This window comes from Mesorhizobium erdmanii (assembly GCF_013170725.1).
Classification (GTDB): domain Bacteria; phylum Pseudomonadota; class Alphaproteobacteria; order Rhizobiales; family Rhizobiaceae; genus Mesorhizobium; species Mesorhizobium erdmanii.
Genome location: NZ_CP033361.1, coordinates 3,916,354 through 4,027,926, shown reverse-complemented (window position 1 = coordinate 4,027,926; position 111,573 = coordinate 3,916,354). Strand labels below are relative to the sequence as shown.

Below are 111,573 nucleotides of genomic sequence, written 5' to 3'. Positions count from 1 at the left end.
CGCATGCTCGAGCGGCTCAATATCCGCATGCAGCAGGCCGAGGGCAGCTATCGCAGTGAACTGACGACATTCCTGCGCCGCAGCTTCCATGTCGCCGCCTCGCATGGCGAGGACGTGCAAAAGTCGATGCACGACAAGCTCTACGTGGATATCGACAAAACCTGGGGCAGGCTCAATGTCGTCAACAACAGCTACACGTCATTCGAGCTGATCTACAACTTCATTGGCGCCCGAATCGTCGCCTATGGTCCCGGCCTCGTGTCGTTCATCCACAACCGCTTGGACTACAAAGGCTACATCACCGGCTCTGAGATGGTCGCCCAACTGATCAGCCAGTGCTCGTGGTTCATCCATGTCATGCCGGCCATTGCCACTTTGCGCGCCAACAGCCAGCGTGTCACCGAACTGGCTAATGCGATCGAGAATGTTCAGCACCCGCAGGCATTCTACAGCCAGACCGGCCGTTCCGATTTCCACTATGCCAGCCAGAATCCGGTTTTCGGTCTGACCATCCAGAAGCTCGAACTGGCGCATCAGGGCGAGGACGCAACGCCGTTCGTCAGCGCTGCCAATTTGCGCTTCCGGCGTGGCGAGTGGACCTTCCTGAAGGGCGAATCCGGTTGTGGCAAAACCTCCCTGATCAAGGCGATCAATGGCCTTTGGCCCTATGGCCACGGCACCATCGTCTTCCCTGACGGGGTGAAGAGTTTCTATGCCGCCCAGGAGGTCAAGCTCCCGCAAGTGTCGCTGAAGCAGCTGGTCTGCCTGCCAGGCTCCGAACACGATCATGGCGATGCCCATGTTGCGTCGGCGCTGCACAAGGCCGGCCTTGGCGACTTCATCGAACAAATGGCCAATGAGAGCCGCGAGGGCAAGAGCTGGGACCAGGTCCTGTCCGGCGGCCAGAAACAGAAGCTGGTGGTAGCTCGCATCATCCTGCAGCAGCCGGGGCTGCTGTTCCTCGACGAGGCGACCGGTGCCCTCGACCCGGAGGGCAAGATCGCCTTCCATCAGGCGATCAAGGACAACTGTGCGGATGTGACGGTGATCAGCGTCATGCACGAAGCGGTGGCGCCAAGATCGGCCGCCGGCACCGAGTTCTACCACTCCATCGTCATGATCGCCGACGGCGTCGCCACCAAGAAGCCGCTGACGCCGACCTTGCCTGTAGAACTCACCACGATTCTCACCCAGCCACGGCCGGTCGAAGACAAATGGCTGCGCTTCTCGCGTCGGCTGAAGCAGAAATAACCGAGGTTTCACCGCGACTTGCCGGGCAGCACGGCAGTGGGCGATCACAGTCTCGCGATCGGAGCCATCTGGCACCGTTTTCTCCCTCACCGCGATTGACTCGGCAAGGCGCGCTCCTATGTTGCGCCGGCTTGCCGATAGTCAATCGCGAACCCGCAAGCGGAAAGGTCACCGCGCCATGCCTGGCGACAGTATCAGTCGAACGCAACCGCCGTCCGCCTAGACGTGACCTGAACGGTTCATGTCCTGCCGGACGGCAAGGAGTGAACCATGAACGATTTTTCCCCCGTAGCGGACGACGAGGCAGTCGCCATCGCCCGCATCCTTGCCAACGACCATGTCGCCGACGTAGTCGAGGCGCTCAACCATGAATCGCGCGAAACCGCGACCGATCTGCTTTGCGCCGTGCCCTTCGAGCGGCTGGTTGAGATTTTCGACCAGCCTGAACTCGAAAGCGCGCCCGAACTGGTCGAGGCCCTGCCTCGTCCCAAGGCAAGCAAGCTGCTCACCGCCATGTCTGTCGACCGTGCGGCCGACATCCTGCGCGAGCTCGATGAGCGGGAACGTTCCGAACTGCTCGGCGCGCTGGCGCCGCCGCTACGCGCGACCCTGCTTTCCATTCTCGGTTATCCCGAAGGCAGCGCCGCATCGATCATGACGACGGAGTTCGTCAGCGTGCCGTCGGACTGGACCGTCGGGCGCACGCTCGACTACATCCGCAAGGTCGAGCGGACGCGTGAGACCGTCTATGCGATCTACATCGTAGATCCGCAAACGCATCTGCTGGTGCGGTCGACCGGCCTGCGCCGGCTCATCACCGGCGAGCCGGACGACCCGATCCTGTCGGTGGCGCCGGACCGCGTGCCGGTCACGGTCACCCCGCTGACAGATCGTGAAACCCTGGCGCAGACGATCTCCAAATACGATCTGCTCGCGGTCCCCGTTGTCGACCACGGCAAAATCCTCGGCATCGTCACCATCGACGACATCATCGATACGATGATCGAGGAGACGACGGAGGACGTGCACCGCTTCGGCGGCATGGAGGCGCTCGACGAGCCCTATATGAAGATGAGCTTCCTCTCCATGATCAAGAAACGCGGCGGCTGGCTGTGCGCGCTGTTCATCAGCGAAATGCTGACCGCCAATGCCATGCAGAGCTACGAGGGTGAACTGGAGAAGGCGATCGTGCTGACGCTGTTCATTCCGTTGATCATGAGTTCAGGCGGCAATTCCGGCTCGCAGGCGACATCGCTTGTTATCCGGGCGCTGGCGCTGCGCGAGATCGGTCTTCGCGACTGGTGGCGGGTGGCGTTGCGCGAACTTCCCACCGGTCTCGTTCTGGGCGCCATGCTTGGCGTGGTCGGTATCGTCCGTATCGCGCTCTGGCAATATATGGGCTTCTATGACTATGGGCCGCATTGGCCGCTGATCGCCACGACCGTGGGTGCCGCACTGGTCGGCATCGTCACCTTCGGCTCCTTGTCGGGCTCGATGTTGCCGTTTGCCTTGAAACGGATCGGTTTCGATCCCGCCAGCGCATCGGCGCCGTTCGTCGCCACGCTGGTCGACGTCACCGGACTGGTGATCTATTTCTCGGTGGCGCTGGTCATCCTGCGCGGCACGCTGCTTTAGCAATCCTCCGCCGCTGGCAATCGCCGGCGGCGGCTTCCGCTGCTTCAGGCCTGTCTGCCATAGACGGCATCGCGCGGTGCGTCGGAGAACGTGCCAATCATGCCTGCGATGGCGATGCGTCCGCCAACCCCATGATCGAGCGGTGCCGAAAACGTGACGGACATGATCACTCCATTGACGGTCGAGCAAAAGTCAGACGCGCTGGCCGTCCTTCACGCGGTAGGTCGGTTTGTACATGGTGACGAGTTCTTCCGAGGCTGTCGGGTGCACGGCCATCGTGCGGTCGAAATCGTCCTTGGTCAGGCCGGCCTTCAGTGGAATGCCGAGCAACTGCGCCATTTCGCCGGCATCCGGTCCCAGAATGTGGGCGCCGAGCACTTTGCGGGAAGCGCCATCGACCACCAGCTTCATCAACATCTTCTCGTCGCGGCCCGACAGCGTATGCCGCATCGGCCGGAAGCTGGCGCGGTAGATTTCGATATCGGCGAACCGTTTGACGGCTTCGTCTTCAGACAGGCCGACCGTGCCGATTTCAGGCTGTGAGAAGACGGCGGTGGCGATCGTGTCGTGGTCGGGCGCGGTCGGGTTGTCCTTGAATGCCGTCTCGACGAAGCACATCGCCTCGTGGATCGCCACCGGAGTCAGCTGCACCCGGTTGGTGACGTCGCCGATCGCCCAGATGTTATCGACGTTGGCGCGGGAATAGTCGTCGACCTTGATCGCGCCTGCGGCGGTCATTTCGATGCCGATGCCTTCCAGGCCCATATTCTCGGTGTTGGGGACGCGCCCGATGGCGAGCATGACCTGGTCCACCGTCAGCGTCTGGCCGCTGGTGAGATGGGCGTCGAGCCGTCCGTCCGGCCGCTTGCGCACCCATTCGCTCACCGCGTGGCAGAGTATTTTGATCCCCTTCTTCTCCATGGTTTCGTGCAACGTGCGGCGCAGATCCATGTCGAAGCGACTGAGAATCTCCTTGCCGCGGTAGACCAGCGTGGTGTCGACGCCAAGGCCGTGGAAGATGTTGGCGAACTCGACCGCGATATAGCCGCCGCCCTCGATCATGATCGCCTTTGGCAGTTCCTTGAGATCGAAGGCTTCATTGGAGAAGATGCAGTGTTCGTGGCCGGGAAGTGCTGGATGCGCCGCCGGGCGGCCGCCGGTGGCGATCAGGATCTGGTCGGCGGTGACGGTGCGGTCCCCGTCCAGGAGATGCACCACATGCGGGTCGATGATCATCGCCCGCGAATGAAAGGTCTCGCCGCCGGAGCCCTCGACATTCTTCTTGTAGATCGCCTCCAGGCGGGCAATCTCGCGATCCTTGTTGGCTACCAGCGTCTGCCAGTTGAAACTGGCTTCCGGCACCGTCCAGCCATAGCCGGCCGCGTCGGCGAAATGCTCCGGAAATTGCGAGGCGTAGACATAGAGCTTCTTTGGCACGCAGCCCCTGATGACGCAGGTGCCGCCAAAGCGGTATTCCTCGGCGATGCCGACACGCTTGCCGAGTGCAGCGGCGACACGCGCCGCCCTCACCCCGCCGGAGCCGCCGCCGATGACGAAGAGATCGTAGTCGTAACCGGCCATGACACGGCTCCTTGAACGTCGGAAAATGTGAGTGACAGGTAGGCCGCCAACCGCCAAAAGAAAAGCCCGGACAAGCCGGGCTTCGCAGATGGCCGCAAGGCCGCATTTGAAAAGGCAGGATCAGTTCTGCGTGTCGTCGGCGGGAGCCGAACCATCGGCTGGCGCGGCGCCATCGGCCGGAGCCGCATTGTCGGCCGGCGCGGCGCCATCAGCGGGCGCAGGGGCAGCCGGCGCCGCCGGAGCCGCGGCCTTGGCGGCCGCCGCCAGCGTTTCACCGACCTGCTGGGCGAGATCACGGGCGACGCCGTTTTGCCAGATGTCGGCTGCCTTGACCAAATCACGTGTCACGGTCGGGCCGCTGTCGAGCAGCTTCTTGCCGGAGTCGGAGCTGTAGAAGGCCGCGATTTCGTTGAGTTCCTTCTCGGAAAACACCTTCGCATAGGCGAGAGCGGCTTCCTTTTCGAGATCCGCGCGCCGCGATGCCATCGCCAGAGCCTTCTCGTTGATGGTCTTGCCGATCAGCTCCTGCATGTCCGGGTTCTTCTGGATGAGCTGCGATTCGAGCGCGGCGGCTGCTTGCGGCAGGATGTTGTCGAACGGGTCGGTCGCATGGATTGCCGTGACGGCCGCCCGGGCCGCCTTCAGGTGCGATTCGGTGACGTCCTGCGAGAACGCCGGCGACGACAAGGCGAAAACGGCCGAAGCCGCCAGAACGACGCAAAGGCCGCGAACCCGGTTATGCAACATCATGATCGGTAGAACTCCCTGGTTTTCGGGCGGCATGGACGGTTTGGATGCCGTCGCCGCCGGCGATGACGGCCGCTGACGCCAGCCCGATGAAAAGACCATGCTCGACCACGCCCGGAATGGCATGGAGAGCATTCGAAAGCGCTCTTGTATCCGGAATGCGGCCAAAAGATGCATCGAGGATAAAATGGCCGCCGTCTGTAACAAAAGCCTGGCCTCCCGTCATCCTCAATGTAATGGGACCGGAAAGGCCGAGACCTGCCGCCGCCGCGGCCACCGCGATCTCGGTGGCGCGCAAGCCGAACTGGTTGACTTCGATTGGCAGTGGAAATCGGCCGAGTGTCTCGACCATCTTCGACCGGTCGGCGATGACGATCATGCGTTGCGAGGCCGCGGCCACGATCTTCTCGCGCAGCAGCGCGCCGCCGCCGCCCTTGATCAGCGTCAGCTCCGGGTCCACCTCGTCGGCGCCGTCCACGGTAAGATCGAGCTCGGGCGTTTCCTCCAGCGTCGACAGCGGCACGCCAAGCTCGCGGCAAAGTGCTGCGGTGCGTTCCGAAGTCGGCACGCCGATGACGGTCATGCCGGTAGCGACCTTGTCGGCGAGCAGCCGCACGAACTCTTCCGCCGTGGTGCCGGTGCCGATGCCGAGCCGCATGCCGTCTCTGACATGGGCAAGGGCGGCCCGCGCGGCCTCGACCTTCAACTGTCTTGCATCCATGCCGATTGCTGCCCCGGAACCTGATGCATGTCGCCCAAAAGTGATCTCGGTTTTGGGAAAACGGCATGCATGAAACAAAGGACCAAAGCGCATCGCATGCGTCGGTTTCGACGCGACGCGCTTTGGAGTTTGGGCTCCTAGCATTTTTGCCGGCCGGGTCAAAGCATTTGGGCGGGCCTGTCCACCGGCGTGCTTGCCTTGACGCGCCGCAGCCGCTATCGCCTGCCGATGCACAAACCTGCGCAGGATGGATCATGACCCGCCCGATCATCGTGTTCGACCTCGACGGAACGCTGATCGACACGGCGCCGGACCTGCTCGACAGCCTCAACCACAGCCTGGCCGCCAGCAAGCTCGCGGCCGTCGACGAGGCCGGCTTCAAGCGCTTCGTCGGCCATGGCGGGCGGGTGATGATAGAGCGGGCGCATGCCGCCCAGCAGCGCTCGCTCGATGTCGCCGAGCACGACCGGCTGCTAAAACTGTTCCTCGATCATTACACCGACAACATTCCCGGCAAATCGCGCCCCTACCCCGGCGTGATCGAGGCCATCGCACGCTTCGAGAAGGCCGGCTATCTCCTGGCTGTCTGCACAAACAAATACGAAGCCAACTCGCTGGCGCTGATCGACGCGCTCGGCCTGACCTCGCATTTCGCCGCGATCGCCGGACAGGACACGTTCGCCTTCCGCAAACCCGACCCGCGCCATCTGATCGAGACCATCAATCTTGCCGGAGGCGATCCGCACCGCGCCCTGATGGTCGGCGATTCGCAAACCGACATCGACACCGCCAAGGCGGCCGGCATTCCTGTGGTGGCCGTCGATTTCGGCTACACCGACCGGCATGTGCGCGAATTCGAACCCTCGGCGGTGATTTCGCATTTCAACGCGCTGACCGTGGATCTGGCGGAGCGGCTGATCCATGCCGCGGGGCATTGAACGGAAAGCAACGGGAAATCCCGTCGGGAAGGTCCCGAAATGGCGCAGAATCCGATCTCAGTAAGAACGCCGGACAGCGCCTTGACTTAACCGGCCGGCCTCCCTTATATCGCGGCTCGCTTGGCCTTCGGGCAACGAGCGGGCGATTAGCTCAGCGGGAGAGCACACCCTTCACACGGGTGGGGTCGCAGGTTCAATCCCTGCATCGCCCACCATTTTCATTCCGGAAATCCCAGGGCAGCTAGTGGCGCAAATCGGTCGACGGGTTCGCCGCGCCTTCCAGATACGGAACAAATCCGAGTGCCAGCGAGTTTCTTTCAATCGCAACTTGAGGGAAAACCATGTCCAGATTGCTGCTGTCGACAAGCGTCGCCGTTTTTCTCTCCGCCGCGCCGGCCCTTGCCGCGGATGAAGCTCCATTGCCGCCGCAAAATGCCAAGAAGCTGTCGGAAATCCTCGCCAAGGTCGAGCAGCGCGACGGCTTTCGCTACGTGAAGGAAGTCGACTGGGACAAGGATGCCTACGTCGTCACCTACTACACGTCGGACAAGGCGAAGGTTGAAATCACCTATGATCCGGTGACGGCCGAGCCCAAATAAGGCCGCCAGAACACGTCTACGTCAGGCGGATATGCCCGTTCTATCCGGAGACGGGTCGACGCCAGTCGGACGCCGCAAAATATCCATTGTTGGAGTATGATATCCCTGTCCGGCGCCGGGCAGCGCCTTGGGCAATGCGGTTGGCTTGGGGGCATCCATGCGGTTTTCCGTTCGAACCGATGTCATGCTCTTCCTCGCCATCATCGTTGGCGGCGGTGTGCTTGAGGCTTCTCCGGCCTTGGCCGAAGGGCCGTCCTTTGATTGCAGCAAGGCCAACCTGCCGGCGGAAAAGGCGATCTGCGCCGATCCTCAGCTGTCCGCCATCGATCTCTTGGTTTCTCAGGCCTACAAGGGTTTCGAGCCGGCATTCGGCGGCGACAAGCGCAAGATCGCCCGCGGACTGATGGCCGACCGCAACGCCTGCAAGAGCGATACCGCCTGCATCGTCAGCGCGCTGAACAACGCCTTGCAGACCTACGGCAATGCGCCGTCCTGGGTGCAGGACTACAATATCGCGCTGATCGGCAAGAAGGCGCTGGATGCCGCGGCACGCAACCCCGGCAACAGGGATCAGCCCCTGCCCTCGGCCGTCGGGCAATGTGCGTCCACGCACATCAAGACGCTCACCACCCGGCTTGGCGACGATCCGCTGGAGACGGCCACGCCCGACGCGGGTAGCGCAGCAACCTTCACCAATGGCGGCGGAGCCGTCTCCTACGATCGCGAGCCAGGTCTCGCCGCCTCGAAGGTCGGCGAACCCGTCGAGATGTGCCTGATCGCGATTCCCAGGGACTGCCCCAAGGACGACGATCGTGGCCGTGTCTATTATTCCCTCGACCTCGTCGCCAAGGGCAGCTGGGCCCTGCCGGACTCCGAACATCTGTGCGGCGGCGCCTGATCGGTCCTGCCTCGTGGTTCACGACAGCCCGCCGAAGCGGCCGCTCTGTACGTGCCCTTGCGCCGGACCGGCTTTGATGGCTGATTGAAAGGGTAACTGCGCCGATCGGGGGATGGGCATGGCGACGGCAAAACACGTCCTAAAGCGTCTGTTGATGATGTTTGCCGGCTACCTCGTGGCCGTGCTGGTTGGCCTGATTGCCGTGGTTGCAATCTATGCCGCGCTCAGTTCCTTACCCAATGCGCCGGAGTATTTCAGTTTCTTCGTCGTCACCCCGATCGCGGCGCTGGTGGTGCCGCCGCTCGGCATGTTCATCTATTTCCTGACGATCGTCGTCACCGGGATGCAGACGCTGATTTTCGCGCTGATCGCCGAATTCTTTTCGCTGCGCAATTTTCTCATGCACATGGTCTTCGGCGCTGCCGCCGCTGCCTGCGGCTTCTTTCTGATCTGGTCGAGTTCGGCGGAAGACCTGGATCCGGCGCGTTGGGCCGACATCGGCATCATCGCTGCCGCCGGCCTGGTCGCCGGGCTCGTCTACTGGCTGATCGCAGGGCGGGACGCCGGCTTCCGGCGCCCCGTTGTCGCAGCATTGACCTATTAGCTGGAGGGCGAGCGCACCGCCTCGGTCGCGTCAAGCGCCTGCTTCAGCCGCGAATCGCGATCATAGACGTCGTTGAAATACTCGACCTTGCCGGACATGTCGGGCCACGCGGTGAAATAGGCGACATAGACCGGAATCGTGCGCGTCACATTCTCGGTCGAATGTCCGTGCTTCAGCTTCTCGGCTATATAGTCGACCGAGGTGCCGAGCACAGCCGCCGCCATGCCGCGCGGATCCTGCAGGCGCACGCAGCCATGGCTGAGCGCGCGCATATCCTGCTTGAAGAACGATTTCTGCGGGGTGTCGTGCATGTAGATGGCATGCTTGTTGGGGAACAGGATCTTCAGTTCGCCCAGCGCATTGGCCTCGCTCGGCTGCTGGCGCACATTATAGGGAATGTTGGCGCCATAGGCGCCCCAGTTGACCGCCGACGAGGGAATGCGCTTGCCGCGCGAATCCGTCACCTCGTAGCCGGCACGGTCGAGATAGCCCGGATCGCTGCGCAGCCTAGGCAGCATCTCGTTGACGATGATCGACTGCGGCACGCCCCAATAGGGGTGGAAATCAACCTGCTTGATCTGGTCGTAGAAGAACGCGGTCTGGTTGGTGACCCGGCCGACGACGGCGCGTGTCTTCAACTGCTCCTGGCCATTGTCGATGTAGCTCGCGGTGAACGCCGGCTGGTTGATGAAGACACGCGGGCTGCCGAGATCGGAAGGCAGCCAGCGCAGTTCCTCCAGCGCCACTTGCACCTTGAGCAGCCTATCGGCCTTCGACGTGCCGGCCAGCAAGGCGACGGTTCGCGGACCGATGACGCCGTCACCCTTCATGCCTTCCTTCACCTGCACCGCCTTGATGAGCGGAACGAGCTCGGGCACGTAGACCTCGCTGGTCGCCAGCCGCGACAGCAGCTCGCCATAGGTGCCGCCCATCTCGTCATCGAGATTGCGCGAGATCAGCGACAAGAGCTTCGGCAATTCGGGGCTTGTCTGGCCCGGCTTCAGCAGCAGCTTGGGATCGACGACGATCTCGTTCTCCGCACTCGCCTGCAGCGCCTCCAGCTCGACGCGCAGCGCCTGATATTCCGCGTTCTGCGGATGCCGCGATTCGAGATAGGTACGCACTTCCTGCGTATGCGCCAGTGTCTTCAGCACGCCGACCATGTCGATCGGCTTGGCCGGGAAATCATAGTAGCCGGTCATCCGGTTGGGTTCGACACGGCCGCTCTGGGCGTCGTGGGCGTAGCGCAGGACGCGCGCCGACAGCGCCATCTCGAAGCGCACCAGTTCCCTGAGCTTTGTCGCGTCGTCCGACGACGACGTCGCTGCCGGCACATCGACCGTGTAGTCGGCGGGCGTGAGCCCGTAGCTTGCGGCCTCGCCAAGCACCCGCACCGCGTCCTGAGCGCGATTGTTGAGGCTGGTTCCGGTCACCCAGATGAAGTCCGGATTGGCCGAATAATAGGCGATCAGTGCCTTGGCGATGTCGGGCTCGGCATAGAGTTCGTAGTCGCTGAGACTGGCAATGGCGTCGTGAAAAGCGGCTCCCGTGGCCGACGGAACGAACGCTGCGTCCTGCGGCGCTGCCGCCTGGGGCGCGGCGGACAGCGTCGAGAAGTCGACGCGCACCAGCTTGTCGGCCTTGTAGGTGTAGTAGGACGGGCTGCTGATCTTTACGCCGCCACCACCGCCAGCGGCCGGGGCTTTGGGTCTATGCTTGGGCGGCGGAGGCGGAAACTCGCCTTGCGGCTCATGCCTTATGCCGCCGCCGAACAACATGTCGAAAAGCCCTTGCGCGCCGGCCTGGGGCGCGCCGAGGGCGAGCGTTGCCGCGATCGCCATCAGCGGCATGGCGGTTGCTTTTTTACCGAGGAATTTCATGGATCACCCGCTCCGGCCGCAACCGGTTCCCGTTCCGCACGCTAGACCGTCTCGCTCACCGCATGGCGGATGTAAGGCGCGACTATACCGATTCATACCGATTTCGTTAAGCTTTCATAAATTTCGGGACGCCTGTTGCAGAACGGTTTCACAACATCGTGACGGCGGGAGCGCGGGTGTTTTGCTCTCGCCTCAGGAACCCCAGAGAAATCAGGCGTTGGCGCCGCCATCGATGGTGAATGCGGCGCCGGTCACGAAACGTCCCTCCGGACCGGCGAGCCAGGCGACCATGCCGGCGATATCGTCGGAGTTGCCGAATCGCGGCGTCGCCATCTTCTGGCGCTGGTGTTCGGCATGCAGTCCATCCGCCGGGTTCGCCGAGGTCTGCATCAGGATCCAACCAGGGCCTGGTCCGCGCCGACCTGCGCCGCCGCCGCGCCGAGAACCATTCCGCCTTGCGGAGGCGTCTCGAGCGGGGTGTTGCCGAAGGCGAGTTGCCTGCCGGCTTCGATTGCCATGCCGTGGCCACCTTTTACGCCACGGTGCAGCACGGCATGTCGATCCAGGCGCGCGACGGCGCTTCGTGCAGCGCGCTGATGGCCACGGTCACTGGTGCGATGGCCGCGTGGCAAACGCTGGCGGCCACCGACAGCGCGTGACAAACGCCGGCCATTGTGCTCGAAATTCCAAAGAAAAAGCCGAGGCGTGGGTCGGGAGGAAAAGGTGAAAAAGGGGTATCGCGAACTGCTGGACGAGGCCAACGCCGAGATCGAGGTGGTTTCGCCGGAAGAAGCGGCCGGGTTGCTCGAGGACGAGGGCACGATCTTCGTCGACCTGCGCGACCCGCGCGAGGTCGAACGCGATGGCAGGATCCCCGGCGCCGAACATGTCACACGTGGCATGCTGGAATTCTGGATCGATCCCGAAAGCCCGTATCACAAGCCGTTCTTCGCCTCTGGCAAGAGCTTTGTCTTCTTCTGTGCCGGCGGCTGGCGTTCGGCGCTGGCCACGAAGACGGCGCAAGATATGGGACTGTCGCCCGTCAAGCATATCCTGGGCGGCTATACCGCCTGGAAGGCGGCGGGACTGCCGGTCGAACCCGGCGACAAGAAGAAGTAGCCCAGCCCCGGCTCAATGCAGCAATGACGGCTCGCGATGCTCCGCGACGAAGGCAACGGCGCGTTCGACAACGCCCTTGTCGGCGAGGATACGGCGGTGACCGAGACCGTCGGCCCAGTGCAACCGCACATGACCGCCGGCCCCGGCGTAGCGTTTCGCGTGCTCGGCCGGCACTTCGCGGTCATCCGGCGCATGGATCACCAGCGTCGGCACCGGCGCCTGGGCGAGTTGTCGGTCGCCGGTGAATTCATGCAGCGGCCGGCCGGACAGATGTTGCACACGGTCCGCCATGGCGACCTGCGAACGCGGCCCGACATTGAGCAGGCGGCTGAAGTCGGCGAAGATCGCCGGCAAGGAGCTTGGTGCCGCGATCAGCACCAGACGTCCGGCCCCCAGCGGTGGAATGTTCTTGACCGAACCGGCAATGGCATTGGCGGCGACAGCGCCACCGAAAGAATGCCCCACCGCCGCGACAAACGGGCCGAACCATTCGCCGGCGACCCCTACGGCTTCGACCGCATTGACCATGTTGAGGTGCCGGCCCTGCGAATGGCCGTGGCCCGGCAGATCAAGCGAAACCACCCTGTAGCCGGCCGAGCGATAGCCCTCGATCAAGGCGCGCATGTATTCCGTGCGCGAACGCCAGCCGTGAACGACAAGCACGGTACCAAGAGCCTCCCTGCCCGGCTCCGGCCGAAATTCGTGCACCATCACGCAGCCGGTCCTGGTCTTCAGCCGATGATGGCGCGCCTCGGTCATGAACTCCGCGGCGCGGCCGATGGCGCGGCGCTCGCCGTCGGTCAGCGTCCTTGCGCTTGGCGTGCGGCAGAACAGCTCGAATGCCGCGCGCCCGCTGATGCGCGGCGCAATATGTTCGGCCGCACCAAATACGCTCCGGATGACCTTCAGCCCGATTGATGCCATAGTGAGAATCCATCCATACGTTCAAGCGTGAACATAATAGTTCAAAGATGAACAATAAACAAGAGCTACCCTGGGACAACCCGCGTTTTCGCAACTGGGTCGCGGTGGCGCGCGCCTGCCATGTGCTGGAGCGCACGCTGGCGGTCAAACTCGCGCCGCTCGACCTGAAGCCGGCGCAGCTCGACGTGCTGATGAACCTCTATCGCCACCCCGGCATGTCGCAGCACGACCTTGCCCGCAAGCTGCTCGTCGGCCGCTCCAACATCACCATGCTGCTGCCGCAGCTGGAGGCGCGCGGCCTGCTGCGCCGCGAAGGCGACGAGAAAGACAAGCGCATCCTGCGGCTCGCCTTGACCGAAGCCGGCGAGGCGCTGCTGATGCAGGCGCTGAAAGTGCATATGACGCTGATCGAGAAGGCGATGAGCCAGTCGACGCCGGAGCAATGCGACATGATCGGAGAGCAGATGCGCAAGATCTATGAGGTGCTGAAAGAGGCGTGACTGCCCTTTCGGTCACTCACCACATCGTTTTCTTCGCCCGCTCTGGCCATTCCTTGTCGTATGCCTCGCCGTCGATGTTCTTGCGGCTGGTGACTTCCAGGATTTTTCCCGGCGTCGGCAGCGATTTCGGATCGACATGTTTTGCCGGGTTCCACAGATCCGAACGCACGATGGCGCGGGCACACTGGAAGTAGACCGAATCGACATCGACCACCGTTACCGAGCGCGCCGGCTTGCCGTCGATGGTGAACGAGGAACACAGCGCGGAATCGGTCGTAATATGGGCGCGGCCGTTGATGCGCAGCGTGGTTCCGGAGCCCGGCACCAGGAAGAGCAGGCCGACGCGCGGATCCCTGATGATGTTCTTCAGCGAATCGGCGCGGTTGTTGCCGCGCCGGTCGGGCATCATCAATGTCTTGGGATCGACGATGCGCACAAAGCCGGCGAGATCGCCGCGCGGCGAACAGTCCAAGCCCTCCGGCCCGCTGGTGGCAAGCGCGACAAACGGCGAAGCCTCGATGAAGGCGGCGTATTCGGGAATGACGTGGTCAAGTTCCTTGACCACCGACGCTTCGCCCGGCAGGCCATAGAGCGCTTCGAGCTGTTCGACCGTGGTGATGAGCGACATCTTTTTGTCTCCGAACCTCTGCCGGCGCTACCCCAGATGTGTGACGCCTTTACGACGCCAGTTTAGCGGTCGCGGCTCAAGCCTTTTTCCGCCAGCTCCGCCAGATAGGCGTTCCAGCGCTCATCCTTCTCGTGGCCGAGCGTGTGCAGGTAGTTCCAGGTGAAGATACCGGTGTCGTGGAAATCATCGAAGGTAATGCGCACCGCATAGTTGCCGACCGGCTCGATCTTCAGGATGGCCACATTGCGCTTGCCGGGAACGGTCACCCGCTGCTCCGGCGAATGGCCCTGCACCTCGGCCGACGGCGATGCCACACGCAACAGCTCCGCGGGCAACTCAAACGGGTGGTGATTGGGAAAGGTAACCGACAGCAGTCTGCGGTCCTTGGAGACCCTGAGTTCTTTTGGCGCGGTCATGCTGTTTGATCCCGTATCGATTGCCTCTCCCTACGCCGCTTCGCGAAACGGGAAAAGTCCCGATAGACGACCGACACGCTGTGTCGGCTGCGGGATGTTACCAAAGATCGAGAAGCGGTATCTTGAATGGCGGACTGGATCGTATCACATAGCCATATATAACGACGCCGGTAACGGCCACGGAAACGCTCGAACATGAACATGATCGACCCCTTCGGTCGCACGATCAGCTATCTCAGAGTGTCGGTCACCGACCGCTGCGATTTCCGTTGCACCTATTGCATGGCCGAGGACATGACCTTCCTGCCGAAGAAGGACCTGTTGTCGCTGGAGGAGCTGGACCGGCTCTGCACCGTCTTCATCGAAAAGGGCGTGAAGAGGTTGCGCCTCACCGGCGGGGAGCCGCTGGTGCGCAAGAACATCATGCATCTCGTGCGCCAGTTGTCGCGCCATATCGACAGCGGCGCGCTGGAAGAGCTGACATTGACCACCAATGGCTCGCAGCTCTCGCGCTTCGCCGCCGAGCTCGCCGATTGCGGCGTCAAACGTATCAACGTCTCGCTCGACACGCTCGATGCCGACAAGTTTCACCAGATCACCCGCTGGGGCCATCTCGGCAAGGTCATGGATGGCATCGACGCGGCTCAGGCGGCCGGGCTGAAGGTCAAGCTCAATGCGGTGGCGCTGAAGGATTTCAACGACGCCGAACTGCCCGAGATGATGCGCTGGGCGCATGGCCGCGATATGGACCTGACCGTCATCGAAACCATGCCGATGGGCGAGATCGACGCCGACCGCACTGATCAGTATCTGCCGCTGTCGCTGCTGCGCGCATCGCTGGAGCGCCAGTTCACGCTAACCGACATTCCCTTCAAGACCGGCGGCCCTGCCCGCTATGTCCACGTCGCCGAGACCGGCGGCAAGCTCGGCTTCATCACGCCGATGACGCATAATTTCTGCGAAAGCTGCAATCGCGTCCGGCTGACCTGCACCGGCACGCTCTATATGTGCCTCGGCCAGGAGGATGCGGCCGACCTGCGCGCGCCGCTGCGCGCATCCGAGGGCAACGAACTTCTCGCCGACGCGATCGACGAGGCCATCGGCCGCAAGCCGAAAGGCCATGATTTCATCATCGACCGCCGCACTAGCCGGCCATCAGTGTCCCGGCATATGAGCGTCACCGGCGGCTGATTTTTTCGATGATTCGTGCAACATCGCCTTTGGCTCGATTGGCTTTAAGGCGAGACATGCGGCGACGTTCTTCTTTCCTGGCAACTGTGGCTATCATTGCGGCAACCAGTGCAGCCGCCGCTCCTTTCACCTATGTGAACGAGCGCTTTGGCACCGTCTGCACCTTTCCCGACGAGATCTTCACCGATCGTCAGCCCGAGCCCGAAAATGGCGACGGGCAGGTTTGGCTGAGCGCGGACGGTGCCAGCCTGACTTGCTCCGGCATCCTCAATGTCGACGATGACAAGCCGCAAGGCTTTGTCGCCGATGAAAGGGCCAGCAAGGAACCTGGCTACACGGTCACCTACAGCAAGACCGGCAAGAACTGGGCGGTGCTGTCGGGCATGAAGGATGGAAAGGTCTTTTACGAGCGGCGCCTGTTCGGCAGGGATGGAGTTATCCGCACGGTCTGGATCGATTATCCCCCGGCGCTGAAGTCGAAATACGACCGGCTGGTCGGCGCTATCGCCGGCAGCCTCAAGGGACCGTGAGTATTTCGGATCACACCCCAGAAAAAGTCTTGTTCGAAAAGCGCCGCCGGATTTACGGCCGGCCTGTTCCGGCCTAGCCTTTCCCCTGAAGGCGGCTTATCGCCGATGGGGGAACATCATGCGCAAACTCATTCTTTCTCTTGCATTGCTCGGCTTCACGGCTCTGCCCGTGGCGGCCCAGTCGATCGGCGGCACCTACACCGTCGCCGGCACCAATTTCGATGGCTCGGCCTATGACGGCGAGGCCACCATCACGCTGACCAGCGGGACGACCTGCACGATCCACTGGGAAACCGGCGGCTCGTCGTCCGACGGTATCTGCATGCGCAATGACGACGCCTTCTCCGCCGGTTACGTGATGGGCAAGGATATCGGGCTCGTCGTCTACAAGGTCGAGGAGGATGGCTCGCTGCATGGTCTGTGGACGATCGCCGGCAAGGAAGGGAACGGCACCGAGATACTGACGCCGAAGAAATAGGCGTCGCCGAGGCCAGACAGGTGTCGGGAGACGAAGTCGCCTCCCGACAGGATCCGCGCCGAATCCAGGACATGAGCTTACGCCCGCGATGACGGATGCCGTGGTCCTGGCCCAGCCCTTTGCCATTGCTGTTTCGTGGTGGGCTGTTACAGGCTTGCTTGCCCAGCAACCGGTAGGTGCCTTGCCTCTTTCCCCAAATCTCCGCGGCGCGTTGTTCATGATGGTGGCGATGGTTGGCTTCACGCTCAACGACGCCATCACCAAATACTCTTCGCAATCGATGAACATGGCGCAGGTCATGCTGATCAGAGGGGCATTTGCCTCGCTCTTCGTCGGCCTGCTGGCTTGGCAACGTGGTGCGCTTTCGCGGCCGCGCCTGATGCTGCAGCCGCTGGTGGCAATCCGCGTGCTGGGCGAAGCGGGCGCCACCGTCTCATTCCTCGTGGCGCTTGCCCATTTGCCGATCGGCAGTGTCTCGGCCGTTCTTCAGGCGCTGCCGCTGGCTGTGACCATGGGGGCCGCGCTGTTTTTCGGCGATGCGGTCGGCTGGCGCCGCTGGCTGGCGATCGCCGTCGGCTTTGCCGGCGTGATGGTCATCGTCCGGCCGGGCTTCGAAGGCTTCAGCATCTATTCCCTTTGGGCGCTGTTGAGCGTCGCCTGCTGCACCGTGCGCGATCTCTCCACCAAACGCATCCCTCAAACCATACCGACGATGCTGGTCTCGACCGCGACCGCACTGGCAATGACCTTCGTCGGCGCGGTGCTGTTATCGCCGATGGGCGGCTGGACGCCGATGACGGGCAAGAGCACGGCGCTGCTGGCGCTGGCGGCGGTGCTCGTGCTCATCGGCTATCAGTTCATCATCATGGCGATGCGCTCGGGCGAAATCTCGTTCATCGCGCCGTTCCGCTACACCGCGCTCCTCTGGTCCATCCTGCTCGGCCTGATCGTCTTCGGCGACATACCGGACATGCCGATGATCGTCGGCGCGACAATCGTCGTCGGCTCGGGTCTCTACGCACTCTATCGCGAGCGGGTTGTCGGCCGGCGAAGGATCGTCGCCGAAACGACAGGGCCGACCATGGCGCCGGATGGGATCTAATGCATGTCGCCCAGAAGTGTGCAGCGGTTCTGGGATAACGACATGCATCAAGACAAAAGACTAAAGTGCGTCGCCTGACTCCGTTTCAGCGCGACGCACTTTAGCCGGGTCTTGCGATTTCCGGCGGCTGGCGTACAGGCGATGCATGAGGCGAGATATTGCAGGGATCGTCCTGGCCGGTGGCCAGTCGAGGCGGATGGGCGGCGGCGACAAGAGCCTGCTGCCGCTTGGCGACGGTAGCGTTCTGGATCAGGTCCTGTCGCGCTTTGGCCCGCAGATCGAAACCCTGGCGCTGAGCGCCAATGGCGATCCTCAACGCTTTTCCCGTTTCGGACTGCCGGTGCATGCCGACGCCGTCGAAGGTTTTGCCGGGCCGCTTGCGGGCATCCTGACCGGTCTCGAATGGGCGGCTGCCGGAACGTCTTGCAAGGCGGTCGTCACCGCCGCCGGCGACACGCCCTTCCTGCCCGTCGATCTGGTCGACCGCCTGGCGGAGGCCGCCGGCGGACATCCGGGTTCGATCGCCGTCGCCTCTTCGGCCGGCCGGTGGCACCCGACCTTCGCGCTGTGGCCGACCGAATGCCGCGACACCTTGCGGCACTTCCTGGTCGATGAGGACAACAGGCGGGTTTCGAGCTTCATCGAGCGCCACAAGCATGTCGAGGTGGAGTTCCCGATCCTGCAATCCGCGGGGCTCGATCCTTTCTTCAATATCAATGTGCCGGACGACCTTGCCGAGGCCGGACGTCTGTTGCAGAGCATGACATCATGAACATCTTCGGCATCACCGGTTGGAAAAACTCCGGCAAGACCACACTGACCGAAAAGCTGGTCGCGGAGCTAGTGCGGCGAGGCAGGAAGGTCTCGACGGTCAAACATGCCCATCATGATTTCGACATCGACAAGCCGGGCGCCGACAGCTTCCGCCATCGACAGGCCGGCGCCACCGAGGTTGCGATCGTGTCCGGCAATCGATGGGCGCTGATGCACGAATTGCGCGGCGAGGATGAGCCGCCGCTGAAGAGCATCCTCTCGCGGCTCGCCGCATGCGATATCGTGCTGGTCGAAGGCTACAAGCGCGAACCCCACCGCAAGATCGAAACGCGGCGCCTGGAGGCGAAGGACCGGACCCCGCTTTCGGCGGGCGATCCCAATATTGTCGCAGTCGCCGCCGATTTCACCGTCACAGACAAGAGCCTGCCGGTATTCGACCTCGACGACGTAAAATCGATAGTCGACTTCATCGAGCGCACCACCGGCCTCGTTGCTTGAGAACTAACCTAACGGCAGAACCCCATTACCGATTTCGGTGGTTTTGCAGTTGCTTTTTTCTTGGAAAGAGTGGGAGTATCGCTGCAGCGGGCGGTCAAAAGCACCGCCCCACAGAGCCGTTTCGGAACGACGGCCGGGACCATAAAGAGAGGACTATCATGCGTATTGCACTGCGTATCGCGCTCGCCGCATCGGCTGCGCTGCTGACGCTCAGCGTAGCCCAGGCCCAGGAGAAGACCCTGCGGATCGGCACCGAAGGCGCCTATCCGCCCTTCAACAACCTGACCTCCGACGGCAAGCTCGTCGGCTTCGACATCGACATCGCCCAGGCGCTTTGCGATCAGATGAAGGTCAAGTGCACCTTCGTCGCCCAGGATTGGGACGGCATCATCCCGGCGCTCCAGGCCGGCAAGTTCGACGCCATCGTCGCCTCGATGTCGATCACGCCGGAGCGTAAGGAGAAGGTCGACTTCACCCACAAATACTACAACACGCCCTCGGCGCTCGCGGTGCCGAAAGACTCGACGCTGAAGGGCGTGACCAAGGAAGACCTAGCCGGCAAGACCGTCGGCGTCGCCACCACGACCACCCATTTCAACTATGCCTCGAAAACCTACACCGACAGCACCGTGAAGGGCTATCCGAGCAGCCCCGAGGAGCAGGCGGACCTTGCCAATGGTCGCCTCGACGCCATCGAAGACGACATCGTCGTGCTGCAGCAATGGCTGGATACGCCCGATGGCGCCTGCTGCAAGATCCTCGGCCAGCCGTCGCCGCAGCCTGTCGAGATCTTCGGGCCGGGCGCCGGCATTGCCGTGCGCAAGGGCGAGACCGATCTGGTCAACAAGCTCAACGAGGCCATCGACGCCATCCGCGCCAATGGAAAATACAAGGAAATCAACGACAAGTACTTCAAGTTCGACGTCTACGGCGCCGAGTCCTGATAAACAGGATCGAGACGGCGGGGAAATTCCCCGCCGTCTTTCTATTCGTCGTGGAAATGTCGTGGAGATAAGATCCGTCAATGCCAGCCCAAAGCATATGGACACTGCTCAGTTGGGGACCTGATGGCTGGAGTGACGATATTGCGTATGGCGTCGTAGTAACGGTTCTGCTTGCGCTGGCGACGCTCCCCATTGGTTTGACGATTGGCTTTTTCATTGCGCTCGGCAAGCAATCCGAAGAGCCCTCGCTGCGTCTTGCCGCCAATATCTACACCACGGTCTTTCGCGGCCTGCCGGAATTGGTGACGCTTTTCCTGTTCTTCTTCGGCGTGCCGATCCTGCTGCAGCACCTCATCCGGTATTTCCGTCCCGAAGCGACCATTGACGTCAACAGCTTCATCGCCGGCATGATCGTTCTCTCGCTGATCTTTTCGTCCTATGCCAGCGAGGTTTTCCTCTCGGCCTTCCGTGCCATACCGAAAGGCCAGTATGAGGGTGGTTATGCCATCGGTCTTTCCTACGGGCAGACAATGCGCCTGGTGATCTTGCCGCAGTTGCTGCGCATCGCTTTTCCCGGTCTCGAGAATTGCTGGCTCAGCCTGTTGAAGGACACCTCACTCGTGTCGGTCGTCGGTCTGGCGGAGACGTTGCGCAACGCCGGCGTGGCCGCCCGTGTCACCAAGCATTCGTTCCTGTTTTATGGCGTGGCGGCTTTGGTCTTTCTTGCTCTGGCCGTCGTGTCGTCCTTTGCCACCAGCGCCATTTTGCGCTCGCTCGGCAAACGCGAGGCTCAACGATGAGCGCGACCGCCACCCTGGTCGAACGGCCGCCGCCACGAGCCCGCGGCTGGCCGCGAAGGCGCATCGTCGGCTACGCGCTGGTCGGCCTGTGGATCGCCTTTGGCCTCGGCATCGTCAGCTACCTCGTCTTTGCCTGGAACGCCGCCTTCTTCGCCAAATATGCGCCGGCCTATCTGCAAGGACTTGGCGTCACCCTGTCGTTGGTCGCCATTTCGATGGTGGTTGGCGCCGTTATGTCCGTGCCTGTTGCGTATGGGCGCATGTCCAGGAACCGGATCCTGTCCGGTCTGGCCTATTGTTACGTCTATTTCTTCCGCGGCACGCCGCTGCTGGTTCAGACTTTTCTGGTCTATTACGGTTTGGGATCGTTCAGACCGGAACTCCAGACGATCGGGCTGTGGGATTTCTTCAAGGACGCCTTCAACTGCGGCGTCTTCGCCTTTGCGCTCAACACGGCCGCCTACCAGGCCGAAATCCTGCGCGGTGCCATCGAAAGCGTGCCGAAGGGCCAATGGGAAGGTGCTGCCTCGCTCGGCCTGCACAAACTGCAGACGCTCCGCAAGATCATCCTGCCGCAAGCCCTGGTGGTCGCCTTGCGGCCCTACGGCAATGAACTGATCCTCATGGTCAAGGCTTCGGCGATCGTCGCCATCATCACCGTCTACGATCTGATGGGTAATGCAAAGCTCGCCTTCGCCAATTCGTTCGATATCCAGGCCTATATCTGGGTCGCCCTGGTGTACCTTGTCATGGTCGAGTTGTTGCGCCATGCCATCGAATGGATCGAGCGCCGCATCACCATCCACCTAAAACGCTGACTGGTTTCCATATTGGCTGCACCAGTGGATCAGTCCACAGGCGTCTTGACGAATTGAGCGCAGGGCCTAGAGCCGGATGATTTCAGGTCAAATCGACCTGAAATCTGAATCCGTCTCTAAATTAAAGAGATAGAGCATGATGTCGTCCGAAAACCGCTTCACACTTTTCGGCATCATGCTCTAGAGCTTTCGCAGCAAGTTCCGTTTCTGTTTCCGTCTGAAGGGCAAGCTCATGGCATCTGTGGCATTTCTCGGTCTTGGCGTGATGGGCTATCCAATGGCCGGTCACTTGAAGAACAAGGGTGGCCACGACGTCACCGTCTACAACCGCACCAAGGCCAAGGCCGAGCAATGGGTTGGCCAGCATGGCGGCAGCCTTGGGGTGACTCCTGCGGAGGCTGCCAGGGACAAGGACTTCGTCTTTTCCTGCGTCGGCAACGACGATGATCTGCGCTCGGTGACGACAGGTCCCGAAGGCGCTTTCAAATCGATGAAGAAAGGTTCGGTCTTCGTCGACAACACCACGGCCTCCGCCGAGGTCGCGCGCGAATTGGCGCAAGCCGCGCAAGCGGGCGGTTTCTCGTTTCTCGACGCGCCGGTTTCCGGCGGCCAGGCTGGTGCCGAGAACGGTGTTCTGACCGTCATGGTTGGTGGCGATCGGACAGCCTTCGACAGAGCCAGGCCGGTTATCGATGCCTATGCACGCATGGTTGGGCTGATGGGATCGGCCGGTGCTGGCCAGCTCACCAAGATGATCAACCAGATCTGTATCGCCGGACTGGTGCAGGGACTATCGGAAGGCATCCATTTCGGCAAACAGGCAGGGCTCGACATCGAGAAGGTGATCGAGGTGATTTCCAAGGGTGCCGCCGGTTCCTGGCAGATGGAGAACCGGCACAAGACGATGAATGCCGGCAAATATGATTTCGGCTTCGCCGTCGACTGGATGCGCAAGGACCTCGGCATCTGCCTGGCGGAGGCCGACCGCAACGGCGCAAAACTGCCGGTGACCGCGCTTGTCGATCAGTTCTACAAGGACGTGCAGGCAATGGGCGGCAAGCGTTGGGACACGTCCTCGTTGTTGGCTCGGCTGCAGAAGTAGGCGGCCATGTCCCTGCCCGCTCCAGACTGGACGGCGCAGGACATCATCGCGCATCTACGCTCGATCGGCACCGAAGAAAACCGCGTCGGCATGGCACGGTTCGGCATCAATACGGCCACCGCGCTCGGCGTCGGCAACGCGGATTTGCGGCCCTTGGCGCGCAAGCTGAAGCGCAACCATGAGCGATCCCTAACGCTGTGGGCTAGCGGCATTCGCGAAGCACGGCTGATGGCGGCGTTCACCGGCGAACCGGCGAGGATCACCATTGAGGAATGCCGCCGCTGGGCCGGCGATTTCGATTCCTGGGAAGTGGTGGACACGGTCTCCGACCTGTTCGCCGATACGCCGTTCTGGCGCGCGCTGATCGAGGAGTTCGCCATCGATGAGCGCGAGTTCGTTCGCCGTACGGCCTTTGCCATGCTGGCCTGGGCGGCCGTGCATTTGAAAAAGGAGCCCGACATTACGTTCCTGTCCTATCTGCCATTGATCGAAGCCCATGCCCGTGATGAGCGCAATTTCGTCAGGAAAGCGGTCAACTGGGCGCTTCGGCAGATCGGCAAACGGTCAATCAACCTGCACGCCCCTGCCCTTGCCCTGGCGCAAAGACTTGCCGCCTCTCCGGACAAGACCGCGCGCTGGATCGGCAAGAATGCGGTGAAGGAACTGTCGGACGCCAAGACGCTCGAACGCTTCGCCACCAGAAAAATTTGATGCTGCCAACATCCGTTGATCCGGCTCGAGCATTGACGCCATTGGCCTCGGCGTCTTTACTTCTAGGCAAAGGAAGCGGCCATGAACCATTTCAGATCAAGCTTGGCGCTCGCCGCCGTGCTGTCGCTCTCCGCTGGCGGCGCCTCGGCCGAGACCATGCATATCTTCTGGAAGGATTTGCGCCCGCCCACCCAGGCGGTCGCCGAAGACGCAAACCTTCCAATGATCGCGGCAAAGTTGCCCGACCATGGCGAGACATTGTCGCTCAATTTGCAGGACAAGACGATACAATTAGCCGGATATGCATTGCCGGTCGATCGCGACGGCGATCTCGTCTATCAGTTCCTGCTGGTGCCTTGGACCGGCGCCTGCAGCCACATGCCGACGCCGCCGCCCAACCAGATCGTGCTGGTCACACCAGCCCATCCCTACAAGATGTCGCAAGCCTACCAGTCGGTCGCCGTCACCGGTGCCCTGAAGCCGGACATGGAGAAAAGCCAGCTGTTCATTCTGGACGGCGTCAGCGTCGTCCAGTCCGGCTACAGCGTGCGCAAGGCCGAGGTAGCCAGCGTCGATACTGTGCCGGATACCGTCACCCTGCCGCTGAACTCGCCCTGGAGCTTCCTCAACAAAAAGAAAAATTGAGGCAATTCCAGCCAAAACGGGCGCTCGAGGACCAGTCCTCAGGCGGCGTTGGCCCCCGATTCCTTATCCAGCACCATGTAGTCGAGCGGGATTTCGGTCGTGTACTTGATCTGCTCCATGGCAAAGGACGACGACACGTCACGGATCTCGATCTTGGCGATCAGCCGCTTGTAGAAGGCATCGTAGGCGGCGATGTCGGGCACCACGACGCGCAGCAGATAATCGACGTCACCGCTCATGCGGTAGAACTCGACCACCTCGGGAAACTCTTGGATGACCTCCGAAAACCGCCGCAGCCACTCATGGCTGTGCGAATTGGTGCGGATCGACACGAAGACGGTGACCCGCACATTGACCTTCTCATGATCGAGAATGGCGACGCGCCGTTTGATGACGCCCTCCTCCTCGAGCTTCTGGATACGGCGCCAGCACGGCGTGGTCGACAGGCCGACTTTCTTGGCGACATCGGCCACCGCGAGCGTCGCGTCCTCCTGCAGGAGGCGAAGAATTTTTCGGTCAAGGCGGTCCATTAGAGGCTCCTGGGGGAATAGTTTCGCTATATTCCCTCTTATTCGAGGCTTTCACAAGAAAGAAATTCTGCCAATAGCTGCTAAAGCGAGTGATTTCTTGCTCAATGTCTAGCCCATGCGATGGCGGATTTCCGAGCGCAGGAAAGGCAGCAAATCCATTTCAAACCACGGATTCTGCTTCAGCCAGCCGCTGTTGCGCCACGATGGATGCGGCAGCGGCAGCACCTTGCGGCCGGCCGAATTCGCCCAGATGGCGCGCCAGTCCATCACCGTTTCCGTCAGCGAGGCGCGGCGCGCGGCGCCCATATGCCAGGACTGCGCGTAGATGCCGATCGTCAGCACCAGGTCGATCGACGGCATCAGCGCCATCAAGGGCGCGAGCCAGGCGGGCGCGCATTCGCGCCGTGGCGGCAGGTCACCGCCCTTGGCGTCCTGCCCTGGAAAGCAGAATCCCATCGGCACGATGGCAAATTTCCCGGTGTCATAGAATTCGTCGCTGGTCACATCGAGCCAGTTGCGCAGGCGGTCGCCCGAGGCGTCGGTGAACGGCATGCCCGACGCGTGTACCTTGGTTCCCGGTGCCTGGCCGGCGATCAGGATGCGGGCGCTGGACGAAGGACGCAGAACCGGTCGTGGTTCGTGCGGCAAACGCTTGCCGACGGGATTCTCGACGCAGATGCGGCAGGCCCGGATCGTCGTGGCAAAACTGTCCAGTTCCATGCTCAAGCGGCGGCACTCGGGCGGCTGGAAATCGCCTGGTGCCAGCGCAGCACATTGGTGCATTCCTCCGGCACCTTGATGCGCGCCGGCTTCATGAAGTCGATCGCGATCAGGCCGGTGACATCGGCAATCGAATAGCTGTCGCCGGCGGCGAACTCCCGCTTCCCCAACTCGCCGTCGAGGATTTTCAGGAATTCGATTGCCTTTGGTTTGTTGGCCTCTCCCCATTCCGGGATTTGCGGAATTTCCCATTCCTTCATGGCCGGATGGATATGGCGAAACGCCTGGGCGACGCAGCTGAGCAGGTTGAATTCCATCCGCCGCTGCCACATCTCGACCTGCGCCTTGCCGAGCGCGCCGCGTCCGAACAGCGCCGGCTCCGGATGCAATTCCTCGAAATAGCGGCAGATGGCGACGGATTCGGTGATGACGGTACCGTCGTCAAGCTCCAGCACTGGCAGGCGCTGCAAAGGATTGCGCGAACTCACCGTTTGGCGCTTGTGCTCCAGCGCCCCCATGTCGACGGACACCAGGGGAACCGCGATGCCCTTCTCGGCGAGGAAGACGCGTACCCGTCGCGGGTTGGGCGCCCGACCGCCATCATAGAGCTTCATTCGATCCTCCTTTTCCCGTTCCAGGCTAACGCACTTCATCGGAAGCGAAAAATCTCCCGCAGGGCGTCGCCGATCGACGCCAATGTGCCGTGTTTTCGCTCCACCACCACACCGTGATGGCTGTCGCGCCAGTCCTGCGGCTGCTCGAACGTACCTGCCCAGATACCGACCTTTGCCGCGCGAGCGGTCGCTTGCTCATTTTCGAAGTCGCCAAAGGCGACGGCCCAGCCCGCTTCGACCTGGGCACGGTTGAGGTCCACACCGCCGGCCTTGCAGTCGCCGAGCAGCCGGCCATAGCGATCCCGCTGCCAGCCGCTGCAGGTGACCGGTCTGCCGGCAATCAGGCGCACCAGTGATTGGCGCGCAAGCGTACCACAGGCATAATCGGCACCGTTTCTGCGGCAGGTTTGGGTGTATTCCGGGGCATCGATGCCGCGCATGCGGATGCGCTCCGCACCGAGTGTGATCGAATCGCCGTCATTGATGATGGCAGCCCCCTGCGTCTGCCGCGTCTCCACCCGGTCGAGGCGTGCCGCCAGCAAGATCAGCAATCCCAGAATGACGGCCGCCAATCCATAGTCCAGCAGTTTGCGCCATAGGCTTCTCGGACCCGGTGCCGCGTAGCGCCGGCGCGATCTTGGCGACCAGGAACGGCTCATATGGCAAACGGTTGGTTAATCATTCGAACGTAGCTTAACACATTGACGTCGCTGCACGCATAAATTGAAGCTTTTGATGCCCTTGCAACGCTCGAACACAGCGGACAAGTTCATTGTGGACCGCAGGAAACCGCATCGCAACAGCGATGTGGCGCGTGCGGTTCGCAAGACGCGCGACCGTCTCTCGCAGCAAGCCGGCAATCCCGATTTCGACCGCGAACTGTTAAAACTCCACGCCGGCGCCATGACCAGCGGTGCCGTGGCCATACCGTTGCTCGTCCTCGCGATCGCCGCGGCCGGTCGCTTCGTCGGCGTCGGCAACGAGATCGGCCTCTGGGCGCTGTTCACGCTCACTTGCTATACCATCGTCGTCTTCATGGCGCGGCGCATCGAGCGTAGGGAAGCTTCCGAGCTCAACCCTTTGCAAACGCGACGGGAATTCCTGGCCGGCCATTTCCTGTGCGGCCTCGGCTGGGCCTGGTTCGTCTGGCTCGGCTGCGGCGTCTGCGCGGTCGACCAGTTCCAGGTGATCAAGGCGGTGGTGCTGCTGTTTGCCATGGCCGGGACCGCTCTCATAGCATCATCGCTCAGCGGCGCGCTGCTGGCGACATTTGCTGTGCCGGTGGCGCTCTATGCCTATGTCGGCGCCAAATTGTGGATGCCGGTCGAGGCGGTCATGGCCGGGCTGCTTGTCGTGTCGCTGCCCTTCTTCGCCTATGTCGCCCGTCAACTCAACCGCTCCTCCCTGATGCTGTTGTCGTTCCGCTCTGAAAAGGATGCGCTGATCGCCGAGCTCGATACGGCGAAATCGATGTCGGATGAGGCGCGGCGGCGGGCCGAGGATGCCAATCTGGCGAAATCGCGTTTCCTCGCGTCGATGAGCCATGAACTGCGCACGCCGCTCAACGCCATTCTCGGCTTTTCCGAGGTGATGGCGAACGAAGTGCTGGGGCCGATGAGCAATCCCACCTATCGCGATTACGCCCATGACGTGCACGACTCCGGCCAGCATCTGCTCGACCTGATCAACGAAATCCTCGACCTGTCGCGCATCGAGGCCGGCCGCTACCAGCTCAATGAAGAGCCGGTGATGTTGCTGAACATCGTCGAGGACTGCTGCCACATGATGGAGTTGAGGGCGCGCAACAAGGATATCCGCGTTGTCCAGGATTTCGAACAGACATTGCCGCGGCTGTTCGCCGACGAGCGCGCCGTGCGCCAGATCACGCTCAACCTTCTATCCAATGCCATAAAATTCACCGCCACCGGCGGCGAAATCCGCGTCCGTGTCGGCTGGACGGCGGGCGGTGGCCAATACATATCGATCAAGGACAACGGCCCCGGCATCCCTGAAGACGAGATCCCAGTGGTGCTCTCGGCCTTCGGCCAGGGCTCCATCGCCATCAAGAGCGCCGAACAGGGCACCGGCCTCGGCCTGCCGATCGTCCAAGGGCTGCTCGCCATGCATGGCGGCGAATTCGAGCTTCATTCCAAGCTGCGTGAAGGCACCGAGGCAATCGCCATCTTCCCGCTGAGCCGGGTGATGGAAGAACTGCCGGCACTGCCGACCGCGGCGGTTGCGGCGCGACGGCGGTAACGGATCGGCCAGCCTGCCAGCTCCGGCCAGGAAGTGGAACGCGGACCGCAATGACAGCAGATTGGGATGCCAGTAGCGTCGAAATCAAATCGGGGCGGCTTCGTCTGAAGTTGTTCACGACCGACGATGCTGAAGATGTCTTTGCCGCAATCACGCCCGCAATCACCCGTTTTATGCAGTGGGAACCGCCTCGATCACCAACTGCCTTCGCCGAGGTGTGGCGATCCTGGCTGGCGCCGATCCTTGATGGATCGGATCTGCATTTCGTCGTGCGTTCGTTGGCGGACGATCGCTGTTTGGGGCTTGTCGGCCTTCATGCGGCACAGACCGCCTCTCCCGAAATCGGAGTTTGGATAAGGCAGGACGTACACGGAAAAGGCATTGGCCGGGAGGCGGTTGCCGCTTTGGTTACGTGGGCGTCCAACGACCTCAATCCGGATTGCTTCGCGTACCCTGTCGCCGAAGATAACTTGGCTAGCCGAAGAATTGCCGAAGGCCTTGGTGGCTCGATCGTCGAGACTCGCTCCAATGCGAAATACATTTCGGTGATCTATCGAATTCCCAATCTCAGGCGGTGAGTTGCCGAAGACCAAGATCTAACCGCGCACGGCCGCCGCCATGCCAGAACTGGTCAGCGCCGCCGCCTTGACCAGGCCCGCGCCAAGTGCTGCCCCTGCCCCTTCGCTGTGGCTTATGCGGAGGTCAAGCAGGGGAAGCAGACCGAGCCGCTCGGCGGCCCTGGCGTGCGCGGGCTCCGGCGACAGGCTGGCGAGGAGACAATGGTCCAGGGCTCCAGGATTGGCGGCGTAAAGCACCGCGGCTGCGGCCGTTGCGGCGAAGCCGTCGAGCAGGACGGGAATCTGCTGCATTCGTGCCGCGAGGATGGCGCCGGCTATCGCCGCGAACTCACGGCCACCGACACGGCGCAATACCTCCAGCGGGTCGTCGAGATGGCCACGGTGAAAGGCCAGCACCGCATCGACCACCTCCGCCTTGCGTGCCTGCATCGCCGCATCGGCGCCGGATCCCGGGCCGACCCAATCGGACCCCCTGCCCCCCATCAGCGCTGCGAAAAGGGCGGCGGCGACAGTGGAATTGCCGACGCCGAGATCGCCGAGGCAAAGCAGGTCGGTGCCCCCGGCGATCGCTTCCATGCCGAAAGCCATGGTTGCCGCGCAACCGCGCTCGTCGAGCGCGGCATCCTCGGTGATGTCGCCGGTCGGGATGTGCAGGGCGAGATCGAACACTTTCAGCCCGAGGTCGTTGGCGATGCAGATCTGGTTTATCGCCGCACCGCCGGCCGCGCAGAGCTCGACCGCGTCGGCCGTCGCCGCAACCGGGCGTGGCGAGATACCATGCCTGACAACACCATGGTTGCCGGCAAAGACTGCCATGAGCGGCCGTGTCACGGCGGGCGGTGCCCGCCCGCTCCAGGCAGCAAGCCACGCAGCGATGTCCTCGATGCGGCCGAGCGAATGGGCCGACTTGTCGGCCTTGGCAAACAGTGCGCGCACGCGCGCTTCGGCCTTGAGGTCGGCTGCCGGCAAATTGTCGAGCAGGTTGCGAAAATCGTCGAAAGGCAGCGTGCTGGTCATGTCGTAAGCAAATCATTCCTCAAGTTGGAGAGCGGCATAGCCGCGTTGCGTGATCGGCACAACCTCTCCCAAACATCCGCCATGTTTGCCGCAAAGATGGCCTTGGAAGGCGCGATCGCGAGGGCTTGCATTGGCTTTGCCGTTGCACCATGTGGAGGTGGAAGAGCGGAGCCTTGGCGGATCCCTCGAGAGAAAGTCATGACGGCCATCGAATCCCCCTGCATCCTGGTCTGTTCGATCGACATGAAAACCGGCTTCTGCTTCGGTTGCGGCCGCACGCGCGAGGAAATCGGCGCCTGGATGGGAATGACGCCGGAAAGCCGCCGTAATGTGATGGCCGAACTGCCGGCTCGGCTGGAAACGGTCGAACGCCGGCCGCGCCGGGAAACGCGCCGCACCCGAATGGCGCGCGAACGCGACGTACTCTAGGCTCTTTGTTTTAAACGCAATTCCCGTGGGAAAACCGCTTCACACCTTTCCTGGAATTGCTCGAGCGAGGCATGGATGAGCAGCTGGTTGTTCTGGATCGTTATGGCGGTGATCGGCGTGGGAGCGGTCTTGCTCATGCTCAACGATTCCCGAGGCAGCACGCTTGGCGTCGAGAACTATGATTTCGGCCGGCTGATCTGGCTTGGCGCTTTCGGCGCCCTCATCGGTGCCGGCCTGCTGCGGTCGGGCCGCCCTTTGGGCGACATGGCTCGCAATCTTGGCACCTGGGCGGCAATCGTGCTCGCATTGATCGCCGGCTACCAGTATCGCTACGAACTGCAGGACGTTGCCAGCCGGGTGACCGCCGGCCTCGTTCCCGGCAGTCCGCTGGCGCTCGGCGTCGAAGACGGCCACGCCACGGTGACCCTCGACAAGGCCGACAATGGCCATTTCGAAGCTCGCATCCTGGTCAACGGCAATCCGGTCAGGGCCATTGTCGACACTGGCGCGACCAGCACGGTACTGACGTCGGAAGACGCGCAGGCCGCCGGCTTCAATCCAGCGGTGCTCAACTACACGATACCGGTTTCGACCGCCAACGGCATGGCGCGCGCCGCGGCTGTCAAGACCGACGAATTGGCCATCGGCGGCATCGTGCGCAAGGACATGCCGGTGATGGTCGCGGCGCCCGGCATGTTGAGCCAAAGCCTGCTCGGCATGAACTTCATCGGCTCTCTGTCGGGCTTCGACGTGCGCGGCGACCGCATGATCTTGAGGGACTGAGGTCAGGCCGCTTCGGCCGCTGTTCCACCGAATTGGACGGCCGCGAAAGCCGTCTTCAGCACGTCCGGTCCGGCGCCGGGCCGATTTGCGTCGGTCGACAGGATCTGGCGATAGCGACGCGCACCGGGCAGTCCGTGGAACAGTCCTACCATATGGCGGGTGACGTGGCCGAGCCGCCCGCCCTGTGCGATGTGACGCGCCGCATAGTCCGCCATCGCATCGATCAGCGCGGCAAAATCGAACGCTTCGGACTTCGCGCCATAGAAGCCGGCGTCAACGCCGGCCAGGATGCCTGGTGTGTGATAGGCGGCGCGGCCAAGCATGGCGCCATCGACATGATCGAGATGCGCCAGCGCCTCTTCGAGCGACTGAATACCGCCGTTGATGCCAATGAATTCGTTTGGTTTTCTGGTTCTCAAGCGATAGACCCGGCCATAATCGAGCGGCGGGATGTCGCGGTTTTCCTTGGGGCTCAGCCCCTCCAGCCAAGCTTTGCGTGCATGCACCCACAAGGCGTCGGCGCCAGCCTCGAAAACCCCGTTAGCCAGCGCGTCGAGCGCCGGCTCCGGATCCTGTTCGTCGACGCCGATGCGGCATTTGACGGTGACGGGGATTGTCACCGCCGCTTTCATGGCCGCGACGCAGCCGGCGACGAGGTCGGGCACTTTCATAAGGCAGGCGCCGAATGTACCCGACTGGACGCGGTCCGACGGGCAGCCGACATTGAGGTTGATCTCGTCATAGCCGAACGCCTCGCCGATACGCGCCGCTTCGGCAAGCTTTGCAGGATCCGACCCGCCGAGCTGCAACGCGACGGGATGTTCGGCATCATCGAAACCAAGCAGCCTCTCACGCGCGCCATGGATGACGGCGTCGGCCACCACCATCTCGGTATAGAGCAGCGCCCGGCTGGTCAGCTGGCGATGGAAGAACCGGCAATGCCGGTCCGTCCAATCCATCATAGGGGCTACGGCCAGTCTATGCTCGAGATTTTTCGCCATTTTCTTTATCATCAAATTGTTAGAAGCTGCCGAGTGCACACGTATTTACGCCAGGATACGCACGGCGCTGGGCTACCAAAACCGAGCGCCAAGTCAATCGCGGTGAGGCGCCGACTAAGTCCCGTATCGCGCGCCTGAATACTTCGGCGAACTTATCGACCTTCATATCAACGACCTGTGCGATGTAGGCAAGTCCCCTCGCCGCTCCAAGGCCGCGGCCCTCTATATGCTTCAAAGTCCCATATCAGCCGATCGAGTTCAGCCGGGAGCTGCGGTTGGTTCATTGGTCGTCGTAGGCTCTGGCGGCGCGTCCCTGACCGTCTCCTGCTTCGAGCCGCCTCGAAGAGCAACGTAGATGGCGGGAATGACGAGAACTGTCAGCAGCGTCGACGAGGCGAGGCCAAACAGCAGCGAAATTGCCAAGCCCTGGAAAATCGGGTCGGTCAGGATGACTGCCGCCCCGATCATCGCTGCGATCGCGGTCAGCAGGATCGGCTTGAAGCGAATGGCGCCGGCCTCGAGCAAAACGTCGACCAGAGGCCTGTCGGTGCCCTTGGAGTGGCGAATGAAATCCACCAGCAGGATCGAGTTGCGCACGATGATGCCGGCAAGCGCGATGAAGCCGATCATCGAGGTGGCCGAGAACGGCGCGCCGAAGGCCCAATGGCCGAGCATGATGCCGATCAGGGTCAGCGGAATCGGCGTCAGGATAACCAGCGGCAGCCTGAACGAACCGAACTGCGCGACGACGAGAATGTAGATGCCCAGGATAGCCACTATGAAGGCCGCGCCCATGTCGCGGAAGGTGACCCATGTCACTTCCCACTCCCCGTCCCACAGAAGTGTAGGTTTGGATTCGTCGTCCGGTTGCCCGTGCAACGCGATCGTCGGTTTCGGCAGGTTACCCCAATCGGCCTTGGCAATGGCATCGTTGACGGCGAGCATGCCATAAACCGGCGCTTCGAACGCGCCCGCGAGTTCTCCCATTACCATCTCCGCGGGCCGGCCGTTGTGGCGAAAGATCGGGTAGGAGGCCGCCTCGCGCGTCACCCGCACGACATCGCCGAGTTCCACCACGTCGCGTGCGCCGGGCAGCGCGTTCGCCGGCACCGGCGTCGTCAGCGCGCGCTGATCAACCACGCCGCCGCTCTTCGAGAGCGCCACGCGGATCGGGATCGGTTGGCGGCCGCCGCCGCGGTGTGAGTAGCCGATCGTCGTGCCGCCGTAGAGGTAAGTTAGTGTGTCGTATACGTCGGACTGCTCGACCTTGTAGTATTCGAGGTTGTCCTGATTGATCGCCAGCCGCACGCGCTGCGGCTGGTTATGGAAGCTGTCGTCGACGTCGACGATAAACGGGATGGAGGCGAACGTCTCGCGCACCTTTGCCGCGACCGCGCGGCGCGTCTCGGCGTCAGGCCCATAAATCTCCGCGAGCAATGTCCCAAGCACCGGCGGACCAGGCGGCGGCTCGACCACCTTGATCACGGTGCCTTCTGGCATGGCAAGGCCTCTCAGCCGTTCGCGTAGATCGAGGGCGATGGCATGGCTTGGACGACTGCGGTCTCCCTTCCCCGCCAGGTTGACTGCAACGTCGCCCTGCTCGGGTCCGGAGCGAAGGTAGTAATGGCGCACCAGGCCGTTGAAGTTGAACGGCGCTGCCGTGCCGGCATAGGTCTGGAATGAAACCACCTCGGCCACGTCGGCCAGACGATCCACCACAGCCTGTAACAGCCGGTTTGTGTCTTCGACCGAGGAGCCTTTGGGCAGGTCCGCAACCACCTGCAATTCGGTTTTGTTGTCGAACGGCAGGAGCTTCACCGTGACGTGCTTGGTGTAGATGAGCACCATGGAAGCCATGGTCGCGGCGCCGACGACAAGCAGGAAGGTCCATGACCGGAACCGCGACTTCAGGATCGGCCTTGCGACTGCGATATAGGCGCGGCCGAGCGCGCCACCGGGGCTACTGGCGTCCTGGGCATGCGCCGAGCCTTGGCCCTTCTTGCCGAATTTCATCATCAGCCACGGCGTCAGCGTCACCGCGACGAAGAAGGAGAACAGCATTGCCGCAGAGGCGTTGGCCGGGATCGGGCTCATATAAGGGCCCATCAGGCCAGACACGAACAGCATTGGCAGGAGCGCCGCGACCACTGTGAGCGTCGCAACGATGGTCGGATTGCCGACCTCAGCCACGGCGTCGATCGCCGCCTGCTTGCGGGATCGCCCATCATCCATGGCCCAATGCCGGGCAATATTCTCGATCACCACGATCGCATCGTCGACGAGGATGCCGATGGAAAAGATCAGCGCGAACAGGCTGACGCGATTCAGCGTGTAGCCCATGATGCGCGAGGCAAACAACGTGAGCAGGATCGTCGTCGGGATGACAACGGCCACCACCAACGCCTCTCGCCAGCCGATAGCGACTGCGACCAGCACGACGATGGAGATCGTGGCAAGGCCGAGGTGGAAGAGCAGTTCGTTCGCCTTCTCGTTCGCGGTCTGGCCGTAGTCGCGGGTCACGACCATCTGGACGTCCTTGGGGAATATTTCACCCCGCACCTGGTCGAGACGTTTGACGATCGTATCGGCGATGACAACCGCGTTCGTGCCCGGCCGCTTTGCAACCGCCAGCGACACGGCCGGGGCCCGTTCAAGTCCCTTGTCGGACTTGACGATGTTGGTGACCCGGTTCTCGGCCGGCGACGTCGCCAACACGATTTTGGCCACGTCGCGCACATAGACCGGCCGCGCGTCCCGCGCGGTCAGAAGCAGATTGCCGATGTCGGCGAACGTCTGCAGTGTCTGGCCGGCGATCAGCACGCGCTGCTTGCCTTCGTCGCGCACCGTGCCGATCTGGAAGGATCTGTTGGCGCCGGCGACCTTGGCCGTCAACTGCTGCAGCGTGATGCCGTAAAGAGAGAGTTTTTCCGGATCCGGCTCGACCTGGATCTCTTCCGGCTGTTCGCCGACGATATAAGTCAGGCCAATATCCGGCAGCTTGGCGACCTCGACCTGAAGTTCATGCGCCAGCCGCGTGAGATCGGCCGAGGAATAGCGGCCGGCTGCCTCCGGCGTCGGTGTCAATGTCACCACCACAATCGCGACGTCGTCGATGCCACGCCCGACGATGAGCGGTTCGGGGATGCCGACCGGGATGCGATCCATATTGGCGCGAACCTTGTCGTGAACGCGCAAAACGGCGGCGTCGGAACTGGTTCCGACCTTGAAGCGTGCCGTCACCAGCGCGCCGTCGTCCACGGTTTGCGAATAAACGTGCTCGACACCGTCGATGCCCTTGATGATGGTTTCCAGCGGCTCGGTCACGAGCTTGACCGCATCCTCCGCCTTCAGCCCGTTGGCCGCTACATGGATGTCCACCATGGGCACGGAAATCTGCGGCTCCTCTTCGCGTGGCAGCGTGGCGAGCGCCACAAGCCCCAAGGCCAGCGCCGCCAACAGGAAGAGCGGCGTCAGCGGCGAGGCGATGAACGAGCGGGTGAGCCCGCCGGCAATGCCGAGTTTCATGGCAGGACGACCTTGTCGCCTTCGGCTAGGCCGGTCAGGACCTCGACCCGTGGCTGTCCGCCATCCTGGTATCGCTCGCCCAGCACGACTGCGACGCTGAGTGGTCCGTTAGCCGTATCGACGGTGATGTAGTCGATCCCATGCACCGTGCTGACCGCCTGCGGCGGCACGCCGAGGATGGTCCGCTTCGCCACCGGGATAGACACCAGCGTACGCTCGTTGACGAAGAAGTTGCCGATGTCGGCGACCTCTACGTCGGCGATGACGCGGCCGTTCTCGATCTCCGGATAAACCTTGGCGATGCGGCCCTGGCGGGCCTTGATGAAGACGCCATCCGTACCGGCGCCGCGTTCGGCGATATCGACCTGGGCTCCCTGCGCGATCTCGGTCGCATGCCGCTCCGGCAGCGACAGTCGCAGATAGTATTGGCCCGAGGCCACCCGGGCGACCGGTTCGCCCGCCATGATCACAGAGCCGGCCGTCACCGGAACCGTCAGCACTCGACCGTCGGCCGGTGCAAGGGTGTCGCCTTCCTTGGCGCTCTGCTGGGTAACGGCCTTTTCGGCAACCGCGGCCGCCAGCTGGGCGGTAATGACGTCGAACTGGGTCTGAGCCGCATCGACCCGGCTCTGTGTGGCGGCACCTTTGGCCAGCAGATCCTGGGCGCGCTGCAGATCGGTCTTGGCATTCTCCATCTGGGAATTGAGGGCACCGATCTTTGCATCGGCCGCGCGAAGCTGCAGAGCTATCTTGTCGTCGACGACGGTGGCGACCACGTCACCTTTCTTGACGACCTGGCCTTCCGTCACCCGCACCTGGGTGATGGTACCCGAAATGCGAGCGCGTGCCGGCACGATCGTGCGGCTCTCGACCTGGCCGAAGACAGCCTTCATTTCGGTGATGGTGGCGACCGCGACAGTGAAGTCCTCGGCTAGAGCGCCACCGCTGGCGAGCAGCGTGATGCCGAGCAGAAGCCCGTTGGCCAGGAAGAACCGTACGTATCTCATCGCAATGTGCCGCCCTCGGAACGAGTTGAAAGGACGGGAGGCGCGAGGGCACCTCCCGTATGGGACGCCAATCCTGGAAAGTCGGGGGCTACTTGAAGGCGACGCCGCTCTTGCAGCCGACTTTCTTGAAGACGATAGCCGCCGGGCACCAGCCCGTCACAGAAGCCTGCACCATATTGAGTCCGGCAAAGGCGGTTAGCAGGAACCAGTAGGGCGAATAGTAATAGCCGAGCGCGACGGAGATCAGCACCATGAACCCCGCAAACATCAGAACAGCCTTGTCGATCGTCATAATCTCGTCTCCTGAAATCTGCGCCGTGCCTATTCGGCAGGCTCCATGTGAATGGCCTTGAGCTTCTTGATACCGAGCAAGTCGAGTGCCAGTCCCTCGTAGAAGGTCTCGCTCTTGCCCTGACGGACCTTGTGCAGGAAGTATTTCTCGAACCCCACTTTGGCTGCGTGCACCCATTTGCCCTGCGACGACCAGTTGACGTTGCGTGGCGGGATCTGCGGCTGCGCCACGAAGGCGATGCCTTCGTCGCCGAAGTCGGCCAGGCAGACCGCATTCCAGGTCGCGACAGCCCGCGGTTCCTCGCCGCGCAGCAGTGCGCCAATGTTTTCCGCCGTCGCCGTGACCATGGATTCGATCATGAAGCCGGTCTTTGGAACACCAACCGGCAGCGGCGTCTTGCCGACTGGAGGAATGGCGACGCAGACGCCGATCGAAAAGACGTTCGGATAAGTCTGGTTCCGCTGATGCTTGTCGATCGTGACGAAGCCGCGCGGATTGACCAGGCCCTCTATGTCCTTCACCGCCGGCACGCCACGGAAGGCCGGAAGCATCATCGAGAAGGCGAACGGCAGGTCGTGTTTGGCCTTCACCGAACCGTCCTCGTTAACTTCCTCCACATGCATGGTTCCAGCGTCGACTGACGAGACCTTGGCGTTCGTGATCCATTTGATGTGCCGATCGCGCATGGCACTCTCGAGCAGGCCCTTGGTATCGCCGACGCCGTCCAGGCCGAGATGTCCGATATAGGGCTCCGGCGTCACGAACGTCATCGGCACCCGGTCGCGCACCTTGGCCCTCCGTAGCGCGGTGTCGAGGATGAAGGCGAATTCGTAGGCGGGTCCGTAGCAGGATGCCCCCTGCACGGCGCCGACGATCACAGGGCCTGGATTGCGGACGAGTTCATCGACCTTCGCCTTGGTGGCGGTCGCATGGTCGATATGGCAGATCGACTGAGTATATCCGGCAGGTCCGAGGCCGGGCACCTCATCGAATGCGAGGTCCGGCCCGGTTGCTATGATCAGGTAGTCGTAGTCGACAAACGTACCGTCATTGAGTTCGATCCGGTTTTCCTTCGGATACACTTTCTTGGCGCCCTCGGATTTGAGCGCGATGTCGCGTCGCTTGAAAACTGCGGCGAGATCGACGGTGATGTCGTCGCGTTTGCGCCAGCCGACCGCCACCCAGGGATTGGAAGGCACAAAGGAATAGGACGTGCCGAGATTGACGACAGTGAGGCTGTCCTCGCGGCGCAGCTTCTCTCGCATTTCATAGGCCATGATGGTTCCGCCAAGACCGGCTCCAAGGACGACGATGTGTGACATGGGGTTCCTCCCGATGTTTCTCGTTCCGCAATCTGACAGCAAGGCAGCAGGCTTGTGTTGATCTGGCTCAATTTGCCAAGGCCACGATTGTAGGTCGTTCCGTTCGCAAGCCAGGCTGATGGGCTTGCAATTAACATTCAAAGATTATAAATTCAAGAGTATGAATGTAAGAGAGATGATCCCGGCTTCGGGAAAGGCAGCGGATCTGCTCAGGAGCCTATCCCATCCCCAACGGCTTCTGGTCCTTTGCGCGTTGGGGAAGGATGAGCGCTCGGTGGCGGAGTTGCGCGAACTGCTTGGCATTGACCAGGTGCCGATGTCGCAGCAGCTCATGCGGTTGCGCGCTGACGGCTTGGTTGAATCGCGACGCGATGGCACGACCGTCTACTACCGCATCACCCGGTCAGAAGTCCTGACGGTGGTCGAAGCGCTTCACTCGGCTTTCTGCTCGTGACGATAAGCGATGGCGAAGGACCTTCGCCGTCGCTCGCGTCGTCCAATTGAGCCGAAGGCCTCGAAGATCTCAAAGGCGGCACCAGGTCGGATCCGCAAGAAACAGGAGAATTACAATGTTTGGATTTGGAAGGCGGTCGACAGCCAAGACCCTGACCCCGACGCAAGTGCGCCAGATGGGCGATGCCGTTACGCTCGTCGACGTCAGGGAAGACGGCGAGTGGGCGTCTGGGCATATAGCCGGCGCCATTCATATCCCTTTGGGCAAGCTTCGGGACGAGATGGACCGCATTCCATCCGGCAAACGCGTCGTGTTTTATTGCCACGCCGGCGGTCGGTCATCGCAGGCGATTGCCGTCGCCATGGCTGCGGGACAGCCGCACGATACGCATATGGGCGGCGGCATCAGTTCCTGGCGTGCCCAAGGGTTCCCGTCGTCAAGCTGATAGCGACGGGGTTTCCGTTCGGAGGTTTGATTTCGACGCCTCATGGTACTTCCAAGTGCTCAATCTGTTCGGAGGGCTGCGCACGAACCGCACGCAACTCATACCAGAGGGCATTCAGGATGCCGACCGTGGTGGCCAGTCCGAGGCCGAGGATCCAAGCGAAGTACCACATCGTTGCAAATCTCCAGTCTCTAATTCAATAGGCGGAGGAACCGGCGCCGCGCACGGAAGCTTCGCTGACCTTCCCCCAAAGCACGCTGTAGACCCACGCCGTGTAGGCAAGTACGAGCGGAAGGAAGATCACCGTTGCGATCAGCATGTTGCGCAGCGTCGCCCGGCTTGAGGATGCGTCGAACACGGCAAGCGAATGGCTCGGATTCGTGCTCGACGGCAGGATGATCGGGAACATCGCCAGACCGACAGTCGCGATGATGCAGAAAATGCCAAGTTTCGACGCCAAGAAGGTGAGGCCTTCGCGTCGCGCCCCGAACCCGGCGGCGGCGAGCAGCGGCGCCACGATGCCGAGCACGGGCACCAGGCACAGAGCCGGCGTCGCGTAGAAGTTGCGCAGCCAGCCGTTCGCGTTTGCGATCACGGTCTTGCCAAGCGGATTGGACGGGCCATCCCAGACGATGGCGCTCGTGACCTCATAGCCGCCGAGCAGCCCGAGCCAAACAAGCACGCCGCCCCCGGCGAACAGGACAGCAGCGGCCAGCGCGGCCTTGCCGCCAATGATGCGGGCGCGGTCAGCCACCGGCCCTTCCGCCTTAAAGGCCAGCCACGCCGCGCCGTGCATGACAAGCATGGAAAGCGAAACAAGGCCGCAATAGAGCGCCACCGGATTGAGCAGGCCAAACAGGGTACCCTCGTAGGACGGGCGCAAGTCGGTGGAAAAATGGAACGGCACGCCTTTCAGGGCATTGCCCACCGCCACGCCGAAGACGAGCGCCGGCACGGCGCCGCCGATGAACAGCGCCCAGTCCCAGTTCGAACGCCAGCGGGCGTCCTCCCGCTTGGAACGGTACTTGAAGGCAACCGGTCGCAGGATCATCGCGAACAGAACTAGGAACATTGCGAGGTAGAAGCCGGAGAAGCTCAACGCGTAGAGCGCTGGCCACGCGGCGAAGATGGCTCCGCCACCGAGCACGAACCAGACCTGATTGCCCTCCCAGACCGGTCCGATGGTGTTGATGGCAACACGACGCTCGATATCGGTTTTTGCGACGAAGGGTAGCAATGCCCCGACACCCATGTCAAAGCCGTCGGTGACCGCGAAGCCGATCAAAAGGACGCCAAGCAGCACCCACCACACAATCCGCAGCGTTTCATAGTTGAAGAGAAAATCGATCATCGTCATTCTTCCTTGCAGAGGGCTTATTGGGCGGCCGCGAGACGGATCCGTGTGCCTTCGCCAACGGGAGGCGCGACGTCCGCGCCGATAGCCGGACCTTTTGCTATCGCCTGCAGCATCAGCCGCACCTCGATCACGGCCAGCACCCCGTAGACGACGGTGAAGCCGAGGATGGTGATCAGGAGGTCAGGAATGCCGAGCTCGGACGTCGCCAGGAAAGTCGGCAGCGTCCCCTCGATGATCCATGGCTGCCGGCCAAATTCAGCAACAAACCAGCCGACCTCCGCGGCAATCCATGGCAGCGGCATCGCGATCAGCGCCATGCGCAACAGCCAGCGCGGCGCCTGCGTCTCGCGCATCGTGTGCCAGAGCGAGAGCGCAAAGACGGCAAGCAGCAGGAAGGCGCACAACACCATCAGACGGAAAGTGAAGAAGATCGCCGGCACTTCCGGCACGGTCGACCATGCCGCCTGCTTGATCTGGTCGTCATTGGCCAGCCGCGGATCCTCGATGTAGCGCTTGAGCAGCAAGGCGTAGCCAAGATCCTTGCTTGTCGCGTCGAAGCTTGCGCGTGCCGCCGTGTCGCCATGGTTGACCTTGAGCTTTTCAAGCGCATCATAGGCGGTCAGCCCATTGCGGATGCGCGCCTCGGCCTTGTGGACGAGTTCGAAGATGCCAGGGATTTCCTTGTCGATCGAGCGCGTGCCGATAAGGCCCATGACCCAAGGGATATGCACGGCGAAATGGGTCGTGCGATCGCTCATGCTGGGAATGCCGAATGCGGTGAACGAGGCGGGAGCCGGCTCGGTCTCCCACATCGCCTCCATGGCGGCGAGCTTCATTTTCTGGTTGTCGGTGATGGCGTAGCCGCTCTCGTCGCCGAGCACGATGACGGACAACGAAGATGCGATGCCGAAAGCCGAGGCGATAACGAAGGAGCGCTTGGCGAGATCGAGGTGCCGTCCGCGCAGCATATAGAACGCAGAGACGCCGAGCACGAAGACGGCACCGCAGACATAGCCCGCCGAAACCGTATGAACGAATTTAGCCTGCGCGACCGGGTTGAAGATGACGGCGACGAAGTCGGTTACTTCCATGCGCATCGTGTCGGGATTGAAGACCGAGCCGACGGGATTCTGCATCCAGCCATTGGCGATCAGGATCCACAGCGCCGAGAAATTGGTGCCCAGCGCCACAAGCCACGTGACTACGAGATGCGCGCGCGCCGAGAGCCTTTCCCAGCCGAAGAAGAACAGGCCGACGAAAGTCGCCTCCAGGAAGAACGCCATCAGCCCTTCGATTGCCAGGGGCGCACCGAAGACGTCGCCGACATAATGGGAGTAGTACGCCCAGTTCATGCCGAACTGGAATTCCATGGTAAGGCCGGTAGCGACACCGAGCGCAAAGTTGATGCCGAATAGCACGCCCCAGAATTTCACCATGTCGCGCCAGATGGTGCGACCGGTCATGACGTAGACCGTCTCCATCATCGCAAGCATGATCGACAAGCCCAGCGTCAGCGGGACGAACAGGAAGTGGTACATGGCCGTCAGCGCGAATTGCAGCCGCGACAGTTCCACGAGCAATGGGCTGGTCATGCGAGAACTCCGTCAAAGCATCATCTTCGATAACTCCGTTCTGACGCCGAGCCTTTGACGTGCATCAATTCGCTCATGGCCTTGGCATGAGATTGAACTGTCATGCTCAAGGCCGCTCTGATTCGTCGTGACAAACATCCAACGGCGGTAGCCAATTCCGAGGCGCTCACCCCCGGCAGGACGCTGTGCGTCGCGCACGGCCTGGTCGCCCCCGGCTTGCGTTCCGCCCTTGCATTGCAAGCAGCGCGCGCCGTGCTGCGGCTTGCAATGATCGGCCTGGCGGCCATATTCGTGGGTGAGATGATCTCTGGCCGAGCCAACTGGCCGATGCTCGGCGCGGCCTTGGCCAGCCTTATCCTCGGCTCGTTGATCGGCCTGGTGGCCGACCGCGCTATTGCCAATACGGAACTGAAAGTCGCCAACGGCCTGCTTGAGGCGGTGCGCGGCGCCCTCGCCGCGGCTTCTCCAGGCGACATCCAGGCGATGCCACTCGGAACATTGATCGCAGGACTTCAACGCTATCCGCAAGCCGTGGCTGGCCTGGCGGTCGGACATCGCCTTGCGTCGATCATGCTGGGGTTGGGGCCCCTACTTGCCGCAGCCGCGATCATGGCCATCTCGTGGGAGGCGGCATTGGCGCTCATCTTGCTGACCCCTGTGATGATTGTCTTCTTCGTCCTCATCGGCGGTGCGATCCGCAGCGGCGCCGAGGTGCAGGAGAAGGCCTTCGGTCGCCTCGCCGCCCAGTTTGCCGATCGCATCCGCACCTTGCCGACAATCTTGGGGAACCATGCGCTGATGCGCGAAAGGCGCAAGCTCGCGGCGCGGCTGGACACTTATGCCTCAGGCACGATGAGCGTGCTCAGGATCGCATTCCTCAATACCGGCATCATCGACTTCTTCTCGTCGCTGTCGATCGCAATCCTCGCCGTGTTTCTCGGCCTCGGACATCTCAAGCTCATCAGCGTCCCAGGCTTTGCCGGCCTTGAGCTCTGGCAAAGCCTGTTCATCCTCATGATCGCGCCGGAGTATTTCGTCCCGTTCCGACGTTATGCCGAGCAATATCACGCCAAGGCGGAGGGCCTCGCCGCGGCGACCGCGCTCGACACGCTTGTGCTGGCACGTCGTCAGCAATCCCCGGCTTTCGAAGCCGCCAAAGCCACCCGCGACCTGGCCGATACGGCATCGCCCCTGCCACGGACCGGACTGGTGGCCATCACCGGACCGAGCGGATCGGGCAAGTCCACCCTGCTGCGCCATCTAGCCGGGATCGGCCCCGCGCCATCCATCGATCCGGAGGTCGATGCCTCGCCGGACGTCGCATGGTGCTCTACCGATATCTATGTACCGGAAGGCACGCTTGACGCCGCCATCGCGTGGCAAAACGGTCCCTGTTGCCGAACCCGGCTGCTGCTTGCAGCAGGCAATGTCGGCCTTCTCGACGACATGCTTCTGCCGGGCGGGCTTGATGCGTCGATCAAGGCTGGCGGTGAAAACCTATCTGGTGGGCAACGGCTGCGTATCGGCCTGGCGCGCGCACTGATTTCGGGCCGCGCTATCTTCGCCGACGAGCCGACCGCCAAGCTTGACCCCGCCAATGCCGCGATGGTGCGCCAGGCGCTCGTGGAGGCAGCGCGCACCCGGCTCGTACTGGTGGCCACGCACGACAGGAGCCTGGCCTTGCTTGCCGGCAGAACGATCGACCTCGAGATGGGCAACAGGCAAGCACGGGAGCGAGCCGGATGAATGACAGCACGTCTCCGATCGTCCCCGAAACCAAGACTGGCCCTTTGGAAGAGGCCAGCCGGCACAGGGCCCCGTGGCGGTTCGCCCTTGTTCTTGCGTTTGCCTCCCTGGCAGGCGGAATCCTGCTGACCGGCGTGTCCGTCTGGTTTCTCGGCGCCGTCGCGCTGGCGGGCCTGACGCCCGCCGCCCTGACGTTCAACTTCCATGTGCCGGCCGCATTCATACGCCTGTTCGCACTGACGCGGACGGCGGCCAAATATGGCGAGCGCGTCGTCGGCCATCAGGCGGCGCTCACCGATCAGGTTCTGCGCCGCTCGACGTTGTTCGCCGCGATGGCGGCGGCACCGTCCGTGCGCAAGGCTGGCTGGCAGCTCGGCAATCAGGACCGTCTTGCCGACTATCTAGATGACGTCGAGGACGTGGATTATGCGCGCCTGCGCGTCAGCCTGCCGGTAGCGACGCTTGGCATGGCCATTCTATTGCTGATCGCCGCGACTTTATGGGTGGCACCGATGGCGATGGCGCCGATCCTGCTCCTCATCGCCGTAAACATGTTCGGGGTTCGCGTCCTGGCAAGCCGAACCGACGCCGATCTGGCGGCCATGCGCCAAAGCAGGCAACAGGCCTCCCGCCTGCTCGGCTCCGCGATACAGGCCGTCGTGCCACTGCAGGGCGAACGCCGCTGGGGCCCGTTGCTCGACGAGCCGTTTGACGGTTACGCCAATGCCCAGACGCGCGCGTTGGTGCTCCGCCACCGGCAGGCACTGCTCGACACGCTGGCCAACTGCCTTGCGCCATGTGCAATGCTGAGCATTCTGGTGTCCGCCTGGTTGTCAGGTCTGCGTGGCGAGGCACTGTTGCCGCCTGCCCTACTGGCCTTCGCCTGGCTGGCCGTCGCTGAATCCGTGCTGGCCGCATCGAAGATCGTCGTCGCCTTCGTACGCGAGAAAACTGCTCGGTCGGCTCTGGCTAAATGGAGCACGCCTCACAGCGTAACGCGCCAGCATGTCGCGGAACCGATTTCGTCGTTGACGTTGGACCGATTGCCACGCCGCGCACCGGATGGCCGGCTGATCGGCAGGCCAATCAGCGCGACCCTCAAGGCCGGCAGGCCAACTGTCCTGCATGGCGCCAGCGGTTGCGGCAAGACCTCCCTGTTGAAACAGGTCGCTGGCTGGCTCGACGGCGGTGACGACTTCGTTCTGGGCGATGGCATCGAGCTCAACGTGGATGTGCGCCGCTCCATGAGTTGCTTCTGCGCCCACGACGCCACGGTTCTGGCCGACACCGTGCGCGAGAACCTGTTTGCCCCGCACGCCAGCGACGCTGAGTTGTGGCGCGCGCTGGACGCAGTGGAACTCCAGGGCCGGATCAGGGCCGCTGGCGGCCTTGATGGATGGATCACGCAAGATGTGCTGTCACTCGGTGAGGCGCAAAGGTTGAACCTCGCCCGCGCATGGCTTTCCGACAGGCCCGTCATGCTCCTGGACGAACCGACCGAGCATCTCGCGGCCGAACAGGGCAAGCGCATCCTCGACGCGCTGCTGCTGCGGCTGCGGCAACGCATCGTCATCCTTTCGAGCCACGACGAACTGGCACCGAGCGGAGCCACGGCGGTTAGGTTGCAATGACGGCGAATGGCTCCGGTTGAATGGGCTGGTACAACCGGCCCATTTTCAATCAATCCTACTCAACGGATTCCTCCTCGGCGGGTGCCGGGGTCTCATCCGGTAGGATTTGCGGTCCGACCCGGTCGGCAACGAGCATCGAAAGCATCATCTCGACGAGGCCATTGGCGGCCCCCTTCTCGCCACCGGTCGCGCCGATCTGGATTTGCGGCACAAGCGGCAGTCGGCCATTCTCGATCGCCTCGGCGAAGCGCATCAGAACCTGCGAGTTGAGCTGATAGTCCGGGCCGCCGAAGGCCGCGACCTTCTTCTGCGTGGCCTCGGCCTCCGCCAGGCCTACGGCGCGCACCCTCTCGGCATCCGCAAAACCGGTCGCCTTGATGCGTTCGGCATCGGCAAGCGCGATAGCCTTGATCATGTCGGCCTCGCCCTGGCCGGCGAGACGCACCTTCTCGGCTTCCGCCTTGGCAGTGACCTGAATGGTTTCCGCCTGCTGGCGGGTGCGGGCGAGTTGCGCCTTGCCCTCGTTCTCACTGATCTCGATGGTAAGAGCCGACGTCGTGATCTTGGCTTGCTGTTCGGCGAGCGCCTCCTTCTCTCGCAACGTGCGCTCCTGAATGGCCGCTTTCTCCTGCAATTTGTAAGTCTCGACCTTTTCGACTGCGATCTGGCGCTCGCGCAGCTGGATCAGGATCTGCTCTATACTGTTCTGGCCATTGGCGGCACGGGGCGTGCCGATCAACACTTCCTGCAGTTCGAGGCTGTAGGAATTGAATTTTTCGCGCATCTCCTCGCCCGATTTGCGCTGGATATCGCTACGCTCCTGCAGAAGCTGGATCAGCGTCTTTGTCTGGGCGATATTCTTGAAGTAGGCGGAAGCCATCGGATCGAGCGTTTGTTCTACCAACCGCTTGATGTCACCGAAACGCTGCACCACGAGCGGCGCCTTCATATAGTCGATATGCACGACGACGGAGAGCGGCAGCACGGGCTCGAACGCGTCCTTGGTGATCAACGACACCTCAGACAGGTTCTCATCCAGCCTGTGTTCGCCGAACTGCTCCTTCGTCCATTTGAGCACGAAGTTTGTGGTCGGCACCGTGATGATGTTGCCGGCATAGGTATTGAATGCATACTTGCCTGGCAGCAGCGGTGTCGACCAGACGCCGCGTGCGCCGATCTCGACCAACTCGCCGTGACGGTATGCCTGCCCGGATATGTCCGTGCCGTGGCGGCCGTTGTAAGAGACGACGACACCCACCGTGCCAACGTCAATGATCGTCTTTTCGACCAGTTCGACGGTCGCGAAAATGCGGTTGAGGAAGTAGCTGCCGTCGGCCAGCACCTGTAATTGCCGGCCACGGTAGCCACCGGCACCGAGAAACTTCTCCGGGTCCTGGAAATTGTTGTGGAAGTTCGGGTCGTTCGGATCGTTGGCGACGGTCGGTGCGATGATCTCGCCGTCCGGCAGGGCCGGACCGTCATGGATGGTGACGATACCGATCATGTCCTCGGCATTATGGATGACGACGGGCTCAAAGCCGCCGCGCTCCGAGATCATGCTGGACATATTGCTGAAAAGGTTCTGTTCCGACGAGCTCAGATTGACGGCATAGATCGACTGAGCGGTCAGCACGATGAACTGCGCGAGATTGATGGCATAGGTGCCTTCACGCAAGATCTTGCGTTGCGGTCCTTTCTGTCCACCTTTTTCGAGAAAACCGCGCACATCCTGGAAATCATCGGCGTCAGTGTTGGAAGCAAGTGTCTGCGTCGGAGGCAGCGGCTTGCCATCACGGGCAAAGACGTAGCCGATCTGACCCTGCGGGATGGTGACCAGATTGGCGCGATGCATCGAATATTGGAACGGCATGAAGAAATGCAGGCCACCGCGCACGACTTCCGGCTGGTAGCCTGCCTCACGGTTGAGCGCAATGAAGCCATTGCTGACGGAGCCGCGAAAACTCCATAGTTTTTCCAGGATGCCGAGCCTGTCGTTTGGGATGTAGCGGACCACGCCGCTCCACCAGAACAGGATTGCCAGCACGATGACGGGCACGGCTATCTCGATCGCCATCCATTCCATTGGGCCGAGATATTGCAGGGCTTCCATCTTTCTCTCCTATGGGGCGCGCGGGTTCGTTCACCCGAGGGCCACCCGGTTGGTGTTGATTCATGAAGCGGGGAGATTGCGCACCGACACGCTCGACGCACCAAGGGCGTGCCGAACGTTAGGGCTGCTCATTGTATGGGAAAATGACCGCGCGTCCCGAGTCCCCGGTGAGGGGTGGCGTGGCCGCGAGCTATGTCACATCGGTGTTGCCTTGATAGACATTACAACAAACGAACTAGGGATCGCGGCTGCAGGTTTAAAGATATTCCGCGTGAAAATCGTATAAGTATTTTCAATGCTTTCTCTATTTCGAAAGCGTGGAAATTGGCTTTTCGAAGGTGGCTTTATAAGTTGGCAGGGCGCGAAATGGCGCCGCGTTGAAAGCTGAACGGCATGCTGTGTTTAAGGTTGTCATTCGGCAGGAGCGGCGATTTACCAAATCCATCAAGCCAGGAACGCACTCAGTCCCGCCGTCGATAAAGTGTCCAATCAATGCCCGAAAAGCCCCAGGCTGTGGCGGCGTCGGTACGTTCAAAGGCGAGGACACAGCTCGACGAAGGTTGGACATATTGGAACTGCTCATGAGCGCCACCTTCGAGGATGAGCCAGTCTGGAGGTTGCGAGCACATTTTGTCCGCGGGCACCAATGATGCCTGGCGCCCAAGACGGCCGGCGAAATAATCGACGACAATTCCGGTTCGCAGATCATGACCGCTGGCGTAGGTGCTGTCGCCGTTAGGCGTCATCTGGTCTACCATCCTGGAATAGGAGCCGCGGCCGTGTTCATAGAATTGAAGCAGCGAGCTTGTATTGCCGACCAACATTGCCGCCAGGGCGGCTGCGGAAACTAAAAAACCCCTTCCCCCCGCCTGGAAGCCACGCCCCAGCAATTCGCCGACGACAAGAAGCAGCAGCGTCCCGCTGACGAGAAAGTAGCGCGGAAACCCGACATTCGGCAGATGCGCGGCTGCCATCAGCAAAGGCAGCCCGACGGTCCCTATCACATAAAGGCTGGTCCGGCGATCGCGCCAAAGGCAGGCGGAAACAAGCACCAGACCGCAAGCCGTGCCTATACAAATCCAGTCACTCATCAACGACGGCAGGCCGAACAAATAGCGGATCATTCCGCCGTATCCCTGCGCGAATGTCTGCAGCGAAAACGATGAAACGCCGCCGAATTGGAACCCGTACACCTGGCTGCCAAGGAGCACGCAAGCGGCGAGCGGAAGCACCGCCAAAAAGGCCGGTGCGAAAATCAGACCAACCTCGAGATTGGTGGAGGCAAGGCTGCCGGTGCGTGACCACGCAAGCCATGAAGCCCAGGCCACAAGGATCACCACCGTTTCCGCCATGGTCAGATGAGACAGGAAGCCGACTAAGACAATCGCGGCGAAACCGATGGCTGACCCGCGATTGTCGAGCCGGCGTTCCAGAAACAGCACGGAAAGCAGCGTGAACATCACGAGGCCAGCATAGCCTCTCGCCTCGGAACCGTAGTGGACCATCGGGTAGCTCGTCGCAAACAGCACGCTGGTAACGATGGCTGTGCGCCAACCGCGTGACGCCGCCACCAGGCCGGCGGCAAGGACAGCGCCAACGCCCAAGGCCACCGACAGGCCACGTTGAAGCAATGACGAGGCGTTGGGGCCGATCAGATACAGATAGGCTGAGTTGAGGAAATGATTGTTGTCGTGATTTATGCGCCAGAATATCTGGTCGATCGAGGTTAGCGGCTCAAGCAGCGCAAAAGTCCAGATCTCATCGAGCCAGAGATCGCCGCGCGCGCCCAACAGGCGCAAGACCAAAGCCGCCGTCGCGATCACCAGCATTGCCAGCACTGACCCGGCGGACCATCGCTGGACGACGCCGTCGATGTCCTGCGGGGAGATGCGGGCCGCGACGGTCAGATCATCCGCCGCCGGCACCATCGCGTTTCTGGGCTTCGGCAACATTGCCGCATCACCTCGTTGCCAGCAGCGGTAACATATCCGTGACGGTCTGATAAGGGATTGCGAAGATACAGATCAAGAAAATCTTCTCTCTATTTGTAAGCAGTATCTAATTTACACTTTGATGTATTGTATATGTATGGGTATGATTCCCCTAGCCCTCATCGGAACAGATAATTCTGCGGCGAGGCCAAGTATGCGCACGACCGGACATGCCGAAGCCGATCGAGATAGACTGCATCCCAGCAATGGAGATACCGCCATGAATGCGCCGAGCGCAGGAAAGACCGCCTACGACCCACAGCAATTGGAACCCATGCTGATGGCGAGACAGCATGCGGGCGATGTCGATGGCATGGTCGCCCTGTTCGAGGCGGATGCCGTGATCGACTGCGGCGACGGACGTTTTCTGCGCGGCCGCGAAGTCATCCGTGACTACTATGCCGAAATCGCTGCGTCAGGACGGAAGTTTGCCGTGGGAGAACAGCGGCCTGCGCTCATTTGCGGCGACCTCGCGCTCACCTCCACCCGTCTTCCCGATGGAGACATAACGGCCGAGGTTGCGCGGCGTCAAAGCGACGGCACCTGGCTTTGGGTGATCGACCACTATTGCGTCGCTTGGGATTAACGCCTCGGCCGGAGGCCTCAGGTTGCGCCCGTCCGCGAAGTCACTACTGCGGACGCAACAAAAAACACTGCATCCGCTACGGATGCAGATTTTAGCGTTCGGCAATCCGGTGCGGCTAACGCCGCAGCTCGTATACGCCCGCCATGGTCTCGCCGGCGACGGGCAGCGCCATGTCGTCGTCCAGAAGCCGCGTGATACGGGCAAAGCCGGTAAACGCTTTCCTGGCTTCCTCCGCCGACATCTGGCCCGACAAAGCGGCCGCGCAGCAATTCAGCGCGCACTGATACACAGGCCCACGTCTTCCCGTTGGCCATTTACGCAAGAAAACCATCGCCTCGGCGACACTATCCACTTCTTCTACAGGATGCCCCTGCCCGCGCGAGATTCGCACGGGGGAAAAGAAATGCAGGTAGTCCATCGTTTCCTCCCGGTCGATCGCGATGCCGCTCGATCGAACCCAATGAAACGCGCCGCACAGCACTTGGTTCCGCCCAGAAAACAGAATCTTTCAAAATCTTTTGATCGATGGGTGCCGGCTAAACGGTCGGGAAATGACAGGCAACTTTGCCGCCGGGTCGATACTCCCTCAACTCCGGCCGCTCGGTGCGGCATCGCTCGACCGCGATTGGGCATCGAGGATGAAAACGGCAACCGGATGGCGGCTTGAGCGGGCTCGGCACGTCGCCACTGAGGATGATACGCTTGCGCGTCCCGGTGGGGGTCGTCTCGACGACGGGAACCGCCGAGATCAATGCCTGGCTGTAAGGATGGGCTGGCGCCGCGAACACCTCCTCCGCCGGCCCTTCCTCGACGATCGAACCGAGATACATGACCGCGATGCGCGTCGACACCTGACGCACCACCGACAGGTCATGGGCGATGAAGATGTAGGTGAGGTTCAGTTTTTCCTGCAGGTCGGCGAGCAGGTTGACGATCTGCGCCTGCACCGACACGTCGAGCGCCGAGACCGGTTCGTCCAACACGACGAGATCGGGATTGAGCGCTATCGCCCGCGCAATGCCGACGCGCTGGCGCTGGCCGCCGGAGAATTCGTGCGGATACCGCATGACATGGTCGGGCAGCAGTCCGACGAGATCGAACAGTTCAGCGACGCGGGCGGTGATCTCGCGGGACGAGAGCTTGCCATGGATGCGCAGCGGCTCGGCCACCAGGTCGCCGACGCGCCGGCGCGGATTGAGCGAGGCCGACGGATCCTGGAAGACCATTTGCAGGCGCCGCCGCAGCGGTCTGAGTTCGGACAGCGATTTCGAGGTGATGTCGTCGCCTTCGAACAGCAGCGCGCCGTCCGATATGTCGTAGAGCCTGACCAGGCAGCGCGCCAGCGTGGATTTGCCGCATCCGGATTCGCCCACCAGCCCGACCGTCTCGCCGCGCCGCACGGTCAGGGAAACATTGTCGACCGCATGGACGGTTCGCAGGCCCTCGGCGGAAAAACGGGAGCCGATCGAAAAACGCTTGCCCAGCGAACGCGTCTCGAGGATCGGGCGGTCTTTGTCGGTCATCGGCCCGCTCATGCCTGCGCCACCCGGAAGCACGCCGCGGCGTGGGTGCCGATGCCGAGGTCGGGCTTGCTGATCGCGCAAGGTTCGTAGTGAACCGGGCAGCGCGGACCGAAAGCACAGCCTTGCGGCAACCGCAGCAGCGATGGCGGTGAGCCGGGAATGGCAGGCAGGCGGCGCGGCTTTTCGCCGGTCAGCGGCGGGATCGAACCGAGCAGCGCACGCGTATAAGGATGTCGCGGGTCGGAAAACAGCTCCATGCGGCTGCCGCGCTCCACCACGCGCCCGGCATACATCACCATCACGCGGTCGGCGAGTTCGGAAACCACGCCCATGTCGTGCGTGATGAAGACCACCGCCGACTTGTGTGTCGCGCGCAGCTTGCGCACGAGATCGAGGATACCGGCTTGAACGGTGACGTCGAGCGCCGTGGTCGGCTCGTCAGCCACCAGCAGCGCCGGATTGCACGACAGCGCCATGGCGATCACCGCCCGCTGCCGCATGCCACCGGAAAGCTGGTGCGGATAGCGCGACATCGCCTCGTGCGGGTTGGGAAAATTCACCTCGGCCAGCAGTTCTTCGACGCGCTCCATCGCCTTGGCCTTGCTGATGCTGCGATGCGCGCGGATCTGTTCGGCGATCTGCCAGCCGATCGTGTAGACCGGCGTTAGCGCCGTCATCGGATCCTGGAAGATCATCGCAATCTCGTTGCCGCGCAGGCGCCTCAGTTCGCGTGGTGGCAGTCCCACCAGCTCGCGGCCCTTGTAGCGGATCGAGCCTTCGATGCTGGCGTTGGGGTCGGTGATGAGCCCCATGACGGCCAGCAGCGAAACCGTCTTGCCGGAGCCGGATTCGCCGACGACGCCGAGGATCTCGCTTTCGCCGAGGTCGAAGGACACCCCGTCGATCGCCCGCACCAGCCCGGCATCGGTGCGGAAGGAGACTTTGAGATCGCGCACCGACAGTATCATGAAGTCCTCAGGCGCGGATCGAGAAGAATGTAGACGAAATCGACGACCGCATTGGCGATGACCACGAACATGGACGCGTACATCACCGTCGCCATGATCATCGGCAGATCGAGGTTCTGCAGCGCGTCATAGGTGAGCTTGCCGATGCCATGCAGTCCGAACACCACTTCGGTCAGCAGCGCCGAGCCGCCCACCAACGCGCCGAAGTCGAGGCCGAACAAGGTGACGAAGGCGATGAGTGACGTGCGCAAGGCATGGCGCAGCAGGATGCGCGTTTCCGACAGGCCCTTGGCCCGCGCCGTGCGGATAAAATCCTCCTGCAGGGATTCGATGATCGCCGCGCGCAACACGCGCCCGTAAATGCCGATATAGAGAATGGCCAGCGTGATCCACGGAATGACCAGGGTCAGAAACCAGCCTTTCGGGTCGTCGGAGAAATTCTTGTAGCCGAGCGGCGGCACCCAGGAGAACGCCCAGCTGTCGTGGTAGCGGCTCTGGGTGATCAGGTTCATCACCTCGCCCAGCCAATAGACCGGCATGGAAATGCCAAGCAGGCCAAGAGCCATCAGCAGCTTGTCCAGCCAGCTGTCGCGCGTGGCGGCGGCGACGATGCCGATGACGATGGAGACGACCACCCACAGGATGGCCGCGCCGAACACCAGCGAGAGCGTGACGGGAATGGAATCCATCACCGCCGGCACCACCTTCCAGCCGCGGTTGACGAAGGAAGTCAGATCGCCGGTAACGAAGATCTTCTCCATCATCTTCACATATTGCACGTAGAGCGGCCGGTCGAAGCCAAAGGAGTGGCGCACCGCTTCCAGCACTTCGGGCGAGGCGTTGCGGCCGGCGATGCGCGCCGCCGGGTCGGCACCCGGCGTCGCGAAGAAAATCAGGAAGACGATGACCGAGATGCCGAACATCACGAACAGCATCTGGCCGAAACGGCGCAGGATGGCATAAAACATCAGTCGCGCCCCAGCCGAACCTTGGAGCGCGGGTCGAGCGCGTCGCGCAGGCCGTCGCCGAAGACATTGAGCGCCATCACCGAAACGGCAATCGCTAGGCCCGGCACCAGCGCCACCAGCGGCCTCGTGTAGAGCAGCGCCTGTCCGTCCTGGATGATGGTGCCCCAGCTGGCGGCTGGCGGCTGCACGCCGATCGACAGGAAGGACAGCGCCGATTCCGTCAGCATGTTCAGCGCCATCATCAGCGGCACGAAGACGATGAGCGTGGTGGTGATATTGGGCAGGATATCGCGCCACAAGATGCGCCATCCCGGCACACCCAGATTGATCGCGGCGAGCACGAACTCGCTGTGGCGCAGCGACAGAACCTGCCCGCGTATCGGGCGCGCGACGTAAGGCACATAGACGATGCCGATGATGATGATCGGCAGCCACAAGCTGCCGGATTCGATATCGATCGGTCCGATCCTGATGCCTTGCGAGATGGTGACGATGGAAAGCGAAATCGCCAAGAGATAGATTGGGAATGCCCAGAGAATGTCGAGCAGGCGCGACAACACCGTGTCGGTGATGCCGCCGAAATAGCCGGCGATCAATCCGGCCAACGTGCCGATCATCAGCGTGAAGAGGGTGGCAGCCCCGGCGATCAGCAGCGAGCTCAGCCCTCCATAAAGCATTCTCGCCATGACATCGCGGCCCTGGCTGTCGGCGCCGAGGAAATAGTTGCCGAGCTGCCAGGTTGGGCCGATCGGCGTATAGCCGAGGCCTAGCCCTTCGGTCGACGGCTCCATTACGGGAACGTCGGCGCCGTCGATCTGGATGACGGCGTCGAGCGTCGAGGCGAAGGGGTCCGTGCCCGCCCATTTCGCATAAAGAGGTGCGCTGAAACAGGCGATGACGATCAGCAGGAACACGGCCAGGCACGCCATAGCGGCCCTGTCCGTTGCCAGTTTCGCAAACGCGACGGCCCAGGGCCCTCGCGTCTTGCGCGGCATGGCTGCGACTTGGTTGGACACGGGTATGTGCCTTGCGCGGTTCGTTACTGCACCCAGGCCCCTTACTGCACCCAGGATTGGGTGACAATCCAGTTGAACTGCGGGTTGAACTTGAAATTGCCGATGCGCTTGCTGACGAAATCAAGCCGCTTCGGCGTGAACAGGCCGACGGCGGCCGCCTTGTCCGTGACCTGCCTGTCGACTTCGGCCCACAATTTGTCGGCCGCCTTCTGGTCGGTCACGCCGAGATCCAGCGCCTTCTGCATCTTGGCGTCGATATCCTTGTCGCAGAAGCCTGAGATGTTGATCGAAGCGTCAGAGCCTTCGCGGTAGGACGCGCAGGAGAACAGGATGTTCAGGAAGTCCGAAGCCGCCGGATAGTCCTTGTACCACTGGGTGACGGACATCTGCACCTTGTTGTTGGTGTTCTGGATGTAGGTGAACTGCAGATTGGACGATATCGGCTTGACGTCGGCGACATAGCCGATGCTGGTCAGCACGCTCTGCAGATAGACGCCGATCGACCGTGAAATGGCGGTGTCCTCGACGATGATGGTCACCTTCTGGCCCTTGGTGCCGGAGTCCTCGACGAGCTGCTTGGCCTTGTCGAGATCAGGCGCCGACCATTTGGCACCGGGATCCTTGGTGAAGGGGCAGTAGTCTTCGTGGCCGGGGAAGTCCGGCGGCAGCACCTGGCAGACCGGCGATGCCAGCACCTTGCCACCGAACAGCTTGACCAGCGTGTTGCGGTCGACCGCAAAGGCAACGGCCTGACGCGCCTTTTCATTGTCGAACGGAGCCATGCGGGTGTTCAACGATGCGTACCACCATGCCGAAAGGGGCGAGATGTGCAATTGGTCCATGGACTTGCTGCCAAGTTCGCCGAGGCGGTCGCTGGGCAGCGCGTCGAACATCCAGTCCGCCTCGCCGTTCTGGATCGCGGTGACGGCCGCCTCCTCGGACAGGCCGAAATCATATTGTACGACATCCGGGTAACCGTCCGGCTGGGCTTCCTCGCTCCACTGCTTGAAATTGGGGTTGCGGGAAACCGTCATGCCCTTGTTGGGGTCGAAGGCGGAGATCATGTAGGGACCGGTGCTCGGGATGGGCTTGGAGCCCATGTCTTCCGTGGGCGTGTCCGCCGGCAGGATCACAGCATGCGGTAATGCCAGCTTGTAGAGGATCTCTGCGTCCGGCTTGACGAGATTGAGGGTAATGGTGCCTGCCGCTTCGTCGGCGACAATGCCGCCTTCAAGCGTGCAGCTCTTGGTGTCGGCCAGGCATTTGTCGGCTCCGACAATACCGGCATAGAAGGTGCCGGAGGTCGGCCCGGAGACCTTGAAGATGCGCTGGAAGGAAGCGACGACGTCCTTGAGGCCAAGCTCCTGGCCGTTGGAGAACTTGATGCCCTTGCGCAGCTTGAAGGTGAAGGTCTTGCCGTCATTGCTGACTACAGGCAACGCCTCGGCCAGGTCGGCAACTACGGAGAAGCCGTCCTTGCCCTCGGCTTTGCGGAAGGTGACCAGTCCGTCATACACCGGCTGGTACATCTGCCAGCCCTGGTCCGTGTAATTGATATGCGGATCGAGTGTTCCGGCCGCCGATCGGGCGAGCAGGCGAATGGTGCCGCCTCGGTGTTCCTTGAGGTATTCGGCTTGTGCCGGAGCGAGCCATGCGCCGGCCAGCAATGCAGCGGCCGATGCCGCCAAAAGCAGTTTCTTCATGTCGTTATTCCCCTTTTCTCAGTTGTCGTTGTCGTCCAGAAAATCTCCCACAACCTGCATGCATGCCTCTTGCTCCTCGACATGCGGCATGTGGCTGGAATGCTCGAATATCTCCCAGCGCGATCCCTTGATGCCGTCCTTGAAGGGCTGCACGGTCGCAGGCGTGGCCTCGTCGTGGCGCCCGGAGATGATCAGCGTGGGAATCTCGATGGCCTGCAGGCGATCGACGATGCTCCAATTCTTCAGGGTTCCGATGACGTGAAACTCGTTCGGCCCGTTCATCAGATGATAGACGGTCGGATTGCGTGCGATCTGGGCGAAGGTCTCGGTCACTTCGGGCGGGAAAGGCACGCGGCAGACATGCCGTTCGTAGAACCGCATCGTGGCTTCCTGGTAGGCCGGGTCGTCCGTCGTGCCGGCCTGCTCGTGGCGGGTCAGCGTCTCCTGCACATCCCCAGGTAGGTCGGCGCGCAACCTGTTGGCCTCTTCGACCCACAGCTTCATGGAAGCCGGTGAGTTGGCGATGGTGAGCGACTTCAAGCCCTTTGGCCGCGTAACCCCATATTCGGCGCCCAGCATGCCACCCCAGCTCTGGCCGAGCACGTGGAAGCCGCGGCGGATGCCGAGATGGTCGACCAGGTTTTCAAGCTCGTCGATGAACAGTTTTGGCGTCCAGAACTCGGCGCCTTTTTCAGGCAGCAACGTCGAATTGCCGCAGCCCAGCTGATCGTAATGGATGACGGCGCGGCCCTGTTGGGCGAGCAGCTTGTAAGCATCGACGTAATTGTGAGCGGCGCCCGGCCCGCCGTGCAGGATAACGACCGGAGCCTTGTCGGCATCGAGCTCGCCGCAGATGCGATACCAGGTTTCGTAGCCGCAGAAAGCGGCCCGCCCTTCCTTGCCTGCGATTTCGGACATTGCGGTTCCCTGCGTGGTTGAAGACATGCTGTTTGCCGCCTAGCTCGCAGTCCGGCCGGACTGCACCCACTCTTCCAGCATCTGCACGCCGAACGCCGTCGCGCCTTCCCTGCCCAAGGGCCGATCCTTCTCGGCCAACTCCTTGCCGGCGATGTCGAGATGCACCCAGGGGCGGTCTTCGGTGAAATGGCGCAGGAAGGCCGCCGCATAGGGAGCGTCGCCATCTTCCATGTCCTTGGCGTGGTGCCGGAGATCGGCGAATGGCGATTGCAGGCCCTCGTCATAGGCCCGGTCGAGCGGCAACTGCCAGAACCGCTCGCCGACGTTTTCGCCTGCAGCGATCATTTGCGAGGCGATGGCATCGTCGGTGCTGAACAGGCCGGCAAAGATCGATCCGAGGCCGCGCATCACCGAATAGGTCAGCGTCGCCAGATCGACGATTACCGAGGGGTTGAAGCGCGAGGCGGCGTAATAGAGGCAATCGGCCAGGATCAGGCGCCCTTCGGCGTCCGTGTCGAAAACCTCGACCGTCTGTCCCGACGCCGTCGTGATGATGTCGCGGGGCTTGAGCGCGGTGCCGGACGGCATGTTCTCGGCGATGCCAAGGATGCCGACGGCGTGTACCGGGCTGCCTTGCCGGGCGAGCGCGATCAGCAGGCCGACCACCGCCGCCGCCCCGCCCATATCGGCCTTCATGTCGAACATCTGCTCGCCGCGCTTGATGCAGAGCCCACCGGAATCGAAACAGACGCCCTTGCCGACGAAAGCCATCGGTTGGGAAGGAGCACTCTTGCCGCGATAGCGCAGCACCGCCACGCGCGGCGGTCGCACCGAGCCGGAGCCTACGGCCAGGATCGCATTCATCCCGAGTTCCTTCAGCCGCGCCGGATCGAGTATCTCGACATCGATGCCGGCTTCGCGCAGCGGCTCCAGATGATCGTGGAAACTGTCGGGGTGGAGATGGTTCGGCGGCAGGTTGACCAGTGTGCGCGCATATTCGACGCCATCGGCAATGGCATTGATCCGCACCAGCGCTGGGGTCAGGTCCGCGCCGGCTGCCCCGATCAGCTGCACCCGCAACGTCCGATCCGAGCCCGCGCCCTGGCGCCGGTTGCGCATGTCGAAACGGTAGCGCCGCAGCCGCATGCCAAGCGCGATGCGCGCCAGGATTTCCGCACCCGGCAGGTCGACGCCAGCGATTGGGTCCAGGACAAGCGTGGCGCCGCATTCGCCCTTGCCTTCCAGATGCGCGGCAAGCAAACCGCCGGCGCGTGCCAGTGAGAGGGCGCTCACGGCTTCGGCTTTGCCCAGGGCCAGGACGATGACCCGCCGGGCCGACACGGCCTGCGGGGCGATGAGATCGATGCAGGTTCCGGAATCGGCCAAGGCCGCCGGATCGGAGCAGGCACGCAACAGGATCCCGCCCATCTCAGCGTCCAGTGCCGCCGCCCGCGGGCCAAAGCCTGTCTCAGCGGTTTGCAGGATCACGACGACGGAGGTTTCCGCGGAAATCCCGTCAGCCGCTTCAAAGACCGGCACTGGCGATTGAGGCATGGACTGGCATTCTCCCGTTTGCTGATGACTCCGGCCTCGGCGCGGCATGCATTGTGCGCAAAGCTTCGCCCGCCGACGGCTAAACCGGTCTGGCCGGTCTCTGCCGTTGGTGGAATGGTGCCGGAGGCCCCAAATAACTGTTTTCAGATGGCGACTTAGTCGCTCTTGCCTTTGGGTAGCGCCGAACGGCCCAGGCGATCAAACGCCAATTTTGCCCAAGTCGATTGACAAAAACTCAACCGACAATTCATGATCGGCCAATGGCCCTACCCTCACTCAACGGCATGCGCGCTTTCGAGGCCGCCGCACGTCTCGGCAGCGTCAAGGATGCGGCCGAGGAATTGCATCTGACGCCCTCCGCCATCAGCCGTCACATCCGTGCGCTCGAAAGGAATCTCGGCCAGGATCTGTTCGAGCGCGGCTTTCGCCAGATAACGCCGACCATCCGGGGCTCCTACTATGCGCGCAGCCTCTCCGAAGCGTTCGAAGCGATCTGGCGCGCCACCGACGATGTCAGCCTTGCCGATGGTCCGAGCCACGGCAGGACGCAACGCGTCCGGGTCCTGTGCGTCCCTGCCGTCCTGAACCTTTGGCTGGCGGACCGCTTGCCGAATTTCCGCCGGCTGCATCCGGCGGTGGAACTGGAGATCTCGACGTCAGGCAAGCGCGCCAACTTCGATTTGGCCATTGTCGACGAGTTCGTCTACAAGGCCGGCCCGGCTTTGACCCTGCTGATCCCGCTGGTTCTGACGCCGGTCTGTGCACCCTCATTGCTCGATGGGCCCGTGCCGCTGCGATCGCCCGCCGATCTGGTCAACCATCATCTTATCCATGAGTGCGAGAGCATGAGATGGAAGAGGTGGCTGGAGCAGGAAGGCGTTTTGGACACGACGCCGAAATCCAGCACGACGCTGGATGACTGCACGCTGATCATGCGCGAGGCGATCAATGGCGCGGGAATTGCGCTTGCCGACACGATGATGGCCCAGGATTTTCTTGAGCAAGGCAAACTTGTCGCGCCGTTTCAGGCCCGTCATACCTATCCGGCCGGGATTTACCTGCATCAGCGCCGCAGCATCGGAAACAAGCCGGGCACCGGCCTTTTTCAAGACTGGCTGTTGTCGGAAGTCGAGGACCACAAGCGGGTGATGGCTGTCGCCTAGGTGGCTGCAATCCGAATCACCGCCCCCGTCCAACAGTGACCCACCATGGCGACCCTTCGATAATCGTGGTTCGCATTGAATATCTTTAAGGTCAAAGCCGGCAAATCAGTTGCTTGTCGGTTCCCCGACGTCAGGCGTAACCTTCGCGGTCATCGCGTGGAGGCGCGTGGCCAATCAAGGGGAGGACATCGCAGTGACCATACAAGGCGCATCGCCTGACCTGTACAACGAGGATCTGGCTCCGGCCAAGGTTCGCAACTGGGGACCGTTCTCGATCTTCAACGTCTGGACGTCGGACGTCCACAGCCTATGGGGCTATTATCTCGCCGCCAGCCTGTTTCTGTTCTGCGGCGGCTTCGTCAATTTCATCATCGCCATCGGCATCGGCTCGCTGATCATCTACGCGCTGATGAACATGGTCGGCTATGCCGGCGTGAAGACCGGCGTCCCCTACCCCGTGCTTGCCCGCGCTTCCTTCGGCATCTGGGGCGCCAACATACCGGCACTCGTGCGCGCCATCGTCGCCTGCTTCTGGTACGGGGCGCAGACGGCCGCCGCATCGGGCGCCATCGTGGCATTGCTGACTCGCCTGCAATGGTTCGACGAATTCAACAAGACATCACATCTTCTCGGCCATTCCACCCTCGAAGTGATCTGCTTCGTCATCATCTGGGCGCTGCAGTTGCTGATCATCCAGAAAGGCATGGAAACGGTGCGCCGCTTCCAGGATTGGGCCGGACCGGCAGTCTGGGTGATGATGCTGCTCCTGGCCATCTATCTCTGTGTCAAATCGGGGAGCTTCGCTTTCACCAGCGACATTCCGATGGACGTGCTTCGCGAAAAGACCGCCGATGCCGGCATTCCCGGCGATCCAGGGTCGTGGACAGCACTCTTCGGGGTCGCGGCGATCTGGGTGACCTACTTCTCGGCGCTCTATCTCAACTTCTGCGACTTCGCCCGCTACGCGCCGGACAAGGCCGCATTGCGCAAAGGCAACATCTGGGGCTTGCCGATCAACCTGATCCTGTTCTCGCTGGTTGCCGGCGTCACCACCATCGCTGCCTATGACGTCTACCACGAGGTGCTGCTGCACCCCGACCAGATCTCGGCCAAGTTCGACAGCTGGTTCCTGGCCGCACTCGCTGCCCTGACCTTCGCTGTGGCGACGCTCGGCATCAACGTCGTCGCCAACTTCGTCTCGCCGGCCTTCGACTTCTCCAACGTCTTCCCACGCCAGATCGACTTCAAGAAGGGCGGCTACATCGCCGCGGTGATCGCACTGGTGCTCTATCCCTTCGCGCCCTGGGAAGGCAGTGCGGCGCATTTCGTCGGCATCATCGGCGCGACGATGGGACCGATCTTCGGCGTCATGATGGTGGACTACTATCTCATCCGCAAAGGCGAGGTCGACGTCGAGGCGCTTTATCGCGAGGACGGCGAGTTCCGCTTCCAGGGCGGCTGGCATGTCAACGCCTTCATCGCCGCCGGCATCGGCGCCATCTTCTCGTCGATCCTGCCGAACTTCACCAACTGGCTGCCGTCGTGGTGGGGCGTCTACGGCTGGTTCTTCGGCGTCGCCATTGCCGGCATCATCTACTACGTGCTGCGCACCGCGGCGGTGGGTGCCAGCGCGAAGACGGCAAAGGCGTGAAATGAGGGAGTAGGGAATAGCACCTCCCTACTCCCTACTTTCCGACCATCTCCGCCAGCTTGCGAACCGTGTTCCAGTTGCGCGAGGTGCCGATGCCGAGGCGCTTGTGGTTCATTGCCGCGAGCAGCCGTGATGTTGGCCTCTCGCGAGAAAAGAACACCCAGATGTCGCCGTCGACCCAAAGTATTTTCTCGTCCTCGGCGGCACGCGCCTGGAGTGCCGCAACGGCGACCGCCGGTGCGCGCTCCCGCATCACCCGCACCGCGACCTGATCGCCGGCTTCGGCGGATTCAGCGGAAAACGGATTGGCGGCGGCGAGCTTCAGCCAGCCTCCAGCGTCACGCACGATGATGTCGACATGGCGGCCAAAGGTCTTTTCAAAGGCCGTCTCCAGCCGTTGCTCCAGACTGGAAATCCTGGCTGCTCGTGCCTCGAACACGAGATTGCCCGTGGCCACCAGCGTGCGGGGATTCTTGAAGCCCAGCTCGTAGGCCATGGCCTTGAGGTCGGACATGACCAGACGCCGACCGTCGCCCAACCCGATGCTGTAGAGCAGCGCGACGTAGGTTTGCATGGCGGCGCGGCCGGTATCGGCCTACACCAGCCGCGACTGTTCCACCGCCGCCTCGATGAAGCTGGCGAACAGCGGATGCGGATCGAGCGGCCGGCTCTTCAACTCGGGGTGATACTGCACGCCGATGAACCAGGGATGGTCGGGATATTCGACCGTTTCCGGCAGCACGCCGTCTGGCGACATACCGGCAAACACCAGGCCGCAATCCTCGAGCCGCTCCTTGTAGTCGATATTGACCTCGTAGCGGTGGCGATGGCGCTCTGAAATCTGCGTGTCGCCATAGATGTCTGCGATCTTCGAGCCCTTGGCGAGCTCGGCCTGATAGGCGCCGAGCCGCATCGTGCCGCCGAGATCGCCGGTCTCCCGCCGTTTCTCCAGCATGTTGCCTTTCAACCATTCGGTCATCAGGCCGACAACGGGCTCCCCGGTCGGGCCGAACTCGGTCGAGGAGGCGTGCTCGACGCCGGCCAGCGACCGCGCCGCCTCGATGCAGGCCATCTGCATGCCGAAGCAGATGCCGAAATACGGCACCTTGCGCTCGCGCGCGAACTTCGCCGCCAGGATCTTGCCTTCGGAGCCACGCTCGCCAAAGCCGCCGGGAACCAGGATGCCATGCACCTTCTCCAGCCACGGCGTCGGATCCTCCTTTTCGAAGATTTCCGATTCGATCCAGTCGAGCTTGACCTTGACGTGATTGGCCAGCCCGCCATGCGAAAGCGCCTCGATCAGCGATTTGTAGGCATCCTTGAGGCCGGTGTATTTGCCGACGATGGCGATGGTCACCTCGCCTTCCGGATTGTGGATGCGGTCCGACACCTTCTGCCAGGGCTCCATGCGCGGCTTCGGCGCCGGGTCGATGCCGAAGGCGGCAAGCACTTCCGAATCGAGGCCTTCCTTGTGGTAGGCCATCGGCACGTCGTAGATGTGCGGGACGTCGAGCGCCTGGATGACCGCGCTTTCCCTGACATTGCAGAACAGCGACAGCTTTCTGCGCTCTTCCTTGGGAATGGCGCGATCGGCACGCACCAGAAGGATGTCGGGCGCGATGCCGATGCCGCGCAATTCCTTGACCGAATGCTGGGTCGGCTTGGTTTTCAACTCACCCGCCGTCGGGATGTAGGGCATCAGCGTCAGATGCACGTAGACGGCGTTGTTGCGCGGCAGATCGTTGCCGAGCTGGCGGATCGCCTCGAGGAACGGCATCGCCTCGATGTCGCCGACCGTGCCACCGATCTCGCACAGCACGAAATCATAATCGTCATTGCCATTGAGGACGAAATTCTTGATCTCGTCGGTGACGTGCGGAATGACCTGCACGGTGGCGCCGAGATAGTCGCCGCGCCGCTCGCGCTCGATGATGTTCTTGTAGATGCGGCCGGTGGTGATGTTGTCCTGCTGGTTGGCCGAGCGGCCGGTGAAGCGCTCATAGTGGCCAAGATCGAGATCGGTCTCGGCACCGTCATCGGTGACGAAAACCTCGCCATGCTGGTACGGCGACATCGTGCCGGGATCGACATTGAGGTAAGGGTCGAGCTTTTTGATGCGTGCGCGATAGCCTCGCGCCTGCAGGAGAGCCCCAAGGGCCGCTGCGGCAATGCCTTTTCCAAGTGAGGAAACCACGCCGCCTGTGATGAATACATATCGCGCCATGGGAGTCATCGCTTAACGCGGCCGGATTGATTCCGCCAGAGAAAAAACCGCCGCGAAGGCTTTTTCCCAAGATGGCGCTCGGACCGAGATCCTGAAAGTGGATTCCGGTTTCGGACAAATGTTTTCCGTTTGTCCCGGGATTACGACCGAACAGGCCTGGTCGTGGCCAAGGCAAAACAAAAGGGCCGGCTGAGCCGGCCCTTTCGGCATGTTGATGAAAACGTCAGATGATGACGACTTTGGTACCGACCCTGACGCGGCTGTAGAGGTCCATGACGTGCTCGTTGATCATGCGGAAACAGCCGTTGGAGGCGCTCGTTCCGATCGACTGCGGCGCGATGGTGCCGTGGATACGCAGATGCGTGTCCTTCTTGCCGTCATAAAGGTAGATGGCGCGGGCGCCGAGCGGGTTCTGGCCACCACCGTTCATGCCGTCCTTGAACCGGCCGTAGTGATTGGGCTCGCGCTTCTGCATGTCCAGCGTCGGGATCCAGCGCGGCCATTCCTGCTTGTCGCCGACCGCGACCGTGCCCTTGAACTGCAGGCCCTCGCGGCCGACAGCGATGGCGTAGCGCCGAGCCGTCGTCGAGGATTCGACGAGATAGAGCCGGCGAGCGCTGGTGTCGATGACGATGGTGCCAGCATCGTAGCCAGTGAATTCGACGTCCTGCGGCACGAATTCCGGTTTTACCTTGAAGGGCTTCTTGGCGTCCTTCTTGGCGAGCGCGGCATCGAGCGCGCGTGTCTCGGGCAGATATGAGATGGACGAGGACGACGTACCGCCGAAGAGGCCGGCGAACAGGCCGCCGCTCGACTGCTTCTGACCGATGACTTCGCTGCGCAACTCACCGTCATTGCCCGTCGCCGCGACGTTCATCGCCTCGGGCGTAATCGGCTCTGCCGACTGGATCGGCTCTATCGGGGCCACCGGTTCGATCACCTTGGTGGTCTTCTTGGCCGGCTTGGCCTCGGCCACTTCGGTTGCCGGAGCAGTCTTGCCCTTCGCGGCCAGGAAGGCCTGCCGGTCCGCATCGGCCCTCGCCTTGGCTGCTTCGCGCATGGCCAGCTTCCTGGCTTCAAGCGCCTTGGCCTTGGCGTCCTCCTTGTCGGCAACGATCTTGGCTTCGATCTTCTTGATCTGGGCGAGATCGTCCGGTGTCGGGTTTTTCTTCTTCTTGAGAAGCTTCAACTGCGTTGCGTCGCTTTTGACGGCGACTCTGATGGCGTCGGTTCTTTCAAGCGAAACCGACTGCTGTGCGGCCATGTTTACCGGCATGCCGGCGAAGGCCGGGGAGCTCAGGCCGACCACGGCGCAAAGTCCCAGGAAAATGAAGCTGCGAAGCTGCATGGCGAAGATCCGATCGTTCAATGCTTGTTGCCCACGGCGTCGCCCGGCGTCCCCCAAGGACACCGAAGTTGCCGCGTGCAATCTATAGTCGAATAAGGGCGTATGCCTCAAGCGCGGGGCTGCAACAGCCCACGTCGAATCTTCGTGAACGCGCAGCATTTGCCGCGACTGTGTTCAAACGATCACAGGTCGCGGGTTCGACCAGGTGCGGCTTACTTGTTCGGGACCTGCGGTGCCGCCGGCGCGGTGTTGGTGGTACCGTTGCTTGCCGGGGGCGTCGTGCCGGCGGCAGGCGCGGTGGCCGGAGCCGCGGGCGCAGGCGTCGTGGCGGCGTCGTTGCCGGACGGCGGCGTCGGCTTGGTGCTGCCGGCGGGTGCCGGGGTCGTCGTGCCCGGCAGCTGGTTGAGCACGCCTTTGCCGGCGCCATCCGACGTCGCCGGAACGCGGTCGAGGATGTCGATCGGTTTCTCGCCATAGCGGGCAATGATCGACAAGGTCAGCGACGTCACGAAGAAGGCCGCCGCCAGGATCGCCGTCGCCCGGGTCAAAGCGTTGGCTGCGCCACGCGCCGTCATGAAGCCCGATCCGCCACCAATGCCAAGGCCGCCGCCTTCGGAGCGTTGCAGCAGTACCACGCCGACAAGGGCGAGCACGACCATGAGATGGATGACGATCAGTACGGTTTGCATAGTTTATCCTGGCAAGGCCTTGCCCGGCCGTGGACACGACCGGTGAATTGGAGGCGGCTCAATACAATGCTTTCACGGCATTTCCAAGCCCGTGGCCGGAATATGGGAAGCAACGCGCCCTTTGCAACGAATTTGGACGGGACGAGCCCCGCCCATCGTCGTGTATCTCAGCCTAAAATGCTGCGATAGGCTTCGGCGATACCGAGGAAATCGGCCGCTTTCAGGCTGGCGCCGCCGACCAACGCGCCATCGACATTCCGCACGCCCAGCAGTTCCACCGCATTGGACGGCTTGACCGAGCCGCCGTAGAGAATGCGCATCTTGGCGGCTGCCGCACCAAGCTTCTCCGCAAGCTTTTCACGGATATGCGCATGCGCTTCGGCCACGTCGGCCGCGGTCGGCGTCAGGCCGGTGCCGATAGCCCATACCGGCTCATAGGCAATGACGGTGTTGGACGGCGTGGCACTTGGCGGCACCGACCCGTCGACCTGGCGCGCCAGCACGTCGAGCGTGGCGCCCGCCTCGCGCTGCTGCTGCGTCTCGCCTATGCAGACGATGGCTACAAGCCCGGCGCGCCATGCGGCGGCGGCCTTGGCCTGGACCGTCGCATCGTCTTCGCCACGCTGTTCGCGGCATTCGGAATGGCCGACAATGACATGGCTCGCGCCCGCGTCCTTCAGCATCTCGGCCGAGATGCAGCCGGTGTAGGCGCCACTTTCCTTGGTGTGGCAGTCCTCGCCGCCGGCATGGACGGGCGTGCGCGATAGAATTTCCGCGGCATGCGAAAGCAGCGTCGCGGGAACGCAGACCAGTGCTTCGGTCTCCGCGTCGAGCCCGCTCATGAACCCGTTGCCGATCATCCTGAGTTCGTTCAGCGAGGCGCTGGTGCCGTTCATTTTCCAGTTGCCGGCGACAAGCGGGCGAATTCCAGGCGTCATGGTCTGCTTCTCCGGGCAATATCAAGCTGTGGCCCTCACTACCAAAATCAGGCCACAAAGCAATCGACAGTGGACCGGAAGGGCGCTATTGCGCTTGTTTCAAACTCGGCGCATGCGAAAATGCGCATAAATCGGAAGTAACGATGCTTGGTGTATTGAGAAGCGCGGCGGGTACCTGGGTCGCGAAGACATTGCTTTCGCTGCTGGTGGTCAGTTTTGCCGCCTGGGGCATCTCCGGACGGCTGATGGGCGGCTTTGCCGGCCATGATTCGGTGATAACGGCGGGCGGCACCAAAGTATCGATCAACGAATACCGCCTCGCCTATGATCGCCAGCTCGCCGTCATGTCGCAGCAGTTCGGCCAGCGTCTTACCCATGAACAGGCGAAGGCGCTCGGCATCGACAACACCGTGCTGTCGCAACTCGTTTCCGGCGCCGTTCTCGACGAACAGGCGCGCAAACTGGGGCTGGGGTTCTCCAAGGACAAGCTGGCGGAACTGACGCGGGAGGAACCCGCCTTCCGGGGGCCGGACGGCCAGTTCGACCGCAGGGTCTTCGAGGGACGGCTTCGCGATCTCGGCATGCGGCCCGAGGACTATTTGAAGAACAAGGCTCAGGTCGCGGTGCGCCAGCAGATCGTCGAGGCGGTTTCGGACGGCCTCAAGGCCCCGGATACATTCTTCAAGGCGGTGGCGCTCTACCGTGGCGAAGACCGCACCGTCGACTATCTGACGTTGCCGAAGACGCTCGTCGAACCGATCGAGGCGCCGAGCGACAGCGTGCTTCAGGCCTATTTCGAGGCCAACAAGAAAACCTACGCGGCACCCGAATACCGCAAATTCTCTTATGTGCGCCTCGAGCCGGTGGACATCGCGGATCCGACCGCCGTCACCGACCAACAGGTCAGCGACGACTACAACAAGAACAAGGCGCGCTACACCACGCCCGAAATGCGCACGATCGAGCAACTTGTGTTCAAGACCCCGGATGCGGCCAAGGCGGCGCTCGATTCGCTCAAGGCCGGCGCCACTTTCGAAAAGCTGGTGACCGCCGAAGGCAAGACCCCGGCCGACACGCTGCTTGGCACCCTCGCCAAGGACAAGATCGCCGACAAGGCGGTTGCCGATGCTGCCTTCGCGCTGAGCGCCAATGAAGTCAGCCAGGTCGTTCAGGGTGCCTTCGGTCCGGTGTTGCTCCGCGTCACCGAGATCAAGCCCGAAGTGGTGAAGCCGCTCGCCGAAGTGTCCGGCCAGATTCGCAAGGATCTGGCTCTTGGCGAGGCAAGCCGCATCCTCTTGGATGTGCATGACAGTTACGAAGACACCCGTGCTTCCGGAAGTTCGCTGGCCGACACGGCCGCCAAGCTGAAGCTGAAGGACATCACCATCGACGCCGTCGACCGCAGTGGCCTCAGGCCGGACGGCTCCATCGTCAAGGACCTGCCGGAATCGCCGCAGTTGATCAAGGCGGTTTTTGACGCGGAACCCAACACCGAAAACGAAGCGCTGACCACGGCCGACAACGGCTTCGTCTTCTATGAGGTTGCTTCGATAACGCCGGCCCGCGACCGGACGCTCGACGAGGTTCGCCAGAAGGTTGTTGCCGACTGGACGGCGGCGGAGACCACCAAGCGCCTTGCCGCCAAGGCGGGAGACCTTGAAAAGCGGCTCAAGGCCGGCACCACGCTCGACGTCATCGCCGGCGAGCTCAAGTTGGAAAAACAGACCAAGCGCGGCCTGAAGCGCGAAGCCGACGACGCCGATTTCGGCAAGGAAGGTGCTGCCGTGATGTTCGGCGTCGGCGAAGGCGGCACCGGCTTGATCCCCTCGCCCACCGGCGACGGACAGATCCTGTTCAAGGTCGCCGAAGTGTTCGAGCCTGCCGGGGCCGATGCCAGTTCGGTGCCGGAGGACGCACAGAAGTCCTTCACCTCCGGCATGTCGGACGATCTGCTCGACCAGTTGGTGGCGCAGTTGCAGACGCAATACGACGTCCGCATCGACCAGGCCGCCGTAGCCCAAGCCTCGACAAGATGAGCGCGTTGAAAACCCATATCGCCAAGGTCGCGGCCGGCACCCCGCTTTCCTTCGAGGAAGCGCGCGAGGCCTTCGACATCATCATGTCTGGCGACGCGACCCCCGGGCAGATCGGCGGCTTCCTGATGGCGCTACGCGTGCGCGGCGAGACGGTGAGCGAGATTTCGGGCGCCGTCGCCACGATGCGAGCCAAGATGCTGCGTGTCGAGGCGCCAGCCGGTGCCATAGATATCGTCGGCACGGGCGGGGACAACTCCCACAGTGTCAACATTTCGACCGGTTCGGCATTCGTCATCGCCGCCGCCGGGGTGCCGGTCGCCAAGCACGGCAATCGCGGCCTCTCCTCGCTGACCGGCGCGGCTGATGTGCTGATCGCGCTTGGGGTCAAGATAGACATTGCGCCGGAGACTATTGGCCGCTGCATCCATGAAGCCGGCGTCGGCTTCATGTTCGCGCCCGCGCACCATCCGGCGATGAAACATGTCGGCCCGACCCGCGTCGAACTCGGCACCCGCACCATCTTCAACCTGCTTGGCCCCCTCTCCAATCCGGCTGGCGTCACCAGGCAGATGGTCGGCGTGTTCCTGCCGGAATGGATCGTGCCGGTGGCAGAGACATTGAAGGCACTGGGCACCGAGCATGCCTGGGTTGTTCACGGCGACGGCTATGACGAAATCACCACCACCGGCGAGACGCAGGTGGCGGAACTGATCGGCGGTGAGATCCGCAGCTTCACGCTGACTCCGGAAGAGGTTGGATTGAAGCGCCACACCAAGGACGAGCTGCGCGGTGGCGACGCTGCCTACAACGCCAAGGCATTGCGCGATATGCTGGGCGGCGCGGCCGGTGCCTATCGCGACACCGTGCTGATGAATGCCGGCGCCGGGCTGGTGATCGCGGGCAAGGCAACGACGCTTGGCGACGGCATCGAGCTCGCCGCGCAAGCCATCGACAGCGGCCGGTCGCTGCAGGTGCTCGATCGTCTGGTCGAAATCTCGAACGGGTGAACCGTGTCTGACATTCTGCGCAAGATCGAGGCCTACAAGCGCGACGAGATCGCGGCGGCCAAGGCACGCGTGCCGCTGGCTGAGATCAAGGCGCGCGCGAAAGATGCCGACGCGCCACGCGGCTTTCTCGCCGCGCTCGAGGCGAAACACAGGTCGGGCGGCTTCGCCCTGATCGCCGAAATCAAGAAGGCGAGCCCCTCCAAGGGGCTGATCCGTGCCGATTTCGATCCGCCGGTACTGGCGCGGGCCTATGAAGAGGGTGGCGCCGCGTGTCTTTCGGTGTTGACCGATGCACCGTCCTTCCAGGGCGCGCCGGAATTTCTCACCAAAGCAAGGGCGGCCGTCGCCCTGCCCGCGCTGCGCAAGGATTTCCTGTTCGATCCCTATCAGGTCCATGAGGCGCGCGCCTGGGGCGCCGATGCCATCCTGATCATCATGGCCAGCGTCGACGATGCCTTGGCGAGCGAATTGGAAGCAACCGCATTCGAGCTCGGCATGGACGCGCTGATCGAGGTGCATGACGAGGCCGAGACCGAGCGCGCGCTGAAATTGTCGTCGCGGCTGATCGGCATAAACAACCGTAATCTCCGGACCTTCGAAACCAGCCTCGAAACCTCCGAGCGGCTGGCGCCGATGGTGCCGGGCGGCCACCTGCTGGTCAGCGAGAGCGGCATTTTCACCCACGACGATTGCCTGAGGATGCGCAAGACCGGCATCGGCACATTCCTGGTCGGCGAGAGCCTGATGCGGCAAGCGGATGTCGCCGCGGCGACGCGCCTGCTCTTGACGGGCAAGGTATCGGCCAAGGCTCTCTGACGATGACATCAGCCCTCACCCATCTCGGCGCGCAGGGCGAGGCCAACATGGTCGATGTCGGCGACAAGGAAGAGACGACACGAACCGCGATCGCCGAGGGTTTCGTTTCGATGCAACCCGAAACGCTGAACACCATCCTCGCCGGCAACGCCAGGAAGGGCGACGTGCTCGGCACCGCGCGCATCGCCGGCATCATGGCGGCGAAGAAGACGCATGAGCTGATCCCGCTCTGCCATCCGCTCCTCCTCACCAAGGTTTCCGTCGACATCGAGCCCGACCATGCGCTGCCGGGCCTGAAAGTCACCGCGCTGGCGCGTGTCACCGGCAAGACAGGCGTCGAGATGGAAGCGCTGACCGCGGCATCCGTGGCCTGCCTGACCATTTACGACATGGCCAAGGCGGTCGACCGCGCCATGGTCATTTCCGGTGTCCGCCTGGTGGAAAAGACCGGCGGCAAGTCCGGCGACTACAAGGCTGGCGCCTGATGGCGCTGGTTCCGGTCGCGGAGGCGCTCGAACGCCTGTTGGATGGAGCCGCACCCCTGGCCGGCGAAAGCGTCTCTCTCTTCGAGGCGGTCGATCGTGTGCTGGCCGAGCCTGTCGTGGCACTGCGCACACAGCCGCCTTTCAACGCTTCGGCCATGGATGGCTACGCGGTTCGCGCCGCCGATGTCGCTTCGGTGCCGTCGAAACTCTCGGTGATCGGCATGGCGCCGGCCGGGCGCGGCTTCGACGGTACGGTCGGCGAGCGCCAGGCCGTGCGCATCTTTACCGGCGCGCCGCTGCCGCAAGGCGCCGACACCATCGTCATCCAGGAAAACGTCCGGGATGTCGGTGACGGCACGATCGAGGTGATCGAGCCCACAGCCGAGTGGCGCAACATCCGCCGCGTCGGCCTCGACTTTTCCAAGGGCGACGTCTTGCTGGAAAAAGGCCGCCTGCTGGATCCCGCGGCATTGTCGCTGGCGGCATCCGCCAATCATGCTCAGGTGACCGTGGTCAAACGGCCGCTCGTCGCCATCATCGCCACCGGCGACGAGTTGTTGCCGCCCGGCAGTGAGCTGGGGCCGGACCAGATCATCTCGTCCAACGCCTATGGCGTCGCCGCCACCGCGCAATCGGTTGGCGCCCGTGCCCTCGACCTTGGCATTGCCGCCGACCGGCAGGAGGCCATCGCAGCCCTGGTGAAGAAGGCGGTTGCGGCCGGCGCGGATGTCATTGTCACGCTTGGCGGCGCCTCGGTCGGCGACCATGACCTGATCCATGACGTGCTGACCGGCGAAGGCATGACGCTCGGCTTCTGGAAGATCGCCATGCGCCCCGGAAAGCCGCTGATGTTCGGCCGGCTCGGCGCCATCAGGTGCATCGGCCTGCCCGGCAATCCGGTGGCAAGCCTGGTCTGCTCGCAATTGTTCCTGAAGCCCCTGCTGGCGCGGCTCGGTGGCCGAAATCATCGTCAGGACATACGTCAGGCTCGGCTGGGCGCCGCAATGCCGGCCAACGATCTGCGCCAGGATTACGTGCGGGCGGTGGTCAAGGAAGACGATGGCGGGCTGGTGGCGACCCCGTTCGGCATTCAGGACTCTTCGATGCTGAGAATGCTGGCGGACGCCAACGGGCTGGTGGTGCGCGCGCCGTTTGCACCTGCATCCGGCGTTGGAGACTCCTGCAGCGTGCTGATGCTTCGCTGAAGAATCGCCACCTAAGCTGCTGATAACGGAATAGAAAAACGACCGACTACTCCGAGATCAAGGTCCGCGTCAGCGGATGGGCCGGATCGGCAAGGCCATCGACGATGTCGAAATGATGCCGGTCGGGCTCGACCACGCAGCTGGTCGTGGCGCCAAGGCCGGTCCAGATGTTGGCCAGCAGCGCGTTCTGGCGCAGGAACTCCGAACGCTCCCCGCCGCCGACCCAGCAGGTGATGCGAACACCATCCATGGGCCGCAGCAAAGCCGGGCTTTCCGCCAGGGCTTCGGCTTCATCGATCGCCAGCGCCGCATTGTGTCCGGTGAACATGAGCGGGCGCAAATCATGCAGACCCGAAATCGAAACGACATGGCGTACGCGCTTTGCCACATCGGCCGCCAAAGGCGTCGATATGGTCACCATGCGGCTGGCGAGATGTCCGCCGGCCGAATGTCCGGTCAGCATCAGCGGTCCGCCGACCATCGCCGCCGCCTTGCTGATCGCCGCGCCGATTTCACGGACGATTCCGGCGATGCGTATGTCCGGGCACTGCGTGTAAGACGGCATCGCCACGGCATAACCGTTCTCGACCGCGCCCTTGGCAAGGTGCGACCAGTCGCTCTTGTCGGACTCAAGCCAGTAACCGCCATGGATGAACACGACGAGCCCCTTGGGCGCGGCCTTTGGAAAGAAGAGATCGAACCGATTGCGCGGGCGCTCGCCATAGGCGATGTTGATGCGGGCACGCCCTTCAGCCGACAATGCGTCACGAAACAATTGTGCCGGTTCCGCCCAGGCCGCCGGCCAGCGGTTGCCGCCCGCAATATTGGCGCCGTTGGCGTAGGCGTTGTCCCAATCGGCAATGCGATGTCCAGGCATCGGTACCCTCCCCCGCAGTGTCATCGTTTCGGCGCTAGCAATGGCCGCCACCATGCCATGCGTCAATGCCTCGGGCAAAAACATTTTAGGCTTGAAACAAATTTCGACTGGTGCGATCCTGCCTGACGAACAGCCGACAATGGGAGGTCTGCTGTGCTGTCCAAGCCTGCGGATGTTCACCGCTTCCGGTGGCATCTCCCAACAGGTCTAGCTGGCTGCACGAAGCCTCTCGCGAAAAGACGGGAACTTCAGATCCACTACCGCGGACATGTGCTTCGCACATTGGCCAAGGCAGCAAATGGGATGGCGGCGACATGCTTGGGCCTTCAGCGCATATCGACACGTTCACGCGCGATCATCTGCCGCCCCCGGATCAGTGGCCTGATATACTGCTTGACGGCTTCGATTATCCCGAACGCCTCAACGCCGGCGTCGAGTTGACCGACAGGCTGGTCGAGAAGGGTCTCGGCGATCACACCGCGCTGATCGGCAATGGCCGCCGCCGCACCTATAAGGAACTGTCCGACTGGACGAACAGGCTGGCTCATGCGCTGGTCGAGAATTACGGCGTCAAACCGGGCAACCGGGTGCTGATCCGCTCCGCCAACAATCCCGCGATGGTCGCCTGCTGGTTGGCGGCCACCAAGGTCGGCGCCGTGGTCGTCAACACTATGCCGATGCTGCGCGCCGGGGAGCTTGCCAAGATCGTCGACAAGGCGGAGATCACCATTGCCCTCTGCGACACCAGGCTGATGGACGAGATGACCGCCTGCGCCAAGGACAGTGCATTCCTTAAGCAGGTCATCGGCTTCGACGGCACAGCCAACCATGATGCCGAACTCGACCGCGCCGCCCTCGACAAGCCGGTCACCTTCGCCGCCGTCGATACCGGCCGCGACGATGTCGCGCTGCTCGGTTTCACCTCGGGCACGACTGGTGTGCCGAAGGCGACCATGCATTTCCACCGCGACCTCTTGATCATCGCCGATGGGTATGCCCGCGAAATCCTGCAGGTGACGCCGGACGACATATTCGTCGGTTCGCCGCCGCTCGCCTTCACCTTCGGCCTTGGCGGCCTCGCCATCTTTCCGCTGCGCTTCGGGGCGGCGGCGACGCTGCTTGAACAGGCGACGCCGCCCAACATGATCCATATCATCGAGACGTACAAAGCGACCATCTCCTTCACCGCGCCGACCGCCTATCGCGCCATGCTGAAAGCCATGGATGAAGGCGCCGACCTGTCGTCGCTGCGCGTTGCCGTTTCGGCCGGCGAGACATTGCCGGCCCCGGTCTTCGAGGAGTGGACGCAAAAGACCGGCAAGCCGATTCTCGACGGCATCGGCGCCACCGAAATGCTGCACATCTTCATCTCCAACCGTTTTGACGACCGGAAGCCGGCGTCGACCGGCAAGCCGGTCGGCGGCTATGAGGCGCGCATCGTCGATGATGAGATGCGTGAGGTGCCGCGCGGCGAGACCGGGCGGCTGGCGGTACGCGGACCGACCGGCTGCCGTTATATGGCCGATGACAGGCAAAAGGACTATGTGCGCGACGGCTGGAACCTCACCGGCGACACTTTCACCCAGGACGAGGACGGCTTCTTCCATTTCGCGGCGCGTTCCGACGACATGATCGTCAGTGCCGGCTACAACATTGCCGGGCCAGAGGTCGAGGCAGCACTCCTGTCGCATCCAGATGTCGCCGAATGCGCGGTCATCGGCGCCAGGGATGCCGAACGTGGCGAGATCGTCGAGGCGCATGTCGTGCTGACGCAAGGCGTGGCGCCCGACGGTTTGACCGTCAAGCGCCTGCAGGACCATGTCAAGGCAACGATCGCGCCCTACAAATATCCGCGCTCGGTCAAATTCATAGCCGCCCTGCCCAAGACCCAGACCGGCAAGATCCAGCGCTTCCGGCTGCGCACGGAGAAAATCAATTGAGCGAGCCCTACGATCCGGCGTCCGAAGGCGCGCAGATGTCGTTCAAGGAGCGCATGTCCTACAGCGACTATCTGCATCTGGAGAAAGTGCTGGAGGCACAGACGCCGCTGTCGTCGGCGCATGACGAGATGCTGTTCATCATCCAGCACCAGACTTCGGAACTGTGGATGAAGCTCGCACTGCATGAGATCGGCGCCGCCATACGCTCCATCCGCGCCGACCGGCTGGAGCCGAGCTTCAAGATGCTATCGCGCGTCGCCCGCATTTTCGAGCAGTTGAACAATGCCTGGGACGTGCTGCGCACGATGACGCCGAGCGAATACACCGAATTCCGTGACGCACTCGGCCAATCCTCCGGTTTCCAGTCATGGCAGTACCGCGCCATCGAGTTCATGGCGGGCAACCGCAACCTGGCCATGCTCGGACCCCACAAGCATCGGCCGGACTTGAGCGGCAAGCTGGAGGCGATCTTGGCCGAACCGTCGCTCTACGACGAAGCACTGCTGCTTTTGGCGCGCAACGGGTTCGACATCGGCGCCGATGCCAGGCGAACCGACTGGCGCGAAACGCGGACCGAGAATGAACAGGTCCTGGTCGCCTGGCAAACCGTCTACCGCGATCCGCAGCGCTACTGGATGTTGTACGAACTGGCCGAGAAACTGGTCGATTTCGAGGACTATTTCCGCCGCTGGCGTTTCAATCATGTCACCACGGTCGAGCGCATCATCGGGCTGAAACGCGGGACCGGCGGCACATCAGGAGCTTCCTATCTGAAGAAGATGCTCGAGGTCGTTCTTTTTCCCGAACTTTGGACTGTCCGCACCCGGCTCTGACTCTCTCTTTGGCGCAATTGCCCTGCGGGAAAACCGCTTCGCACTTTTCCAGGGATTTCGCTGACTGCTCAAGTAACTGCCGTCTTGACCGCGAAGCGTGCGTCCTGCCAGGCGCCGGTGCGCAATATGTCCTCCAGCACCTCGACCGCCTGCCAGACATCGTGATAGCCGACATAGAGCGGCGTGAAGCCAAAGCGGATGGTCGAAGGGGCACGGAAATCGCCGATCACGCCGCGCTCGATCAAGGCCCGCATCACCTGGTAGCCATGTGGGTGAAGGAACGACACCTGGCTGCCGCGCGCGTTGCCGTCGCGCGGGCTTTCAAGTTCGAGGCCATAGGCGCCGCATCTGGCTTCGACGAGCTCGATGAACAGGTCGGTCAGTGCGATGCTCTTCTTGCGCACCGCCGCCATGTCGACATCGTCCCAGATATCCAGCGCCCCTTTCAGCGCCCGCATCGACAACACCGGCTGCGTGCCACACAGGAACCGGCGAATGCCGCTGCCGGCCGCAAACCCCTGTTCGAAGGCAAACGGCCGCGCATGGCCCCACCAGCCGCTCAGCGGCTGATGGACATCACCGTGATGGCGCGTTGCAGCATAGATGAAGGCTGGCGCGCCCGGACCGCCATTGAGATATTTGTAGGTGCAACCGATGGCGAAATCCGCATTGGCGCTGTCCAATTCGACTGGCAAGGCACCGGCCGTGTGGCAGAGATCCCAGACGATCAGCGCGCCGGCCTGGTGAGCCTTGCGTGTCAGCGCGGCCATGTCGCGCAACTGCCCGGATTTGTAGTTGACGTGGTTGACCAGGATGACGGCGACGCGCTCGTCGATCAGCTCTTCAATGGTCGTAGCATCGACGCCTTCGAGCCGCAGCACCGTGGCCGGCCGCGTCGAGGCCACACCTTCGGCCATATAAAGATCGGTCGGAAAACTATCGCCCTCGGCGACGATGACCGAGCGGTCCGGCCGCATCCCAAGGGCGGCATGCAGCACCTTGTAGATGTTGATCGAGGTCGTATCGCAGACCACCGTCTGGCCCGCCGCCGCGCCGATGAGCCGTCCCAACTGATCGCCAAGCGCCACCGGCATATCGAACCAGCCGGCGGTGTTCCAGGCGCGGATGAGGTCCTGCGCCCATTCCTGTGCCGCCGCCTTCTGCAGCTCGTTGAAGACGGCGGGCGCCGCGGCGCCCAGCGAATTGCCGTCGAGATAGATCACGCCTTCCGGCAGGATGAACCGGTCGCGCATGGCGCGCAGCGGATCCGCCGCATCCATGGCTTCGACTGCTGCGAGATCGAGCGTTGCACGCATGGTTTGTGACGTCCTCACTTATTCACGGATGGCTTCGCGCGCCGGTGCCGATCCCCGGCTGCGCTTGAGGCTGGGCAGGGCAAGCATGGCGAGCACGAACAGGCCCGTGGCAAGTTTCAGGTCGGGAGGCGGCATGCCGGCGGCGAGGCAGAACGACACCAACTGGTAGTAGATGATCGCGCCGGCAAAGGGCGCCAGCAATTGCCGCCAGACCGTCTGTTTGCCGACGACCGCCTCGCCGATCATCAGCGCCGCAAGGCCGTTGATGAGGATGCCAAGTCCCATATTGACGTCGGCAAAGCCCTGCGACTGCACCATCAGGGCGCCGCTCGAAGCCGAAAACGCGCTCGCCAGCCCGACACCGCCGATGGTCGCCGCCCAAACATTGATGCCTTGCGCCTCGGCCATATCGGGATTGGCGCCGACGGCGCGCACGGCCGTGCCCTTCTCGGTCCTGAAGAACATGTAAAGCGCCAGGAAGACGACGAGCGCGAGGAGGCCGGCGACGACGATCTTGCTGGCCGGAAAACCTGGCCGCGTGAACGGCACCCAGTCGAACACGGCTGGCGAGCCGAAGACGGAGAGATTGGACTTGCCCATGATCCGAAGGTTGATGCTGTAGAGCATCGTCATCATCAGGATACCCGCAAGCAGCGTGTGGATGCGGAAGCGCAGATGGATGAAGGCGGTGCAACAACCCGCCGCGAAGCCCACGGCGAATGCGACCATGATGGCGACGAGCGGCGATGCGCCGGCAGCCAGCAGCACGCCGCAGACGCAGCCGCCCAGCGGAAAGGCGCCTTCGCTGGTGAGATCGGGAAAATTCAGCATGCGAAACGGGATCATGATGCCGAGCACGACAAAGGCCAGGATCAGGCTTTGCGCCAGCGTGACCGGTATGATCGCCACGAAGCTGGTGAGAACGTCCTGGACAAAACCCATGATGATCAGCTCGCCAGCAACATGCGGTCGGTCTTGACGGAGAAATGCCCGATCAGATCGAGAACCGTGACCCTCGCCTTCTCTTCGCCGGTGACCTCCAGAAGGACCCGGCCTGCGTCAAGCATGATCACCCGGCTACCATAGTCGACGGCGTGCTGCATGTTGTGGGTCACCATCAGGGTGGTCAGCTTCAGCGCGTTGACGGCACGCACCGTCGCCTGCATGACGATCTCGGCGGTGCGTGGGTCGAGGGCCGCGGTATGCTCGTCGAGCAGCAGCAGGTCGGGCGATCCGCCGACCGCCATGATCAGCGACAGCGACTGCCGCTGGCCGCCCGAGAGCAGGTCGACGCGCGTATCGAGGCGATTTTCAAGGCCGAGGCCCAATATCGACAACCGCTCCCTGTATGACGCAAGCCTCGTGGCGTTCAGCCCTTGCCGCAATGTGCGTTTTTGGCTGCGCAGATCGGCGAGCAGCATGTTCTCCGCCACGGTCATGCTGGCGGCGGTGCCGCGCATCGGATCCTGGAAGACGCGCGCCAATCTTGTCGCGCGCTTGTGTACCGGCATGGCCGTCACATCGGCGCCATTGATCAGGATCTTGCCGGAATCCAGCACAAGAGCTCCGGAGATGGCGTTGAGCATGCTGCTCTTTCCCGCGCCGTTGGAGCCGATGACGATGCCGAACTCGCCTGTGGCCAACGACAGGCTGAGACCGTCCAGCGCGACTTTCTCGTCGGCCTGGCCCTTGTAGAACACTTTGCGCGCGGATCGGATCTCGAGCATCGTTCCTCCCTGGCCTGAGGTGACAGCGCCCACGCCGTCACCTCGGCAGCCCGATGTCAGTCGACGATGCAGCCGCAATCGGCCATCGAGGCCGGTATCTCGATGCCGAACGCGGCCATCGTCTTGCGGGAAATCGTTGCCATGTGATCCTTGTAGGCCGGGCGCGAGGGCGCGATCGCCTTGGGATCCTTGCCTTTGAGGATCTCGGCGGCGATGTTGCCGGCATTGATGCCGACCTGCGTGTAATTGACCGCGAAGCTTGCCGGTACGGTGCCGTTGCGGACAGCGCTGTCATCGGAGTTTACGACCGGGATACCGGCCTGGCGAGCGGCAGCTGAGACAGCGGCGATCGCCGGCTGGATAAGGTTCGAAGCCGGGCCGTAGATCACGTCGGCCTTGCCGGCGAGCGAAGCGATGCGCTGCTGGATATCATTGACGTTGTCGATGCCGACTTCCACGACTTCGAAGCCGGCCGCCGGTGCGGCCGCCTTGATCTTCTCGACCAAGGCAACGTCATTGGCCTCGCCTGGATTGTACGGCACGCCGAAGCGTTTGGCGTTCGGCAGCAGCTTCTTGGTGAAGGCCATGACAGCGGCGACGTCCTGCAGATCGCTGGCGCCGGTCATGCCTTCGTCTCCGGCGTCCCACGATGGTACCAGCTTCGCCGCCACCGGATCGGTGACAGCGGCAAAGACGATCGGAATGCCGGAGCCGGCAAGCGCCTTCTTGGCGATCTGCGAGACTGGCGTGGTAATGGTGTAGATCAGCTTGGGCTGCTCCGCCTGCAGCTTGGCGATCATCTGCGGCACCAGCGATGCGTCGAAATTGGTGTGGCTTTCCGTGTAGACGACGTCCTTGCCCTCGACGAAACCATTGTCCGTCAATGCCTTCTTGAAGCCGGCTATGGCGGCGTTCAATTGCGGATGCTCGCCGAAATTGGCGATGCCGACACGGATCTGATCGGCCGCGGCGCTGCCGATTCCGACCATCAATGCGCTTGCCAGCGCCAGTCCCGACAGCCAAGCGGATTTCGACTTCAACATCATTTCCTCCCAGATTTGATCAGCGCCGCTCATCGGGCGGCTACTGCCGCGATCATGGTCAGTCGCTCGCCGCGTGTCAAACATTATATATAATTCTTGCCATACGTCCCCATGATATATAATTTTCGCAAGCCCGATGATGGACGGATCGTGATGCAGGATCAGAACAATTCCACGAAGACGGAAGCCGCCTATCAGCTGCTGCGTCGCGATATCCTGGCCACCCGCCTCATGCCGGGGGCGCCGCTCAAGCTGAGTGCGTTGCGCAGCATATACGGCGTCGGCTGGACGCCGTTGCGCGAAGCATTGTCCCGGCTTGAAGCCGAGCGCCTCGTCACCGCCATCAGCAATCGCGGCTTTGCCGTCGCTCCCGTGTCGCGAGCCGAGCTCGAGGATTTGGCGCGCGCGAGGATGGTTGTCGAAATGCCGCTGTTCATCGAATCGATCGCGAACGGCGGCAGCGAATGGGAGGACGCGGTTGTCACCGCTCACTACCGGCTCTCGCGCTGCAAGACCGCGGTCGACGACCCTTCCGATGCGGCAGTCGACAAGTGGGACGAGAGCCACGAGGCATTCCATGCGGCGCTGCTAAGTGCGGCGACGTCCAACTGGCTGTTGCGATTCCGCTCGACGATCGCCGACCAGCTGCGGCGGCATCATCGTTTTCTCGGCCTGGCGCCGACATTGCGAGCGGCGGCCGGCCTCAAGGACGGCTACGGCGAGGCAATGGACGCACTTCGCGAGGCGATCGCCATCGAGCATCACACCGCCATCATGGAGGCGGCGCTCGATCGCGATGTCGAGCGGGCAAAGGCGCTGATGACGGCGCATATCGGCTACACGCTGCACGTCTATGTCCACAGCGAAGACAACGGCGCCAACACCTACACGGCGCGCGCCGGCAGCCTGAAAGCCGTTTCCGGATGATTTCAGCGCGTCCGCGTCGAAGGCAAGGATCGTGGCAGAAGGTGCCGGTTGCCTGTTAGCCGCTGTTCCGCGCAGCGAGAAGGCAACCGGCAACGTCGTCTGCGTTATCTCCTGTGGCAACATCGATGCCCGCGCCTATGCGCAGGTCCTGGCCGGAACGGCGCCGGAGGCCTGAACCGCCAGCCGCGCCCGACAAACGGTGATCGTTGGCGTTTTGATTTCGTTTCGTTCCGCCGGGAATGGATCGACAAACCATACAAATCCACCTCGCAGGCGCCTTTGAGAAGCTGATGCCAAGCGTCACCATGCGCTAGGCCACAGGCCATTAACCATAACAATTTCAATGAAGGTGCCGGCGGCAGGATCAGCCGATAGCCGCCCTCCGCCGGGGCAGATAATTTCCGACGCCTTAACAAATTCACTAAACTTTAAACAGTTGCGGAACACAACTGGAACAGATAGGGTTTGTTCTGGGTTTGTTTTTCGATTCTGGTTCATACCCTTTGTCCAATGCCTTGGGGGGCGCCATGCTGACGCGCAAGCAACACGAACTGCTGATGTTCATTCATGAACGGCTCAAGGAAAGCGGCATCCCGCCCTCCTTCGACGAGATGAAGGAAGCGCTCGATCTCGCCTCCAAATCGGGCATCCATCGCCTGATCACGGCACTGGAGGAACGTGGTTTCATCCGCCGGCTGCCCAACCGGGCACGCGCGCTGGAAGTGCTGCGGTTGCCGGATTCGATCGCGCCGGGCCTCAACGCGGCAAAGAAGTTCTCGCCGAGCGTCATCCAGGGCAGTCTTGGTCAAGGCGGTGTTGGTCAAGGCGGCCTCGGCCGCCAGATCAAGCCGGCGCCGTCGCGCTTGCCTGCGGCCGGCAATGACGACGACGCGGTTCCCGCCGTGTCGATCCCGGTGATGGGCCGTATCGCCGCCGGTGTGCCGATCGATGCGATCCAGCATCAGACACATTCGATCTCGGTGCCGCCGGACATGATCATGGGCGGCGTGCATTACGCGCTGGAGGTCAAGGGCGACTCGATGATCGAGGCCGGGATCTTCGATGGTGATACGGTCATTATCCGCAACGCCGACACGGCTAGCCCGGGCGAGATCGTCGTGGCGCTGGTCGACGAGGAGGAAGCGACCCTGAAGCGGTTCCGCCGCAAGGGCGCCTCGATTGCCCTTGAAGCCGCCAACCCCGCCTACGAGACGCGCATCTTCGGGCCGGACAGGGTCAAGGTGCAGGGCAAGCTCGTCGGGCTGATCCGGCGCTACTGAGCAGGGACGGCGGCCGGCTTTCCGGGTTTTTGATAGGGCGGCAGCCCCCTCGCCTCGCGTGAATATTTTCGCTGCTCGTGCCAAGGCCGATACGGCCCGTCCACCGCGAAGCTGACGATTGGCGGACTGGTCGCCGATTGGCGGTCGAAGAAGACGGCGGCGCTACCCTTGCGGGCGAGTTGCCGTTTGGTGACGACGAGAACCAGCGGATTGTGGCAGGCGTCGTAGCCGGTCGCGTCATTGACGACGATCAAATCGGCGAAACCGCAAGCCTTCCACGTATCCTTGCGGTCCTCGACATGCGCGATGATCGCGCCGGACGGATGCCGGGCGAGACAGACGCCGTCCGTGCAATAGAATGGCGCTCCTGGGGGCAGATTGACGGCATCGGCAATGTCGAATCGCCCGTCTGCCTCGTTGAACATCTCCGGCACGACGATGGTTTCGGCTGCCAGCGCGCGTTTCCAGTTGTCGACGGTGAACTCGTTCGGACGAGCCCGGTTGACCGCGAGTTCGCCCCCGCCAATCGGCAACGCGACCAGCCGCGCATCTTCGGAGATCAACACATCGGGCGTACGCGTATCCGACACCGTCAGCAGGCCGGCAAGCGCGAATGGAACTGCGGCAAGCCGCAGCCAGGTTGTCGCCATCGTTGCGATAACGAGGGCGACTGTCACCAGCAGTACGGATTGCTGCGAGATCAGCCCGACCGCATCGACCGGCGAGCGTTCCGATATCCAAGCCGATATCGCGATCATCGCCGTCAGGCCCTTGCCCATCAGGTAAAGGGATGGCGCATCCAATCCGAACGGCATCAGCAACGCACTGGCAACGGCCAGGAACATCACCACTGACACAATTGGCATGACAGCCAGGTTGGCGAACAGGCTGAGCGGCGACACACGCTGGAAATGCCAGATGGCAAACAGCGCCGTGGCGCAGCCGGCAATGATCGAGGTCATCGCCAATCCGCCTGTCGCCAGCAGGAACTTTCGTGTCAGAAATCCAGGCAAGGATCGCTTTGGCGGGGGCGGTCTGGTCTTTCCCGCATGGTGATCAGCCCAGCCGGCATAGGCCCCGACCAGGGCTGCCGTTGCGGCGAACGACATCTGGAAGCTCGGGCCGACCACTTCGTGCGGCGACACCACGATGACGGCAATCGCCGAGATCGCCAGATTGCGCATTGTCAGCGCGGCGCGATCGAAGAGGACGGCCGTCAGCATCACGGCCAGCATGATGAAACTCCGTTCGGCGGCAACGACGACGCCGGAAATCACCAGATAGGCGGCGATCGATAAGAGGGCCGCGGCGGCCGCGTATTTCTTCACCGGCCGACGCGCGGAGAAGACCGGGAACAGCGCAAAGGCGCCGCGCAGCAGGCCCATGATGGTGCCGGCGACGAGCGCCATATGCAGTCCCGAAATGGAGATGATGTGATAGATGCCGGTACGCCGCATCGCTTCGTTGATTTCATCGGGAATGCCGGCGCGCACGCCGACGATCAGCGCCGCCGCGATCTCGCCTTCGGCACCGCCGACGGTGGCTCGGATATGATCGGCAATGGCTTCGCGCGCATTTTCTATTCCAGAGAAAAGGCGTGCCGTGAGGGGCATCTCGCCATCGGCGGCCGCGACCAGCTTTGGATTGCCGAGAAAGAAGCCGCTGCCGCCTATGCCGGCGAAATAGCTGTCGAAGGAGAAATCGTAGCTGTCCGGCCGCACCGGACCGGTCGGCGGCAATAGTTTGGCGTAGCCTGTGACCAAGGAACCAGCGGTCATTTCCACCGGGATATCGCGCGCCGAAAGCCGGACCCTTTCCGGCGCATAGCGCAGTTTCGGCCGGTCGGTCGACGTCACGTCTATGGTCAGTCGGATGCGGCCGGTCTCCATCCGGTCGAGCGAGACGACGCGGCCGGTCACTTGCGTCGAGATTTCGGAACCCAGCATCTGGGTACCCGCCCGCCGTGTCTCGACCTTGGCGGCAAGCAGGCCAAGCGCGCATAGCAATGCCGCCATGAAGCCCAGATGGGTTTTCGGCCAGGAACGCGAGACCAAGGCACAGACCGCCATCAGCACGACGACCGCGACAGGCCTTGCAAAATCAGGCTCCGCGTCAAGCGAATAATAGCCGATCACTCCAGTGGCCAGACAGACCGGCACCAGCAGGAAGGCGATGCCACGGTCAAGCTCGAGCTCGGCCGCCTTGGCCACGCCATGGCGCAGGCGAGGCAAGGAAACCTGGCCAAGTTGCCGCCGCACACGCACGATCCTGCCCGAGGCAGGGGACTGAAGCGGCGCCGGGTTATCCGCCTGCGACGGCCGGCTGCCGGGCGCGGGCACGAGAGGCGATGGCAGGGGGGTTGCCAAAGGCATCGCAAACAGCGACCGCTCGCTGACGCCAACGCTGGCGTCCTCGCCCTGATCCAAGCCTCGGCCTCGTCCAGCCATCGGGTCTGCCCCTTGCACCCCTGACGCCCTATGCTACATGAACGCCGGGCGCGCGAAAGTCCGCGCAGCCGCACCCCGCTTCAGATGGTTTGCGAGAGTTCCATGTCCGACAAGGTCGTCACCCGTTTTGCCCCCTCGCCCACCGGCTATCTGCACATCGGCGGCGCGCGCACGGCGCTGTTCAACTGGCTCTACGCAAAACACACGAGCGGCACGATGCTGCTGCGCATCGAGGACACCGACCGCGAGCGTTCGACCGATGCCGCGACCGCTGCCATCCTCGACGGCCTGACCTGGCTCGGCCTGTCATGGGACGGCGACGCGGTTTCTCAGTTCGAGCGCGCTCCGCGCCACCGCGAGGTGGCCGAGGAACTCGTGCGTCTGGGCAAGGCCTATTACAGCTACGAAACGCCTGCCGAGTTGGAGGCAATGCGCGAGGCAGCGCGGGCCAAAGGCCTGCCGCCGCGCTACAACGGCCAGTGGCGCGATCGCGATCCATCCGAGGCACCGCCCGGCGTCAAGGGCGCCATCCGCATCAAGGCGCCGACCGCGGGCGAGACGATCGTCCACGACCGCGTCCAAGGCGAGGTGCGCTTCCCCAACAAGGATCTCGACGACTTCATCATCCTGCGTTCGGACGGCAATCCGACCTACATGCATGCCGTCGTCGTCGACGACCACGACATGGGTGTGACGCACATCATTCGTGGCGACGACCACCTGACCAATGCCGCCCGCCAGTCGGTGATCTACAATGCCATGGGCTGGGACGTGCCATCGATGTCGCATATCCCGCTGATCCACGGCGCCGACGGGGCCAAGCTTTCGAAGCGTCACGGCGCGCTGGGCGTCGAGGCTTATCGCGCCATGGGCTACCTGCCGGAAGCGCTGCTCAACTATCTGGCGCGCCTGGGCTGGAGCCACGGCGATGACGAGATCATGTCGATCAAGGACATGATTTCCTGGTTCGACATCGGCGACGTCAACAAGGGCGCGGCCCGCTTCGATTTCGCCAAGCTGGAAGCGATCAACGGCGCGCATATGCGCCGCATGGCCGACCCCGAGCTGTTCGATATCTTCATCGCCACTCTGCCTTATCTCGAGGGCGGCCCGGCGATGGCCGAACGCCTTGATGATCGGAAAAAGGCACAGCTGCTGGCGGCCCTTCCGGGCCTGAAGGAGCGCGCCAAGACGCTGGTCGAGCTTGTCGACGGCGCGGCCTTCCTGTTTGCCACGCGGCCCCTGCCGATCGACGAAAAGGCGGCCCTCCTGCTCAACGACGATGCCCGCAAGGTCCTGCGTGGCGCTCACGAAGCTTTGAATGCGCTTTCAGACGACTGGACGGCGGCGGCGGCGGAGGCCGCGATTCGCGATTATGCACTGGCTGGAGGGCACAAACTCGGAGCCGTGGCCCAACCGTTGCGGGCCGCGCTGACCGGCAAAAGCACCTCGCCGGGCGTGTTCGACGTGCTTGCCGTGCTCGGGCGCGAGGAAAGCCTGGCGCGCATAGCGGATCAAATCGATTAGGAGCAACCTGGCCCAAGAAGATTGGCATTGAAAGGCGCGTTTCGCAGTGCAACATTGTGCCTTGGCCCAATCTGGCACGCACCTCCTAGAATGCGGTGGCGAATACGCGCATTGCGGTGATTTCGACGTGTCGCTCTGCGGAATTTGCCTTTGCCGGCATGAGGAAACAAGAAGGAGTTTGCAATGACCGAAGCTGCGAAAAAACTGGATGTGGGCGCGAACCCAGAGGCTACGGCAACGCTTCAATTCGCCGGCAAGACCCATGAATTCAAGGTGCGAAGCGGCTCCGTCGGGCCTGATGTCATCGACATCGCCTCGCTCTACAGCACGACCGGCGCCTTCACCTACGATCCCGGCTTCACCTCGACGGCAAGCTGCGAGTCCGAAATCACTTTCATCGACGGCGATGCCGGTATTCTTCTCCACCGCGGCTATCCGATCGACCAGTTGGCCGAACACGGCGACTTCCTCGAAGTCTGCTACCTCCTGCTCTACGGCGAACTGCCGACCAAGGCGCAGAAGGACGATTTCGATTACCGCGTGACGCGCCACACAATGGTGCACGAGCAGATGTCGCGCTTCTTCACCGGCTTCCGCCGCGATGCGCACCCGATGGCGGTGATGTGTGGCGTGGTCGGCGCGCTGTCGGCCTTCTATCACGATTCCACCGACATCTCGGATCCGTACCAGCGCATGGTCGCCTCCATGCGGTTGATCGCCAAGATGCCGACGATCGCGGCCATGGCCTACAAATACCATATCGGCCAACCCTTCATTTACCCGAAGAACGATCTCGGTTTTGCGGCAAACTTCCTGCATATGTGCTTTGCGGTGCCGTGCGAGGAGTACAAGATCAACCCGGTGCTGGCGCGCGCCATGGAGCGCATCTTCATCCTGCACGCCGATCACGAGCAGAATGCCTCGACCTCGACGGTTCGTCTCGCCGGCTCGTCGGGCGCCAACCCGTTCGCCTGCATCGCCGCCGGCATCGCTTGCCTGTGGGGTCCGGCCCATGGCGGCGCCAACGAGGCGGCGCTCAACATGCTGGGCGAGATCGGCCATGTCGATCACATCCCGGAATTCATTGCCCGCGCCAAGGACAAGAACGACCCGTTCCGGCTGATGGGATTTGGCCACCGCGTCTACAAGAACTACGATCCTCGCGCGAAAATCATGCAGAAGACTGCGCACGAGGTTCTGGGCGAGCTCGGCATCAAGGATGATCCGTTGCTCGACATCGCGATGGAGCTGGAAAAGATCGCGCTGACCGACCCCTATTTCATCGAGAAGAAGCTTTACCCGAACGTCGACTTCTATTCCGGCATCACACTGAAGGCGCTGGGCTTCCCCACCACCATGTTCACCGTGCTGTTCGCGGTCGCCCGCACCGTCGGCTGGATCGCGCAGTGGAAAGAGATGATCGAGGACCCGCGCCAGAAGATCGGCCGCCCGCGCCAGCTCTACACCGGTGCGCCGGAGCGCGACTACGTGCCGATAGCCAAGCGCTGATTGAAGGCAGCTTGAAATCGAAAAGGCGCCGCTCAGGGCGCCTTTTTCATGTGACGCAGCACCACGCCCGCAGCGATCTCGCCCGACGGCTTGTCCGTTGCCATGCGCCTGGCGATCTCGGCAAACCCGTCCTTCTGCCAGGCGCGCATGCCGCTGTCGGCGAACAGCGCTTCCAACTGGCGCGCCAGATTGTTCGGCTTGACGTACTCGCTGTAGAACTCCGGGATAAGGGCACGATCCGCGATCAAATTGGGCAACAGCGCCGACCAGACCGAAACGAAATAGGGCGCAATGGCACGTGCGATGGGATCGAGCCTGTAGCACGAGACCATCGGCACCCCGGCCAACGCCAATTCCAGCGACACGGTCCCCGACGCGATCAACGCGGCATCGGCCTTGCCGAACGCCTGCCATTTGCGCTGGGGGTCGACGATGATCTCAGGCTTTTCATCCCAGCGGTTGACCGAGGATCTGACCAGATCGGCAACGTGCGGAACCGTCGGTAGCAACAGCCGTAGACGATGTCCGCGCGCACGCAACATCGACACGGTCTCGCCGAACGCGTCGACCAGCCGCCGCACTTCGCCGCGCCGCGAGCCGGGCAGGACGAGCAAAGTCTTGGTGCGGTCCTGGGCAAGATCGCGCGGCAATGCCTGCGCCTTCTCAGCGGCAAGCACACCCGCATCATGAGTCAGGCGATGCCCGACATAGGTGCCGGGCGGCCCCCCCAGCCGCTCGAGTTCCTTCACCTCGAATGGCAGGATGCAGAGGATATGGTCGACATAAGGCTTCATCGCCACCGCCCTGCCCGGCCGCCACGCCCAGACGCTCGGACAGACATAGTGGATGATCGGTATCGACGGATTGGCCGCACGCACCTTCCTGGCGACGCGCAAGGAAAAGTCCGGGCTGTCGATGGTGATCAGACAATCCGGCTTTTCGTCGGCGATGGTTTTGGCCAGCTGGCCGATCCGCCTGATTAGGCGCGGCAGATCGCGCAGGACCGCACTGAAACCCATCAGGGCAATCTCGCCGGCATCGAAGGGCGACACCAGGCCCCGTTCGCCGAGATGGCGGCCGCCGAGGCCGACGAGTTGAACCTTGCGGCCCGTTATCTGGCACAGAGATCGCACGATGTCGGCGCCTAGCAGATCGCCCGATTCTTCCCCAGCGACGATCGCGATCTTAAGCGCCTTGTCAGCCATGCGCAGGCTCCGCTGCAGGCAGGCCGACGATGAACAGGCCCAGTTCATTGGCGCGTGACAGGGTTGCGGGACCTTCGAGAATCAGTGAGCGCCCCGCCTCGACGGCGATACCAGCAAGCCCGGCCGCATGCGCCGCCTCCACCGTCTGCGGGCCGATGGAGGGAAGATCCGCACGCAGCTCCTGGCCGGGTTTGGCGCATTTGACCAGCACGCCGCGGGTCTTGCCGGCGATACGGCCGTGGCTGCGCAACTCCCGCGTTCTCTCGAGCAGGCCGCTGGTGCCTTCTATGCCTTCGAGAGCGATCGCCCGGCCACCGATCGCAATCGCTGCCTGGCCAATGTCGAGCGCGCCGATCGCCTTGGCGGCTTGCCTCGCTGCCTCGATATCACGCCAGTCCGATTGCTGTGGTCCCGTCGAGGTCAGCGTGCCTTCGCCGGCTGCGAGTTCGGGAACGACCTCATGCGCACCGATCACCTTGATGCCCCGCTTTTCCAGGCCGCGCGTCACAACCTTCAACAGGCCGTCATCGCCGCGCGCCAGTGCCATGATCACCGACGGCACGATCGACAGCAAGCCAAGGCTCGGGCGAATCTTGGCCAATTGCGGCCTGCGTTTGATCTCACCAGCCAGCACCAGATGCGTGATTCCATGCCGCTTCAGAGTCGGCACCAGGGAACCGATCTGCTCGAGGGCCAGACTGCCGTGCTCGTATCGGCGCAAATCCTGCTGTCGATCGGCTTCCCCCTCCATCAGGAGGACGAAAGGCGGATAACCATGCGCGGCCAAACCCTGTGCGACTTCGACCGGGAGACTGCCGCCGCCGGCGATGATGCCGACCTTGGCATCTGGCGGGAGAAGAAGACCTGCGGCCGCTGTCTCAGTCTTCATCATCGGTGTCGTCGCCATCGCCTGCCTTGAGCGATGGCACCGCATAGTGGCGCTTGCCGCGGCTGGAGATGAAATCGATGATCTTCATGGCTGTTGGCGAAGAGGCAAACTCGGCCTTGGCGAATTCGATGTTCTCGCCGACGGTGCGGGAGCGGTCGAAAATCGTCCTGTAAGCCTTGCGCAGCAGGTAGATCTCGGAACGCGGCAGACCGGCGCGCTTGAGACCGATGATGTTCAAACCGCGCAAGGAGGCACGGTTGCCGACGGCAATGGCATAGGGAATGACGTCACCGACAAAAGCCGAGCACCCGCCCAGAAAGGCGTTGTCGCCGACACGCACGAATTGATGAACGGCGCTGAGGCCGCCGATATAGACATTGTCGCCGATCTCGCAGTGTCCGCCCAGCGTCGCGCCATTGGCGAAGGTGGCATTCTTGCCGACAACGCAATCATGGGCGATGTGGGCGTAGGCAAGGAAATTGCCGTTGTCGCCCACCGTCGTTTCGCCGCGGCTGGTATCGGTGCCGACATGCATGGTGACGCCTTCGCGGATGGTGCAGTTGGCGCCGATGACAAGCGTGGTGCGACCGCCCTTGTGCTTGGTGTTCTGCGGCGGCGCGCCCAGTGTCGCCATCGGGTAGACCTTGGTCGACGCCCCGATCGTCGTCGCGCCCATCACGGAGACATGGCTGACCAGTTCGACACCATCGCCGATCACGGCGTCGGCGCTGACATGGCAGAACGGGCCTACGCGCACGCCCTGTCCGAGTCGGGCGCCTTCCTCCACGACGGAGGAAGGATGGATTGAAGTCTTGATTTTCATAGGCACTCGATTGTCAGTCGCCGGTGACCATCATGGCTGAAATCTCGGCCTCGGCCGCCTTGGTGCCATCGACCAGGGCTTCGCAGGCGAATTTGAGCAGGTTGCCGCGCTTCTTGATCTTCTTGACATGAATCTTCAACTGGTCGCCGGGAACGACCGGTTTGCGGAATTTAGCGTTGTCGATGGTCAGGAAATAGACCAGCGACGGCTTCGACGCCCCGAGGCTCCGGATGCAGATGGCGCCCGCCGTCTGCGCCATGGCCTCGACGATCAGCACGCCCGGCATAACCGGCTGCTCCGGAAAATGCCCGTGAAAATGCGGCTCGTTGATGGTGACGTTCTTGATACCGACGGCAGAATTGTCACCGTCGATGTCGACGATACGGTCGATCATCAGGAACGGATAGCGGTGCGGCAGAAGCTTCATCAGCCCCATTATGTCGACCGCTTCCAGCGTCGCCGCCGCCACCATATCAGCCATTGTCCTTGCCCTGTTTGCGTGCCCTGGCCATCGTGCGCAACATGGCTATCTCCCGCATTGCTTCCGCCATCGGCTGCGCCGGATAACCGCCCCATATCTCGCCGGCAGGCACATTGCTCATGAACCCACTTCTGGCGGCAAGCTTGGCTCCTGTGCCGATCGTCAGGTGATCCGCAAGCCCGACGCCGCCGCCCATGGTGACATTGTCACCCACGACCACGGAACCGGAGATACCCGAAAGCCCGGCCACTATGCAATTGCGACCGATGCGGACGTTATGGGCGATCTGCACGAGATTGTCGATCTTGGTGCCCTGACCGATGATCGTATCCGACATGGCGCCGCGATCGACGGTGGAATTGGAGCCGATCTCGACATCGTCCTGGATGATAACACGTCCGATCTGGGGAACACGTTCCGGTCCCTTGGCGCCGCCTACGAAGCCAAACCCGTCCTGGCCGATCCTGGCGCCGCCATGGATGATGACCCGATTGCCGATCAGCGCATACTGGATGCTGGCGGCCGGTCCGACATAACCGTCGCGGCCGATCTGGCAGGACTGTCCAATGACGGCGTTGGGCGCGATCACGGTGCCGCGGCCTATCGAGGCGCGCGGCCCGATGACCACGCCGGCCTCGATGATGGCGCCGGCCTCGACATGCGCGGTCGGATCGATATGGGCATGCGGCGAAACGCCGGTTTCACCGGTCATCGGCCCCGGCGTGGCGGCTGTCGGGAACAGAAGTCGACCGACCAGCGCGAATGCCTGTTGCGGACGCGGATGGATCAGGACAGCCACGCCAGCCGGCGCTTTGTTGGCGAATTCCGCCGGGCACAGGACCGCGGCCGCCCGCAGCGACGGCATCAACGCGGAATTGCGCCTGCCGTCGACGAAGACAAGTGCACTGCCGCCGCCCTCGTTGGCCGGTGCCAGGGCCTCGATCGAAACGTCGGAGTGGCCGGAATCGACAAGCACCGAGCCGGTCAGATTCGCGACTTCGGCCGCCGTATACCGGCGTGATGGCGCGAAGAACACCGGATCGGTCATTCCAGAAGCTATATCCAGCTAGGTCGGAACATTTCTCCCGGATCCAAAAAAATCCGGGAGCATCGTTTGCCGCCGATCAGAAGCGGGTCGATATGCCGAAGTTGAATTCCTGCACGTCGTCGTGAGCTTGCTTCTTGACGGGGATCGCATAGTCGATGCGGATCGGCCCGAACGGCGAAGCCCACATCAGGCCGACACCGACCGAGGCGCGCAACTGCATATCGAGAGAAGCCTGGTCGACGCTCGTGTTGATCTTGCTGCCGTAGAGCGTTGCAGCGTCGGCGAACACAGCGCCACGCAAGCCGAAGCTCTCGGGAACAACCGGCAAGGGGAACTGAGCTTCGGCCGAGGCATTGAAATAGGTCACCCCGCCCAGATGGTCACCTGTATTCGGGTCCACCGGCCCGATGCCATTGTACGCAAAGCCACGGATCATACGGTCGGTGCTCTGGAATTGATCGAAGATTCGCAGAGTACCGTTATTGCCATAACTCTCGACGTGACCAGCGCCACCTGAAATCAGCCCGACCAGATCAAGCTGCTCGGACAGCGTCTGATAGATGCTGCCGCGCCCGGTGAGCTTCACGAACTTTGCATCACCGCCAAGTCCGGCCACTTCGACCGTCGTATTGGCATAAATACCCTCATGCGGGTTCTTCATATCGTCGATGGTGTTGTATACCAGTCCCAAGCTGATCGAGGATTTGATCCAAGGACTTTGAGCGATGCCGTCCAGGATGGCCGGCGAAATCGTGCAGGTGCCGTCGGGATCTCCAGGGCTGGTGGGACCGCAATTGCTGTCGACCTTATACTTCTCCTGAGAGATATTATACGCCAGCTGGGTCGTGATGCTGTTGGTGATCGGCAGTCCGAAACGGACCGTCGCACCCGTGGTGTCGCTGTCGTAGTTGTTGTTATACTGCCTCGTCGATTTGTAGATATCGAAGCCGGCTGCGATACGCCGCCCGAGGAAATACGGCTCGGTGAAGGACAGGCTGTAGTCGCGCGAATTCTTGCCGCCACCCGCCGACAGCTTGATGAACTGACCGCGGCCGAGGAAGTTGCGCTCGGTGATGGAACCTTCGACGGACGGACCTGCCGTGTCGCCGCCGGTCGAATAGCCGGCACCGACCGAGAATTCACCCGTCGACTTCTCGACCACGGTGACCACCAGGACGACCTGGTCCGGCTGCGAGCCGGGCACTGTCGAGATGTCGACCGACGTGAAGTAATCGAGGTTCTCCAGGCGCTTCTTGGCACGCTGGATGAGCACCTGGTTGAAGGCGTCGCCTTCGCTGACATCGAACTCGCGGCGGATGACATAGTCACGCGTGCGGTCGTTGCCGCGAATCTCGATGCGCTCGACATAGGCCTTGGTGCCCTGGTCGACCGTATAGACCACCGAAATCGTATGGTTCTCGAAATTGCGGTCGCCGCGCGGCGTCACCTGCGCGAAGGCGTAGCCCGAACCGGCCACCTTCTCGGTGAGCGCGATGATGGAGTCTTCGACATTCTTGGCGTTGTAGACGTCGCCCTTGCGTGTCTCGACAACCGATTCCAGCGATTTCGAATCGACTTCCGGGATCGTGCTTTCGACGCTGATATCGCCGAAATTGTAACGCTCACCCTCCTGGATGGTGATGGTGACGGTGTATTTGTTCGTCGCATTGTCGAGCTCGCCGACGGCCGACACGACCTGGAAGTCGGCATAGCCGTGATTGTAGTAGAAGCGACGCAGCAACTCCTGGTCGGCGCGCAGCTTGTCCTCGTCATAGACGTCATCGCGCAGGATGAACGAAACCCAGGACGAGCGCTTGGTGTTGATGACGTCGGACAAGCGGCGGCTGGAATAGGCGCTGTTGCCGACGAAATTGATCGCCGCAATCTGCGTGCGGTCGCCCTCGGTGATCTTGAAAACCACGTTCACGCGATTGTCGCCGAGATCCATGATCTGCGTGGTCACGCCGGCATCGTCGCGTCCAATGCGCCTGTAGGCAGCTTTGACCGCCTCGACGTCGGAATCGAGCGTCGCCTGCGAGAACGTCCCGCGCGGCTTCAACTGAACCGCCGCCTCGAGCGCATTGTCCTTGAGCTTCTTGTTGCCCTGGAACAGGACTTGGTTGACGACCTTGTATTCGGCAACCTTGACCACCAGGGTCGAGCCGACCTGGTTGATCTGCACATCAGAGAACAGCCCGGTGCCGAACAGCGCCTTCACCGCGCTGTCGATGTCGGAACTGGAGAAGGCTTTGCCAGGCTTGATGGTGATGTAGTTGCGGATGGTTTCGGCGTCGACACGCTGGTTGCCGGTCACCTCCACCCTGCTGACGACAGCGGCTTCAGCCGCCGATGTGGCAACGAACTGCACTGCGAGCGCACCTGGTACGACCAAAGCGGCGGACAGTGCCGCCGCGGACGCGGCGCTCAGAAACTTGGATGCTGCCTTCATCGGGCTTAATAACCTTTTCTCGTAGTCCCCACGGCGAGAAAACCGGACGTGCGGTAATTTCCCCTACCGTATTAACCGGATTTTCCCTACACGCAAGGCTTCTGGTTAATTTGTATTTACTTAACCCTGGTGCGTGGCTTTCGCGTCACTCATATCCCCGCGCATGGTAAACGGCGTCTCAACATCGACCGCTGCCAGGCCAAATTTCTTCATGATTTCAGCATCCAAACAGATCGTTCCAGAACACGAAACCCATGAAGCACAAGACCACAAGCAGACCGGCCCGATAGGCCATTTCCATCATCCGTTCCGACACCGGCCGGCGGATGACAGCCTCCACCCCGTAGAACAAGAGATGGCCGCCGTCGAGGGGGGGAATCGGCAAAAGATTTAGAATACCTATGCCCACGGAAAGCAGCGCGACGAGCTGCACCAGCCATTCGAAACCGAGTTTGGCGGCCTTGCCGGCCATGTCGGCGATCTTGACCGGCCCCCCCAACTGGCACTTGTCCTCGCGACCGACGGCGAAACGCTGCAGGAACTGGCCGGTGCGCTCGATGACGTGGCCTGTTTCCTCGACTGCCGCCGCAACCGCCCCGACCGGGGTGTAGGTGATGAGACGGGGCTGGCCGAGTTCCTTGTTGTTGACGACACCGATCACGGCGACCTTGACCTTGTTGCCGAGCGCGTCGTCCTGTTCCATCAGCCGCGGGGTTGCGGTCACTGTGACTTCCTTGCCATCGCGCAGCATGACAAAGGTGATGGTATCGCCGGCGCGGCCCGAGACCAGCCGCTGCACATCGCCGAAGGTTTCGACCTTGCTGCCGTCGACACTGACGAATCGATCGCCGGGCTGGATGCCGGCCTTTGCGGCCGGACTATCCGCTGTAACCTCCGCCACCATGGGCTCTGCGACATAACGCCCATAGGCGGCAAACAGCACGGAAAAGACGACGATCGTCAGCAGGAAATTGAACAGAGGCCCGGCCGCCACCGTCGCCGCGCGCTTCCAGATCGCCTGGGTGTGGAAGGCAACTTTGCGCTCCTCCTCGGTCAACGTCTCGAGTTCGTCCGACGTCGGCTTGCTGGAGGTGGCGCTCATATCGCCGACAAATTTGACATAGCCGCCAAGCGGTATCGCGCAAAGCTTCCAGCGCGTGCCGTGCCTGTCGTTGAAGCCGAAGAGTTCGGGACCGAAGCCGATCGAGAAGGCCCTGACCCCGATGCCGCACCAGCGGCCGACGAGGTAGTGGCCCATCTCGTGGACGAACACCACCACGGTCAGCACGAAGAGAAACGGCACGAGCGTGCCGAGAAACAAGCCGTCGGTGCTGAAAATCGCGTGAAGAATCCCGTTCAACTCATCCCCTCAAATTCTTCCGCTGCCGCGCGGTGACTGTGACATCAATCCAGGCGAATCCAAGGCGCCCGCACCAGATCGTGGAACGACATCATTCAAATCGGAAACAGCCCCTGCGTCGGATGATCGGCGCCCGCCGAAATCCAGCCGATGACGTATAGAGCGAGAGCCGCCGCGACAAGGCCGTCGACACGATCCATGACGCCGCCATGGCCTGGAATGAGCATGCCCGAATCCTTGCAGCCATGCCGCCGTTTGACCCAGGATTCGAACAGGTCGCCGGCCTGGGCGACAATCGAAAGCACAAGTGCGACAAGGCCAAGCAAGGCCAGGTTGCCGGCGCCGGCGGCGGCGGCCAGCATAACCCCGGCGACAACGCCACCAACAGCGCCTCCGAGCGCGCCGCTGCGCGTCTTGCCGGGCGAAATCGACGGCGCCAACTTGGGACCGCCGATGGCGCGCCCGACGAAATAGGCAAAAATGTCGGTCGCCCAGACGACGGCGAACAGGAACAGGATGGCGACCAGGCCTGAATTGTCACCATCGCGCAACAGGGCGAGCGACAGGCCGGACACGCTGGCATAGGCAAGGCCGCTCGCCTCCCATTGCCCCGTCTTGCGTACCTGGGCGGCTATCGCCGTCACGGCAGTCAGAAACGCGACTAGCAGCAACAGCCAGGATGCCGAAAGCCCGGCAATCAAAGCGCCTATGAAAACGACGACCAGCGCCTCGGGCAGGAAGCTCAGCCCATTGACCGCAGGCCGCGACATGCGTGTCCACTCGTAGAAGATCATCGCCGACATGGCTGCGCACAGAAGTCGGAAAGGCAGGCCGCCAAGCCAGGTCAGGCCAAGCGCAATGACGGCAAGCACGACCGCTGAAATGACGCGGAGCTGAAGGTTGCTCATCCCGCGGCCGGTCGCGAAGCGACGTCTTGCGGCCCCAATGCGCCGAATCGGCGCTCGCGGCCGGCAAATTCGCGCAACGCCTCGGTGAGATGCTCGCGGCTGAAGTCGGGCCAATAGCAAGGCAGGAAGACGAGTTCGCTATAGGCGGCCTGCCACAACAGGAAGTTGGACAGGCGAAGCTCGCCGCTGGTGCGTATGACCAGCTCCGGATCGGGAATGCCTTGCGTGTCGAGAGCGCCGGCAAAGCTTTCGGCAGTGATCGCCTCGCTGTCGATTTCGCCCCGTGCCACGGCCGCGGCAAGTTTGCGCGCCGTGCGGACGATCTCGTCGCGCCCGCCATAGTTGAAGGCGATCACCAGCGTCAGCGCTTCGTTGCCGGCTGTGAGCGATTCGGCCTCGTCGAGCAGCCCCCGGATGTCGGCCTGGAGCCCTGCCCTGTCGCCGATGATCCTGACCCGCACGCCACTCTGGTGCAGTTCGGCGAGGTCGCGGCGGATGAACAGCTTCAACAGCCCCATCAGGTCGCTGACCTCGGACTTCGGCCGCGACCAGTTCTCCGACGAGAAGGCGTAGACGGTCAGGAAGGAGATGCCGAGATCCGGTGCCGCGCGCACCGTCTTGCGCAATGCCTCGACGCCGGCACGATGACCGGCGAGCCTCGGCATGCCGCGCGCCTTGGCCCAGCGTCCATTTCCATCCATGATGATCGCGACATGCGCGGGCGTTGTCATGATCTCGCTTTCGGGTCAGCCGGCGGCCAACCCTAAACCTGCATGATTTCAGCTTCCTTATCGGAAAGCAGATGATCGATGGTGCTGATCGTTTCGTCGGTAAGTTTCTGGACCTGGTCCGAACGCTTGCGCTGATCGTCCTCGCTGATCGTGCCGTCCTTCTCCGCCTTCTTCAGGAAATCCATGCCGTCGCGGCGCACATGGCGTGCGGCGACACGGGCGTTCTCGGCATAGCCATGCGAAATCTTGACCAGCTCCTTGCGGCGCTGCTCGTTGAGCTCCGGCAGCGGAATCCTCAGATTGGTACCGTCGACGATCGGATTGAATCCCAGATTCGATTCGCGGATGGCGCGGTCGACGGCGCCAACCATCGACTTATCCCAGATCGACACCGAGATCATGCGCGGCTCCGGCACCGTCACGTTGGCCACCTGATTGATCGGCATGGTGGTGCCATAGGCCTGCACCTGGATGGCATCGAGCAGATTGCTGGAGGCGCGACCGGTCCGCAACGAAGCCAGGTCATGCTTGAACGCGGCGATTGCCCCATCCATGCGCCGCTTGAGATCGTCGTACTCACCACTCATCTTAGTCTCCTCGACCCGTCTGCCGCGGGTTCACTGCTTCGGGCACGGCCCCGTTCGAGCCTGATTTTCGAAAAAGCCGGTTTCCCCTTTTCAAGGGATCAGGCCCGGATCAATTGTCCGCGACGACCGTGCAGCGGCCGCCGCCCCTCAGAATGTCGCCGAAACCACCTTTTTCGTGGATCGAATAGACGATTATCGGAATGTTGTTTTCGCGCGCAAGTGCAATCGCTGCCGTATCCATGATGGAAAGGCCGCGATTTATGACTTCGGCATGGGTAATGCGCTCGAAACGCGTCGCGTTCGGGTCCTTTTTCGGGTCGGCCGAATAGACGCCATCGACCTGCGTGCCCTTGAACAGAGCATCGGCGCCGATTTCGGCCGCGCGCAGTGCCGCGGCCGAATCAGTGGTGAAGAAAGGATTGCCGGTGCCGCCGGCGAAGATCACCACCTTGCCCTGGTTCATGTAGGCGGTGGCCTGGCGCTGCGAAAAGCTTTCGCAAAGCTCGGGCATGGCGATCGCCGACAACACCACGGCTTCGACGCCGATCTTGTTCAGCGATGTGCGCAGTGCCAGCGAGTTGATGACCGTGGCAAGCATGCCCATGTGGTCGCCGGTGACGCGGTCTCCGCCCTTGGAGGCGACAGCCACGCCGCGGAAAATATTGCCGCCGCCGATGACGACGCCGACCTCGATGCCCAGTGCACGAGCCTCGGCAATGTCGGCGGCGATGCGATCGACGACCGAGACGTCGATGCCGAAATGCTGTTCGCCCATCAACGCTTCGCCCGACGCTTTCAACAAGACACGTCGGTAGAGGGGCTTCACCGTCATCTGGTCCTCGTCATTTTGCATGTGGTATCCGGGCAGGCATTCGCACAGGCGCCATCCCAAAACACCGGGTTCCGATACACGAAGGGCGCCGCGATGTCACGCGGCGCCCGACCTGCAAATTTATGCAATCCTGCCCGATCGATCAGTTGGTGGACACGCTCGCCGGCACGCCCTCCACAAGCACCGGTGATGCGTAGCCGGAGGGCTTGTCACCGGTAGCGGCACCGCCGGTGACGCGCGCCTGTATCTGCGGCCCGAAATAGGAATAGGGGAACGGCGCCGGCGTTCCGCTGACCGAATCCAGCCGGTCGCGAAGCCTTGCCGGGATGTCGAAGTTCAGCGCGGAAAGATTGTCCTGGATCTGGGAAAGGGTCGTCGCACCGAGGATGATGGTGGCGATCCCCGGCTGCGTCGCCACCCAGTTGAGCGCGACCTGCGGCATGCTGCGGCCGAGTTCGGACGCGACCTTCTCGAGTTCGGCCACGATGGCCCAGTTGCGCTCCGTGAACTTCTGGAAGCCCGGATGGGTCGAATTGCGGAATCCGTCGAGCCGGCCGACGTTTCCGGCCTGGGCCGGCCGATACTTGCCGCTGAGCAGCCCGCTGGCCAGTGGGCTCCACACCATGATGCCGGCACCATGGCGCGTGCCGAATGGCACGAACTCGTTCTCGATCATCCGTTCGGCCAGCGAGTATTCGAGCTGTAGCGCCGAAACCGGCTCATATCCGCGCAGTTCGGCGATCGCCTGTGCCCGCCCCGCATACCAGGCCGGCACATCGGACAGGCCGACATGGCGCACCTTGCCCACTCGCACCAGGTCATCCAGGGTGCGCATGACCTCTTCGGCCGGCGTCAGCCTGTCCCACACATGCATGAGATAGAGATCGATATAGTCCGTACCCAACCGCTTCAACGAAGCATCAACCGCCCGCATGATGTTCTTGCGGCCGTTGCCGCCGGCGTTCGGATTGCCGGGCTGCATGTTCATGGTGAACTTGCTGGCGATCACCGCCGTATCGCGCAGTCCCCGCTCGGCGATGAACTCACCAAGCCAGGCTTCGGCGGTGCCGCCGGTGTAGAAATCCGCCGTGTCGAAAAAATTGCCGCCCGCCTCGACATAGGCGTCGAACATCGCGCGCGCTGTATCCCTGTCGGTTCCCCAACCCCATTCCTTGCCGAAAGTCATGGTGCCCAGCGCCAGCCTGCTGACCCTGAGGCCGCTGTTGCCGAGAGTGTAATAGGTCATGCTCATGATCGTCTTCCAATGCTTGGTAGTGAATGCCGTGGCGCCAATGCCCGGGAGTGTCAGTGTCCCGGCGTCGTCTTGACCCAGAAATTGCCGCGCTCATGCGTCATTCGGAACGCAAAGCCGTCGACCTTCCAGCCGGCGGAGCAACGCGCCAAGTGGTGCTCGTAGGTGCCCCAGACTTCCCAAAGCGGGTCGCCATTGCCTTCCATCCGGTTCCAGGCATAGCCGTTCGAACGGACGGTCGCCGTGTCCGCCTCGAGAACGACTTGGTGATTTGTGCGCAGATGCAGGCTTGTCTTGCTGCCCTTGAGGTTACCAGCCCAGGCGCCGATCAGATCGTCGGAGGCGATGTTGGCCGCGGGCTGCCCGGAAAGACTGCTGAAATCGGCTGTAACCCGATCTGCGAAATAGCTGCGCGCCAGTGTCCAGTCCTGGGCGTCGACGGCGCGGTCGATGCCGTCGGCAATACGGATGACCGCGCGTTCGTCCGCGAGCGCTTGCCAGCCGGAAGGTTCCGCCCCGCCGGCATCGATCGGCGCCAGCGCCATGCCTGCCGCGAACGTTACGTGCTTCAACGCATTCATGTCTCTTCTCCTCGATGCCATCAATTGCCGATGTGTTGGCGACAATGTGGACCGTGGCTTTCGCGTCGATAAGATTGCATTGTTCGCAAAGACTATGCGATATCATGCATGAATGGATCGGGATCTGCTGAGCCACCTGCCTGTCGTCGTCGCCGTTGCCCGGCGCGGTGGCTTCGCGCTTGCCGCCGCCGAACTCGGCATGAGTCCTTCGGCTGTCAGCCATGCCGTGCGTATCGTCGAAGAACGGATCGGCCAGCCCTTGTTCGCGCGCACGACGCGTAGCGTTTCACTCACCGAGACCGGCAAAGCGCTGGTGGAAACGGCGGCCCCTGCACTCCAGGACATTGCCGAGCGGATGGACCGTATCCGCAGCGTCAAGGGCCGGCCGTCCGGCCTCCTCAGGATCAACGCCTCCAACATCGCGATTCCGTTGGCGGTGACCCCGATCGTCGCGGCGATGGCCGAGCGCTATCCAGACATTACGGTGGAGGTCTTCGCCGATCAGGGGCTGGTCGACATCGTCGGCGAAGGTTTTGACGCCGGCATCCGGCTGGGCGAGATGATCGCGCAGGACATGGTGGCCGTGCGGCTGACGCCTCCATTCAAAGCCGTCATCGTCGCCGCACCGGCCTATATCGGGCGACGCGGCCGACCGCGCAGCGTGGCCGATCTCGCCAACCACAACTGCATCGGCTACCGGCTGGTCCGCTCCGGTGCGCTCTATCGCTGGGACCTGACAGAGGACGGCGAGGATGTCGTCATGGAGACCGGCGGAACGGCCATCGTCACGGATTCGCTCGCCGCGATTGACCTGGCACTCGCCGGAGTGGGTCTCGCCTACATGTTCGAACCGCTGGCGCGCGCGGATCTTGCTGCTGGCCGCCTGGTGCAGGTTCTGCCGCAATCGGCGATCGAGGAGCCTGGCCTTTTCCTCTACTTCCCGCGCCGGGCGGCGATGGCGCCGAAGCTGCGGACCTTCATCGACACCGCACAAGAAATCGGCCTGATGTCCCAGCGGACATCAGGCCGAAAAACACATTCGGAATAAAGCGGTAGGAAGCTTACTTCTTGACCGCCGCGGCGACTTCCGCCGCGAAATCGGTCTCTTCCTTCTCGATGCCTTCGCCGAGCGCGAAGCGCAGGTAGGCGGTGATCTTGGCCGGCGCGCCGATCTCCTTCTCGGCATCCTTCAGCGCCTTCTCGACGGTGATGTCGGGATTGAGCACGAAGGCCTGCTTCAGGAGCACGACTTCCTCGTAGAACTTGCGCAGGCGACCCTCGACCATCTTTTCGATGATCGCTTCCGGCTTGCCGGTCTGGCGCGCCTGGTCGGCGAAGATCGCCTTCTCGCGCTCGACCGCGGCCGGATCGATCTGCTCTGCCGTCAGCGCCAGCGGGTTGGTGGCGGCGACATGCATGGCGACCTGCCGGGCAAACGCGTTGGCGGCATGTTCATTGCCAGTGGTCTCGATCGCGACCAGCACGCCGAGCTTGCCGAGGCCATCGGCAACCGCATTGTGGACATAGGTCGCAACCGCGCCGTGCGGAACGGTCAGCTTGGCCGAACGGCGGAAGCCCAGATTCTCACCAATGGTGCCGACGGCATCCTTGATGGTGTCGGTGACGGACTTGTCCGAACCCGGGTACTTTGCGGCAGCCACGGCCTCGGTGGTGCCATAGGCCAGCGCAACCTTGGCGACATTGGAGACAATTTCCTGGAACGCGGCATTGCGGGCGACGAAGTCGGTCTCGGAATTGACCTCGACAATGGCAGCCTCGCGGACGCCGGCATCAACGCCGATCAGGCCTTCGGCCGCCGTGCGCCCGGCCTTCTTGTCGGCCTTGGAGATACCCTTCTTGCGGAGCCAGTCGACGGCTTCTTCCATGTTGCCGTTGGTCTCGGTCAACGCCGCCTTGCAGTCCATCATGCCCGCGCCGGTCAAGTCGCGGAGTTCTTTGACCTGTGCAGCCGAAATGCTCATTGTCGCCTCTTTGTTTTAAATGCACCGACGCACCATCGGTACTCGATGATGCGTCTGTTTAGCGTGCCAAAATATGAGAAAGATGAAGGCCGTGTCCGGCCTTCGATTATCAAGCCTCGGGGGCTTCCGATGCCGGAGCCGGATCGAGAGCTGGTTCGACCGGAGCTTCGACCGAAGCGCCGATATCGACACCCAGCGCGCCCTGCTGGCGGGCGATGCCGTCGATGGCGGCCTTGGCGATCAGGTCGCAATAGAGCTGGATGGCGCGCGCGGCGTCATCATTGCCGGGGATCGGGAAGTCGATCTTGTCCGGGTCGCAGTTCGAATCGATGATAGCGACGACCGGGATGCCGAGGCGCTTGGCCTCGAGAATGGCAATCGCTTCCTTGTTGGTGTCGATCACGAACATCAGGTCGGGCGTCGAGCCCATATCCTTGATGCCGCCCAGCGCCTTGTCGAGCTTCTCGCGCTCACGGTCGAGGTTGAGGCGTTCCTTCTTGGTGAGGCCCTGAGCCTCGCCGGCCAGCATCTCGTCGAGCTTGCGCAGGCGCTGGATCGAGTTCGAGATCGTCTTCCAGTTGGTGAGCATGCCGCCGAGCCAACGAGAATTGACATAATACTGGGCCGAACGCTGCGCGGCATCGGCAACGATGTCGGACGCCTGGCGCTTGGTGCCCACGAACAGAACGCGGCCGCCCTTGGCGACAGTATCGGAAACCTGCTTCAGCGCCTGGTGCAGCAAAGGCACCGTTTGCGAGAGGTCGATGATGTGGATGTTGTTACGAGCGCCGTAGATGTAAGGCGCCATCTTCGGGTTCCAGCGGTGGGTCTGGTGGCCGAAGTGAATGCCAGCTTCCAAAAGCTGGCGCATGCTGAAATCAGGCAGTGCCATTCTCATTTCCTTTCCGGTTAGCCTCCACGGACACAGGCATTTTTGGACAAAGTCCTCGAACGCCACCGGAGGTTTCAGCCGGATTTCTCCCGGGCAGACACCAAAGTCCGTGTGTGGAATGAGCCGGCGTATAGAGGGGAAGCGCCGTAAACGCAAGCGCTTTGGCGTGCGCACGGTTGCGTGCGACGATCCGCGCCTCGCCCTCAGCGCTTCTTCTTGCCGTTGGGCACCCTTACTCGCCGGAAGATCGCGACGATCTCCTCGCGGCTGCATTCGATGGCGCCAAGCCGCACCGCGCGGTCGCGCTCGAAGCCGGTTATGTCATAATGCGGCGCCGATGTCCTGGGCGGTCCCTGGTAGGATGAGCGCTTGACGCCAAGAGCCGCGGCGAAACGATGCAACTCGTCGGTGTCGTCGGCCATCAGGTGGCACCAGCGGTGGCCGGCCCACCTCCAGATCGCCGCATCGACGTAGACTGCCATCAAGCCCGCCGTGGCCAGCTCAGTTTCGCAAGCCTGCTATTTCGATACCGGGCAAGGCTTTGTCTGGTCGAACAGCGACAGATTGACCAGCTTGCCGGTCATCGAGAAGTCGCCATAGTCCATTGTGAGATCGCGGGTGATGCCGTTCTCATGCAGCTTGAAACTGATCCGGTATTCCGGCACTTCTTCGCCGTTCTGGGCGCTGTCGTCGAAATAGGCGATGTCGACCGGCCAGTATTTGTCGGTGGCGAGCTTGGCCAGCGCCGGAGCTTCCGGGTCGGCCTTGTCGGCCTCGGTCTTCTTGCCGACGACAACGGTGGTCGTCATCACCTTGTTGGCGTCCTCGGAGCCGTCGAACAGGTTTGTCTGGTAGAACTTCTCGCCTTTCTCGGCCTTGCCGATCAGTTCGACCAGATGCTGGGTCGGAAACTGGGTCGCGGCGAGTTGCAGACTGTTCTTTTCCGGCTTGTCGATATCGACCTTGAGCCCTTTTGCGTCTTTCGTGGCCATACCCTTGACCTCCTTGTCGAGGTTCTGGTCGACAAAGGATTTGGTCACGAACGAAAACGTCTTGCCTTCGGCATCCTCGAAAGTCGTCGTCTGCTGGTCGGTCAGTCTCGTATTGTCGTTGGTGACGATCTGGGTGACGAACCGGAATTTTACCGTATAGCCTTCGCAGGCCGAGCCATTGAATTCGTAGACCATGCGACCGGATATGCCTGTTATCCCGGAGCGGTCGGAAGCCTTGTTGAGGGTGAGGTCATACACGGCGCGATGCGCCTGCAGCGCCGGCACGGCGAAAGCGGGGACTATCGGCAAGGCCGCGGACAACAGAACGGCGTGGAATGCAAGGCGCGCTGCGCGCATGAGGTACTCCGATCGTCACGGCTGATGGCAAGCCGCAGGGAAAGATGGTCCAGCTTAAAAAAAGTCGTGGCGGAAGCGAGGCAAAAATAGCAATTTCGGCCCCGCCAGCGCGGCGTCTTCCAGCAATAGGGAAAAGCAATGAGTGAAACAATCGAAAAGCGGCTAAGTGATCTCGGCGTGACGCTTCCTGTCGCCGCCGCACCCGCCGCCAACTACGTTCCCTACTGCCGGACCGGCAATTTGCTGTTCACCGCCGGGCAGTTGCCGCTCAAGGACGGCAAGCTGCAGGCGAGCGGCCTGCTCGGCCGCGATGTCGACACGGCAAGCGGCAAGGATGCGGCAAAATACTGCGCGATCAACATTCTGGCGCAGGCCAAGGCAGCAATCGGCGATCTCGAGAAGATTCGCCGCCTGGTGAAGATCACGGTTTTCGTCGCCTCGTCCGCCGACTTCGTCGAGCAGCATCTGGTTGCCAACGGCGCCTCCGATTTCCTGGTCGCCGCCCTTGGCGAGCGCGGCAAGCACGCCCGTTCCGCCGTCGGCACCGCCTCCCTGCCGCTTAATGCCGCGGTGGAAATCGAAGCGATCTTCGAAGTCGAATGAGCGAAGGCCTGATATGACCGACCTTTCCTGGCTGACTGCCCGGCCCGTTGCCCATCGCGGCTTCCATGACATGAACAGGACGCGCTGGGAAAACACCCTTTCCGCCTTCGCGGCCGCGGCCGAACGCGGCTACGCCATCGAATGCGACGTGCATCTGTCGTCGGACGGCGTTCCCATCATCATCCATGATGACGACCTGAAAAGACTGACCGGAGAGGACGGTTTCGTCTGGCAACGCAGCGCGGCCGAACTGACCGCGCTCAAGGTTGGCGGCACATCCGATCACGTGCCGACGCTGCAGGAAGCGCTCGACCTCGTCGACGGCCGCGTGCCGATGGTCGTGGAACTGAAAGGGGTTCCCGGTCGCGACGAAGGCCTGGTGGCATGCGTCGGCAAGATGCTCAAGCGCTACAAGGGCAAGGCGGCGGTCATGTCGTTCGATCACTGGCTGATCCGCGATTTCCCGAAACATGCGCCCGGCATTCCTGCTGGTCTGACCGCCTATGGCAGGGACCTAAAATTGATCGAAGCGCATTTTTCCATGTTGGCGCATGAGCTCTCCTTCACCTCCTACGCCGCCGGCGACCTGCCGAATCCGTTCGTCAACTTCGTGCGCGAAAAGCTCAAAATGCCCGTCATCACCTGGACCGTGCACGATCAGCCCGCGATCGACCTGACCTTCAAATATGCCGATCAGATGACTTTCGAAGGGTTCGAGCCCGATTTGGTCAAAGTCGCCTGAGCGGGGTGTCTGAAACGTGACTTGTAGCGGCCCGGATGGAGCTTAAATAAGCCTCATGGATCAGGGCGACGATGGCGACGGGCAAGCAGCAAATGCGGACTATTCGATCCGCATCGCCGCCGGTATCGGCGCGTTCACCAGCGATGAGTGGAATGGCTTTGCCGGGACCACGCGCGGTGATGCGGAAAACGGCTATAACCCGCTCGTTTCATTCGCTTTCTTGAGCGCGCTGGAAGATTCCGGCTGCGCCGTTCGACGCACCGGTTGGCAAGGACATCATTTGCGGCTGGAGAGTGCGCAAGGCAGGCTGCTGGGTGCCGTCCCCTGCTATCTCAAATCGCACAGCCAGGGCGAATATGTGTTCGATCATGGCTGGTCGGATGCCTTCGAGCGCGCCGGTGGCCGCTACTACCCGAAACTCCAATGCGCCGTGCCGTTCACCCCGGTCACCGGCCCTCGCCTGCTGGTCGGCAAGAGCGAGGATCCAGATGCGGTGAAGGCCGGGCTGGCGGCCGGCCTCAAGATGGTGACCGACAAGCTCCGCGTGTCCTCGGCACATGTCACCTTCGCCCAGGAAAGCGACATCGCCACGCTGGAGGCCGCCGGTTTCCTGCATCGCACGGACCAGCAGTTTCATTTCTTCAACGAAGGCTTTTCGACCTATGACGACTTCCTCGCCACGCTTGCCTCACGCAAGCGCAAGGCGATGAAGAAGGAGCGGCGCGAGGCGCTTGCCGACGGTATCTCGATCGACTGGCTGACCGGCAAGGACCTGACGGAAAAGGCCTGGGACGACTTCTTCGCCTTCTACATGGACACCGGCAGCCGCAAATGGGGCCGCCCCTATCTGAACCGCCAATTCTTCTCGCTGATCGGCGAACGCATGGCGGACGACATCCTGCTGGTGATGGCCCGGCGCAACGGGCGCTACATTGCCGGCGCCATCAATTTCATCGGCTCGGACGCGCTCTACGGCCGTAACTGGGGTTGCATCGAGGATCACCCCTTCCTGCATTTCGAGGTCTGCTATCACCAGGCCATCGACTTCGCCATCGAACGCAAGCTGAAGGTGGTCGAGGCGGGCGCGCAGGGAGAGCACAAGCTGGCGCGCGGCTACCGGCCGGTGACCATGCATTCCGCCCACTACATTTCGCATCCCGGCCTGCGCAACGCGGTGGCCGACTACCTCAACCGAGAGCGGCGCGAGGTCGAGCGCATGGGCGAATATCTGGAAGAGCATACCCCGTTCCGTAAGGATCTCGAGGACCAGGCCCCCGAGTAGGTTCCGCCGCGCCTTGCCGCCCACGCGAGCCTTCGCTAAACCGGGCACTGAGCACAAACGGAGCCTACCGCCATGGCCGAAGCTTACGACCCCGGCAACATCTTCGCCAAAATTCTGCGCGGCGAAATTCCCTCTCATCGTGTCTATGAGGACGAGGCCGTCGTCGCCTTCATGGATGTGATGCCGCAAGGCACCGGCCACACTCTGGTGGTGCCGAAGGCGCCGTCGCGCAATATGCTCGATGCGGATCCGGCAACCCTCGGCGCTTTGTTCGCGGTCGTGCAGAAGGTGGCGGTGGCGGTGAAAAAGGCCTTCGACGCCGATGGCCTCACGCTGATGCAGTTCAACGAGCCGGCCTCGGGCCAGACCGTGTACCACCTGCATGTTCACGTCATCCCACGCTTCGAGGGTGTGCCGCTCAAGCCGCATTCCGGGCAGATGGAGAAACCGGAAGTTCTGGCTGAACACGCCGGCAAGATCCGAGCGGCTCTGGCGGGCTGACGTGGCGAGCAGTCAAAAGTTCAGATAAAGCCCGGCCAGCAGCAGAAACTCGGCCGTGGCAATGCCGACGACCATGCGCTTTCCCGACGCCAGATAGGCGACGAAGCCCAGGGCCACCGCCACTACTCTCAAGGCAAGCGGCGTATGCGCAAGCGCACCGCCCGGAAAGACAATCAAGTTGCCGATGACGGCGGCGACAAGCGCGGTCGCCATGGTGCGAACCAGCACCAACAGGTCTGAATTTTCAGAAAGCTTCCCGCCGAGATAGACACCCAGGAAGCGCCAGATATCGGTCGCGGCGAAACCGGCAAGGAGAATGAACAGGTATGGCCACCACCAGGCGCCGTTGGAAAAATAACTCACGCCGTGCGCGCCTTGCGCCGCCATAGGTGCCAGCCATAGGCGGCCATGCCACCGACAAGTCCGGTGGCCAGCAAGTCGATTCGCGGCACCAAGATGTGGAAGACCGGCCCGAGCGCGAGGCCCAGGACCATTGCCACATGCCCTACCCGTTCGCGCGCGGAACCCCACAACGAGGTCAGGAAATACATCGGCGTCAACATCAGCAACGCCGCTGAAACGGCGGACGGCAGCGTATCCGCCACCGCATAGACGACCGTCACGACGATGATGTTCGTGGTCACCAACATAGCGCCAAGGCCGGCATAGTAAGTCGTACGCATGCGAGGCGGAACGCACTTCAGGCGCTCCATGGCCAGCACCCAGGACGTCACAGCCACGAAATGCGCGAGGAGATAGAGCACATGCTGCCGGGTTGTCCTGGTGCGCATCTCGGGCACCAGCACCATCACCATCGGCATCAGACGGATTGCGGACAATGTGACGGCCAACATCGCCGCAGGCAGCGCCGCCCCCGATGTGACCGCGCCCACCAGCACTACCATCGATGGCAGTGCCCACACCGTTCCGGTCATGAAAGCGGCCTGTGTCGCTGTGACCCCGGCATCTTTCGCCAGGGCGGCGAAGCCAATGAACGAGCTGATGAGTATCAGGCCAGGGAGGGAAAAGGCTGCTCCGACACCACGCAGGAACCAGGTGGAACGAGGCACTGTGGAGTCCGGGGGCCAAGTAGACATGTGCCGGCCATAGCATGCGCGGCCACGGGATGCGACCGCACCGAAAGTCGCGTATGGTCTTTCCGTTGATCCAGGAAACTGGTGGTAGTCGGCCTCTTCCGGCCTGGTCGAAGGTGCGACAAGCAAGTTAGCGCGGCGCTTGGGAACTGACCTCTACTGTCCGTCAATCGGCAATTGCGCCAAGGTCTGGAACGCCGATGGCTGCGGTGCCCCGGTGAGACGCTGCTCGATTGCTCCGGCACAGTCCTGCGGGCTCAACAGCGACGTATCGACTTCCAGGTCGTAGGTGCCGGGTTTGTGCACTTCTTCCTGCCACAGGCGGACGGGTGAAGGCACGGGATCACCAGGCGAGGCGGTGACGTAGGCCCTGTCCGGCTCGCTGGCTGCGCGCCGTTCCATGATAACCTCGATCGGACAGCGAACGCCAACAAACAGGACCGGCAGGCCGGCAAGCTGTCGCGCGCAATCCGCCAGTATACCGAGCGGTTTCGAGTAACCATCGTGATGGCCGACATCCACCACGACATTGAGCTCTAGCCTGCTATGAGCCGCGATCGACTCGTAGAGCGCGGCATAGAAATGCCGCACGAAATCTTCGAGATCGGGTCGTTCGCCACCAGGACGCAATCCTATTCCCGGGCGAAGTCGCGGCGGCGTAATCTGCTCATAGCTGTCGACGCCCAGATTCATCCATGCGCCGTCGAAGCTTTCCTGAATGACTCGGGCGATGCTCGATTTTCCTGACCGCGGCGCGCCGTTGAGGATGATGATCTGACCAGCCATGCGCCACCTCCCAATGAAAAAAGCCCCGTTTCCGGGGCTCTTCTCGGTTTTCGCCAGGCTCAGCCCTTGCGGGGCAGTTGCGGGACCAGGCTGCGCTTGCCGCCATCCTTGCCCTTGGGCTCGGGCTTCTGCGCCACGAGCTTCTTGGCGGCGGGCTTCTTGGCCACGGCCTTGGGCGGCTTGGGCGCGTCTTCCGGCTCTTCCTTCTTCGGCGTCACCGGCGCCTCGTCGGCCAGCGACTCGAGCTTCAGGCCGGTCTCGCCGGTTTCCTTCTTCTCGACGGTGACGCGCACCGTGCCGCCCTTCTTGAGCTTGCCGAACAGCACCTCGTCGGCCAGCGGCTTCTTGATGTGCTCCTGGATCACGCGGCCGAGCGGCCGCGCGCCCATGCGCTCGTCATAGCCCTTGTCGGCGAGCCAGGCGATCGCTTCCGGCGACAGGTCGAATGTCACACCACGCTCGGAGAGCTGCGCCTCGAGCTGCATGACGAACTTCTGCACCACCTGATGGATGACCGGCACCGGCAGCGAGCCGAACGGGATGATCGCATCGAGACGGTTGCGGAATTCCGGCGTGAACAGCCGGTTGATCGCCTCGACATCGTCGCCTTCACGCTTGGTCGAACCGAAACCGATCGCCGCGCGCTGCGCATCGGATGCGCCCGCATTGGTGGTCATGATCAGGATGACGTTGCGGAAGTCGATCTGCTTGCCGTTGTGGTCGGTCAGCTTGCCGTGGTCCATCACCTGCAACAGGATGTTGAACAGGTCCGGATGCGCCTTCTCGACCTCGTCCAGCAACAGCACGCAGTGCGGATGCTGGTCGACACCGTCGGTCAACAGGCCACCCTGGTCGAAGCCGACATAGCCGGGAGGCGCGCCGATCAACCGGGAGACGGTGTGGCGTTCCATATATTCCGACATGTCGAAGCGGATCAGTTCGACACCGAGCGAGGCGGCGAGTTGCTTTGCCACTTCGGTCTTGCCGACGCCGGTCGGGCCTGAGAACAAATACGAGCCGATCGGCTTCTCCGGTTCGCGCAGGCCGGCACGTGCCAGCTTGATCGCAGAGGTCAGCGCGGTGATGGCGGTATCCTGGCCATAGACGACGCGCTTCAACTCGATGTCGAGGCCCTGCAGCACCTTCTCGTCATCAGCCGAAACGGTCTTCGGCGGAATGCGTGCCATGGTGGCGATCGTCGCTTCGATCTCCTTGATGCCGATGGTCTTCTTGCGCTTGGCTTCCGGCACCAACATCTGCGAGGCACCGGTCTCGTCGATCACGTCGATCGCCTTGTCCGGCAGCTTGCGGTCGTTGATATAGCGGGCCGACAGTTCCACCGAAGCCTTGATCGCCTCGTTGGTGAACTTGACCTTGTGGAATTCCTCATAATAGGGCTTGAGGCCCTTCATGATCTCGATGGCATCCTCGATGGTCGGCTCGTTGACGTCGATCTTCTGGAAGCGCCGCACCAGAGCGCGATCCTTCTCGAAGAACTGGCGAAATTCCTTGTAGGTGGTCGAGCCGATGCAGCGGAT

General features: G+C 62.5%; 114 protein-coding genes, 1 tRNA gene and 1 pseudogene (2 of these 116 cut by a window edge). 51 read left to right on the top strand and 65 right to left on the bottom strand.

Annotation, left to right across the window (positions count from 1 at the left end; translation table 11 throughout):
- Together EB233_RS19515 and mgtE are read left to right on the top strand one after the other, a co-directional pair.
- Positions 1-1,251, top strand: the 3' portion of a protein-coding gene (locus EB233_RS19515) for an ABC transporter ATP-binding protein/permease (RefSeq protein WP_027054193.1). Its footprint begins 642 nt before the window's first position; 1,251 of the gene's 1,893 nt are visible here — the last part of the coding sequence; its start codon lies off the left edge, out of view; it ends in the stop codon at positions 1,249-1,251.
- A gap of 270 nt (positions 1,252-1,521) precedes the next feature.
- Positions 1,522-2,886 (top strand): magnesium transporter, encoded by a 1,365-nt coding sequence (mgtE, locus tag EB233_RS19510; protein WP_064988691.1) that lies wholly within the window; start codon positions 1,522-1,524, stop codon positions 2,884-2,886.
- A gap of 192 nt (positions 2,887-3,078) precedes the next feature.
- Here the strand turns inward: mgtE and gor are convergent, their stop codons facing one another.
- The 3 genes from gor to rpiA all read right to left on the bottom strand — a co-directional run bounded on the left by gor (position 3,079) and on the right by rpiA (position 5,935).
- Positions 3,079-4,467: a glutathione-disulfide reductase gene (gene gor / locus EB233_RS19505; RefSeq protein WP_064988690.1), complete on the bottom strand. Its 1,389-nt coding sequence runs from the start codon at positions 4,465-4,467 to the stop codon at positions 3,079-3,081.
- Positions 4,468-4,587: 120 nt separating this feature from the next.
- Positions 4,588-5,217 (bottom strand): DUF2059 domain-containing protein, encoded by a 630-nt coding sequence (locus tag EB233_RS19500; protein WP_032917641.1) that lies wholly within the window; start codon positions 5,215-5,217, stop codon positions 4,588-4,590.
- Positions 5,204-5,935, bottom strand: a complete 732-nt coding sequence (gene rpiA / locus EB233_RS19495) for a ribose-5-phosphate isomerase RpiA (RefSeq protein WP_064988689.1) — start codon at positions 5,933-5,935, stop codon at positions 5,204-5,206. The genes EB233_RS19500 and rpiA overlap by 14 nt, the downstream gene beginning before the upstream one ends.
- A 254-nt stretch (positions 5,936-6,189) precedes the next feature.
- Between rpiA and EB233_RS19490 the strand changes: the two genes are divergently transcribed.
- The 5 genes from EB233_RS19490 to EB233_RS19470 all read left to right on the top strand — a co-directional run bounded on the left by EB233_RS19490 (position 6,190) and on the right by EB233_RS19470 (position 8,974).
- A complete protein-coding gene (locus tag EB233_RS19490; protein ID WP_027054189.1) occupies positions 6,190-6,873 on the top strand; it encodes a phosphoglycolate phosphatase in 684 nt (227 codons plus the stop codon).
- A gap of 140 nt (positions 6,874-7,013) precedes the next feature.
- Positions 7,014-7,088: transfer RNA gene (locus EB233_RS19485), tRNA-Val, on the top strand.
- Positions 7,089-7,214: 126 nt separating this feature from the next.
- Positions 7,215-7,472, top strand: a complete 258-nt coding sequence (locus tag EB233_RS19480) for a PepSY domain-containing protein (RefSeq protein ID WP_064988688.1) — start codon at positions 7,215-7,217, stop codon at positions 7,470-7,472.
- A 157-nt stretch (positions 7,473-7,629) separates the two neighbouring features.
- Positions 7,630-8,370, top strand: a complete 741-nt coding sequence (locus EB233_RS19475) for a lysozyme inhibitor LprI family protein (RefSeq protein ID WP_064988687.1) — start codon at positions 7,630-7,632, stop codon at positions 8,368-8,370.
- Positions 8,371-8,482: 112 nt separating this feature from the next.
- The gene (locus EB233_RS19470) at positions 8,483-8,974 is read left to right on the top strand and encodes a hypothetical protein (protein ID WP_064988686.1); all 492 of its coding nucleotides are present in this window, start codon (positions 8,483-8,485) and stop codon (positions 8,972-8,974) included.
- Here the strand turns inward: EB233_RS19470 and EB233_RS19465 are convergent.
- The 3 genes and pseudogenes from EB233_RS19465 to EB233_RS32340 form a co-directional block, all read right to left on the bottom strand.
- Positions 8,971-10,854, bottom strand: coding sequence for a L,D-transpeptidase family protein (locus EB233_RS19465; RefSeq protein ID WP_064988685.1), 1,884 nt, complete (start codon positions 10,852-10,854; stop codon positions 8,971-8,973). The genes EB233_RS19470 and EB233_RS19465 overlap by 4 nt on opposite strands.
- A 210-nt stretch (positions 10,855-11,064) precedes the next feature.
- Positions 11,065-11,238: pseudogene (locus EB233_RS19460) on the bottom strand (SDR family oxidoreductase); the annotation flags it as partial.
- Between the two features lie 5 nt (positions 11,239-11,243).
- Positions 11,244-11,372, bottom strand: a complete 129-nt coding sequence (locus EB233_RS32340) for a hypothetical protein (RefSeq protein WP_425487711.1) — start codon at positions 11,370-11,372, stop codon at positions 11,244-11,246.
- Positions 11,373-11,375: 3 nt separating this feature from the next.
- Between EB233_RS32340 and EB233_RS32335 the strand changes: the two genes are divergently transcribed.
- Together EB233_RS32335 and EB233_RS19450 are read left to right on the top strand one after the other, a co-directional pair.
- The gene (locus tag EB233_RS32335; RefSeq protein WP_425487710.1) at positions 11,376-11,513 is read left to right on the top strand and encodes a hypothetical protein; all 138 of its coding nucleotides are present in this window, start codon (positions 11,376-11,378) and stop codon (positions 11,511-11,513) included.
- A 64-nt stretch (positions 11,514-11,577) separates the two neighbouring features.
- Positions 11,578-11,973: a rhodanese-like domain-containing protein gene (locus EB233_RS19450; RefSeq protein ID WP_064988857.1), complete on the top strand. Its 396-nt coding sequence runs from the start codon at positions 11,578-11,580 to the stop codon at positions 11,971-11,973.
- A gap of 12 nt (positions 11,974-11,985) precedes the next feature.
- Here EB233_RS19450 and EB233_RS19445 read toward each other — a convergent pair whose 3' ends face one another.
- Positions 11,986-12,897, bottom strand: coding sequence for an alpha/beta hydrolase (locus EB233_RS19445; protein WP_064988684.1), 912 nt, complete (start codon positions 12,895-12,897; stop codon positions 11,986-11,988).
- 47 nt (positions 12,898-12,944) lie between these two features.
- Between EB233_RS19445 and EB233_RS19440 the strand changes: the two genes are divergently transcribed.
- A complete protein-coding gene (locus EB233_RS19440; RefSeq protein ID WP_027054181.1) occupies positions 12,945-13,397 on the top strand; it encodes a MarR family winged helix-turn-helix transcriptional regulator in 453 nt (150 codons plus the stop codon).
- A gap of 16 nt (positions 13,398-13,413) precedes the next feature.
- On the opposite strand, the gene EB233_RS19435 is transcribed toward EB233_RS19440, so the two are convergent.
- Together EB233_RS19435 and EB233_RS19430 are read right to left on the bottom strand one after the other, a co-directional pair.
- Positions 13,414-14,025 (bottom strand): pyridoxamine 5'-phosphate oxidase family protein, encoded by a 612-nt coding sequence (locus EB233_RS19435; RefSeq protein WP_064988683.1) that lies wholly within the window; start codon positions 14,023-14,025, stop codon positions 13,414-13,416.
- 62 nt (positions 14,026-14,087) lie between these two features.
- Positions 14,088-14,441, bottom strand: coding sequence for a gamma-butyrobetaine hydroxylase family protein (locus tag EB233_RS19430; protein WP_027054179.1), 354 nt, complete (start codon positions 14,439-14,441; stop codon positions 14,088-14,090).
- Positions 14,442-14,636: 195 nt separating this feature from the next.
- On the opposite strand from EB233_RS19430, the gene moaA reads away from it, so the two are divergent.
- The 12 genes from moaA (at position 14,637) to EB233_RS19370 (ending at position 24,034) form a co-directional block, all read left to right on the top strand.
- The gene (moaA, locus tag EB233_RS19425) at positions 14,637-15,632 is read left to right on the top strand and encodes a GTP 3',8-cyclase MoaA (RefSeq protein ID WP_064988682.1); all 996 of its coding nucleotides are present in this window, start codon (positions 14,637-14,639) and stop codon (positions 15,630-15,632) included.
- 86 nt (positions 15,633-15,718) lie between these two features.
- Positions 15,719-16,162 carry a hypothetical protein gene (locus tag EB233_RS19420; protein WP_246298414.1) on the top strand — a complete coding sequence of 148 codons (444 nt, stop codon included), beginning with the start codon at positions 15,719-15,721 and terminating at the stop codon, positions 16,160-16,162.
- Between the two features lie 118 nt (positions 16,163-16,280).
- Positions 16,281-16,640: a hypothetical protein gene (locus EB233_RS19415; protein WP_064988680.1), complete on the top strand. Its 360-nt coding sequence runs from the start codon at positions 16,281-16,283 to the stop codon at positions 16,638-16,640.
- Between the two features lie 181 nt (positions 16,641-16,821).
- Positions 16,822-17,742, top strand: a complete 921-nt coding sequence (locus EB233_RS19410) for a DMT family transporter (protein ID WP_064988856.1) — start codon at positions 16,822-16,824, stop codon at positions 17,740-17,742.
- Positions 17,743-17,887: 145 nt separating this feature from the next.
- Positions 17,888-18,514, top strand: a complete 627-nt coding sequence (gene mobA, locus EB233_RS19405) for a molybdenum cofactor guanylyltransferase MobA (protein WP_064988679.1) — start codon at positions 17,888-17,890, stop codon at positions 18,512-18,514.
- Positions 18,511-19,014 carry a molybdopterin-guanine dinucleotide biosynthesis protein B gene (gene mobB / locus EB233_RS19400; protein ID WP_064988678.1) on the top strand — a complete coding sequence of 168 codons (504 nt, stop codon included), beginning with the start codon at positions 18,511-18,513 and terminating at the stop codon, positions 19,012-19,014. Before mobA ends, mobB begins: the two co-directional genes overlap by 4 nt.
- A gap of 158 nt (positions 19,015-19,172) precedes the next feature.
- Positions 19,173-19,958 carry an ABC transporter substrate-binding protein gene (locus EB233_RS19395; RefSeq protein ID WP_027054172.1) on the top strand — a complete coding sequence of 262 codons (786 nt, stop codon included), beginning with the start codon at positions 19,173-19,175 and terminating at the stop codon, positions 19,956-19,958.
- Positions 19,959-20,038: 80 nt separating this feature from the next.
- Positions 20,039-20,758, top strand: coding sequence for an ABC transporter permease (locus EB233_RS19390; RefSeq protein WP_027054171.1), 720 nt, complete (start codon positions 20,039-20,041; stop codon positions 20,756-20,758).
- A complete protein-coding gene (locus EB233_RS19385; protein WP_064988677.1) occupies positions 20,755-21,576 on the top strand; it encodes an ABC transporter permease in 822 nt (273 codons plus the stop codon). Before EB233_RS19390 ends, EB233_RS19385 begins: the two co-directional genes overlap by 4 nt.
- 232 nt (positions 21,577-21,808) lie before the next feature.
- On the top strand, positions 21,809-22,678 hold the full coding sequence (locus tag EB233_RS19380) for an NAD(P)-dependent oxidoreductase (protein ID WP_064988676.1): 870 nt from the start codon (positions 21,809-21,811) through the stop codon (positions 22,676-22,678).
- A 6-nt stretch (positions 22,679-22,684) separates the two neighbouring features.
- Complete coding sequence (locus EB233_RS19375; protein ID WP_064988675.1) at positions 22,685-23,389, top strand: DNA alkylation repair protein; 705 nt, start codon at positions 22,685-22,687, stop codon at positions 23,387-23,389.
- An 81-nt stretch (positions 23,390-23,470) separates the two neighbouring features.
- Positions 23,471-24,034 carry a DUF3299 domain-containing protein gene (locus EB233_RS19370; RefSeq protein WP_064988674.1) on the top strand — a complete coding sequence of 188 codons (564 nt, stop codon included), beginning with the start codon at positions 23,471-23,473 and terminating at the stop codon, positions 24,032-24,034.
- 38 nt (positions 24,035-24,072) lie between these two features.
- Here EB233_RS19370 and EB233_RS19365 read toward each other — a convergent pair whose 3' ends face one another.
- The 4 genes from EB233_RS19365 to EB233_RS19350 form a co-directional block, all read right to left on the bottom strand.
- The gene (locus EB233_RS19365) at positions 24,073-24,564 is read right to left on the bottom strand and encodes an Lrp/AsnC family transcriptional regulator (protein WP_006205209.1); all 492 of its coding nucleotides are present in this window, start codon (positions 24,562-24,564) and stop codon (positions 24,073-24,075) included.
- Between the two features lie 108 nt (positions 24,565-24,672).
- Positions 24,673-25,347, bottom strand: coding sequence for a uracil-DNA glycosylase family protein (locus EB233_RS19360; protein WP_064988673.1), 675 nt, complete (start codon positions 25,345-25,347; stop codon positions 24,673-24,675).
- Positions 25,287-25,898 carry a glutathione S-transferase gene (locus EB233_RS19355; RefSeq protein ID WP_064988672.1) on the bottom strand — a complete coding sequence of 204 codons (612 nt, stop codon included), beginning with the start codon at positions 25,896-25,898 and terminating at the stop codon, positions 25,287-25,289. The genes EB233_RS19360 and EB233_RS19355 overlap by 61 nt, the downstream gene beginning before the upstream one ends.
- Positions 25,899-25,933: 35 nt before the next feature.
- Complete coding sequence (locus EB233_RS19350; RefSeq protein ID WP_064988671.1) at positions 25,934-26,557, bottom strand: thermonuclease family protein; 624 nt, start codon at positions 26,555-26,557, stop codon at positions 25,934-25,936.
- 76 nt (positions 26,558-26,633) lie between these two features.
- Here EB233_RS19350 and EB233_RS19345 point away from each other — a divergent pair, with 76 nt between their 5' ends.
- Together EB233_RS19345 and EB233_RS19340 are read left to right on the top strand one after the other, a co-directional pair.
- A complete protein-coding gene (locus EB233_RS19345) occupies positions 26,634-28,154 on the top strand; it encodes a sensor histidine kinase (RefSeq protein ID WP_064988670.1) in 1,521 nt (506 codons plus the stop codon).
- 50 nt (positions 28,155-28,204) lie between these two features.
- Entirely contained in the window at positions 28,205-28,732 is a 528-nt protein-coding gene (locus EB233_RS19340; protein ID WP_064988669.1) for a GNAT family N-acetyltransferase, read from the top strand.
- A gap of 18 nt (positions 28,733-28,750) precedes the next feature.
- Here EB233_RS19340 and EB233_RS19335 read toward each other — a convergent pair whose 3' ends face one another.
- Complete coding sequence (locus EB233_RS19335; protein ID WP_064988668.1) at positions 28,751-29,749, bottom strand: nicotinate-nucleotide--dimethylbenzimidazole phosphoribosyltransferase; 999 nt, start codon at positions 29,747-29,749, stop codon at positions 28,751-28,753.
- A gap of 198 nt (positions 29,750-29,947) precedes the next feature.
- On the opposite strand from EB233_RS19335, the gene EB233_RS19330 reads away from it, so the two are divergent.
- Both EB233_RS19330 and EB233_RS19325 read left to right on the top strand, forming a co-directional pair.
- Positions 29,948-30,178: a DUF1289 domain-containing protein gene (locus tag EB233_RS19330; RefSeq protein ID WP_064988667.1), complete on the top strand. Its 231-nt coding sequence runs from the start codon at positions 29,948-29,950 to the stop codon at positions 30,176-30,178.
- A 75-nt stretch (positions 30,179-30,253) separates the two neighbouring features.
- Positions 30,254-30,961: a TIGR02281 family clan AA aspartic protease gene (locus EB233_RS19325; RefSeq protein ID WP_064988666.1), complete on the top strand. Its 708-nt coding sequence runs from the start codon at positions 30,254-30,256 to the stop codon at positions 30,959-30,961.
- 2 nt (positions 30,962-30,963) lie between these two features.
- Here EB233_RS19325 and dusA read toward each other — a convergent pair whose 3' ends face one another.
- The 5 genes from dusA to EB233_RS19300 form a co-directional block, all read right to left on the bottom strand.
- The gene (gene dusA, locus EB233_RS19320; protein ID WP_064988855.1) at positions 30,964-31,962 is read right to left on the bottom strand and encodes a tRNA dihydrouridine(20/20a) synthase DusA; all 999 of its coding nucleotides are present in this window, start codon (positions 31,960-31,962) and stop codon (positions 30,964-30,966) included.
- 258 nt (positions 31,963-32,220) lie between these two features.
- The gene (locus EB233_RS19315; RefSeq protein ID WP_064988665.1) at positions 32,221-35,487 is read right to left on the bottom strand and encodes an efflux RND transporter permease subunit; all 3,267 of its coding nucleotides are present in this window, start codon (positions 35,485-35,487) and stop codon (positions 32,221-32,223) included.
- A complete protein-coding gene (locus EB233_RS19310) occupies positions 35,484-36,494 on the bottom strand; it encodes an efflux RND transporter periplasmic adaptor subunit (RefSeq protein ID WP_064988664.1) in 1,011 nt (336 codons plus the stop codon). The genes EB233_RS19315 and EB233_RS19310 overlap by 4 nt, the downstream gene beginning before the upstream one ends.
- An 88-nt stretch (positions 36,495-36,582) precedes the next feature.
- Positions 36,583-36,786, bottom strand: a complete 204-nt coding sequence (locus EB233_RS19305) for a YgaP family membrane protein (RefSeq protein WP_027051833.1) — start codon at positions 36,784-36,786, stop codon at positions 36,583-36,585.
- A gap of 29 nt (positions 36,787-36,815) precedes the next feature.
- Positions 36,816-38,108, bottom strand: a complete 1,293-nt coding sequence (locus tag EB233_RS19300; RefSeq protein WP_064988663.1) for an NAD(P)/FAD-dependent oxidoreductase — start codon at positions 38,106-38,108, stop codon at positions 36,816-36,818.
- A 124-nt stretch (positions 38,109-38,232) separates the two neighbouring features.
- Here EB233_RS19300 and EB233_RS19295 point away from each other — a divergent pair, with 124 nt between their 5' ends.
- Together EB233_RS19295 and EB233_RS19290 are read left to right on the top strand one after the other, a co-directional pair.
- On the top strand, positions 38,233-38,562 hold the full coding sequence (locus EB233_RS19295) for an ArsR/SmtB family transcription factor (RefSeq protein ID WP_032916921.1): 330 nt from the start codon (positions 38,233-38,235) through the stop codon (positions 38,560-38,562).
- Positions 38,563-38,677: 115 nt separating this feature from the next.
- Positions 38,678-39,007, top strand: coding sequence for a rhodanese-like domain-containing protein (locus EB233_RS19290; protein ID WP_064988662.1), 330 nt, complete (start codon positions 38,678-38,680; stop codon positions 39,005-39,007).
- Positions 39,008-39,047: 40 nt separating this feature from the next.
- Here the strand turns inward: EB233_RS19290 and cydX are convergent, their stop codons facing one another.
- From cydX to EB233_RS19275, 3 genes are read right to left on the bottom strand one after another with little or no spacing between them, the layout of a single operon-like run.
- Positions 39,048-39,179, bottom strand: coding sequence for a cytochrome bd-I oxidase subunit CydX (gene cydX / locus EB233_RS19285; RefSeq protein WP_027051837.1), 132 nt, complete (start codon positions 39,177-39,179; stop codon positions 39,048-39,050).
- Between the two features lie 24 nt (positions 39,180-39,203).
- A complete protein-coding gene (gene cydB, locus EB233_RS19280; protein WP_064988661.1) occupies positions 39,204-40,358 on the bottom strand; it encodes a cytochrome d ubiquinol oxidase subunit II in 1,155 nt (384 codons plus the stop codon).
- A 23-nt stretch (positions 40,359-40,381) separates the two neighbouring features.
- Positions 40,382-41,956 carry a cytochrome ubiquinol oxidase subunit I gene (locus EB233_RS19275; RefSeq protein ID WP_064988660.1) on the bottom strand — a complete coding sequence of 525 codons (1,575 nt, stop codon included), beginning with the start codon at positions 41,954-41,956 and terminating at the stop codon, positions 40,382-40,384.
- Between the two features lie 102 nt (positions 41,957-42,058).
- Here EB233_RS19275 and EB233_RS19270 point away from each other — a divergent pair, with 102 nt between their 5' ends.
- Together EB233_RS19270 and EB233_RS19265 are read left to right on the top strand one after the other, a co-directional pair.
- Positions 42,059-43,702, top strand: a complete 1,644-nt coding sequence (locus EB233_RS19270; protein ID WP_064988659.1) for an ABC transporter transmembrane domain-containing protein — start codon at positions 42,059-42,061, stop codon at positions 43,700-43,702.
- Positions 43,699-45,333, top strand: a complete 1,635-nt coding sequence (locus EB233_RS19265) for an ATP-binding cassette domain-containing protein (RefSeq protein WP_064988658.1) — start codon at positions 43,699-43,701, stop codon at positions 45,331-45,333. Before EB233_RS19270 ends, EB233_RS19265 begins: the two co-directional genes overlap by 4 nt.
- 55 nt (positions 45,334-45,388) lie before the next feature.
- Here the strand turns inward: EB233_RS19265 and EB233_RS19260 are convergent, their stop codons facing one another.
- Entirely contained in the window at positions 45,389-47,443 is a 2,055-nt protein-coding gene (locus EB233_RS19260; RefSeq protein ID WP_064988657.1) for an SPFH domain-containing protein, read from the bottom strand.
- Positions 47,444-47,904: 461 nt separating this feature from the next.
- A complete protein-coding gene (locus EB233_RS19255; protein ID WP_155765300.1) occupies positions 47,905-49,395 on the bottom strand; it encodes a hypothetical protein in 1,491 nt (496 codons plus the stop codon).
- Positions 49,396-49,654: 259 nt separating this feature from the next.
- Here EB233_RS19255 and EB233_RS19250 point away from each other — a divergent pair, with 259 nt between their 5' ends.
- Positions 49,655-50,020, top strand: a complete 366-nt coding sequence (locus EB233_RS19250; protein WP_064988655.1) for a YybH family protein — start codon at positions 49,655-49,657, stop codon at positions 50,018-50,020.
- 115 nt (positions 50,021-50,135) lie between these two features.
- Here the strand turns inward: EB233_RS19250 and EB233_RS19245 are convergent, their stop codons facing one another.
- From EB233_RS19245 to EB233_RS19210, 8 genes are all read right to left on the bottom strand, one after another.
- Positions 50,136-50,438: a DUF982 domain-containing protein gene (locus EB233_RS19245; RefSeq protein ID WP_064988854.1), complete on the bottom strand. Its 303-nt coding sequence runs from the start codon at positions 50,436-50,438 to the stop codon at positions 50,136-50,138.
- A gap of 118 nt (positions 50,439-50,556) precedes the next feature.
- Positions 50,557-51,543 (bottom strand): ABC transporter ATP-binding protein, encoded by a 987-nt coding sequence (locus tag EB233_RS19240; protein ID WP_064988853.1) that lies wholly within the window; start codon positions 51,541-51,543, stop codon positions 50,557-50,559.
- Positions 51,544-51,551: 8 nt separating this feature from the next.
- On the bottom strand, positions 51,552-52,511 hold the full coding sequence (locus EB233_RS19235) for an ABC transporter ATP-binding protein (protein WP_064988654.1): 960 nt from the start codon (positions 52,509-52,511) through the stop codon (positions 51,552-51,554).
- Positions 52,508-53,479 carry an ABC transporter permease gene (locus tag EB233_RS19230; RefSeq protein WP_064988653.1) on the bottom strand — a complete coding sequence of 324 codons (972 nt, stop codon included), beginning with the start codon at positions 53,477-53,479 and terminating at the stop codon, positions 52,508-52,510. Before EB233_RS19230 ends, EB233_RS19235 begins: the two co-directional genes overlap by 4 nt.
- Entirely contained in the window at positions 53,479-54,495 is a 1,017-nt protein-coding gene (locus EB233_RS19225; RefSeq protein WP_064988652.1) for an ABC transporter permease, read from the bottom strand. Before EB233_RS19225 ends, EB233_RS19230 begins: the two co-directional genes overlap by 1 nt.
- 41 nt (positions 54,496-54,536) lie before the next feature.
- The gene (locus tag EB233_RS19220; RefSeq protein ID WP_064988651.1) at positions 54,537-56,198 is read right to left on the bottom strand and encodes an ABC transporter substrate-binding protein; all 1,662 of its coding nucleotides are present in this window, start codon (positions 56,196-56,198) and stop codon (positions 54,537-54,539) included.
- An 18-nt stretch (positions 56,199-56,216) separates the two neighbouring features.
- Positions 56,217-57,116, bottom strand: a complete 900-nt coding sequence (locus tag EB233_RS19215) for a proline iminopeptidase-family hydrolase (RefSeq protein WP_064988650.1) — start codon at positions 57,114-57,116, stop codon at positions 56,217-56,219.
- A gap of 39 nt (positions 57,117-57,155) precedes the next feature.
- A complete protein-coding gene (locus EB233_RS19210) occupies positions 57,156-58,670 on the bottom strand; it encodes a leucyl aminopeptidase (RefSeq protein ID WP_064988649.1) in 1,515 nt (504 codons plus the stop codon).
- 260 nt (positions 58,671-58,930) lie between these two features.
- Between EB233_RS19210 and EB233_RS19205 the strand changes: the two genes are divergently transcribed.
- Together EB233_RS19205 and EB233_RS19200 are read left to right on the top strand one after the other, a co-directional pair.
- On the top strand, positions 58,931-59,833 hold the full coding sequence (locus tag EB233_RS19205) for a LysR substrate-binding domain-containing protein (RefSeq protein ID WP_064988648.1): 903 nt from the start codon (positions 58,931-58,933) through the stop codon (positions 59,831-59,833).
- A 193-nt stretch (positions 59,834-60,026) separates the two neighbouring features.
- The gene (locus EB233_RS19200) at positions 60,027-61,484 is read left to right on the top strand and encodes an NCS1 family nucleobase:cation symporter-1 (RefSeq protein WP_064988852.1); all 1,458 of its coding nucleotides are present in this window, start codon (positions 60,027-60,029) and stop codon (positions 61,482-61,484) included.
- 34 nt (positions 61,485-61,518) lie between these two features.
- Here EB233_RS19200 and EB233_RS19195 read toward each other — a convergent pair whose 3' ends face one another.
- The 5 genes from EB233_RS19195 to tpiA form a co-directional block, all read right to left on the bottom strand.
- On the bottom strand, positions 61,519-62,058 hold the full coding sequence (locus EB233_RS19195) for a DUF1697 domain-containing protein (protein ID WP_064988647.1): 540 nt from the start codon (positions 62,056-62,058) through the stop codon (positions 61,519-61,521).
- A 21-nt stretch (positions 62,059-62,079) separates the two neighbouring features.
- Complete coding sequence (gene pyrG / locus EB233_RS19190) at positions 62,080-63,717, bottom strand: CTP synthase (protein ID WP_081293960.1); 1,638 nt, start codon at positions 63,715-63,717, stop codon at positions 62,080-62,082.
- A gap of 214 nt (positions 63,718-63,931) precedes the next feature.
- Entirely contained in the window at positions 63,932-65,056 is a 1,125-nt protein-coding gene (locus EB233_RS19185; RefSeq protein WP_064988645.1) for a L,D-transpeptidase, read from the bottom strand.
- 212 nt (positions 65,057-65,268) lie between these two features.
- Positions 65,269-65,745 carry a preprotein translocase subunit SecG gene (gene secG, locus EB233_RS19180; RefSeq protein WP_064988644.1) on the bottom strand — a complete coding sequence of 159 codons (477 nt, stop codon included), beginning with the start codon at positions 65,743-65,745 and terminating at the stop codon, positions 65,269-65,271.
- Positions 65,746-65,912: 167 nt separating this feature from the next.
- The gene (tpiA, locus tag EB233_RS19175; protein ID WP_064988643.1) at positions 65,913-66,683 is read right to left on the bottom strand and encodes a triose-phosphate isomerase; all 771 of its coding nucleotides are present in this window, start codon (positions 66,681-66,683) and stop codon (positions 65,913-65,915) included.
- 143 nt (positions 66,684-66,826) lie between these two features.
- Between tpiA and EB233_RS19170 the strand changes: the two genes are divergently transcribed.
- The 5 genes from EB233_RS19170 to EB233_RS19150 are packed head-to-tail and all read left to right on the top strand — an operon-like array spanning position 66,827 to position 72,232.
- Entirely contained in the window at positions 66,827-68,719 is a 1,893-nt protein-coding gene (locus tag EB233_RS19170; RefSeq protein WP_064988642.1) for a peptidyl-prolyl cis-trans isomerase, read from the top strand.
- Entirely contained in the window at positions 68,716-69,726 is a 1,011-nt protein-coding gene (gene trpD, locus EB233_RS19165; RefSeq protein ID WP_064988641.1) for an anthranilate phosphoribosyltransferase, read from the top strand. Before EB233_RS19170 ends, trpD begins: the two co-directional genes overlap by 4 nt.
- A 3-nt stretch (positions 69,727-69,729) precedes the next feature.
- Positions 69,730-70,542 (top strand): indole-3-glycerol phosphate synthase TrpC, encoded by an 813-nt coding sequence (trpC, locus tag EB233_RS19160; protein ID WP_064988640.1) that lies wholly within the window; start codon positions 69,730-69,732, stop codon positions 70,540-70,542.
- Between the two features lie 2 nt (positions 70,543-70,544).
- Positions 70,545-71,027, top strand: a complete 483-nt coding sequence (gene moaC / locus EB233_RS19155; RefSeq protein ID WP_064988639.1) for a cyclic pyranopterin monophosphate synthase MoaC — start codon at positions 70,545-70,547, stop codon at positions 71,025-71,027.
- Complete coding sequence (locus tag EB233_RS19150) at positions 71,027-72,232, top strand: molybdopterin molybdotransferase MoeA (protein WP_064988638.1); 1,206 nt, start codon at positions 71,027-71,029, stop codon at positions 72,230-72,232. Before moaC ends, EB233_RS19150 begins: the two co-directional genes overlap by 1 nt.
- Positions 72,233-72,278: 46 nt before the next feature.
- On the opposite strand, the gene EB233_RS19145 is transcribed toward EB233_RS19150, so the two are convergent.
- A complete protein-coding gene (locus EB233_RS19145; RefSeq protein WP_064988851.1) occupies positions 72,279-73,109 on the bottom strand; it encodes an alpha/beta hydrolase in 831 nt (276 codons plus the stop codon).
- A 40-nt stretch (positions 73,110-73,149) separates the two neighbouring features.
- Between EB233_RS19145 and EB233_RS19140 the strand changes: the two genes are divergently transcribed.
- The 3 genes from EB233_RS19140 to kynA all read left to right on the top strand — a co-directional run bounded on the left by EB233_RS19140 (position 73,150) and on the right by kynA (position 75,882).
- Complete coding sequence (locus EB233_RS19140) at positions 73,150-73,320, top strand: hypothetical protein (RefSeq protein ID WP_154674528.1); 171 nt, start codon at positions 73,150-73,152, stop codon at positions 73,318-73,320.
- Between the two features lie 103 nt (positions 73,321-73,423).
- Positions 73,424-75,049, top strand: a complete 1,626-nt coding sequence (locus tag EB233_RS19135; RefSeq protein ID WP_064988637.1) for an AMP-binding protein — start codon at positions 73,424-73,426, stop codon at positions 75,047-75,049.
- The gene (gene kynA / locus EB233_RS19130) at positions 75,046-75,882 is read left to right on the top strand and encodes a tryptophan 2,3-dioxygenase (RefSeq protein WP_081293959.1); all 837 of its coding nucleotides are present in this window, start codon (positions 75,046-75,048) and stop codon (positions 75,880-75,882) included. The genes EB233_RS19135 and kynA overlap by 4 nt, the downstream gene beginning before the upstream one ends.
- A gap of 68 nt (positions 75,883-75,950) precedes the next feature.
- On the opposite strand, the gene kynU is transcribed toward kynA, so the two are convergent.
- The 4 genes from kynU to EB233_RS19110 are packed head-to-tail and all read right to left on the bottom strand — an operon-like array spanning position 75,951 to position 79,968.
- Positions 75,951-77,198: a kynureninase gene (gene kynU, locus EB233_RS19125; RefSeq protein ID WP_064988636.1), complete on the bottom strand. Its 1,248-nt coding sequence runs from the start codon at positions 77,196-77,198 to the stop codon at positions 75,951-75,953.
- An 18-nt stretch (positions 77,199-77,216) separates the two neighbouring features.
- Entirely contained in the window at positions 77,217-78,140 is a 924-nt protein-coding gene (locus tag EB233_RS19120) for an ABC transporter permease (RefSeq protein WP_064988635.1), read from the bottom strand.
- A 5-nt stretch (positions 78,141-78,145) separates the two neighbouring features.
- Positions 78,146-78,925 carry an ABC transporter ATP-binding protein gene (locus EB233_RS19115; RefSeq protein ID WP_064988849.1) on the bottom strand — a complete coding sequence of 260 codons (780 nt, stop codon included), beginning with the start codon at positions 78,923-78,925 and terminating at the stop codon, positions 78,146-78,148.
- A gap of 56 nt (positions 78,926-78,981) precedes the next feature.
- Positions 78,982-79,968 carry an ABC transporter substrate-binding protein gene (locus EB233_RS19110; RefSeq protein WP_064988848.1) on the bottom strand — a complete coding sequence of 329 codons (987 nt, stop codon included), beginning with the start codon at positions 79,966-79,968 and terminating at the stop codon, positions 78,982-78,984.
- 153 nt (positions 79,969-80,121) lie between these two features.
- Here EB233_RS19110 and EB233_RS19105 point away from each other — a divergent pair, with 153 nt between their 5' ends.
- Together EB233_RS19105 and EB233_RS19100 are read left to right on the top strand one after the other, a co-directional pair.
- Positions 80,122-80,895 carry a GntR family transcriptional regulator gene (locus EB233_RS19105; RefSeq protein WP_064988847.1) on the top strand — a complete coding sequence of 258 codons (774 nt, stop codon included), beginning with the start codon at positions 80,122-80,124 and terminating at the stop codon, positions 80,893-80,895.
- 31 nt (positions 80,896-80,926) lie between these two features.
- The gene (locus EB233_RS19100) at positions 80,927-81,070 is read left to right on the top strand and encodes a hypothetical protein (RefSeq protein WP_179948850.1); all 144 of its coding nucleotides are present in this window, start codon (positions 80,927-80,929) and stop codon (positions 81,068-81,070) included.
- A gap of 125 nt (positions 81,071-81,195) precedes the next feature.
- Here EB233_RS19100 and EB233_RS19095 read toward each other — a convergent pair whose 3' ends face one another.
- Entirely contained in the window at positions 81,196-81,393 is a 198-nt protein-coding gene (locus EB233_RS19095) for a hypothetical protein (protein WP_155765299.1), read from the bottom strand.
- 29 nt (positions 81,394-81,422) lie between these two features.
- Here EB233_RS19095 and lexA point away from each other — a divergent pair, with 29 nt between their 5' ends.
- Positions 81,423-82,175 carry a transcriptional repressor LexA gene (gene lexA / locus EB233_RS19090; protein ID WP_064988634.1) on the top strand — a complete coding sequence of 251 codons (753 nt, stop codon included), beginning with the start codon at positions 81,423-81,425 and terminating at the stop codon, positions 82,173-82,175.
- On the opposite strand, the gene EB233_RS19085 is transcribed toward lexA, so the two are convergent.
- A complete protein-coding gene (locus EB233_RS19085) occupies positions 82,169-84,622 on the bottom strand; it encodes a ComEC/Rec2 family competence protein (RefSeq protein ID WP_064988846.1) in 2,454 nt (817 codons plus the stop codon). The genes lexA and EB233_RS19085 overlap by 7 nt on opposite strands.
- A 102-nt stretch (positions 84,623-84,724) precedes the next feature.
- Here EB233_RS19085 and gltX point away from each other — a divergent pair, with 102 nt between their 5' ends.
- Both gltX and gltA read left to right on the top strand, forming a co-directional pair.
- Positions 84,725-86,149, top strand: a complete 1,425-nt coding sequence (gene gltX / locus EB233_RS19080) for a glutamate--tRNA ligase (protein WP_064988633.1) — start codon at positions 84,725-84,727, stop codon at positions 86,147-86,149.
- Between the two features lie 183 nt (positions 86,150-86,332).
- Entirely contained in the window at positions 86,333-87,658 is a 1,326-nt protein-coding gene (gene gltA, locus EB233_RS19075) for a citrate synthase (protein ID WP_027051875.1), read from the top strand.
- A 32-nt stretch (positions 87,659-87,690) separates the two neighbouring features.
- Here the strand turns inward: gltA and lpxB are convergent, their stop codons facing one another.
- The 13 genes from lpxB to EB233_RS19010 form a co-directional block, all read right to left on the bottom strand.
- Positions 87,691-88,863 (bottom strand): lipid-A-disaccharide synthase, encoded by a 1,173-nt coding sequence (lpxB, locus tag EB233_RS19070; protein WP_064988632.1) that lies wholly within the window; start codon positions 88,861-88,863, stop codon positions 87,691-87,693.
- Entirely contained in the window at positions 88,856-89,755 is a 900-nt protein-coding gene (locus EB233_RS19065) for an LpxI family protein (RefSeq protein ID WP_244277607.1), read from the bottom strand. Before EB233_RS19065 ends, lpxB begins: the two co-directional genes overlap by 8 nt.
- The gene (gene lpxA / locus EB233_RS19060; protein WP_064988630.1) at positions 89,742-90,575 is read right to left on the bottom strand and encodes an acyl-ACP--UDP-N-acetylglucosamine O-acyltransferase; all 834 of its coding nucleotides are present in this window, start codon (positions 90,573-90,575) and stop codon (positions 89,742-89,744) included. The genes EB233_RS19065 and lpxA overlap by 14 nt, the downstream gene beginning before the upstream one ends.
- A 13-nt stretch (positions 90,576-90,588) precedes the next feature.
- The gene (fabZ, locus tag EB233_RS19055; RefSeq protein ID WP_064988629.1) at positions 90,589-91,056 is read right to left on the bottom strand and encodes a 3-hydroxyacyl-ACP dehydratase FabZ; all 468 of its coding nucleotides are present in this window, start codon (positions 91,054-91,056) and stop codon (positions 90,589-90,591) included.
- Entirely contained in the window at positions 91,049-92,104 is a 1,056-nt protein-coding gene (gene lpxD, locus EB233_RS19050) for a UDP-3-O-(3-hydroxymyristoyl)glucosamine N-acyltransferase (RefSeq protein WP_064988628.1), read from the bottom strand. The genes fabZ and lpxD overlap by 8 nt, the downstream gene beginning before the upstream one ends.
- Positions 92,105-92,180: 76 nt before the next feature.
- Entirely contained in the window at positions 92,181-94,553 is a 2,373-nt protein-coding gene (bamA, locus tag EB233_RS19045; protein WP_064988627.1) for an outer membrane protein assembly factor BamA, read from the bottom strand.
- A gap of 217 nt (positions 94,554-94,770) precedes the next feature.
- On the bottom strand, positions 94,771-95,913 hold the full coding sequence (gene rseP, locus EB233_RS19040; RefSeq protein WP_064988626.1) for an RIP metalloprotease RseP: 1,143 nt from the start codon (positions 95,911-95,913) through the stop codon (positions 94,771-94,773).
- A gap of 95 nt (positions 95,914-96,008) precedes the next feature.
- Complete coding sequence (locus EB233_RS19035) at positions 96,009-96,821, bottom strand: phosphatidate cytidylyltransferase (protein ID WP_064988625.1); 813 nt, start codon at positions 96,819-96,821, stop codon at positions 96,009-96,011.
- Positions 96,818-97,552, bottom strand: coding sequence for an isoprenyl transferase (locus EB233_RS19030; RefSeq protein WP_027051884.1), 735 nt, complete (start codon positions 97,550-97,552; stop codon positions 96,818-96,820). Before EB233_RS19030 ends, EB233_RS19035 begins: the two co-directional genes overlap by 4 nt.
- Positions 97,553-97,584: 32 nt before the next feature.
- Complete coding sequence (frr, locus tag EB233_RS19025; protein ID WP_027051885.1) at positions 97,585-98,139, bottom strand: ribosome recycling factor; 555 nt, start codon at positions 98,137-98,139, stop codon at positions 97,585-97,587.
- Between the two features lie 109 nt (positions 98,140-98,248).
- A complete protein-coding gene (pyrH, locus tag EB233_RS19020) occupies positions 98,249-98,971 on the bottom strand; it encodes a UMP kinase (protein ID WP_027051886.1) in 723 nt (240 codons plus the stop codon).
- 142 nt (positions 98,972-99,113) lie between these two features.
- A complete protein-coding gene (locus EB233_RS19015) occupies positions 99,114-100,223 on the bottom strand; it encodes an aldo/keto reductase (protein ID WP_064988624.1) in 1,110 nt (369 codons plus the stop codon).
- A 53-nt stretch (positions 100,224-100,276) separates the two neighbouring features.
- A complete protein-coding gene (locus EB233_RS19010) occupies positions 100,277-100,804 on the bottom strand; it encodes a nuclear transport factor 2 family protein (RefSeq protein WP_064988623.1) in 528 nt (175 codons plus the stop codon).
- A gap of 112 nt (positions 100,805-100,916) precedes the next feature.
- Here EB233_RS19010 and EB233_RS19005 point away from each other — a divergent pair, with 112 nt between their 5' ends.
- A complete protein-coding gene (locus EB233_RS19005; RefSeq protein ID WP_064988622.1) occupies positions 100,917-101,852 on the top strand; it encodes a LysR family transcriptional regulator in 936 nt (311 codons plus the stop codon).
- Positions 101,853-101,865: 13 nt separating this feature from the next.
- On the opposite strand, the gene tsf is transcribed toward EB233_RS19005, so the two are convergent.
- The 4 genes from tsf to EB233_RS18985 form a co-directional block, all read right to left on the bottom strand.
- Entirely contained in the window at positions 101,866-102,786 is a 921-nt protein-coding gene (gene tsf / locus EB233_RS19000; RefSeq protein ID WP_064988621.1) for a translation elongation factor Ts, read from the bottom strand.
- A gap of 109 nt (positions 102,787-102,895) precedes the next feature.
- On the bottom strand, positions 102,896-103,678 hold the full coding sequence (rpsB, locus tag EB233_RS18995; protein WP_023777441.1) for a 30S ribosomal protein S2: 783 nt from the start codon (positions 103,676-103,678) through the stop codon (positions 102,896-102,898).
- A gap of 203 nt (positions 103,679-103,881) precedes the next feature.
- Positions 103,882-104,160 carry a DUF4031 domain-containing protein gene (locus EB233_RS18990; RefSeq protein WP_064988620.1) on the bottom strand — a complete coding sequence of 93 codons (279 nt, stop codon included), beginning with the start codon at positions 104,158-104,160 and terminating at the stop codon, positions 103,882-103,884.
- Between the two features lie 36 nt (positions 104,161-104,196).
- The gene (locus EB233_RS18985) at positions 104,197-105,027 is read right to left on the bottom strand and encodes a cell envelope integrity EipB family protein (protein ID WP_027051892.1); all 831 of its coding nucleotides are present in this window, start codon (positions 105,025-105,027) and stop codon (positions 104,197-104,199) included.
- 138 nt (positions 105,028-105,165) lie between these two features.
- Between EB233_RS18985 and EB233_RS18980 the strand changes: the two genes are divergently transcribed.
- The 4 genes from EB233_RS18980 to EB233_RS18965 all read left to right on the top strand — a co-directional run bounded on the left by EB233_RS18980 (position 105,166) and on the right by EB233_RS18965 (position 108,155).
- Entirely contained in the window at positions 105,166-105,630 is a 465-nt protein-coding gene (locus tag EB233_RS18980; protein ID WP_064988619.1) for a RidA family protein, read from the top strand.
- A gap of 13 nt (positions 105,631-105,643) precedes the next feature.
- Positions 105,644-106,372 carry a glycerophosphodiester phosphodiesterase gene (locus EB233_RS18975; protein WP_064988618.1) on the top strand — a complete coding sequence of 243 codons (729 nt, stop codon included), beginning with the start codon at positions 105,644-105,646 and terminating at the stop codon, positions 106,370-106,372.
- Positions 106,373-106,427: 55 nt separating this feature from the next.
- On the top strand, positions 106,428-107,654 hold the full coding sequence (locus EB233_RS18970; RefSeq protein WP_064988617.1) for a GNAT family N-acetyltransferase: 1,227 nt from the start codon (positions 106,428-106,430) through the stop codon (positions 107,652-107,654).
- Between the two features lie 72 nt (positions 107,655-107,726).
- A complete protein-coding gene (locus tag EB233_RS18965) occupies positions 107,727-108,155 on the top strand; it encodes an HIT family protein (RefSeq protein WP_064988616.1) in 429 nt (142 codons plus the stop codon).
- A 12-nt stretch (positions 108,156-108,167) separates the two neighbouring features.
- Here EB233_RS18965 and EB233_RS18960 read toward each other — a convergent pair whose 3' ends face one another.
- The 4 genes from EB233_RS18960 to clpA all read right to left on the bottom strand — a co-directional run.
- On the bottom strand, positions 108,168-108,542 hold the full coding sequence (locus tag EB233_RS18960; RefSeq protein ID WP_244277606.1) for an AzlD domain-containing protein: 375 nt from the start codon (positions 108,540-108,542) through the stop codon (positions 108,168-108,170).
- On the bottom strand, positions 108,515-109,252 hold the full coding sequence (locus tag EB233_RS18955; protein WP_064988615.1) for an AzlC family ABC transporter permease: 738 nt from the start codon (positions 109,250-109,252) through the stop codon (positions 108,515-108,517). The genes EB233_RS18960 and EB233_RS18955 overlap by 28 nt, the downstream gene beginning before the upstream one ends.
- A 153-nt stretch (positions 109,253-109,405) precedes the next feature.
- Positions 109,406-110,035: a chloramphenicol phosphotransferase CPT family protein gene (locus tag EB233_RS18950; protein ID WP_064988614.1), complete on the bottom strand. Its 630-nt coding sequence runs from the start codon at positions 110,033-110,035 to the stop codon at positions 109,406-109,408.
- A gap of 59 nt (positions 110,036-110,094) precedes the next feature.
- Positions 110,095-111,573, bottom strand: the 3' portion of a protein-coding gene (gene clpA, locus EB233_RS18945) for an ATP-dependent Clp protease ATP-binding subunit ClpA (RefSeq protein WP_064988613.1). The gene runs 990 nt beyond the window's last position; 1,479 of the gene's 2,469 nt are visible here — the last part of the coding sequence; its start codon lies off the right edge, out of view; it ends in the stop codon at positions 110,095-110,097.

What these genes read in the sequence shown, in the direction of transcription:
- mgtE (WP_064988691.1), top strand. Translation starts at nt 1,522, where the DNA reads ATGAACGATTTTTCCCCCGTAGCGGACGACGAGGCAGTCGCCATCGCC.
- gor (WP_064988690.1), bottom strand. Translation starts at nt 4,467, where the DNA reads ATGGCCGGTTACGACTACGATCTCTTCGTCATCGGCGGCGGCTCCGGC.
- EB233_RS19500 (WP_032917641.1), bottom strand. Translation starts at nt 5,217, where the DNA reads ATGATGTTGCATAACCGGGTTCGCGGCCTTTGCGTCGTTCTGGCGGCT.
- rpiA (WP_064988689.1), bottom strand. Translation starts at nt 5,935, where the DNA reads ATGGATGCAAGACAGTTGAAGGTCGAGGCCGCGCGGGCCGCCCTTGCC.
- EB233_RS19490 (WP_027054189.1), top strand. Translation starts at nt 6,190, where the DNA reads ATGACCCGCCCGATCATCGTGTTCGACCTCGACGGAACGCTGATCGAC.
- EB233_RS19480 (WP_064988688.1), top strand. Translation starts at nt 7,215, where the DNA reads ATGTCCAGATTGCTGCTGTCGACAAGCGTCGCCGTTTTTCTCTCCGCC.
- EB233_RS19475 (WP_064988687.1), top strand. Translation starts at nt 7,630, where the DNA reads ATGCGGTTTTCCGTTCGAACCGATGTCATGCTCTTCCTCGCCATCATC.
- EB233_RS19470 (WP_064988686.1), top strand. Translation starts at nt 8,483, where the DNA reads ATGGGCATGGCGACGGCAAAACACGTCCTAAAGCGTCTGTTGATGATG.
- EB233_RS19465 (WP_064988685.1), bottom strand. Translation starts at nt 10,854, where the DNA reads ATGAAATTCCTCGGTAAAAAAGCAACCGCCATGCCGCTGATGGCGATC.
- EB233_RS32340 (WP_425487711.1), bottom strand. Translation starts at nt 11,372, where the DNA reads ATGGCAATCGAAGCCGGCAGGCAACTCGCCTTCGGCAACACCCCGCTC.
- EB233_RS19445 (WP_064988684.1), bottom strand. Translation starts at nt 12,897, where the DNA reads ATGGCATCAATCGGGCTGAAGGTCATCCGGAGCGTATTTGGTGCGGCC.
- EB233_RS19440 (WP_027054181.1), top strand. Translation starts at nt 12,945, where the DNA reads ATGAACAATAAACAAGAGCTACCCTGGGACAACCCGCGTTTTCGCAAC.
- EB233_RS19435 (WP_064988683.1), bottom strand. Translation starts at nt 14,025, where the DNA reads ATGTCGCTCATCACCACGGTCGAACAGCTCGAAGCGCTCTATGGCCTG.
- EB233_RS19430 (WP_027054179.1), bottom strand. Translation starts at nt 14,441, where the DNA reads ATGACCGCGCCAAAAGAACTCAGGGTCTCCAAGGACCGCAGACTGCTG.
- moaA (WP_064988682.1), top strand. Translation starts at nt 14,637, where the DNA reads ATGAACATGATCGACCCCTTCGGTCGCACGATCAGCTATCTCAGAGTG.
- EB233_RS19415 (WP_064988680.1), top strand. Translation starts at nt 16,281, where the DNA reads ATGCGCAAACTCATTCTTTCTCTTGCATTGCTCGGCTTCACGGCTCTG.
- mobA (WP_064988679.1), top strand. Translation starts at nt 17,888, where the DNA reads ATGAGGCGAGATATTGCAGGGATCGTCCTGGCCGGTGGCCAGTCGAGG.
- mobB (WP_064988678.1), top strand. Translation starts at nt 18,511, where the DNA reads ATGAACATCTTCGGCATCACCGGTTGGAAAAACTCCGGCAAGACCACA.
- EB233_RS19395 (WP_027054172.1), top strand. Translation starts at nt 19,173, where the DNA reads ATGCGTATTGCACTGCGTATCGCGCTCGCCGCATCGGCTGCGCTGCTG.
- EB233_RS19390 (WP_027054171.1), top strand. Translation starts at nt 20,039, where the DNA reads ATGCCAGCCCAAAGCATATGGACACTGCTCAGTTGGGGACCTGATGGC.
- EB233_RS19385 (WP_064988677.1), top strand. Translation starts at nt 20,755, where the DNA reads ATGAGCGCGACCGCCACCCTGGTCGAACGGCCGCCGCCACGAGCCCGC.
- EB233_RS19380 (WP_064988676.1), top strand. Translation starts at nt 21,809, where the DNA reads ATGGCATCTGTGGCATTTCTCGGTCTTGGCGTGATGGGCTATCCAATG.
- EB233_RS19375 (WP_064988675.1), top strand. Translation starts at nt 22,685, where the DNA reads ATGTCCCTGCCCGCTCCAGACTGGACGGCGCAGGACATCATCGCGCAT.
- EB233_RS19370 (WP_064988674.1), top strand. Translation starts at nt 23,471, where the DNA reads ATGAACCATTTCAGATCAAGCTTGGCGCTCGCCGCCGTGCTGTCGCTC.
- EB233_RS19365 (WP_006205209.1), bottom strand. Translation starts at nt 24,564, where the DNA reads ATGGACCGCCTTGACCGAAAAATTCTTCGCCTCCTGCAGGAGGACGCG.
- EB233_RS19360 (WP_064988673.1), bottom strand. Translation starts at nt 25,347, where the DNA reads ATGCACCAATGTGCTGCGCTGGCACCAGGCGATTTCCAGCCGCCCGAG.
- EB233_RS19355 (WP_064988672.1), bottom strand. Translation starts at nt 25,898, where the DNA reads ATGAAGCTCTATGATGGCGGTCGGGCGCCCAACCCGCGACGGGTACGC.
- EB233_RS19350 (WP_064988671.1), bottom strand. Translation starts at nt 26,557, where the DNA reads ATGAGCCGTTCCTGGTCGCCAAGATCGCGCCGGCGCTACGCGGCACCG.
- EB233_RS19345 (WP_064988670.1), top strand. Translation starts at nt 26,634, where the DNA reads ATGCCCTTGCAACGCTCGAACACAGCGGACAAGTTCATTGTGGACCGC.
- EB233_RS19340 (WP_064988669.1), top strand. Translation starts at nt 28,205, where the DNA reads ATGACAGCAGATTGGGATGCCAGTAGCGTCGAAATCAAATCGGGGCGG.
- EB233_RS19335 (WP_064988668.1), bottom strand. Translation starts at nt 29,749, where the DNA reads ATGACCAGCACGCTGCCTTTCGACGATTTTCGCAACCTGCTCGACAAT.
- EB233_RS19330 (WP_064988667.1), top strand. Translation starts at nt 29,948, where the DNA reads ATGACGGCCATCGAATCCCCCTGCATCCTGGTCTGTTCGATCGACATG.
- EB233_RS19325 (WP_064988666.1), top strand. Translation starts at nt 30,254, where the DNA reads ATGAGCAGCTGGTTGTTCTGGATCGTTATGGCGGTGATCGGCGTGGGA.
- dusA (WP_064988855.1), bottom strand. Translation starts at nt 31,962, where the DNA reads ATGGCGAAAAATCTCGAGCATAGACTGGCCGTAGCCCCTATGATGGAT.
- EB233_RS19315 (WP_064988665.1), bottom strand. Translation starts at nt 35,487, where the DNA reads ATGAAACTCGGCATTGCCGGCGGGCTCACCCGCTCGTTCATCGCCTCG.
- EB233_RS19310 (WP_064988664.1), bottom strand. Translation starts at nt 36,494, where the DNA reads ATGAGATACGTACGGTTCTTCCTGGCCAACGGGCTTCTGCTCGGCATC.
- EB233_RS19305 (WP_027051833.1), bottom strand. Translation starts at nt 36,786, where the DNA reads ATGACGATCGACAAGGCTGTTCTGATGTTTGCGGGGTTCATGGTGCTG.
- EB233_RS19300 (WP_064988663.1), bottom strand. Translation starts at nt 38,108, where the DNA reads ATGTCACACATCGTCGTCCTTGGAGCCGGTCTTGGCGGAACCATCATG.
- EB233_RS19290 (WP_064988662.1), top strand. Translation starts at nt 38,678, where the DNA reads ATGTTTGGATTTGGAAGGCGGTCGACAGCCAAGACCCTGACCCCGACG.
- cydX (WP_027051837.1), bottom strand. Translation starts at nt 39,179, where the DNA reads ATGTGGTACTTCGCTTGGATCCTCGGCCTCGGACTGGCCACCACGGTC.
- cydB (WP_064988661.1), bottom strand. Translation starts at nt 40,358, where the DNA reads ATGATCGATTTTCTCTTCAACTATGAAACGCTGCGGATTGTGTGGTGG.
- EB233_RS19275 (WP_064988660.1), bottom strand. Translation starts at nt 41,956, where the DNA reads ATGACCAGCCCATTGCTCGTGGAACTGTCGCGGCTGCAATTCGCGCTG.
- EB233_RS19270 (WP_064988659.1), top strand. Translation starts at nt 42,059, where the DNA reads ATGCTCAAGGCCGCTCTGATTCGTCGTGACAAACATCCAACGGCGGTA.
- EB233_RS19265 (WP_064988658.1), top strand. Translation starts at nt 43,699, where the DNA reads ATGAATGACAGCACGTCTCCGATCGTCCCCGAAACCAAGACTGGCCCT.
- EB233_RS19260 (WP_064988657.1), bottom strand. Translation starts at nt 47,443, where the DNA reads ATGGAAGCCCTGCAATATCTCGGCCCAATGGAATGGATGGCGATCGAG.
- EB233_RS19255 (WP_155765300.1), bottom strand. Translation starts at nt 49,395, where the DNA reads ATGTTGCCGAAGCCCAGAAACGCGATGGTGCCGGCGGCGGATGATCTG.
- EB233_RS19250 (WP_064988655.1), top strand. Translation starts at nt 49,655, where the DNA reads ATGAATGCGCCGAGCGCAGGAAAGACCGCCTACGACCCACAGCAATTG.
- EB233_RS19245 (WP_064988854.1), bottom strand. Translation starts at nt 50,438, where the DNA reads ATGGACTACCTGCATTTCTTTTCCCCCGTGCGAATCTCGCGCGGGCAG.
- EB233_RS19240 (WP_064988853.1), bottom strand. Translation starts at nt 51,543, where the DNA reads ATGACCGACAAAGACCGCCCGATCCTCGAGACGCGTTCGCTGGGCAAG.
- EB233_RS19235 (WP_064988654.1), bottom strand. Translation starts at nt 52,511, where the DNA reads ATGATACTGTCGGTGCGCGATCTCAAAGTCTCCTTCCGCACCGATGCC.
- EB233_RS19230 (WP_064988653.1), bottom strand. Translation starts at nt 53,479, where the DNA reads ATGTTTTATGCCATCCTGCGCCGTTTCGGCCAGATGCTGTTCGTGATG.
- EB233_RS19220 (WP_064988651.1), bottom strand. Translation starts at nt 56,198, where the DNA reads ATGAAGAAACTGCTTTTGGCGGCATCGGCCGCTGCATTGCTGGCCGGC.
- EB233_RS19215 (WP_064988650.1), bottom strand. Translation starts at nt 57,116, where the DNA reads ATGTCCGAAATCGCAGGCAAGGAAGGGCGGGCCGCTTTCTGCGGCTAC.
- EB233_RS19210 (WP_064988649.1), bottom strand. Translation starts at nt 58,670, where the DNA reads ATGCCTCAATCGCCAGTGCCGGTCTTTGAAGCGGCTGACGGGATTTCC.
- EB233_RS19205 (WP_064988648.1), top strand. Translation starts at nt 58,931, where the DNA reads ATGGCCCTACCCTCACTCAACGGCATGCGCGCTTTCGAGGCCGCCGCA.
- EB233_RS19195 (WP_064988647.1), bottom strand. Translation starts at nt 62,058, where the DNA reads ATGCAAACCTACGTCGCGCTGCTCTACAGCATCGGGTTGGGCGACGGT.
- pyrG (WP_081293960.1), bottom strand. Translation starts at nt 63,717, where the DNA reads ATGACTCCCATGGCGCGATATGTATTCATCACAGGCGGCGTGGTTTCC.
- EB233_RS19185 (WP_064988645.1), bottom strand. Translation starts at nt 65,056, where the DNA reads ATGCAGCTTCGCAGCTTCATTTTCCTGGGACTTTGCGCCGTGGTCGGC.
- secG (WP_064988644.1), bottom strand. Translation starts at nt 65,745, where the DNA reads ATGCAAACCGTACTGATCGTCATCCATCTCATGGTCGTGCTCGCCCTT.
- tpiA (WP_064988643.1), bottom strand. Translation starts at nt 66,683, where the DNA reads ATGACGCCTGGAATTCGCCCGCTTGTCGCCGGCAACTGGAAAATGAAC.
- EB233_RS19170 (WP_064988642.1), top strand. Translation starts at nt 66,827, where the DNA reads ATGCTTGGTGTATTGAGAAGCGCGGCGGGTACCTGGGTCGCGAAGACA.
- trpD (WP_064988641.1), top strand. Translation starts at nt 68,716, where the DNA reads ATGAGCGCGTTGAAAACCCATATCGCCAAGGTCGCGGCCGGCACCCCG.
- moaC (WP_064988639.1), top strand. Translation starts at nt 70,545, where the DNA reads ATGACATCAGCCCTCACCCATCTCGGCGCGCAGGGCGAGGCCAACATG.
- EB233_RS19150 (WP_064988638.1), top strand. Translation starts at nt 71,027, where the DNA reads ATGGCGCTGGTTCCGGTCGCGGAGGCGCTCGAACGCCTGTTGGATGGA.
- EB233_RS19145 (WP_064988851.1), bottom strand. Translation starts at nt 73,109, where the DNA reads ATGCCTGGACATCGCATTGCCGATTGGGACAACGCCTACGCCAACGGC.
- EB233_RS19140 (WP_154674528.1), top strand. Translation starts at nt 73,150, where the DNA reads ATGGCCGCCACCATGCCATGCGTCAATGCCTCGGGCAAAAACATTTTA.
- EB233_RS19135 (WP_064988637.1), top strand. Translation starts at nt 73,424, where the DNA reads ATGCTTGGGCCTTCAGCGCATATCGACACGTTCACGCGCGATCATCTG.
- kynU (WP_064988636.1), bottom strand. Translation starts at nt 77,198, where the DNA reads ATGCGTGCAACGCTCGATCTCGCAGCAGTCGAAGCCATGGATGCGGCG.
- EB233_RS19120 (WP_064988635.1), bottom strand. Translation starts at nt 78,140, where the DNA reads ATGGGTTTTGTCCAGGACGTTCTCACCAGCTTCGTGGCGATCATACCG.
- EB233_RS19115 (WP_064988849.1), bottom strand. Translation starts at nt 78,925, where the DNA reads ATGCTCGAGATCCGATCCGCGCGCAAAGTGTTCTACAAGGGCCAGGCC.
- EB233_RS19110 (WP_064988848.1), bottom strand. Translation starts at nt 79,968, where the DNA reads ATGTTGAAGTCGAAATCCGCTTGGCTGTCGGGACTGGCGCTGGCAAGC.
- EB233_RS19105 (WP_064988847.1), top strand. Translation starts at nt 80,122, where the DNA reads ATGCAGGATCAGAACAATTCCACGAAGACGGAAGCCGCCTATCAGCTG.
- EB233_RS19095 (WP_155765299.1), bottom strand. Translation starts at nt 81,393, where the DNA reads ATGAACCAGAATCGAAAAACAAACCCAGAACAAACCCTATCTGTTCCA.
- lexA (WP_064988634.1), top strand. Translation starts at nt 81,423, where the DNA reads ATGCTGACGCGCAAGCAACACGAACTGCTGATGTTCATTCATGAACGG.
- EB233_RS19085 (WP_064988846.1), bottom strand. Translation starts at nt 84,622, where the DNA reads ATGGCTGGACGAGGCCGAGGCTTGGATCAGGGCGAGGACGCCAGCGTT.
- gltX (WP_064988633.1), top strand. Translation starts at nt 84,725, where the DNA reads ATGTCCGACAAGGTCGTCACCCGTTTTGCCCCCTCGCCCACCGGCTAT.
- gltA (WP_027051875.1), top strand. Translation starts at nt 86,333, where the DNA reads ATGACCGAAGCTGCGAAAAAACTGGATGTGGGCGCGAACCCAGAGGCT.
- lpxB (WP_064988632.1), bottom strand. Translation starts at nt 88,863, where the DNA reads ATGGCTGACAAGGCGCTTAAGATCGCGATCGTCGCTGGGGAAGAATCG.
- EB233_RS19065 (WP_244277607.1), bottom strand. Translation starts at nt 89,755, where the DNA reads ATGATGAAGACTGAGACAGCGGCCGCAGGTCTTCTTCTCCCGCCAGAT.
- lpxA (WP_064988630.1), bottom strand. Translation starts at nt 90,575, where the DNA reads ATGAAAATCAAGACTTCAATCCATCCTTCCTCCGTCGTGGAGGAAGGC.
- fabZ (WP_064988629.1), bottom strand. Translation starts at nt 91,056, where the DNA reads ATGGCTGATATGGTGGCGGCGGCGACGCTGGAAGCGGTCGACATAATG.
- lpxD (WP_064988628.1), bottom strand. Translation starts at nt 92,104, where the DNA reads ATGACCGATCCGGTGTTCTTCGCGCCATCACGCCGGTATACGGCGGCC.
- bamA (WP_064988627.1), bottom strand. Translation starts at nt 94,553, where the DNA reads ATGAAGGCAGCATCCAAGTTTCTGAGCGCCGCGTCCGCGGCGGCACTG.
- EB233_RS19035 (WP_064988625.1), bottom strand. Translation starts at nt 96,821, where the DNA reads ATGAGCAACCTTCAGCTCCGCGTCATTTCAGCGGTCGTGCTTGCCGTC.
- EB233_RS19030 (WP_027051884.1), bottom strand. Translation starts at nt 97,552, where the DNA reads ATGACAACGCCCGCGCATGTCGCGATCATCATGGATGGAAATGGACGC.
- frr (WP_027051885.1), bottom strand. Translation starts at nt 98,139, where the DNA reads ATGAGTGGTGAGTACGACGATCTCAAGCGGCGCATGGATGGGGCAATC.
- pyrH (WP_027051886.1), bottom strand. Translation starts at nt 98,971, where the DNA reads ATGACGGTGAAGCCCCTCTACCGACGTGTCTTGTTGAAAGCGTCGGGC.
- EB233_RS19015 (WP_064988624.1), bottom strand. Translation starts at nt 100,223, where the DNA reads ATGAGCATGACCTATTACACTCTCGGCAACAGCGGCCTCAGGGTCAGC.
- EB233_RS19010 (WP_064988623.1), bottom strand. Translation starts at nt 100,804, where the DNA reads ATGAATGCGTTGAAGCACGTAACGTTCGCGGCAGGCATGGCGCTGGCG.
- EB233_RS19005 (WP_064988622.1), top strand. Translation starts at nt 100,917, where the DNA reads ATGGATCGGGATCTGCTGAGCCACCTGCCTGTCGTCGTCGCCGTTGCC.
- tsf (WP_064988621.1), bottom strand. Translation starts at nt 102,786, where the DNA reads ATGAGCATTTCGGCTGCACAGGTCAAAGAACTCCGCGACTTGACCGGC.
- rpsB (WP_023777441.1), bottom strand. Translation starts at nt 103,678, where the DNA reads ATGGCACTGCCTGATTTCAGCATGCGCCAGCTTTTGGAAGCTGGCATT.
- EB233_RS18990 (WP_064988620.1), bottom strand. Translation starts at nt 104,160, where the DNA reads ATGGCAGTCTACGTCGATGCGGCGATCTGGAGGTGGGCCGGCCACCGC.
- EB233_RS18985 (WP_027051892.1), bottom strand. Translation starts at nt 105,027, where the DNA reads ATGCGCGCAGCGCGCCTTGCATTCCACGCCGTTCTGTTGTCCGCGGCC.
- EB233_RS18980 (WP_064988619.1), top strand. Translation starts at nt 105,166, where the DNA reads ATGAGTGAAACAATCGAAAAGCGGCTAAGTGATCTCGGCGTGACGCTT.
- EB233_RS18975 (WP_064988618.1), top strand. Translation starts at nt 105,644, where the DNA reads ATGACCGACCTTTCCTGGCTGACTGCCCGGCCCGTTGCCCATCGCGGC.
- EB233_RS18970 (WP_064988617.1), top strand. Translation starts at nt 106,428, where the DNA reads ATGGATCAGGGCGACGATGGCGACGGGCAAGCAGCAAATGCGGACTAT.
- EB233_RS18965 (WP_064988616.1), top strand. Translation starts at nt 107,727, where the DNA reads ATGGCCGAAGCTTACGACCCCGGCAACATCTTCGCCAAAATTCTGCGC.
- EB233_RS18960 (WP_244277606.1), bottom strand. Translation starts at nt 108,542, where the DNA reads ATGGCGGCGCAAGGCGCGCACGGCGTGAGTTATTTTTCCAACGGCGCC.
- EB233_RS18955 (WP_064988615.1), bottom strand. Translation starts at nt 109,252, where the DNA reads ATGTCTACTTGGCCCCCGGACTCCACAGTGCCTCGTTCCACCTGGTTC.
- EB233_RS18950 (WP_064988614.1), bottom strand. Translation starts at nt 110,035, where the DNA reads ATGGCTGGTCAGATCATCATCCTCAACGGCGCGCCGCGGTCAGGAAAA.